The organism is Lysinibacillus fusiformis (genome assembly GCF_003049525.1).
Lineage (GTDB): Bacteria > Bacillota > Bacilli > Bacillales_A > Planococcaceae > Lysinibacillus > Lysinibacillus fusiformis.
Map to the genome: position 1 here is coordinate 1 of NZ_PYWL01000001.1, position 115,343 is coordinate 115,343.

Genomic DNA, 115,343 nt, shown 5'->3' on the forward strand with positions numbered 1-115,343 from the left:
TGTCTCTCGAAGATGTACCTGTCTCGTTCATATAATTAAGTACATTCATTTTATAGTCAGCTGAATAGTTTGTATAGGACTTTAAGAAAGTCTCTACGCCATTTTTTTGATAACGGCGAACCCATTCGCTGACAACCTGAGCTGTCACACTTATATCTTTCGCAATTTCGATCATAGGTTCATTTCCATTTAAATATCGTTGAACTGCTTAAATACGTTGTTCAACACTTACTTTTGCCATAAAAAAAACCCCCGTAAAAGTTAGATTGATGTCTAACTTTTACGGGGCAGTTCAATGAGTACCTGGTTTTTTAAAATTTTGTTTATTAAACTACAGTGATTCATTACATCGTTTAACTATAAATTACATATAAAATCCTTATTGATAGGTCTCTTTTGATAATCCTTTTAAATCTTTTTTCCATCCTGTCATTAAAATTACTAACCGAAAGAGACCGACATCATTGCTAGGCTAGTCTTTAATCATATTAAATATCTTTTGAATTTAGTTTTTAGTTACTAATACTTGATCAGCTTTAACCCATTCTGCACCTAAATTGTACCAACCATCTTTGGCGGCATGTACTTTATAAGTTCCTGGTGCTAATTGACGTTTAAGCGCTCCGTTAGGAGTGCTATACGTATTAATAGTAGATGTAACAGTTGCATGGTGATTAGCAATAGTTCCGTAAGCATGGTGAACATAACCAGACCCAACATTATAGAATAGAGTTCCATCAGCTGCATACTCTCTTTGACCATACACTTTGTATTTTCCACCAGCTTCAAGTTGGCCAATAATTTCATAGCCAACGTTTTTGAACACATTTGCCTTCTGAGTAATTGTAATCGTTGCCCAAGTTCCATCATAAGTATGGTAGCTAACTGTTGGCTTGTCCCCGTTTAAATAAGGCATAGGGTCTACCGCCTCTGATTGAGACACTCGTGCTTTTTCATATATTTCAAAGTGCACGTGTTGACCAGTTGAACTCCCACTGTTCCCCATAACACCAATTTTATCACCTTGATTGACAGATTGACCAACAGAGACACTAATAGATTGTAAATGAGCATAAAGTGTATCATATGTTTTCCCATCAATACTGTGTCGAACTATCACATAGTTTCCATAACCGCCATTACATGTATTACCGATAGAGCCATTATTAGAACAACCACCAACGGCTTTGTTAATCACACCCGCAGAGGAAGCATGTACTGGTACATTGGAGCTACTATTTGCAATGTCAACTCCATAATGCATTGAACCACTTCTCATGCCATAAAGGCTTGTATAAATACCTTCAGCTGGTTTTATAAATACCTGTTTCATCAAACATTCTCCTTTTTTGAACTTCCTATATTTTAGTAGTATTAGATTGAATAATATTTTTAAGTAATAATTAAGTAATAACCAAAGATATATACTGAAAATAATACCGATTTAATAGAAAAAGCCCATTACCAATTAAGCTAATGGACTTAAATTTTTAAATAAATTCTTTCTTTGTTAACACAGTCATTTTTTAAAATATGTTTTAATTAAGTGTTGTTACTCCATTATTCATGGCACCAGCTAAGCCCTGAAGTACTCGAGATGCCCCAGCATTTGCTTTGAAACCAACATGTGATGATGCTACATAATATGGAGCAGCCAGAGATGTTCCTGATTTTGCTTTAATTGCATTCCCGATAGTCGTATTAACCAAAGTATGATCTCCATTCCAAGTCATTGAATAGAGGTAAGAAGTTACAGAAATTGGATCGTAAGCATCTTGATAAGCAAGATTTAAAAAGAGACCTGAACTTGTAGGCGTATCTTTACCAAATACACCTTCTAAATAGTTCGACGCTACTTGCGGAGGTTTTTGATAGTCATACCAATCTTTAGCCACCTTTAGCCACCCATTATCTTCACTTGCACCTAATGCAACAAATTTAGGTCCACCTAATTCAAAAGCTTGATTAGAATAAGCTGTGTACGTTTTATAATAATTGGCTAATTCTGTAGCGACTGATGAACATACATGAGTAGGTAAAGCAACTACTTTCCTTAATTGTGGAGCTGTGGCGGATAAACGTAGCTCTGCACAACGGTAGGCTCTCGCTGCAAAATTAAGCCCCATTACGATAAGTGAATTATATCCAGCCGCTGGGAAGTAACCTCTTACTTGAGCATATGAACCATAGGCAATACTGTCTTTGTAAATACCACCACCTATAGGTAAACACAATTCAGTTAGACCATTATTCAATCGGGTATTACCAAATTTAGTACGTAAATTAATGGCTAAAGTGTTAAAGAAAGCATTAAAATCAGTGTAAATAGTATTCCCGGCCCCTTTAATAGCCGTATGAATAAAGAACTTAGCTCCTAACTGAACAATCATTCCATTTAACGCAAAACAAGCATGGTTTGTATCATTGAAATGAGTGTGATTTGAGACAACAGTCCGATAATCCTTATCCAATTTTCCTTCTTTTAAACGTATAGCCAGTGCATTTTCTAAGAGATTAGGTTTTAAGTATGTGTTCAAATAAGCTAGTAATTGTGTTCTTGTTACAACTGTTGTACCAGCTCGATCGTAATCAAATCCTCCATCATTTGCTAAAGCGTATGCTGAATAAAGACCCATAGGACCTAATCCACCAGCTAGTCCATCTCCTTTATAATTCACAATATTAGACGCATATCTATTTAAGATGCGATGAATACGTGCCAATATGTTTGTTCGCACTGTAGATGTTGATGCATTTGGGTAAAGTGCAGTTAAAAAAAGTAACTGACTTCCCGCTCGTTGAATTTGTAATTCAGATGTTGGTGCTGGATTATTTTCAAAAATACCATGAAAATTTGCTCGATTATCAGCTCCTACAGGATCTGTTGGTAATCGACTAGCTCCTGTTCCCATTAAATTTGTAAAAATCTTCTCTGCTTCTGTTTTGACTGTAAATGCCAAAGATATCATCCCCTTATGTTTTTATAAAAAGCTCCTTTTTAAGAACATTTGTTCTTTTTTATTATAGAACAAATGTTCTTGTTTTACAAGGTAATTTATACATTTAAAGTTAAATAAAAGAAAAAATACGATTGCAGCAACTTGTATATAAGAATTTCATAATAAAAAACAAAAAACCTAGGCTCAAAATTTGAGACCTGGTCTTTTTAAATTCTTACTATATAGTTTGATTGTTTTTGAATTGGGTCCTTGTAATTCCAATTTTGCAATTTCTTATCCTCATTAAACCATTCACAGTTGTTTTCAACCCAATTATTTCGAAATTCTTCATAAGAAATACAGTCTCTCATCAAATCCAAATTGGAAACCACAACACCTCATATTTCAAAAATAAGGATTCATACGCCCTTTTGCAATTAAGGTAATAGGCTTCTGCTATTAAGTGCTCCGTTGTGTAATGATGATTTTTAATCCTTCAAAATCTCCGCCAGTTAATGTACCCGCATCGAATTTATCTAGCCATGATTTGTCTATTAATTTCTTGTCTACGGTTTGTTTGATTAAATCACGTACTGCAGCTTTTGTTGTCTCATTTGTAAATTTCATACAACCATCATCCTTTTCAATTTGTTGTGGTATATCCATACCATTCAAAATATCGTTTTTAAATTGACCCTCTGATATCCCCATACTCATCAAATATGAAAATGGATCTCGATGTGTCGTACCTTTTAAATGATCTGTGATCCAGCGATGTGACTTAATACCATTGCCACTACCATCAAGTATAGTAGGGATTCCAGCATCTTTTGCAAGCTCCCTTAATAGCCAAATATAAGCGGCATAATCTCTTTTAAACTGTTCCTTATTATTCGTTCGAGCTAGTTCTACTTGAGCATAGCTAAATGGGTTACCTTTCGGACCACAACCATATTGCACACGATTAACGGGTGCAATTTGTACAATACGTCCTCCACCGCCTACCCAATGGGAAGTGAAGGCATTTGCTTTGTTACGATTCATATAGGTTATTTCATTTTCTAAAGCGTTCGGGCCACAATTATTTGGATTGCCCGATTCATGGGCAATTACGTATTTGATCGCAGTTAAAGCATGGCTTGGTAGTCCTGACATAAAGCGTTTTTCAATGACATAACTCATTTTCCATTACCCTCTTTATGTGAGTATTGTTTATATAATTGATTGCTAAAAACAGCAGCTCCACTTACAAGCACCCCTTGTACAATACTTTGCATAGTGATACCCATAACGCCGATTGTAAACGTAATCCCAAATACTAATAAAATATAGGGAATCAACCAATCTTGCATTTTAGGTGTATTCTTTAAAGCCTGTCCTATAACCAATAAAACAGGCACCACAATTAGCGCCTGTTCAATAATATAATCATATAAAAATTCCATAGTATGATCCCCCTAGTAGGTTTTGATAACAAGTGTTAACAATCCTAAAATAACAGCGCCTATAATAGTTGTAGATACCCACCAAACAATTTTATCGATTTTATTTAATCGATGGTGAGCATTTTTAGTACTCGCTAATGCTTCCTCTGCGATATCCTTAGCGTTATCCGCAGTTTGACGAATATCTCTAATATCATCAATTTTTGCCTCGATACCTCCAAGACGTTCATAAATATTTCTGATTAATTCATCTCCCATGACATCACCAATCCTTTGCCCTATTTAAAATAAAAAGCCATGAGAAGCATCGAGATTCAGTACAGTGTACTGTTGCCCATCTCCATTGCTCTCATAGCTCATAAATAAAGCACTCTTCAAAGAGAGTGTTTTTGAAATTGTATTTAATTGATATATTACTATGATAATTTAGATTCGAAAGCTCCTTTTACTTCGATAACTGCTTTAGTACCGAAGTAAGATGTCATAACCATAGTAACAATAAAGATTAAAGTACTTAACGCCATTTTTTACACTTCCTTCCTATTTGTTTCTATTATCATAGTATTTCAACAAATAGTATTTCAACGAAAAATTCTATAAATCTTTCCTAGCATAAAAAATAACGCTAGCTAATGCTGCGTTTACTTGTTTTCGTTATCGAGTAATGCTTGTACAGCTTCACGCCACAACAAGGGCACCTGGTCAACTGTTCGCAAATTCATTTTAATTAAATCCCAATATAATTTAGCCATTATAAAACCTCCTTGTTTGTTAATGTCTCCACTAATTCAGCAACGGCTATTTGATTCTCTACTTTGTCTCGTTGTTGTGCCTCTGCTGATTCAGCTATCGCTAATTTCAGTTGTTGTGTCTCTTCTTGTAATAGTTCTAATGCTGTTTTATGAATATCAGTGTACTCGTAATATCCAGACTTTGTTTCCTTGTCGTAAAACATTTCGTGCGTTTTACCTGGTATGTTTTCAGGTTGCGGAAAAGTACTCATGTCATACTCGACCGCAATTTCTCCAAACGAAAACACGCTTAATACTTTGACTTTTGTTTCCTCTGTATTATCAATGATAATCATATGTGTTACCTCCTTTTAAATTACCAATAAAAGATTACCCGTCCACCACCACCGCGACCACTAGAGAACGAGGCGTGACCGCTACCAGAACCGCCACCGCCCGGGTAAGAACCTGCAACACCTTCGCTGAAGTAGGCACCGCCGCCTCCGTCTGCTCCTTTGAAGTTAGAGTAAGTAGCACCCGCTTTACCTGCGCCGTTCGTTGTATCAGCGGCTCCACCCCCTGACATGTCGCTAGCGGAACCACCACCGCCACCGCCGCCGTAGTTTCCGCCTGGTCCACCATCGCCTCCAGTGAAACAATATAGCAAGTTAGACGGTTTGAGTCCTACAAATGGGTGTAGTTTTCCGTTTTCTGGTGACATTGGTGCCCCACCTATTGCTCCGTTGACGGCATATGGACCGCCGAGACCACCTTTACCGAAGCCCGAACTCTGACCATAAGTACCGCCACCGCCACCACCAGCTACGTATTGTGTAGAACCTAACGTGAACCCTGAATGACCTCCCACACTACCATTGTAAGGACCATTAGCACCGGTGCCTCCAGCTCCTACAGTGACATTGAACTTTTCGCCTGGTGTTACATCGACAACCGCCATTAGAAAGGCGCCACCGCCACCGCCACCACCAGGATAGTTGTTTGTATTTCCGCCACCGCCACCGCCGGCTCCCCATATGTAGGCGGTTATTTTACTGACGCCTTTTGGAACCTCGAATAAATGGGTTCCGGGGGTATTGAAATCCCTGTTGCTACGTGCTGTCACCCCGCTTCCGCTACCCTGCAAGAAAAAATTTGTACCGTTGAAACTTACTGTTGCGATTGCTCCAGACACGAAAGTATTAGCTGATAATTGACTTCCATCCTGGTTCAATACTTGGAACGTACTACTAACTTTAGTACCGTCTGAACTTTGTAATTTCAATGACACAAGGGGGCTAGTATTAGCCTGGTTAACGAAAACCCTGTAAGCACTACCTTGTTTTGGTTTCGGTGGTGTAGATTTATCCCAAAGAATATTGTCAGATGTACATACCCAAGCATTAGCGGCGTTAGTACCGCCGATAAATCTAACATGCCCTAAATCATCTTCGATATGGGTATCTAGCTTCGTATTTGCGTTGACAATAGCATTAGTGTTATCAGCTACTTGTTCGTTAAAACTCTTTGATTCATCCTCAATTCGTTTCATTTCCGTATCAATCTTATCTAGATTATCGTTAACAACTTTTACATTATAAAAATCATCTTCACTATCTTTTGTAAACCCATAATTGGTAGTCTCAGTAGGCATTACGGTAACACTTCCTCTCTTAATTGTTTATGTGTATAGGCAGCCAGTTGAGCGTGTGTAAAGCGCGCTAAGTTAATATGTTGGTTGTATCTGACTTCTACATACAACAGCATATTTTGAGGCGTCACCCTTTCAAGTAAAACCTCTACAATTTCAAACTGGCGAGACATCGTTAACTCTAACTTTACTCGGACCCACTTTTCAGATGTACTGCGAGTAAGCTCATATTTTCCCTCCCCTAGTAGGCTATCAAGTAGCTGTTTCAGAACGGGAAAACTATAGGGTGCTTGTTCTTGATATCTTGATAAAATGCGGAAACGACGTGTTTCAAGTGTTTCTGATTCATTAGTCATTAAACCAAGCATTCTCTCGTAACGATGGGCACCACTTTCATCTAGGGTAAGGATAAATTGATTATTAAATAACGATTCAGTCAGTTCCCATACTCGCTCTAACGATGGATTTTCAAGTGATGCAATCTTTTGAAGTTCCTTGATTTCGTGAAGGATAGGAGGGAGGTAGCTTAAAACATCCACTTTTCTAGCCACTTATAGTCCCCCTCTTTGGTATCGCTTCTTTATCAAGTTCAAGGTTGGCTGCCTTGCCATTTAATATTGTGTTAGCTATATCGATGACTCCATTAATACCAAGAATACGTGTTTCAATTTGACTTATCCGAATAATCAACCCTGTTTCATCTTCTTGTTTTGTAACTGCCGATGCCCAAAGTTCCGCGAGCTCCTTAAAGTATCTATCAATTACTTCTTGGATGGCATTCTCTATATCTTCAAAAAACCAACCAGATTGTAGGGTAATTGTTGTAATGATATTCACTATCGTTTCATTGACAGCGGTGATAGTAACGTTGTGATCAATAGGAGCAAGTCCAACTCCGTCACCTTGCGCATCTAATGGATCCATCAACTGTTGTACTAACCCCACTAATTCATTGGATGGTTTCGAAAAAGTGGAATCAATAATCGTAACGCCAACAGTGCCACCTCCGTATTTTGCTCGGTAGATACGTGCACCTCCAACCCCTGGTATATTTCCAACTCGCTCTTTGTAATCGGCGCGATTCCCTCCAAACGAAATGCTTTCAAAGCTATTTAAATAACGCGATCTAAAAGCTTCTGTATCTTCTTCGTTCTCTCCTGGAATCAACAAATCCGTTAACTGTGCGGTCTCAAGACCTATCATGTAATCAATTGGTATTAGTTGTCCTGTCTCGAAATTTCCAATCTCACCTACGGTTTCACACTCCAGCTTAAAAATACCTTTTTCAATTTTTTCAAGGACTACGTAGTTACATTCTTCCTGTGAAAACCGTGTGCCTATGGGAACATCAATATTGAATATTCCTTTTCGAATAGCTTTCGTTGCAGGAGTCGGACTAAGCCCCCGTTCAGCTGCTCGTCTTATTAAATTTTGTCGTGATGCCGTATCTGCGAACATTTGATTTTCATAGTTCAGCAATGTAAAAAGAATTTGAGCTGTCTCGGCAGTATTAGCAGCTGTTGCCTGATAAATCAAAGATGTCTCCCGTTTATCCTGTGTGGGTACATTAGAAAGTTTTTGAACTAATAAATCCTCATAGGAGGTTTTTAAATCGAAAAGTGCTACCATTAATAATCCACCTCTTTCTCTGCAGTGATTTCACCAAAAATGGTGTGGGCTACGTATTGAACATGCACTTTATTTTTAGTGATTGTTACTTCAAAAGAATCGACTTCCGTAATGCGATCATCCTGTAATAACGCGTCTTGGATGCGTTGTTTTACTTCGCTGGCGACATATACTGTTGGCTGGCCGATCAAATCATTGGTTTCAAAACCTGTGTTCCAACTATAAATTAAATGATTGTATCGCTCGATATTAAGCATAAAAAAAATCGCCTGTTTCATGGCCTCTAGTTCATCAATGGTGCCATAACAGCGATCTAATTCCTTATTTATTTTAAATGTCTTAGAAGGTTCAATTTCTTCCTCAAAATCGAATGTCAGTCCATCATTTATGACCTGTGGAATCATCAAATCACCTCTTTGTCTATGATTAAATAATGTTGACCACCATGCACGCGGATCATCGTCACCTTGTCACCCGTAATTAAGCCATTATAGACTTTGTATATCTGCTCTGCTCCACCATCCACACCCATCTCTACTTCATAATCCATTACAGCACGGGTGAGCTTCAATTGTTCTCCTTTTAAAATCAATTTCTGATCAATTTGTACTTCTAGCGGATTTACACTTAATACATTGCCATAAATAACCGTAGCGAGCTTTTGGGCATTCAGAACTCCCAACACAAGTTTTTGAATTTCTTTTAATATATCTTCCATACTACGCAATGAAATCACCGCCAATCAGCGATAAATCCATACTATAATTAGATTCTTTGAAGGTATGCCTCACACTTTCAACCATCATGAAATTAGCCACTGATAAGTCACCAACATCCAACAGTACCGCTACCTGACTACCACCACGTACAATTGGATTACCAAATACTTTATTTATGTGTAGCTTTCTCGATTTACGATTATAAAAATTAAGCATGCTTTCTGCTTTAGCTTTGCCGTTTACTCCTTCATCGAACTTATCTGTTAACTGAAGTACACCCCATTCAGTCATTCTGCTTTCACTTTCGGCCATGAAAGTAGCACGTTCACCTGTTTCTTTATTTTCACGTACTAACTTGATTTTGTTGTACGTATTTTCATCAATGGATGAAGTGTATTCAAACGACTCACCTGATTCTTCATCTATCAGTAAATCTGTTTGAAGTGTCTTAGCTTCACGTAAATTCAAAGCTCCAAAGTCATCATAGAGCACAAATAGCCTTTGAGTATTGAGAGTCGTTTCAGCCAAGGCATTAGCCATAACCGTGAACAGTTCTTGATTATCTTCAACCATACAAGGTAGTACATACTTTGTATTGTCTATAGTACCAGTCTTTAACTTAAAGTTCTTTGCAATTAATTGAAGTACTTGAGTAGCTGTTCTATTCTCATACCTATAGGTTTCTTTATTTTTAAAGTAGCGCAACTGATCGTAACAAGTAACTGTAATGATCCTGTTATTCGAACGTTTCTTAGTAAAAACAAAACCTTTGAAAATCTTGTGTCCATCATATTCGAATATGACTTCATCACCCTCATGAAAGCTGAGCATACCATCCTTTATTACATTGAATGTCAATTTTCCTGGAGTGCCTTTTCGATGGGTTTCCCACACTATACCTTCCTCTACGGCACATTCATATAGTTGCCCCTTACTCTTGATACATAGTTTTGATTTAGCCAAGTTTTATCACCTGCCCAGATTTAATAACGTTTGGATTACTAATATTATTAATTTTTGCTAACTCGGTGTATTTAGAGCCATCACCTAAGTACTTCTTAGCAATGGCCCACAATGTTTCTCCTGCTTTAACAGTATGCGTTTTCGGGGTTTCTTTTCCTGTAGTTGGCCGCTTCTGCTCTACTACAGCTTTCGATGCGGCCTTTGCTGTACTTCCTGCATTATTAGCTTTTGTAGCTGGTTTCAAGTTGATTTTTTTATTGCCGTACTCCCTGTATTGTTTTAACTGGATTCGTACAATTACATCAAAGCCATTATCGGCTGATTCCTTAATCTCATAATCCTCAATCGATACAGTCATGTTTGTGTCAAATAATAAATTACCTGTAGGCATCATACGATTTACGAGAAATCGAAAAGGTTTGTCAGAGATTTTTAATTTTTTAAGTTTACTAAGGTAAAATGCAGCTGGTTGAAAACCATTCGGATAAACAGCAAATGGGTAGTTAACGTTGGGCAGTAATACCTCAAAATCTATATTCGTTAGTCCTGTTTTTTTTATTACATTTACTTCTCCCTCATTCATTAACACTACAGTTTCGTTTCTGCCATTAATCTTCAGAGCGAGTTCGGAAGGTGCGATTGGAAACTGTAAGTCATCTAGAAAAAAATTATACATCTTCGATTGAACCCCCTTCTGCTAGCATTCCTGAAACTTCTTCAACACGTTGACCAAATCTATCAATAATGCCATCAATATCTAATTCACTGCTAATTCGGTTTTCATTTTTCATATCTACTTTGATTTCTGCCGTCGTATAACGATTGATTGCTTCACGTTCAGCTATATCACGGAGATACTTTAAATCCTCATTCATTATTTTAATACCTTCCGTTGCCCTCTCAGTATTGTCCGCTGTTTTCTTACCTAACTCATTACCTTTATCGAGTTTGTCACCTAAAGCTAACGCATTATCAATGTCATTTTTTATCTTGTCATCTTTAATATTATTGCTTTTTTCTTCACCCGATTTGAATAGGTTGGCCCCCCAATCGTAGCCTTTATCCCAAGACTTACCAAGGTCCTTAAATTCCATTTTTGGTGCTTCCCAATAATCATCAGGAGCTTCTCCAATCCAGTTATCCAAAACTCCTCTAAGACCTTTTAGATCACTTGTAATGGACTCTCGGTGACTATACTCTGTACCCATTTTTAAACCTACAGAAGATGAAATATTCTCTGGTAATAGATTCACAAACCAATTCCAAGCTTGTATCGCCAAGTTAACTGCGTCAACAATAGCATTAACAAAGCTTGTAGCAAATCCATCCCATCCACTTACCATTGAAATAATTAAATCTAACATATTAGTTGCTAGATTATAAAACAATTTATTTACGGAATACGTCTTATTTTTCGATACATTTACAAAAAATTCCACAAAAGAGGCCCACAAATTCCACATATAGGCTACTCTATTATAAATCAATGATCCTAACACCATGAATGCCCCAGCTATTATTCCTGTAGCACTAACCGAGGTCCCAGCAAAATAATTGAAAGCAGCTACCGCTAAATAGAAAAGACCAATAAGAATAACAATGGCTATTACTAAAATAAATATTGGATTGGCTGCTATCGCTGCATTTAAGCCCCATGCTGCAGCTGTTGCCGCTGATGTTGCAGAGACACTCGTCCATGTAGTCGCCGTTAATAATCCAATCGCAAGCGTTCTTAGACCAGTCCAAATTATACTGGCTATTTCAGCTGCTTTTACTAGTAGTAAAGCAGACTCATATACTAACATTGCTGCTGCAACAGTACTTATTATAGGAACTATAAATGACCAACTATCCTTTAAACTTCCATCAGGTATAAGAAAATTCAATGTACTGGAGACAACTGAAGATAATTTCTCCATAGCAATGGTCACATTTTGCATGAGCTCCTTAAATGGATCGCTTTTTGCAATTTCACTTAATTTCGCTAAGATACCATCAATAGCCATCCCAAGCACAGCATTCCTTATACTATTTGCAGAAATCTTACCACTACTTCCTATTTCTCTGATTTTATCAATTAATACACTAAGGTAATTCGTAGTATTTTGGGCACCACTTGACGTAGTCTGTAATACGGCGTTTAAACCTTCGCCTTGAAGGTTTCCACTTCCCATTGCTTGTGTAAATGGTTGCTCGGTTGTTTGTAAATCATTATTGATTAACCTAGATGTGGTATTAGTCTCGTTGGACAAGAGTACTCTCCCAACTACTTGAAAATCAAAATATTTACCTACTAACTCCTTAACTTTATTTAATAACCCACTAACTGCAATAGTTCCATCCCTAATGTTGTTGCTAAAATTTTGTAGAGCATGATCAGCCTTACGAATTTCGTTTTCAACTTTGTTAAATTGCTCAGCAGTTTTAGCTAATTCTCTTTGAGCTAGTTGAACACTAGAGATATCCATCATTTGACCAGAAGCTGCATGCATAGCTTCCAACTGATTGACCATCCTGGAAACCATATTATGCATGGCTTTAATTGGTTTACTTAAACGATCTTCAACTTGTATTGCCGTACGGATTGTAGCCATGAACTCTCACCTCTTTATAAAAAAAAAGCATCCTTCTCAAAGGATACTTTTTTGGCTATGTTTAATAGTTTGAACTTTAACTCTCCCTATTCACAAGTAAAGCTATACGTTTTATGACATTTCCAACTATATATTATCCAGCATAGTTGAATTTGCAAGACTCCAAAATTGACAAAAATTAAATGAATAAATGTCTCTTTTTACACGATCATTTATTTAAAGATACGTATTTAGGAAAGCCATTTAGGCTAATTAGCTACTTTCTAACGCTTTCGACCTTTTTTAGACCCTCGTTTTGCCTCGCGTTCTTGCTTCTTATCTTCTTCGATTTTGATCCGTAGAGACGCTATAATACAAGCTTTATCTGCCAAGGATAGAGACACATATTCAGACGGAAGGCGACGCATTTTATGCACCCACCAGTGCATTATATTAGCTTCACCATCACCGTCGTCTATTAGTTTTTTATTTCTTCAACCATATCCTCTAACTCCGCTTGATAGCCATTGACTTCCTGTGCTACCGCTGAGGCATCTGCAATTTCACCGATTGTCAGCATCTTTCCAAGTAAAGCATCTGCCCCCATTACGTTATAAGAATCCTGTAGTTCCTTATCATTTAAATTAGGATATACAATAGATTCAACAGTTAATAAACGTTGGTATTTAAAATGATCAAAATCAGTATTATACTGCCCCTTTCTCTTACCTTGCATGATCATAGAGCGCTTAGTAGATTCAGATTTTAATTCCTCGTCCCGTTCTGGCGAAATTGGCGCGAACTCCCATTCAATTGGATGACCTTGTTCATCCACAAATTTCTTTGAAATAGCATGCTTAATATTTTCATTTTGTTTTTTATTGTGTGCAAAAAATGCGGTTAAGTTTGACATAATTAATCACCATATCCTTTTTATTTATATTTAAAAGAGCTCACATAATGAGCTCTCATCCTATAACATTTCTTGTAAAGTTGTAAATTCTTCTGGCATATCCCAATCCTCGAAAGTGAAATCAATGGAATCTTCTAAGTACTCCGCATCTGCATCTAATGCAGCGATGATACCTCCATCCATATTACAATCAACTAAAATAGTTGTTTGGCGACCTACTGACGCTGAGCCATCTTCATTAGTCACTTGGATATCAAAATAAATATCCTGCCCAGTGTCTTTGTATCGCTTTAATAACTTACGGAATATTGACGTATTAAAGTGGAATGTAGCGCTGCCTGAATATTCTGCTCCAGTAGCCTTATTACCCTTAGCTACACGCCCCATAATAGGAACTTGCGTTTTAGTTTTATCCATACGGGCTTCTAAATTAATTAATTGAGCAAATAAGTAACGACTTCCTTCCACCGTCACGTATGCTCGACCTTGTGCACCATGAATGGCATTACGAGCATGCATTGTAGCATCTGCAAAATACTGTAAATTCAATGGAATTAATGTTTTGTTTGATTTCGGTTTCATCTGTTTGTCCTCCCCTTAAGCTACTGTTGTTGTGATGTAAAGTTGTGACATTGCAACCGTAGGAATCACGACTTCATTTACTACAACAGCTTTCTTTGAATTACCTTGCGCCACCGTTAGTTCATCTTTGTTGTAATTTTGGATAGCTCTAATACGCTGCATTTCCTTTCGATGACTACCAATGTCATTCCATAAAGAAATACGACCATCTTGATCATTTGGCACCTGACCTAAATAACGAGTGTTAAATAATTGAGCTGTATCAATCGCAAGCTGATCTAGTACACGAATGACTTGATTCATACTGAAATCTTCATTTTTATCACCTGTGAATGATGTAAATGTATTCACATCTTCAAGTACGCGAATTTCTTCACCTACACGATGGAAAACATATTTACCAGCATTCAATAAAGTTGTGAGCTGTGATTGTGTCTTTGTTTCAGACATATCAAGAGTAAATTCACCACTGTATGTTTTATTAGTATTCGACTTATTTACAGCAACTCCAGCCTGTGCTCCAGTTGCCCAATATACAGCACCGAACACTTCTTCATTCGTTCCTTTAGCATCATTTTGTACATCGATAATACCTTCATGGTCAGTGAGGCCAAGTTTATGACCTACAAGTTGGAACTTACCACCTATTTGGTCTCGAATACGCTTTGTATACTCAACATACAACGATTTAATTGAGCTTTCGGAAGATAAGCAGCCTAGTGTATTAATACCATATGCTTCTAAAGCATCTAGTGCCTCTTGGTGTGCTCCACCTGTAATGGCTAAGCCATTGGAACCTCCAGCTAATGCTGTACCAGCTGTAGCTGCTAATGTCGCATTCGCTTTAAATACGACAAAATCATTGGCGATTAAGTCTGTAGCAGCAGCTACCGCAATTTGCTCGTCTACTAACACATTAGCTAGCAATGTTTTAACATCGAATTTCGATGGCTCATCAACATTTGCCTGAATAACAATCGTAATATCATTCCCTCGAGCACCTTTGTATTTAGCGGTTGCAAATTCATTTGTTGCTGCCTCTGCCTCCAAAGCAAGTTTGTAAAAATAAACCGTAATCGCATTTTTAAATACATCACGGATACCTTTCAATTTTGAGTCCATATACTCATAACCAAAAATTTTGCGAGAATCCTTTCGTAAATCCTCTTCCGTTACAGCAAATACTTCACCATCTACGCCCCAGTCAAGTGCAATTGGCAAACCAACATAACCACGATTGCTTAGATTTACAAATGCACGAGTAGCGCTAATAAAATTATGATATTTCCCTGGTAATACTTTGTTTTGTGATAAAAATACTCCTCCACCTAACGTCATATTAATTACCTCCCTTATCGAAATTTTTCAGTATTTCATCCACTTGAGCAAACGAATAGGTTTTTTCTAACTCTAACAATGCATTGAGTGCATCACGTCGATATTTATATTTTTGACTTTTCGCAAGTTGACCTTTTGTAAATTTAGGCATTTTTGCAATAATCACCTTTTCGTTATTTTTACTTTCCGTCGACTCAACCTTCTTCTGAATTGCTTTCGCCAATCGAAACCACCTCTTCTTTGTTTATATAATGATCTAATGACCCCATAAAAGCTTTCTCTTCAATTTCTTGTAAAAAGAAATTATATTGAATAAAATTATTGCCAATTCCTTCAATTACTTCACTAGTTGCTCCAGTACCAAGCAGTAGTAAACCATTTAATAGCGTTATTTCTTTTATTGCTTGTTGAACCTTCAAAGTCATATTAGACGCCTCAGATAGGCCATTTTTCGGGAAATACTTCACATTAAAACGTGCTGTTATTTTCCATCGACCACCTATTTGTCGGATATGCTCTAGGCTTAAAAATTGAATTAAAAAAGCAGGCGTATTAAACTCCTGCGGCAAATCATCAATATATTCTTTATATTCCGCTCCGAAAGCTTCATGGAGCTTAATAGATAACGCGTTTTGAATATCATAGATTTCCACGAAAAGCCTCCTTCAACTAATTTAATAAACATATGGTTATAGCATTATATACATACGAATCACTCACTTTCAGATTTTGATTGTCGACTCATCAAATGGTTCAAACCTTAACCGTCAATCGCTTATTCTTCTCCAATAAAAAAACGCCTTCCCTATACCGAATAGGAAAGCGTCATTTCACTTGAATGTTAGCCATTTCTCATAGCTTCCTTTGTAATTGATTGCTTGGAATAGGTGTGATGAGATTTCTGTAGCCGCTCCTCTTGCCTATTTAGCTCCTACAAATCTTTACTGAAACCACCCCTTTTTTCCCTTTATTTCCATCGAGATAAGATATCTAATCTCTTGAAAAATAAGGATTGGTATTTTTATGCCTCAAACAGATTTATGAGGCATATTGATCGGTCGACGGTTTCGCTTCCTGTTCATTTATTATTTTTACCTCGTCGTCCTACTTCCAAGTTTACACTATGAATTACTTAAAATGATATGTTTGGAACGTTTGGAACATCTGTCACACTTGGAACATATGGCAAGTAAAATGTAATACCTTATTAACCAATCTTCTACAGTTAGATACTTAAGAACTTCTGGGTCATTCTATTTGTTTTAATATTGCACTTCACTCTCCAGTGGATACTAGTATTAAATAGCTGATACTAAATGTTCTTCTTGATGGAAACAAAATAACAGCTCTTCATTTCTGTTAGCCCCAGAAAAACTCTCCAACTATTTAAAGATTCACACACAAAAAAAGAAGTAACCCAAAGGTTACCTCAGCATCATATCTAAAATTCTTTCACGCACACGTTGTACACTAGTATGACTCATATTTAGATTTGCACCAATCCCGCGGAATGACATACCTTCTAGTAACCAGAAAAGTACTTCCTGTTCGAGGTCGCCAGTTACTTTGCCAGCTAAATTTTGAACTAATAGTAGCTCATCTTTAATCTTGTTCATACGCTCCTCACGTAAAGCTCTCATTTGAACATGTGCATGAACTGGGTCACTTGTTCTTCCAATAGCTTTTGGCATTGCTGCCTCAAAGCCATACTTTGCTGTAGATGCTGTAGCTGTTAATGAATCTAGTTCATCCTTCATTCTCAAGTATTTGCTCATATTATCATTGTATTTTTTAATGGCCTTGTCTAGCTGGTAACGATTTAGTTTTATTTTCTCTATTATCAAAGTTTTGCCCTCCTATGTATCCTTACAATTCTCTCAGCCCTATCATTAAACCACTGACCGTTACAACGGAAGCATTTACATTGTGCTAAATGAAAATTGTTGCCGCTTATTTTTCTCCTTTTCTTTCCTTGGTCTTTATGTGCTCATCACTCGTTATTAAATCTGTTTTCCAGTTTGCTTATTAGAATAGTAAGTCTGCCTTCGTACCCTCAATTAGAAATAGTCATTTCAACAATTGGAGCGATGTAATCAGATAGTTAAAAACTGGAAATAGATTCATAAATGGTTTTCCATTCGGATTCTTATATACACAACATTTTGTTGTTTTATTACGTAAAAAATTTTGATCAATCTCATTTCAAATAGTAAGCAATTGCTAATGCTACTTCTAATGATGGTGTGCGTACTCCTTATTCAATCATTCCATACTAGCTCTTACTAATAATGATACCAATTGATTCCTCAAGTTTTTCTACTACTTTTTTTGTGAGCAGTTATTCAGTTTTCTAGAATTATTAAGTATTAACCGACGATTTGTTGTTTTCAAAATTATACCCCCAACATTTTGTTGTCTTTATAATACCCAACAAATTGTTGTTAGTCAAATAAAAACTAGACATTTTGTTGTTTTTTGTTTTTAATTAACTAATAACCCAACAAATTGTTGTATAATAACAATACATATTTAAGCGAGGTGTAATCATGTCCAATGTATCGCAAAGGCTTAAAGACTTAAGAAAAGAAGCAAAGTTAACACAAGCAGATGTTGCCAAATTTTTAAATATTTCGGAAAGTGCGTACGGCTATTATGAACAAGGCCGCAATGAAATTTCCATAGGAAGTGTTCAAAAGTTAGCTGAAAAATACGATGTAAGTGTAGCGTATATATTATGTGAAACAGATGAAAAACAGCCGTTAGATAAAGAAGAGGCTGCTTTCCAAGCATTTGCGAACGATCCAGAATTGCAGGTCTTTTATAAAGAGCTTCCTAAATCAGATGAAGAAACGGTACGTCGTTTACGTGACATTTGGGAAATTATCAAACATGAAAAGAAATAATATGTATATTTTTAGCCCTTCTTCCTAGAAGTGGGGTTTTATTGTAAACTAAATAAGAACATACGTTTCACTACATGGAGTTTGGGGATGATTTTATGTCAAATACTACATACACTGAAGATTATATTGAAAGCCTTTATACAAAAATAGGAATTTTATTACCACATCAGCTAGATGTCAATGAAATTGCTGGCAAGTTAGGCATATTAATATATTTCTGGGATAATCCCAGCCAAGTTTTGTTTTTAGGTGGAAGAGCTTATATTTTTTTAAATCAAGATCTATCACCTAAACAGCTATGGCAGGATTTTTGCCATGAGCTTTGTCATGTTTTATTACATAGTGGTAGCCAGGAAAAAATGCCCTACTCATGGATTGAGTATCAAGAGTGGAAGGCCAATAATTTTATGGTACAAGCATGTGTACCAACATTTATGCTAAACAACATAACCTTGCCAGGGACTGAGGATAAAGCCATTCAATTAATTCAAGAACTATTCAATGTTGAATGGGATTTTGCTTATAAAAGATTAGAACAGTATAAAAACAATAAATTTATGCATGAATTAGATGCAAAAGCAGAAAAAATGTACTGAAAAAATAGATATGATCACTAATCATTATATATAGCGAAGTTCTGGAAGCCATATGGATTTATTGGATAGGAAGGCTAAAAATCGGCTTTACCATCCAATAAGTCCCCTCTCCCAATAACTCCACACATCTCCTCTTAGGACAAATTATTTTTTTTCGAAAGAGTCATAAAAGGTTAAAAGGTACATGGTTCTAATGATTATTTCCTACACAAATTAGGCATACAATTGCTACCAATCGAATAGAAACCTATATAGGGAACATTTTGTTATGGGAAAAATAAAGTGGGGTGTGAAAGGATGCTTAAAGTAAATGATGCAAAAGAGATGGTACTTGGAATTGTGCAAGATGACCCATTGTTTGTTGCGCTACAGCATACGCCATTAGAGGAGAGCCTCTACAATGATGATTATTTAACGAACATCGATGAAACTAATCACTATACAATAGCAGAAATCGCTGGCTGGTTCGATATTACAGATGCCATGCTTCGCTACTATTTAAAGCCGTTTGAGCAGTACATTTTCGACAATGCTACACCGAATGAGCATGGAAATATCCGTTTAGACTTACCAGCTATATTAAGGCTAAGAATGATTTTATTATTAAAGGATGAATATCGTGTGAAGGGTATAAAATTATTGCTTGGTATTGATGATAATGGTCAGCTGTTGAGGCATCAAATTACGGCAACGACTATGGACTCCGGGGATTTATCCAATAAAATTGATGTTCTTGGGAATGTCCTACAGCAAATGATTCAAACAGGGCTTTTTCAGATTTTGCCGGATGAGAAGCATGGAACATTACAAGTTAACATTAATCAGGAATTTCTTGCCGAGAACATTCAACGATTATCCTCCGATTCGGCCCTTCAGTTTGAGGAAATTCAAAAGGAAACCTCGGAATTAAAACAGGAAAATGAAAATCTCCAACAACAGATTACCGAGCTACAAGAAAATGGTGTCAAGGAAATTGTACAGAAAATTAGAGAGCGTCATATCGAAAATGAAATCGTTTCTACCTTACGTACAGAAGCATTACAGCAATTTTCAATGAATAATCAAGTTAGTTTTTTCAAAAGGATGTTCAGATCCTCTCAAATTGAAATGGAAAAAGAGCAATTCGTTTTAAATTATATTTCTACACACTTAGAAGAACGCTTGGAAGTTGCATTAAATGATTATTATGGAAAATAATTTTGAATACGCTTAATTAGAACATGAGGTAGGCGATGTGAATGATGCCAATCATGTTCTTTTTCATTTTCCCATTGTTCTATTTCGCATACTTAGCGTTATTCTAGTTTTTATAAGGAGCAAAAATCTACATGGCCCATTCTACGTTATGTAGATTTTTGTGTTTAACTGCTAGCTACTACATTCCCTAAAAATCGCATTAACCGAAAATGCATCGTGACCATTTCTTCTACCGTTAAATTGTCATTGCCCTTTTCCAACCATTCTTGAATCACTCCTAAAATGGCAGATGCTATAAAGGCTTGTAAGTATTGCTGGAATTCTGGGTCCTTCACTTCCTCGCGAACTACCGATAATCTGTCCAAAATATGATTGCCAAATATGGTTTTCATCTTTTGTGTAAAGCTAGGGCTTCCCTGTTCACCTAATAACATACGATAGGCGGGTGCATGCTCTTTTATGCAGGTGATAACCTTGATGAACGGTTGATAGAGTTGTCCCATTTTCAATGTTTGAAAAGCATCTACTGGTTGTACATGTTTCACATAGCGTTCTAATTCCATCAACAGTTCCTGCTGCAAATCTTCCATTACTTTATATTTATCTGAGTAATGCAAGTAAAAGGTTCCTCGATTAATTTGGGCTGTTAGTGCTAAATTTTTTACTGTCACACGTTCAAAGCCCACCTCCTCTACTTGCTGGATCAATGCCGATTTAATGGCTTGTTTTGTTTCAAAATTCATCTTGTCATGTACGGACAATGTACTTCCCTCCATATACTTAACACATACTGGCAAACTGTTTATTGTATTTGCTCACATGCTACCTTAAAATTTTTATCAAATCAACATTGTGTTCAGTGAAGGAGTGAAATTTGTATGGTCGACCATGCCATCTTAATAAAAGACCTTGAAAAAAGTTTCCAACATAAGAAGGTTATTGCCCCCCTTTCTTTAACGATTCCAAAAGGGCAATTAATGGGTTTACTGGGTCCATCAGGCTGTGGTAAAACAACGTTAATTAAAATGATAATGGGCATGCTGAAACCTGATAACGGCACTGTTGAAGTATTAAATTTGGTTGTACCCCACCAACAATTATTGAAAGATATCGGCTATATGGCACAATCAGATGCTCTTTATACAGATTTAACGGGGGAGGAAAATTTACATTTTTTCGCTAAGCTTTATCCCTTATCGAAAGCCGAAAGAATGGAGCGTGTTGCCTATGCTGGCAATCTTGTCCGTCTTACCGATGATTTACAACGTAAAGTGGGGAATTATTCAGGCGGAATGAAAAGAAGATTATCGTTAGCGATTGCCCTTATTCAAGATCCTAAGCTATTGATTTTAGATGAACCAACAGTAGGAATTGATCCTGTCCTCAAAAAAGAAATTTGGCAAGAGCTCCTTCGTTTAAAAGATCAAGAACAGAAAACGATTTTAGTAACGACTCATGCAATGGATGAGGCAGAAAGATGTGATCAATTAGCTATGTTAAGAAATGGTCGAATTATTGCACAAGGTACACCCCAAGCATTAAAGGATCATTACCAAGCAAAGGATTTTGATGAAGTATTTTTAATGGCTGGAGGGGACGTATTATGAGAATGGGTGCAATTGTAACAAGAATCATCCAACAGATGAAACGAGATAAACGGACACTTGCATTATTGTTCTTTGCCCCACTGCTCGTACTGTCATTAATGTACTTTATTTTTAATAGTAACGAAGCTACGATCACACTAGTTGTCTCCGATGCCCCCGCGCCATTAATAGAGAAACTTAAAAATGCGGATTTTTCGATTGTTGTAGACGATCATTTTACGAAAAAACAACTGCAGGATAAAGAGTATGACGGATGGCTAGAAATAGAGCCAAATAGTAGTAAATTAACTTTATTAAATGATGATCCTTCCCAGTCAAAAGCTTTAACCATGCAGCTTGCACAAATTTTACAGCCATCACAAGCCGCAATGAGGAGCTTGAAAACAGACTATGTGTATGGTGATGAAGATACTGCCATTTTCGATATTTTTAGTCCCATGCTCATTGGCTTCTTTGTCTTTTTCTTTGTCTTTTTAATTACTGGCATTGCCCTGTTAAAGGAACGCACCTCTGGAACATTGGAACGTTTACTCGCCACACCGATTAAACGTTCAGAAATTGTAGCAGGTTATATGGTCGGCTATGGTCTATTTGCCTTTCTACAAACGATTATTATCGTGTTGTTTGGTATTTATGTACTAGATATTGTTCATGTAGGCTCTATCTGGCTTGTTTTACTCATTAATATGGTAGTCGCTCTTGTGTCCTTATCATTGGGTGCGCTATTATCAAGCTTTGCCGCTTCCGAATTTCAAATGATGCAATTTATACCATTAATTATTGTTCCACAAGTATTCTTTTCGGGCATTTTCCCACTTGATAGTATGGCTGAATGGCTTCAAAGTATGGGCAGAATCATGCCCCTTTACTATGCAGCAGACGCATTGAATGGCGTTATGTATAAAGGGTATGCCTTCCTGGATATTATCCTGAATCTCAGCATACTTGCTTGTTTCGCCATTGTTTTCATCACTTTAAATATTATTAGTTTAAAAAAATATCGCTCGTTATAATAAAACGTTAAAAGTTCTGCTCCATTCGGCAGAACTTTTTTTATTGCGGGTATGATAATATCTAAATATAGGGAATTTATCCAATTTCATTGAAGTGAAAGACCAAATTTCTTTATAATAATTTTATAGTCGAGATTTATCTAAAGAATAAAGGTGAGTGAAGATGGCTACTATTTTGGAAGTACAAAACGTTAGTAAACAATTTAATGGGAAAACAGTTTTAGAGCATGCATCGTTTTCGATTGCAGCCAAAGAAATTATTGCGCTTGTCGGAAAAAATGGATCTGGAAAAAGCACTTTACTCAAAATTATTGCGGCTTTCATTAAACCAGACAGCGGTAAAATTGTGGCGCATAAAACTTCGCTAAAAGTCGGTTATGTCCCAGAAGTCACCCCTTCCCATATTTTATTTACCCCGCAAGAATATCTTTATCATATGGGGCGGATTCGGGGTATGCCTAAAAAGCGTCTTTTGCAGAAAATAGATGAATTGCTTGAGATGTTTCAATTAAAAGAGTCTCAAAATACAAGGATCGTCCACTTCTCAAAAGGAATGAGGCAAAAGGTGATGATCATGCAGGCAATGCTAGAAGAAACAGATTTACTAATAATGGATGAGCCATTATCGGGGCTTGATGCCAAAGCACAAAATGATTTCGAACAAATATTGGCCACAGTAAGAGATAAAGGACTAAGCATCATCCTAACTTGCCATGAAACGAAATTACTCGAAAGTCTTGTCGATTCAGTTTTACTTATTCAAGAAAATCAACTCATTCAAGCAAAGGATTTGAATAGCCAGCCTGTATATCGACTAATATTTGATATTGCAAGCCTAGCATTACTCGATGAAATTGTACCTTTGATGGAAATTCAACAAAAACAACCTTTAGCGAATGGTCATTATGAAATCGTATCGATAGTGCAGGCAAAGGATTCAGATCAAATTTTGCTAAAACTACTACAAAAAAATGCCTCTATTAAATATTTAGCTAATGGCCATCACAAAAAAGAACAATTTTCTTCTCATTTTTAATAGGAGGTATCGAAAAAGATGAGCAGTTTATTGCGCTATCAATTTATTAATTATTTAAGAACCTATCAATACGTTCCACCTTTTACAATATTCATCCTCTGTCTTGTCGTTAACTATACGTTTGTGCCTAATCCAATATTAGATAGCTATTCATTTACATCGCTTATTCTGTTCTTTTTAATGGGCTGGTTTACTGTTACATTATTTCATGCTGAGGATGAGGGGCAAAAGTTGATTACTACTCTTCATGCCAAAAGTCCAACACATTACAATATTGGAGTTTTCATTATTTGTGGTTTAATTGCTTTTAGCTTAAGTTGTGTTTCAGTCTTCTATCCTATTCTCATTGATGCGTTTTTCGAAAAACCAACACCATTACATATAGGATTAGGTTTCTTGTCTCATTTTAGTTTATCGATTCTTGCTATTGCACTCACTGCCTTGTTCACAAGAGAGATTGTGAACAATAGGCAAAATACTTGGTGGGGTGTCATAAGTATCCTAATTATTTCTGTCGTTATCGCTACTTTAAAAAACAATATCCAAGCTGGTCTCCTGTGGCTACTACCGCCTGTTCATTTTTCACTAGAAATAATGAGCATTGGCGATCAAATAGAAGTAGTCCCTAACGTATTTTACTGGCATTTTGCTTGGATAATCATTTACGCATTCCTTATCATTACTTTATTTTTCTTCCTCGTTAATCGGAGAAGAAAATGATTTAGACATTAAATTAAGGAGAGATCATTTTAATGAAGAACATCAACGTTCTAATTGTGGAGGACGAAAATGATATTGCCAATATTATAAAGGATTACTTAAGCGTTCATCAGTTCGATTCACATATTGTAAGAACTGGCCATGAAGCTATCCTTTATTTGCAAGAATCCGCTCCAGATTTCGTGATCCTTGATCTTTCTCTACCCGATTGTGATGGGATCGAAATATGCCGTAAGATCCGTGAACATAGTAATGTGGCAATACTCATTTTAAGTGCTAGAGGGAGTGATACCGATAAAGTATTAGGGCTAGGATTTGGTGCGGATGATTATATGACTAAACCATTTTCACTAAGTGAACTAGTGGCAAGAATTAATGCCCATTTACGAAGGCAGGATAGATGGCTTCAAGATCATGACGTTCAGAAGGATGTCCTTCACATTGATAATATCATTATTAATAAGCAGGAATATCTTTTTTTGCGCGATAACAAGCCTATTCCCCTGTCAGCAAAAGAGTTCGAGTTACTATTTTTTCTAGCTAAAAATAGAAATCAAGTCTTCTCCAAAAGTCAGTTGCTTGATGCAGTTTGGGGTTATGACACCTATGGAGACGAAAATACAATTACAGTCTACATTAGACGGATTCGAGAAAAAATTGAAATCAATCCTTCTCATCCTGTTTATCTTCAAACCGTTTGGGGAGTTGGTTATAAATTCAGTACATCCAATCACGTATAGGAGACTCAAATGTACTTAAAAAAATGGATCAACAAATGGATATGGACGCTTATCATCTGTGTTGGACTATTGTTTATAGGAACTCTTATTCTATTCTTTGCTACCAACAAATCTCAAGAAGTATCAGAGGATCAATATGTCATCAATCAAATTCGATTATCCGTGAACCAGTTATTATTGTACATAGAAGATCATCTTTCAATTCTAGAACGAGATTCCGAGATACGTAGTATGCTGCAACAAATGAGCGATGACCAAGAAATTGATATGACCGTACTTCACCTAGATGGCAAAGTAATATTCCATACAAAAGAGAATGACCTTACATCTACGATTCAAATTAAAAATGATATACATTATGATTTATTTACATCACAACAAGAACCGGGAAAATTAAATATTGCTTTTCCTATTGTTAATGATGAGAGTCATGAACAAATAGGAAATGCTATTTTTACCCTAAACAAAGATAGTCTATTTCCATCCAAACAACCAAATTCAAACTACTTATTTTTAGTAGTCATGATGGGCGCTCTGAGCTTCTTTATTATATGCTTCGCCCTATATATGAATAGGAAAGTACAGAAAGACATTTTAACACCATTACATGAGCTGAAAAAAAACACCGAGGAAATTGTCAAAGGGAATTACGAACAAATGAGTAGCTATCCGAAATTGGATGAGCTTGGTGAATTGTATGCCGTATTTGACCAAATGCGATTAGAGATTAAACAATTAGTCATCCAACGAAATGAACAGGAGCAACATCAAAAAAAGCTCATTTCGAATATCTCTCATGATGTGAAAACACCTCTAACTACTATAAAAGCTTATTTGGACGCTATATCTGAGGGCGTTTGTCGAGATGAAGATTCACTTATGTCCTACATTCATATCATGCAGTTAAATACGGAAAAAATGTCGAGACTCATTGATGATTTATTTATTCATACATTAAAGGAACTCGGCCACATCCCCATCCATTTAAAAGAACAATATAGCCGAGACGTCCTTACAAACATTTTGCAGCCGATTCACTATTATGTCCAAACAACCAATATTCATTTTATCAAACCTGCAATGATTCCTAATGTCCTTATTCAAGTAGATGAGGGACGGCTAGAGCAGGTTATATCCAACCTTGTTACCAATGCATTAAAGCATACCTCCAATGGAGATACCATAACTATTACTACTTATATTGAAGATCAAACACTTTATATCCAAGTAATAGATAATGGCAATGGGATGCTTCCCGAAGATATGCCCTTTATTTTTGAACGTTACTTTAGAGGTCATCAGGCCGAAAGAGAATCTGCTATTAAAAACGAAGGAGCGGGGCTTGGCCTATCCATTTGTCAGCATATTATGGAGGAACACTATGGTTCAATTTCATTTCATAGCAAGCACAAGGAAGGCACTACCTTTACACTTACACTCCCTATCTCGTAAAAAGACTCCCATTTTAGGTAGTCTTTTTATCGTTCATCGTTCTTTTCCGATATGCTAAACAGATGGAAAGGGTCAGTACACTACAAAAAAATGAATCGATGATACGGACAACCCATACCCCGTAGCTGCTTAACGGAATGCCATTGATCCACTGCCAAAGACATACATAAACAAACGTTAAGAAAGCTAGCGCACTCCAAAAAACTATTTTTTTCTGAGGAGATACCGCCGGCACTTTATTATGTTTGATCAAAGATGCCCTGTAATACATATATCCAAAAATAAGCGTAATGCCTAACAATGTACTTCCGTGCTGTAAAAACTTATAAATGGGGATATGAAATCCAAATAAAGTAAATGTTTGAGAAAGAAAACGAAGATTGGTCACCATATACCCATTTTGATGTGTAAATGAATCCCATATGACATGGGTTAGCATACCTAATAATGCTGAATAACTAAAAACAATGATTTTCCATGTTTTAGTCCCTGAAATTTGATAGCTATTAAAATCCTGTAAAAATTCTGGTAAATGGCTCATGATTGGTTGATGGATAAACCGATGATAAATCAAGTAGATTATTAGTACGAGTGGAAGATTGAATAAAAAGAACCCTGCAAATGTATGACCAATCTCCCCTATTGGGCGTCCCCTTAAAAAGTATTCGAAATCTGGAGCCATGCTACCTAATACCAAGGCAGAAAAATGAATATATTTACTTTTTCGAGAAAAAGGTAGGACTGCTGCTGGATGAGCAAATGTTAATGGCATAACTTCCATCTCCTTTTATGACATCTTTCAAATCGTTTACTACAACGTTTTTTTGTTCAAAAGGTTACTTTGACTGTAAGAATTTATTAATAATTTCATAAGGACCTACTAATAATTACATATTACACTAAAGAAAATAAATCAAAAGGAGGCCTTACTATGGAAAAAGAAGTACTGATACGAGCCCAAAATGTATGTAAAACCTTTTCAACGGGTAGCGAACAATTCCATGCCATTAAAAATATGAATATTGATATTTATAAGGGGGATTTCACTGTTATTATGGGGAATTCTGGTTCTGGTAAGTCAACGCTTCTTTATCTTTTAAGTGGACTGGATACGATTACGGCAGGTGAAATTTACTTTCAAGGGGATAAGCTAGATACCTTTTCAGAAAGAAAGCTAGCGTCCTTTCGCTCACAGAAGGTTGGTTATATCTATCAAAATAGCAATCTCATCCCTGATTTGACGCTGCTAGAAAATATCGCCCTTCCTGGATACATCGCCAAAACTAATAAAAAAGTAATTATCCAAAAAGCAGAACAGCTACTACATTTAATGGGTCTTGATAAGCAACGAAATCGTTTACCTTCTCAAACATCAGGTGGTCAGCAACAAAGAGCTGCAATAGCTAGAGCATTGGTTAATAATCCTGAAGTGCTTTTTGCGGATGAACCAACTGGTAGTTTAAATTACGATCAAGGGGTAGCCGTATTAGATATCTTAACTAATTTAAATAGAAAAGGGCAATCTGTTGTTATGATAACCCATGATATAAAGGCAGCTTGTCGTGCAAATCGTCTTATTATCATTCAAGATGGAAAAATAGATGGGGTATTAAACTTCGAAAAATATGATCATCTTAATATACAAGAGCGAGAACATATTATCTTTTCTTATGTTGCTGGAAAGGAGTAGTCGATGTACGCAATTGTCACTCTTTGTTCCTCCCATTTAAGAAAAAGAAAATTGCAAAATAGTCTGATGGTTGTCCTTATTTTCCTATCAACGCTTTTACTCGCTACTTCTGTAACCATACTAATAAATACGAACAATATTTTTGAAAAAGCCCATTTTGATTCAAATGGTGCCCATCAAATTTTAACAATGGGTGATGATGTTCATAACCCTTTTGCCGTAAACGATTGGTGGCAGGAGCAGCAAGGGGTAACTTCCTCCGACTTAATACCCTATAGAAATTTATCTGGAATTACCTTCGATGGGAAAGAAATGCCCAATCTCTATTTATTTATGATGGATACGCAAAAAATGCCTTCAATGATCGATCAATTATTATTTTCTGAGGGAGAAAAGCAAACATCTCCACCTAAAGGGACCATATGGATTCCTACCTCATTGGCATCAAGTGCTCACATTTCACTTGGCGATGCAATTGAATTTAATACAGGTGAGAGAACGTTTAGCTTAATGGTTTCAGGTGTTGTAGTAGATATGCCCTATGGTGGTCCTTTTACAACAAACGCTCGTATTTGGATGAACTATATTGACTATCAGTTGCATTTAGCATCCATGATCGGTACTGAACAATACATGATGGCACTACGCTTTGACGATTATCAGCAAAGCTCTAGCTATTGGCGTGATTTTGAAAACTATCTGCAAGGACCTTATCTCGAATCTAAAATGGAATATGAAGAAATAGCTTCTTTTTATTTAATTATTAATAAAATCATTGGTTTTATCATGATTGCCTTTGGTATAGCTATGCTTCTGGTATCTTTATTTATCATTGGTTTTAGCATTTCCGACGCCATTTTAGCGAACTACAGAACAATAGGCGTTATGAAATCTCTCGGTCTATCGTCTCTACAGATAAGTGCTACTTACGTATTACAATTTAGCTTGTTATCTGCTTTCTCGATCATACCTGGACTCATCGTAAGTAAATTTCTTTCCAGAATCATTATAGAAAGCTCCTTATCCTACCTTAAAGCAGGAAATCATTTAGCCATTCACCAAGATACTCGACTAACCGTGCTAATTGCCCTCATCCTATTTGGGATTGTGCTACTCACCGCCTTTTTCTACTCGAACAAGGCACGCAAGGTGGAACCTGTCCAAGCAATCAAATATGGTATGTCGGAAAGTGCAAATAGTAAAATAAATCGTCGTAGAAGCAGCTCGAGTAGACTATTTCGTTTATCTAATCTACCTATTCAACTTCAAATTGGACTGAAAAGCATAACAAAAAATTTAAAAAGTTCCATACTAATTATAGCGCTTACCTCTATAACATCTGCCATACTCGTCTTTAGTGTGGTCATATTGAATAGTTTTATCTCCATCAAAGAGACTTCACCCTCGTGGGGGTATGATGCATCACATGTAGTAGTAACCGTATTTAATAAAGAGACATTTTCAAAACAACAATTTGAAGATTTTTTACTGGAAGATGAACGTATTAAAGATTATGCATGGCTAGATCAATTAACGGGAGTACTTCCTAACGACAACAATTCGCCATTAAATATCAGTGTCAATGTCATCGAGGGTAGCTTTGATGCCGTTGGCTATGAAACCATGTTTGGACGTAATCCTGTCAGTAAAAATGAGATAGCTATCGGCATTAATGTCGCGCGGTCTTTAAATAAAAATATTGGAGATATTGTAGAAGTTTACATTGAGGGGAAGCAGTACTTTCTGATCATTACAGGAATCTATCAATCTATAGCAAATATGTCCAACTCAGCGAGAATTTCAGCAGATGTTATTAAAGTTTATAACGCTACCTATTCTGCTTCTGAAATTAGTATGATGAATCTATTAGATGTAACATCCGCTCCTCAAATTGTCGAGGATTTGAATGCTCACTTTAAAAGCTCTATATCAGCAGTCACACAACAAGTATTACTAGATGCTGTTTTTAAAGAAGTTGTAGCCGTATTAGTTATCCCACTTTCAATCGTTGGCTTTTTATTTATCATCGTAACATGCATCATTATTTTTAGTGTATCGAGAATTAATGTTAGAAAAGAAAGTAGTACGTATGGAATTTATAAATCCATTGGAATGACCTCTCCAAATATTAGGTGGTCGATTACATCCGGTATTTTAATTCTTTCTATTTTCGGCGCAATCGGAGGATTTATTATCGGTATAAAATTAATTCCACTTGCTCTCCATTCCATTATTTTAGAATACGGCTTACTTGAACTTCCGCTTGTGATCAACTGGCCGATGAGTATCGGAATAAGCCTTGTAAGTGTAATGGCAGCTTGTTTTGGCGGCTGGGTCTCTACAAAAGTTATAGCTAAGACTTCACCTCGAATATTAATTGTGGAATAAGCTTGGCCCCTACAAATTAGGGGCCATTTCCATGGAGTGATTTTTGGAGGAACCGTCATTCACTAAATATCTTCTTCCGATAGCACGACAATATTATTTCTTCGAAGTAAGGCAGTGGTTACGCCTTCCCCGACTATTTTAGTACCGTTGAACTCGCCATTATAAATCGCTGCACTACCACAGGACGGGCTATTTTCCTTTAAGACGACCTGTGTCGCTCCCACCTCTAGCGCTTTCTGTAAGGTCGCATACGCCCCCTTCATATATAGCTCTGTGACATCACGGCCAGACCTTTCAATAACGGTAGCTTTGCCATCAAGAACATCGTCTCCATTGCCTCCCACTATTTCAGCAGGCTCACGAGGTGTTGAAAATCCTCCCATGAGCTCAGGACAAACGGTGATAGCCTTTTTCTCTAACACAAGCTTTTGTAATCTGTCATCTATACAGTTCGTACTGTTATAACGAACATTTAATCCTGCTAAACAAGCACTTATTAAAATCACTCTATTCCTCTCCCCTTTACGATCATCGTCTATATGAATAACATCATTTTAACATGTGTCTCTGAAAAATTACTAAGTGGCCTAGTATTTTCTCTGATACAATACGTATCAAAGCAGTTCTAGTTTCTTAGAAATGGAAAGGGAATTTATAAAGAAAAGAAGGAGGAGTAGATTGTCGTGGAATTTACGATTTGTTTTTTAAAAAAGGGTGAGCACATCCTATTACTTAATAGAGACTATCCAACTTGGATGGGCGCATGGAATGGTGTAGGTGGAAAAATTGAACAAAATGAAACACCTTTAGCTGGTGCCCTAAGAGAAATTAAAGAAGAGACAGGTATTACGGTTGAGGATATTACTTATAAAGGTAAAATCACATGGACAGATGGGGTCATTGATTATGGCTGTATGTATGCGTTTATAGCAGAAATTCCTGATTCATTTACATATGTTACACCGATAAAGGTTGCAGAGGGCATTCTTGATTGGAAGGAGCTTACTTGGATTTTCCACCCTGAAAATGTAGGCATTGCAGATTTAAAGTATTATTTGCCTACAATGCTTAATGAAACTACGAACTACGAATACATCTTTACTTATCAAGACAAAAAATTAGTCAATATCTCTTCAACACCGATTGAACAAACATCTAACGTATAATAAATAACTAAGCCTCGTCTATGTAAAAAATACATGACGAGGCTTGTTTACTTAATATCTTGGCTGGGCGCAGCGCATTCGACACATTGACCAATGTAACGTTGTATGCTGAATTTCATCATGAATGTCCCATAGGCTATCTACTATTCTCAATTCGACATTACGTTCTAACATTGCACTATATATATCATCGATTTCAAATAACGCAATAGGAATTTGAGGCGTTTCACTAACCGAATAGCCCGCATTTTCATCCTGTAGCGTAAATCCGTTACCCTCAAACTCATATAAGTATAATCTTGTACTTTTCAATACCTCCACCCATTTGCGTTCGATAACCACTACATGAGGAGCTGTTGTGAGATAATGCTGTCTGTCCTGATCTGTCGTTTTACTCCCAGCATGAAAACAAACACGCGGACAATCTCTCGGAGTTAAATAATTAGGCAGGCATCTCTCGTTGATCGCCCATACAAGACCTTTGCTTGCATCTAAATCTGGTCGCTCAGGTATACGAGGATGAAAAATCGATATCGTAGGGTCTTCACTAACATGAAATAATCTCACGGTCTCTCCTCCTTAATTTTTCAGTTTAAACACTATAAAATCAGCACAATGCAAATCTTCCTCAAATTGAGGGTACTTTTCAAGCATCTCTTGTGACGGTCTCGGCTCTATAATTTTTTCTATATGAAAGCCCGCTTCCGTAATTGCTTCCACATAGCTTGTTAATGTGCGATGAAACAATACAATAGGTGGGTCTGCAGCTAGTTGTTGATAAACACCTTCATAAAAGTAACGCTGTACCTTCCAATACTGCTGATCCAGCTGCTCATGTCTAATCCATCCACTATTTGGCGTGACAAAGCAGGGATGCAATATTGAAAAAACAAAAGTGCTATTCGGCTTTAAAAGACGATACATCTCACGTATTGTAGCACGATAATCCTCTAAATCTTGAAGTACCATATTCGAAACGATACAATCAAATTGATTGTCTGCTAAGAACGTTAAATTTTCACAATTACCATGAAAAAATTGAACGGGCAACTGCTGTGGTGTTCTTTCCATAGCAATGTCTAGCATTTTTTGTGAAAAATCAACAGCCGTTACGATAGCCCCTTGTTTCACTAGTAATCTACTTAAGTATCCTTCGCCACACCCCGCATCTAATAGATGCTTTCCATCCACCTCTCCCAGTAGAGAAAATATAGTGGGGTTTAATAGTACTTCACGATGAATATCACCATACTCATGATAATTAGCGATATACCTTTCCGCATATTGATTCCAACGTTTAATGGCTTGTTCTGTATTCATAAAAATACCTCATTTCAATGTAAAATCGTAACGTTACGTCCCATGTGCACTTGTCTATTTTTCCATATAAAGAAAAAAATATATAGACTTTTATTTAATTTTTTAATATCATGTAGATAGAGGCACGCCTTCTTTAAGTAAATGACTCAAGCCAGAAATCCATATAGGATTTCTGGCTTTTATGCTTTATATCGAAATGGTATGTTCAGCAACAGCTTCTTTTTTTATGGTCAGCCATCTGCCCACTAACATCACTAGTAATGCCACAAAGACGATTATACCCGCAAAGACTAGCGCTGCCTTATAGCTATTATAAATATTGACCAGCTGACCCGCGACAATAGGTCCAATTATTTGTCCAAACGCATAAAACGTTGTTAGTAATGATACAACAAATCCACTTTGTGTAGGAAAAAGTTGCCGTGCATAGGATGTAGTCAGTGTCACAATACCTACAAAGGTTAGACCGAATAAAAATGATGCTACTAATACACTCCATACAGTTTGTGAAAATACAGGTAACAAGATGCCTATTACTTGAAGTATGTATGCCACAAACAAAATTTTTATTGCTGAAAACTTCTCTAATAAGATCGTCCAAACAGGTGCCGATGGGATTGCCGCTAATCCTACAATGACCCAGCTATACGAGGAGTACGCTTGGAGAGAAGGAATATTATGAATAATATCCACTAAAAAAGTACCTGTAATAATATACCCTAGTCCCTCAAGTCCATATGACAAAATAAGCCATGGCATAAAGCCCTTTGTCATTTTCGTATTAGAAGAATTCGCTACTTTTAACGTATCTTGAATCTCTAAACCTCTCCATAAAATAGTAGTAATCAGTAAAAAAACAACTGATAGTATGCCTAGTCCTAACCATGTTCCTTGCCATGCAAGTCTCGCTTCAATAAGAGGAACGCATATGCCTGAAATGGCAATTCCTAGCCCTATACCACTAAATACATAGCCCGACCATCGGGATAGTGAGTGTTTCGCCAAATAATCCATGACAATACTAGACGTTAAAACAAAAATTAGTCCACCTGTAATACCAGCGATTAATCGAAGAATTAACCATATACTATACAGCTCCATCAAGCCCATTAATCCAACTGATAGGACATTAAAAATAACACTTACCATTAAAATTTGTTTACGCTGACGATGAATAAAGCCCGCCCATAGTGCACCAATGAAATAGCCAATATAATTACTTGAAGCTAAAAACCCAGCAACTTCTAAAGAAAATCCTACATCCTGTCGCATAAACGGTAGAATCGGCGTAAAAGCAAATCGACTAATGCCCATAGCGATGACGAGTAATAAAATTCCTCCGAAAACAATCCCCATATGTTGACGATTCATAGTGTCCCCCCTTTCCCCTATTGTAATTAAAAGGATACCGAGCAAAAATTAATAAATCTAATATATAATCTATATAAATGCATAAAAATAATTTATAAAAGGTGTGTCTATCATGAATCTACATGCACTGCGGTTATTTACAAAGGTAGCCGAGCTCAATAGTGTTTCCAAAGCTGCGCAAGCCCTTATGATTAGTCAGCCCGCTGTAACCATTCAAATTCGAAATTTAGAAAAAGAACTAGGTTTAACATTGCTAGAATCGAAAGGTAGAGGTATTACACTAACTCAGAGCGGTGCCTTTTTATATAAACAAGCACAGCGCTTATTTGATTTAGAAATAGATATCGAAAATAAAGTAGAACAGTTAAAAAATACAGGCCATGAGGAATTACAAATTGCTTCCACACATGTGCCCTCTCATTTTTTATTACCTAAATTATTAGCCCATTTTAAACAAGTCTACCCAACTACGCATATTCATTTAAAAACAGCTAATTCACAGCAAGTAATAGAGGAGTTACTCCATTATAAAGCAGATTTAGCCTTTATCGTTAAAGAAGATGGTCATCACCCTGATATTCATTACCAATTTCTGATGAATTTAGATTATTGGTTTATTGTGCCATACAATCACTCATTAGCCGGTCAAACGGTTTCACTTTCCGAACTCATGCAACAGCCCTTTGTCACAAGAGAAGATGGTAGCTCCACAAAGGAATATTTAAATGCATTATGTAAAGTACATAAGATACCCCCACCTAAAGTGGGACTACAACTAGATGGAATCAATGAGTCCATTCATGCAATTGCAGCTGGTTTCGGGACGATGCTTGCCCCATCCATAGCAGCATCCAGCTTTATCCATCAGCAACAAATAGCACGAGTGTTTATTGAAAATATTGACATTCAGCGCCCAGTTTATCTTTGTACACGGAAAAATGAACAACCTCATTCTTCTTCATTTAATAACTTTCTTCATATCATTCATGAAACAACTTCTTAGAAAAAAAGGCACTCTAGCATCAAAAAAGAGTGCCTTTTTCTATCTTTCAGCGTCTGTCAAAGCTGTAAAAATGTAGGCTGAGCCATTTTTTTACCACTAACCACTCCCTATTATTATTCGTTTTTTTATAGACTTAATAGTTTAAATAGCCTATAATAATCCGTGTTATTATCAATAAACGAACATTAAGGTGGTTTTTATGGCTGAATATACGCAAATTTTCAAAGGAACAGCTTTTACTAGTAAATCTGCTACTGAAGTTCAGATTTTAAAAGATTATTTATTTTTCATTAATGCAGATGGCATGATTGAAAAAACAGTCTCTCCTGAACATGTTGATTACCAACAATTATTAACTACATACCAACACCATAAACATTTTCATCCATTAGATGAAGGTCAATATTTCTTACCAGGATTTGTCGACTTGCATGTACATGCACCACAATGGGCGCAATCTGGTACAGCTTTAGACATACCACTTTATGATTGGTTGAACACATATACCTTCCCTATCGAATCAAAATTTTCGGATTTAGTATTTGCTCAAGAGGTTTACGAAGATTTAGTGAGCACACTCCTTGCTAACGGCACTACAACATCCTTATATTTTGCGACGGTTCATAAAGAGGCTAGTATTCTTTTAGCAAAAATTTGTGCTGAAAAGGGGCAACGAGGATTAGTCGGAAAAGTGGTGATGGATGACCCTGAACAAAATCCTCATTTTTACCGAGATGCTACTACACAAACAGCTCTTGCTGATACAGAAGAATTCATTTTAGCTGTTAAGGATTTAGCAAAGACAACTAAGCAAGGTGTATATCCTGTTGTCACTCCTCGCTTCATTCCAAGTTGTACCGACCATGCTTTAAAGGGCTTAGGGGAATTAGCAGCAAAATACAATACACATATCCAATCTCACTGTAGTGAAAGTGATTGGGAACATGGCTACGTCAAGGAAAGATTCCATAAAAATGATGCTGAGGCTCTCCATGATTTTGGTTTATTAGGCGAAAAATCTGTTATGGCCCATTGTAATTTCCTAAGCGATGATGATGCACGTTTATTTGCTGAGACAGGCACAGCTATCGGTCATTGCCCAATATCTAATGCCTATTTTGCAAATAGCGTTATTCCCATTGCCCGTTTCCATGCACTCGGCGTTGATATTGGATTAGGTTCAGATATATCTGGTGGATTTTCCCCTAGCCTTTTCGATAATGCAAGACAAGCTGTCATGTCATCGAGAATGCTTGAAGATGGGGTAGATACAGCAATCGCAGCCAATAAACGTGGTGTTCCAAATTCACGTATTACGATTAATGAAGCCTTTTATCTAGCGACAGCTGGTGGCGGTGAAAGCTTAAGCCTTCCAATTGGTCGTTTACAGGAAAACTATACATGGGATGTACAAATCATTGATACAAAGACCCATTCTGCAAAACTTCCGATTTTCGATAGCCAAGAAGCATTACACGATATTTTCCAAAAAATGATGTATCTTGTCCGTCCTGAAAATATCCGTGAGGTTTGGGTCCAAGGGAATAAAGTTCATTCTAGGGACTAATGATTCATCAACTGTCTATTAAAAATTTATCAATATGAGGTGCACATTTTCGTGGAAACGCAACATAGCAAACTAACTAATACAACGAGAAAAACAACCAAATTAACCGTACTGCCAGATGAAAAAGTTTCGATTGGTCAATCAGCGTTACTAGGTTTACAGCATGTCATGGCAATGGATGTTTACGTTGTCCCATTTTTAATCGCCATGCTAATTGGCTTACAAACTGGTCAAGCCAGTGCATTAATCCAATCAACCTTTATTGCTGCAGGGCTTGCAACTATTATACAAACACATTTCTGTATGAAATTACCAATGGCGCAGGGCCCTTCCTATGTTCCACTAGGAGCAATCGTTGGTATTTACGCAGCCAGTGGCAGTGGGGATTTAGGGTGGAGCACAATATTAGGCGCAAGCTTAGTTGGTGCCATTTTAGTAATTATTTTAGGCTACACAGGTATCTTCAATAAAATTGTACAAACATTTATTCCGCCAATTGTAGGGGGAACAATTATTTTTGTTGTTGGTCTATCGTTAATGCCTGTCGGTTTAAGCGATAATATTTTTAATGGAGCAGGTGCATCCATTCAACAAAATATTTATTTAGCATTGATATCAGCAGTAGTCCTAATGATTTGTGTAATGCTAGGTACAGTCTTCCATCAAAAGGGGCGTCTATTCCGTATTGGCTCCGTTATTATTGCTTTAATAGTTGGTAGTATTGCTGCAAATAGGATGGGAGTTTTAGATTTATCAGCTGTTTCACAAGCAAAATGGTTTAGTATGCCTCAAATTCCATTCGCGGATTTCAGCTTTAGCTTTAATATTTCTGCCATTATTACAATGGTCATTATTTATATTGTCTTAATGGCGGAAACAACAGGAACATGGTTTGCTATTAGTAATGTTATCGATAAACCTTTAACGGATCAGCAAATTAATCGAGGTGTTGTCGGTGAAGGGATTGGCTGTTTTATTGCTTCATTACTAGGTTCTACACCAGTAACTGGTTACTCAACAAATGCAGGGGTAATTTCCATTACAGGAATTGCCAGTCGTCGCGTATTTATCGCTGCGGGTATTTGGTTTATTGTTTTTGGCTTCTCTGGTAAATTAGCCGCTCTCATTTCAGCCATTCCCTCGGCTGTCATTGGAGGAGTATTTGTCATTGTTTGCGGCATCATTGCTATTAGTGGTTTACAGGTCATGAAAAATGAACATATTGGCGAAAAGGAAATGTATGTGATTGCTATTCCAGTTATTTTAACGTTAGCATTGACATTATTACCAGATGATTTCTTGTATTCATTACCGACAACTGTTCAATATTTATTCGGCTCACCAATTGCCACAGCTGCACTTGTAGCCATTATCCTCAATAAAATATTACCACGCTCAAAATAATGAACAATTTCATGCACAACCCACTTTCACTATTAGTGAGCGAGGGTTGTGCTTTTTTAATTTTTCAAAAATTTCTGTTTCATTTTCTAGCAATCTGTTATACTTGAGCAAAAAAGTAGGGATTATTATGGTATATGATGTCATTATAGTTGGGGCAGGCTCTATGGGGATGGCGGCAGGTTATTATTTAGCGAAGGCAGGAAAAAATGTCTTGTTGCTGGATGCTTTTGATCCCCCACATGAGGAAGGTAGCCATCATGGAGAGACAAGAATTATTCGCTTTGCCTATGGGGAGGGAGCTAGCTATGTACCTTTCGTGAAAAGAGCTGGGGAGCTATGGCAGGAGCTCGAATCTTTAGCAGATGAAAACTTATTTTTACAAACTGGTGTAGTAAATATCGGAGAACCAACCTGCAGTTTTATTCAAAATGTAAGAGCCAGTGCTACACTTCATGAATTAGCACTCGAACACTATTCAGCAGCTGAAGCCATGAACAAATGGTCTGGATTATCTTTACCAGCTAATTTAGTGGCCTGCTTTGAGCCGACAGCTGGTGTCCTTCGAGTTGAAGCATGTATTCGAGCCTATAAAAAGCTAGCTTTGGAAGCTGGGGCACGCTTACAAACAAATGAAAAAGTTGTTAGCATCCAAGCTGGAGAAATGGTGCAAGTTCAAACGGCCAATCAAGTCTATGAAACAAACCAATTAATTGTCACTGCTGGGGCATGGGCAACTGAGCTACTGCAAACGTTGGATATCTCCCTCCCTGTTACACCAACGCGAAAAACCTTTGCATGGTTCGAAGCGGATGAAGAGCTTTATAGTGAAGAGGTCTTTCCAGCCTATTGCTTTGAATTCGCCGATTCCTCTTACTATGGCTTCCCTAGCATTGATGGTGCAGGACTAAAGCTAGGTCGACATGATGGTGGCGAAGAAATAAATCCAAATAGGCCTCTTCATCCATTCGATGACAAGGATCGTGCAGATTTACAACATTTTATTCAGCAATTTATGCCTCGGCATGGCGCATTAAAATACGGGAAAACATGCAAATATTCCATGACGCCAGATGAAGACTTCATCATTGATTTCTTACCTACTCATCAAAATATTATAATCGCGGCAGGTTTTTCAGGTCATGGCTTTAAATTTAGCAGTGCTGTTGGAGAAGCTCTCGCAGAATTAACGTTATATGGTGAATGTCAGCAGGATCTAACACGCTTCCACCTTAGTCGATTCCATTAATTTTGGATACATGTGGGAAACGGCATTAATTGGATGCTTCATCATAAAAGATGGGAACGTAAGGCGGCAATTTCAGTCCTGGAAATAAGCGACGTTACTTTAATTCATTCTAAATCAATCTACTATTTCATTTTTATTAGACTAAAAAGAACCCCAAATGATAGTAACTTTATCAGTCACTATAATTTGGGGTTCATCCATATAGAGAATCTTACGCTTCAATAAGTGCTAAAAAATCCTGCCAATGATGCAATCTTGGTAACTCAACATGCTGATTATACGATTGATTTTTTAAAACTACTTTTGTCTGTATATTGTGAAGTGTCTCCAGCACTGCTGGTTTATCATCTACATAAACATCTAAAGCAAGATCTTTTATAATCGCTACCTTCTCTGCATCTTGCATACCACAGAAAAAATGGCCCTCTTTTATTGGAAATCCTTGTGCTCCCATCCATTCTTTTGTTTGCGTACAAAATTGCTTCGGACGAGAGGTAATGTAGTAAATATCATGGCCATGCTCCGCTAAAGCTTGTAGCATTTTTAATGACCCTTCAAAAGAAGGACAGTTCGTAAAATAAATCTCTTTTAATGAACTGTTCCACATCGCTGCTCCCTCTGCATCTGATAAGCCAAATGGCTCATGAATTTCAACTCTTTTTAGCGTATGAAAAATATCAATCGGAATATTTTTTCCCATTTTTTTATTGTAAATAGCAAAGGCATGTGCCCGTAAATCTATTAGTGTATCATCAATGTCAAAACCAAATTTCATTAGGTGTTACTTCCTTTCATGATGCTCTATTGACAAAATGAGCAGAAAAAGTTTGTTCCCTCTCTATTTGTACTGCTAAGACATCCTCAATAGCTTGCTTTCGCATATGCTGAAAATCTTGAACATTAAAATGAGCTAATGATTCCTTATCTAATAGAGACGCCAAACAATCAGCATCTTTTAACGCACTGTTCAGGCCAAATGCTCCGGTTGGCGTCATCGTATGAACCGCATCGCCTAATAGCACAAGACCTTTCGTACCCCAACAGTTACAGAGGCAGCTGAAAACATCTAACAGCACAAAATCTTTCCAAGACTGAATATGTTCCTTTACTGGCTCAGATAATGCGGGAAATTGCGTCGTAAGCTGTTGGATAAAAGGTATAAATGATTGTTTTCTGAGCTGTGGATAGCTCCCCTGTTCAATATTCCACCCAATTTGAATAAAGCCACCAGCTTGCGTGAACAATGATAGTTGCTTATCTCCGATTAATGCCATTTTAATAGAGGGCTCCCAGTCTGAAGGCGCTGGAATTTTAGCCCATAATAAGTCAAAGCCATGTTTTTGTTTTTGAACATCAATATGTGCTGCCTTACGAATCGTAGAATAGCGTCCATCAGCACCGATTATTAGTTGACTATTGATCTTTATGGTTGTTCCATCTTTTATGGCGATTACGCCTTTATAATTACCTGATGCGTCCTGGATGAGCTCCGTTACCTTCGTATGTAGCAGGCAAGTAAAGTGAGAAAATAGCAGCGTTTTTTGTAAAATTCCTTTTAATAGATTAGCTTGAGGAACATGAATTCCTAGATGGCCGACAGAGTCATTAGGAAAAATTGTTTTAAAGGCATTACCATCTGCATAATATTCTAGCTTTTCCATACGTAGTAAGCCGAGCGACTCGACTGCTTCGAAAAGTTGATGACTTTTTAAAACAGCCTCGCCTTCTTCATTTAAATGTTCGCCCCGAAAAGACTTACCTAGGACCACATTTTGCTCTAGTAGAATGACCGATAGCCCTTTTTTGACTAGTAAATAAGATAAAAGAGCACCAGCTGGTCCAGCCCCTACTATACAAACATCCGCTTCATAGTTCAATTTCCTTCACCTTGCTTTGGATAAGCGATAATACGTAAATCCTCGCCTATCTTATCAAATGAGGCAAATTCAATATCCCATGCCTCATTCATGAAAGAGGGGTTATCGCCCGCAAATGGCGTTAAGGATAAATTCCCTCCTAGAACCTTTGGCGCTACATAAATCACATACTTGTCAATGGCACCTTGCTGTAAAAATGAAGCATTCACTTTACTACCACCCTCTAGCAAAATATCTGTAATGCCGTGTTCATAAAGTCTTGCAAGCATTTCATCAATATTTAGCCCACGTTCGTTCTTCTCTATAGGTAAAACTGTAAGGCCTTTATCTGTAAATGAATCGACCTTTTCCTGGCTAACCTCATTGCTGCAAACAAGAATTGTTGGGGCTTCTTCCGTATTGAACACATTCGCATCTAATGGTGAACGTAATAAACTATCCATAATGATGCGTGTTGGGTTTTTCCCATAGCCTTCGCTTAATCTTGTTGTTAAAGACGGATTGTCAGCGATGACTGTACCAACACCAACTAGAATACCATCTACCTCATGGCGAATATGGTGAACATCCTCACGCGCAGCATCACCTGTTACCCATTTAGAATGACCTGTATGCGTAGCAATTTTCCCATCTACAGTCATAGCAAATTTTGAAATAACAAACGGTCTTTTAGTGAGCATATTATGGATAAAGCGTTCATTTAAACGGCGTGCTTGTTGCTCCAAAACACCGACCTCCACTGCTATACCTGCATCGCGTAGCAATTGAATGCCACGACCTGCTACAGTAGGATTAGGATCTTGCATGGCAACCACCACTCGACTAACACCAGATTCCTTCACTAAATTCGCACAAGGAGGCGTTTTACCAAAATGTGAACAAGGTTCAAGCGTGACATATAGTGTAGCATTCTTTGCATGTTCACCAGCCATACGAAAAGCATGAACTTCTGCATGTGGTTCGCCTGCTTTTCTGTGTAAACCAGTACCTACAATAATGTCATTTTTGACAATTACCGCCCCGACAAGTGGATTAGGGTTTGTATTGCCTTTTGCACTAGCTGCTAGGTCTAGAGCTAGTTGCATGTATTTTTCGTCTTTATTAGTCATGGTCGCCACCTCCACTTATTGTTTTTCTCGTAAATGTCCAGATTTCTCAACCTTCGTTTCCAAATAAAAACGATTCGTTTCCGTTAAGCCACCCCATAAAGGAACATGCCCTTCTGCCGCTAAGCCTCGAGCCAGTAAAGCAGCCAATTTTTTAGGATTATTTGTAATAAGTGTCACAGGCTTTGCACGTAGAGTAGCTAAAACTGCGAGTGCTTCTTCATATGAACGTGTATCGTCAGGGAAGCCAAGTGCATGGTTTGCCTCTACTGTATCTAGCCCTTCTTCTTGTAATAAATAAGCGAGTGATTTAGAGAATAATCCGATGCCTCGCCCTTCATGATCAGCTAAATAAAAAATAGCTCCACAGCCGTGCTCTACAATCATTTTCATAGATTCATGCAATTGATAGCCACAATCACAGCGCTGACTGCCAAATATGTCACCAGTGTGACAAATACTATGCATGCGGATTAAAGCATCTTCTGAATGGGTAAAATCACCATATACAAGAACTGATGATTGCTGTAAAAAAGCCAAATTGGCTGTAGCTAAGCCATCAATGATTTCTTCTTTCGATACATTCACATCTACTGTAAGCCAGTTATACCACTGAAATGTAGCAGAAAAGTCACCTTGTTTAACAGGCAAATTCACAGGACCAACTAGGCAAATATTTTCTGTATTCGTGTGCTTTATAACTGTCATTTTATCTTTCACTATGTCCATAATTTTAGTAGTAATTGTCATATTAATCTCCAACCTTCTATAGGAAACAGTTGGTTAAAAACACCAACTGAGCACATGTATTTTCACAACACTTACATAACGTAACTTAGTTTATAATAATAACTAAAAAGTGTCAAACAACAGCTACTATCCTATGATTTTTAATAGTAAATACAAAAATTTTAGCATTACTTTTTCATCATATACTACTAGCTTATGGAGATGCTATTTTTTCTGTGCAGGCTAGTCTATAATAAGCTGTGGTACCTGTAATGACGAAAGGAAGTTTAAAATGAACTTAGAAAAAACTGTGCAACTGAAGCAGCCAAAATATCAACAAATCGCTATCGACCTTGCCTCCAAAATCGTAGAAAGAAAATACCGCATCGGCGATAAAATATATGCAAGATCTTCTCTTGCAAGTCAATATAATGTGTCTGCTGAGACTGCGAGAAGAGCAATCGCTGTCTTACAAGACTTAGAAATTGTAGAGGCATCGAAAGGTAGCGGTGTAATTATTAAGTCGTATGAAAAAGCAGCGCATTTTGTCCGACAATTTCATGACGTTCAATCCATTCATGAAATACAAAATGAACTTCTGACTAGTATTCAAAAGCAACAGCATGAATTAATAAATTTACAAGACAAGGCAAAGCAGCTAATTAGTCGTACGGAGCATTTCCGTTCAGTAAATCCATTTATTCCTTATCAATTAGAAATGACTGCTGAAAGTCCATGCATTCATCAAACTGTACAAGCCTTAAATTTTTGGCAAAATACATCAAGTACCATCGTCGGTATTCGTCGTGGTAATGAATTATTACTATCACCTGGTCCTTATGTATCATTCGAAGAAGGTGATATTATTTATTTTGTTGGAAATGATGAAAGCTTCGCTAGAGTACAAAGCTTTTTATACCCAAATTAAAAACCGTTTAAGCGCTGATATCACAGCGTTTAAGCGGTTTTTTTCTTATTGGTCGGTTTGACAAAAGTAACAACCCTTTGTTACAGTAAGGTTGTTACTTGTTTATTTTTGGGTATCACTATCTTCAAATAGTAATAATCTACGAAAGGAGTGCTTCTATGGAAAAATTAAAAGTAGAACACGTATCAAAAGTGTTTGGCAAACATATTCCCCAAGCACTAGAACTCGTCAAGCAACAAAAAAGTAAAACTGATATCTTAAAAGAAACAGGTGCAACTGTTGGTGTATACGATGCAAGCTTTACAGTGAACGAAGGAGAAATCTTCGTTATCATGGGATTATCAGGAAGTGGTAAATCAACATTAATACGGCTCTTAAACCGCCTTATTGAACCAACGAGCGGAAATATATATATCGATGGAGAAAATATTTCTAAAATGGGTAAAGAAAGTTTACGGACCGTAAGAAGAAACAAAATGAGCATGGTTTTCCAAAACTTCGGTTTATTCCCTCATCGTACATTACTTCAAAACACCGAATACGGCCTTGAAATCCGAGGCATTTCAAAGGATGAACGCCAAGCAAAAGCAGAGCAAGCTCTTGAAAATGCTGGATTACTCGCTTATAAAGATCAATATCCAAGCCAATTATCAGGTGGTATGCAGCAACGTGTTGGATTAGCGCGTGCTCTTGCCAATGATCCTGAAATTTTATTAATGGATGAAGCTTTTTCAGCATTAGACCCATTAATTCGTAAAGAAATGCAAGATGAGCTACTCGATCTACAACAAAAAGTCAAAAAAACAATTTTATTTATCACTCATGATCTGAATGAAGCATTACGCATTGGGGATCGAATCGCTATTATGAAGGATGGCTCTATCATTCAAATTGGTACGGGAGAAGAAATATTAACCAACCCAGCGAATGATTATGTCAAAACATTCGTGGAAGATGTGGACCGCTCTAAAGTATTGACGGCTGAAAATGTCATGGTGCGACCTGTTTATGTCAACGTAGATTTAGACGGCCCTAAAGTAGCACTAAAACGTATGCGACAAGAGGCTGTTAGTTTATTAATGGCTGTCGACAAAAACCGACATTTAAAAGGCTTTATTACAGCAGACGACGCATTAGCTTCTGCTAAGAAGCAAGAGCAAACTGTCCATTCCATTGTGCAATCAGAGGTGTTAACAGTTCCACCAGACATGCTATTACAGGATATATTAGGGATGATTTATAATTCACCTACTCCTATTGCCGTCGTAAAAGATGGTCGCTTGCTTGGTGTGCTGATTAGAGGCGTTGTCATCCAAGCACTTTCAACGAGTGACGAGGAGGCCGATGTACATGAATAATTTTTTAGATAATATTCCAACAATACCACTAGCTCCATGGGTAGAATCAGCTATGGACTGGTTGACGAGTAATTTTTCAGCGTTCTTTAACTCGATTCAGCAATTTGGAAAACTACTCATGAATCAGGTCACTGATTTGTTAAATAGTATCCCAGCCATTATTTTAATATTACTTGTCGTTGTTTTTGCCTTTTATGCAACTGGTAAAAAATTCGGGCTTGCCTCATTTTCATTAATAGGCTTGTTGTTTATTTATAATCAAGGTCTTTGGACAAATCTGATGGAAACAACCACGCTCGTCATCTTTTCAAGTATTATTTCCATCATCATCGGTATTCCACTTGGGATTCTAATGTCGAAGTCTACAATCGCTGAAAGTATTATTAAACCAATACTCGATTTCATGCAAACAATGCCTGGCTTTGTCTACCTCATCCCTGCCGTTGCCTTTTTCGGCATAGGAATTGTACCTGGTGTCTTCGCATCCGTTATCTTTGCTTTGCCACCAACTGTACGTATGACTAACCTAGGTATCCGTCAGGTACCTAAAGAATTAGTGGAAGCCGCAGACTCTTATGGTAGTACAGCTAGTCAAAAACTATTTAAAGTAGAAATCCCACTTGCTAAATCAACGATTATGGCAGGTATTAACCAAACTGTAATGCTGTCCCTTTCTATGGTAGTTATCGCCTCGATGATTGGTGCTCCAGGTTTAGGACGGGAAGTCTTAACAGCCCTACAACGTACACAGGTTGGGAATGGTTTCGTTGCAGGTTTAGGTTTAGTTATTTTTGCTATTATTATTGACCGTTTAACACAAAGCTTTAATAAAAAGAAAGCCTTATAAAATTAGTTTATTTTCTTGCCATGAAGGCAGTTTAATAGATAGAAATGATGTACAGAAAGGGAGATTAGATGAAACTGAAAACACTATCGAAATTAGGAATGGCTTTAGGTTTAGGCTTCATGCTCGCTGCATGTAGCGGAGGAGACTCTGGTTCTGGAAAAAATAGTGATTCTAAGGAGGTAAACTTAGCCTATGTAGAGTGGGATACTGAAATCGCCTCTACAAATGTAGTGGGGCAAGTCCTTGAAGATTTAGGCTATGATGTGACATTAACTCCTTTGGATAATGCCATTATGTGGGAAGCAGTTTCTAAAGGCGAGGCAGACGGCATGGTCGCTGCATGGTTACCACATACACATGAATCACAATATGAAAAATATAAAGATAAATTAGATGAGCTGGGCGAAAACCTTGCTGGCGCAAAAATTGGCTTAGTTGTACCAAGCTATATGAAAGCAAACTCTATTGAAGATTTAACAGATGAGGCTGATCGTACAATTACTGGTATCGAGCCTGGCGCTGGTATAACAGCCGCAACAGAGAAAGCATTAGATGAATATGATAGTTTAGCAGATTGGAATTTTGTTACGTCTTCGTCTGGTGCAATGACTACTTCTTTAGCTAAGGCTTTGAAAGAAAAGGAAGAAATTATTGTTACTGGTTGGTCACCACACTGGAAATTTGCTAAATATGATCTTAAATATTTAGAAGATCCAAAAGGTGTTTTCGGTGGTGAAGAAACAATCAATACTTTTGTTCGTAAAGGTTTAAAAGAGGATTTACCTGAAGTGTATTCCGTATTAGATAACTTTCACTGGACAGCTGAAGATTTAGAAAGCGTTATGCTAGAAGTAATGGATGGTAAGGATCCAAAAGACGCTGCTAAAGATTGGATTGAAGCAAATCCAGAAAAAGTAGCTGAATGGACAAAAGATGTAAAAAAATAATGTAAAAAAATGCACTTCCTTTTTTCAACGGGAAGTGCATTTTTTATAGGCTTCTTTTATGACAATATTTTCAACATGACGGCTGCTCCTAAAACAAGCACTATACAAACAACTCTTCTCCAATCCTTTGATTCATTAAAGAAGAACATTCCTAGCAAGGCTCCTCCAGCCGCACCAATCCCTGTCCAAATTGCATAAGCAGTACCCATTGGTAAGGTTTCCATAGCATATGCAAGACCTGCAAAGCTTAATGTAAATGCAAATATCAATAACCCCAAGTTTTTTTTATTCTTTTCGTTATTATATTTACTAATCATATAGACACCCATCATCTCACATAAGCCTGCAATTATTAATGCCATCCACGCCATTATTCAGTCACCTCTTTTTCCTTCGGCTCTCCTGTCACAAGCTTTAAGCCAACAACCCCTGCCAATAAAACAACAATACATAGTATTTTTGCTAGCTTCCATGGCTCTCCAAACAGCAAACTATCCGCGCATACAGTGCCCGCTGTCCCTAAGCCTACAAAAATTGCATATACCGTGCCAACTGGTATATGCTCTCCCGCTTTAATAAGCAAATAAAAACTAACATAGATTGCAATTGCAGTGCCTATCCATTCCCATACAGTTGAAGCATGCTTTAAACCAATGACCCAGCCTACTTCAAAGCAAGCAGCGATAATGACACTTAACCAATGCTTATTCATAAAAAATCCCTCCATTTTATAGGACACGATGAATGACTACCTAGATGACTACCCTTTCTCAGCTTTCGCCAAATTACCTGATTTTAGCCAAAGAAAAAAGCCTAGAAGAAACTGTCCATCGACAGTATCTCCCAGGCTTTTATCCCTCCGTGTCACAAAAAAATTGTGGTTTTCTCTCGGACCAGACTAGCATCAGCTACGGAACCCTAGAAAACTTTACAATATTTTATTAACCTTAGTATAGCAAACTATTTAATAATTTTCCACTGGAACATAGCCGACTTTTTCTACTAATGCTTGACCTTCATCGGTACGTATCCAATCGATTAGCTTTTGAACATTTTCATTTTCTGTCCCTGCAGTGACTGCATAAAACTCGGATACTAAAGGATATGTTCCATTTCGAATATTCTCTTTAGTTGGAGCTACTCCATCAATGGATAGTAATTTGATTTTTTTATTTTGAACCATTTCTGTCGAATAATATCTAAAGGTATAGCCCATCGCATTTTTATAGTTTCGATATTGTGATACTTCATGGATAATGCCCCCCATTCCTGAAGCAATATTTTCAGAAGGTGCCTTCATAATCGGCATGTTGCCCATTAATTTCTCTAATGCCGTTTGACTTCCACTATCCGCCAGACGCTGGAAAGCACGGATGGCTTCATCCTCACCGCCTACATCACGCCAATTGGTAACGTCACCAGCATATATTTTCTTCACCTGTTCTAATGTAACATTATCCACATTGTTTTTATGATGGACGAAAAAAACAAATGCCTCTCGCCCTATTGGTGTCATATCAAACGTAAGGCCTTCTTTTTCTGCTTGCCATTCTTGCGAGACAGAAGGTGCTGCCACAAAAATAAGATCCACATCTCCCGCTATTAAACTTTGATAGGCTTCTGGCGTACGGCTCACTTGGACCCTACTATTATATGGCTGGTAGTCTCCTTTAGGGTAAGTAGCCTCCACAAAAGCTGCATATAAAGGATACATAGCCGTGGCTTCATCTAATCGCGGTAATGACTCTGTCAATTGTAATGAGGCTACTTCGTCAGGCTTTACCACTAGATTGCCCCGCGTAAATGGTTGATAGGCAGATATATCAATTTCTGCATCTACAGTGGGAATACTCAGCTTATAATAATGTTGAATAGGAGTAATTAAAGCAATTACTATTGCTACACCTAATACACTCATTAACCATCTCCTTTTCTTTTTTGTATGTATCCAATTAAATATTCCACCAACAAACAACACAAATAAACAAACGGGAACTGTATAAACTAGTGGTAGAAAGTGCTATGACCATTCAGAATGACAATAAGTGCTACCATTACTGTCACTACTGATAAACCAATCATAACGCTCACGATTTGTAAAAATTTAATCAAGACGCAACCCTCCAGTGTAATTTTACACTTTCAAATTCATCGTACTAGAAAAAGCAGGCATTCGCAACATTATAATCTGAAAATTATGTTAAAATTAAATTTATCTTGATTCGACATCTATTTGAAACAAGATCATGCCTAAGGTGATGGAAGAAAAATCGCCAAGGCGTAACTGATGATTAGGAGGAATGTACATATGGCAATAGAAAAAGTACGCAGCCATTTAGCCCAATGGCATGTGGAACACAAAATACAAGAGTTAGAGGAGAGCTCTGCAACTGTTGAATTAGCAGCTCAGGCACTTGGCTGTGAGCCTGCCCGCATAGCAAAATCTTTATCCTTTCTTGTCAATGATGGCGCTATATTAATTGTGGCAGCCGGTGATGCAAAAATCGATAATGCCAAATATAAAGCAGTGTTTGGGACAAAAGCAAAGATGCTAGGCAAAGATGATGTGGAAGCTATGATTGGTCATGATGTCGGTGGAGTTTGTCCCTTTGGTGTGAATGAAGGTGTTGTTATTTATTTAGATGAATCCCTTAAACGGTTTACAACGGTTTTTCCTGCATGTGGCAGTAGTAATTCCGCGATAGAGGTTACTATTTCTGAGCTTGAAACCTATACGCCCTATGAAGAATGGATTGATGTCTGTAAGGGCTGGCATGATTAGACGAACAAAAATCGGTGAAACTATTCAACAGTCTCACCGATTTTTATTGTAGTTATTTCTCCTATTCTCTTTCATCAATGAAAAAAATCATAGAGCTTTTATGATTGCTTTTTCACAATTTTTTTACCATATGTCATATAGCGCCATAGCTTTTCAAATGGACCAATGGAAAAGAATTTGAACCAAATCATGCTAAAGATAATTTGGATGATAAAAATAATGCTTGCGATTACTACAATATCTGATGGTGAAACGACTTCTAAGCCCATAATCGAGATGATGGCCATACCAATAAAGCTTTGGGCTAAATAGTTGGTAAATGCCATTTGTCCCACTCGTCCGATTGGCTGAAAAATTTTCTCTATTTGACGATTCTCTAAAATAGTAAATAAACAAGCTAAATAAAAATATGTTGTCGGAACTACTCCTAAACCAATAATAGATTGTAACTGTTGGTCATCAGCTTGTGAGGCAAACCATATCCATAGTGAAAAACCAATAAAGAATGGGCCCGTAACAAGAAGCAGCCATTTTATTTGTTGGATATGAGCGCCAATATGACCAATCCAACCAGCTTTCGCTACTAAAAATCCACTTAAAAACATGATAAATATAGCGATAGCATCATTCCCTAAAAGACCTAAAATAGTGGCCATTATCGAATTAGTTGGCATATACAATTGACCTAATATAGCAAGAATATGAAGTGTAATGATTGTAAAAAGCCATTTACAAATTGTTGAAATTTTCGCAGAGTAAAATGGTAGCAATAAAAATCCAATAACTGCATAGATAGCTAAGATTGAACCCCAAAACAGGAAAATATGAATGATACCAATAATCAATAATGCAACTAAACGTCTTGCAAAGCGTCGTTTTGGTTTATCCCCACGAGCTTCTGCCCGAGAAGCAAAAATATAAAAACCAACACCGAATAGGAATGAAAAGATTGAAAAGAATTTCTTTTCAATAAAGATATCAATAAGTGAATCGATCACTCCATTGATGCCACTATAATCAGGCATAGGGCCGCCCTCTATTATGACCTGATAGGCGCCTACATTAATAAATAAAATACCAAATAATGCTAATCCTCGAATAATGTCCAAGGAAAGAATTCGTTCTTTTTGTGTAACGGATGGATTCATGTTCAAATAACTCCTTATCTTTTATGCTATAGCTAGCATAACTCTTCATCCTTACAACTATTTTTTTTTAAGCTTACAGGAACCTTACAAATCAAAAGATTAACTTTATAGTTTTTTATCCGATTCTCCCGAAAAAAATAACATATTTTATAGTAAGAACATAGTAGAAAAGAGGTTTCTCCGATGAAAAGAAATCGCAAATTTGGTTTTTGTTACCCGGGCTATCGATACTGTGGACCTGGTTGCTCGGGACCAGGTGAACCCACAAATGCTGTGGATAGTTGCTGTAAACAACATGATGAATGTTATGATCGTTACGGTAGCATAAGATATTGTGATGAACTATTTCAGAAATGCCTCAGACCTCACATGCATGCACCCAATAAGATGGCGAGAGATGCAAGACTATTCAATCGGGTATTCGAACTACGTAATCGATTCTTTTAACAATGAAGCTCACGTTATGTTGAAAACAGCGTGGGCTACTTTTTTGTATAAATCGCATATTTCTGTGGACCCATAAAGCCAAGCTTTGTCCCTAAATAAATGGATGCTGTATTGGAGATATCACAATCCCAGCAAGGCTTTAGCTCGTTGGCCAAACAATGATTGATAAATGTTGTCGCGATCAAACTAGCCAATCCCTGACCTCTATAATTCGAATCTGTCATAATATCAATTTCAGCATAGTCATTTGATTTAAAAATAGAAACGGCTTCACTGACGATTTGCTCCTTATGTATTAGACAAAAGCCAAAACCATTTGTCAGGAAATTAGCCCTAGAATCCCAATATTCATCATAGTAAGCACATGTAAACTCCATTGCGTTATTTATATGATGTTGAGTAATTGGCATGACCTCAAAATTGGATACTTCTTGCTTCTCCTTCCCACCATACAAGCTTTTATCAAATGTAAAGGTATAGCGTTCTAATTTTCTAAGCTGCCCATTTACAAGTTGTTCAATTTTAGTATTCCATTGCTCTGAATAAGAAAATAAGGTAAAGCGCTTCCCTTGCTCTACAGATTGCTCGAGGCAAATGGCAAGCTGACGGTCAAACTCAGTTGTAGTTGAATCACCATATACAAAATAAATTCCTGATTTTGTATGTATTAGGAGCGTTTGAAAAGTAGCTGTATCTGCATAGACTGTCCCTTCTATTAATTGATCAAGAATACTATAAACAAATGTTGGAGCCCTTAGAATGTTTTGTTTAATGATTGGATAATGATTCGCTGTAACTTTTATCACGACGTTTCCCCTTTTTATTGGCATTAAGCACCTTATATTTTATAATAAAATATAGATCTAGTTGAAGGGACTGAATGATGCACAGATAGCAATATTTTTCATCCAACACCATTAAAATCTTGGAGGTAAAAGTATTGATTGAATGTATGGACACGGAAAGATTATTATTACGAAAAGTGGCTAGTGCTGATGCTAAAAGTTTATGGGCGATTTGGTCAGATCCTGCTGTGACCAAATTTATGAATATCTCAAACTTTACACACGAAGAACAGGCGCTGGAAATGATTGAATTACTCAATCAATTAGCTAATGAACATAGGGCCATTCGCTATTCTATCATTGATAAGATAGGCAATTGTATCATTGGCTCCTGTGGATTTAATAACGTAGATTTCGATAAAGCTACCGCAGAAATTGGCTATGACTTGGCGAAGACTCATTGGGGCAAGGGCTACGCCACAGAAGCTATTATCGCTTTAATCGATATTGCTTTTACACATTTGGAGATGAAGACAATTGTAGCAAAGGTCGATGTCGCGAATATTAATTCCATCAAAGTCTTGCAGAAATTGAATTTTATTTTGCAGGGCTATGATAGCAATGAAGAAAATTTACAAGTATACACACTATGTAAAAGGTAATATAGAAAGCTAAGAATGGTTATCTAACCATTCTTAGCTTTCTGCTTAGTGATACATGCCGTTATTAATTTTCCCCGTCAACTTTTCTATTTGTACTTCGAATAACTCTATTTTAGGCATAATTGGATAGCCCTCTTTTTTCAAATGTCCATTCAGGATCACCGTATTTCTCTAAAAGCGCATCAAAGAGCCATTCCTTCCTTGACTCCTCTTCAATTCTTACAACTTGTCCAAATAGTACTACACTTTGGTAGACAAGTGCAGATTGACAAGCATATTTTTTCCCTGAGTGTAAATCGCCCATTTCACTTACTTCTATACTGATTTTAGGGTTTTGTTTAATATTGGACCAAAAATGGCTTTCTCGCATATTACCGATATGCAAATAAAGTTTATCATTTCTCTCATACACATAAACAAATGGAATCACATAAGGATATCCTTCTTCATCAACCGTCGCAACATGTGCTACTTTCCCCATCTTTAAAAATTGCAGTACTTCATCATGAGAAATTTCTACCCATTTGTTTTGAATCATACCCCTTATCTTATTTTAACCCCCACATCCAAATATGGAACGATTAAAAAAAAATCGTTCATTCTAAACATATATATATTTTACATCTTTGTGACACCTAAAAAAAGGATATTTTTTCTTTCAACAATAAGTAAAGCCAAGAATGCATTTGTTTAGCATTCTTGGCTTTACTTTATCGTTATTTAATTGGAATCCAAATTTCTGAGTATGAATCAGGACTATATGCATCTTCTTCAGGGTACACCTCAAGCTCCGCTGTTCCTGCTGGCTCATATGGATTGGATGGGAACCATTCTGAATATATTTGTTTCCACGTATTTTGCATGGCATCTGGCATAGGGCCATGTACCTCAAATACAACCCATTTTGATGCAGGCACTTCCATTGTTAATAGATCTCCTCCTACATCCCCTTCATGATTTGTAGCAATCCAATAATCAATGAACCCCTGTTGTCCTTGGCTTGTATTAGGTACACATACGCCCAGTACCCCATTGATATTGCCATTATTTAATTGATATAGATGGTGATCGAAGGCACTCTCATTGATTTCCTGCCAGAATAATGGTATTTCTCGAGTATTCTCTCCATCTTGGCAGTTGTACGTTCTTTTTACCCCAACAACTTGAAACTTGTCTTTTTCTACGATTTTATACTTCATTGGTTCTGCTCCCTTCAAGCTTACCTGTATAACCAGGCGATTGTATGATTGTAATGGTCCTTGCTTCTTTCTCGCTTCACTCGGCGTTACATAATGCTGTTTACGAAACGCTTTTGTAAAGGCTTCAGGAGTTTCATAGCCATATTTGTAGGCGAGATCGATTATTTTTTGATCTGTATCCATTAATTCCTGAGCTGCTAATGTTAATCTCCTCCGTCTTAAATAATCCGCAATCGACATATCCGTTAAAATCGCAAACGTTCGCTGAAAATGAAAGACAGATGAATTAACCTCCTGTGCAATTTGTTCAATGGTTATGTTTTCTAATAAATGATCCTCCATAAAATTAATGGCTTTTTGAATCGACTCAATCCAACTCATTGCTCTCACTCCCTGATAACATCTTAAAATAGTTCATGCTTTCCAGCCTGTCTTTTTATGCTAACTTTGGACAGGTATGTGTAGAAGCAGTTTTTCATCACTAACACTCCTTCTATTTTCGTTACTTTACATACGATTTTCGCTCTTTCTCCACTAAAATCCATTGTACTAACTATCAAAAAATATCGAAAAATAACCATTATATTTATAATAACGGACAAGGCCTTTATTGTCCTTAAATCAAGGATAGTCAACATCGTATCTTACCAAAGGAGGAAGAAAAGACTCAGGCTATGCCTTCAGATGAAAAGGAGGCAATGGGAAATTTCCAAGCATGTTGTAATCATGAAGTATACGAAGAATTAGGCTACAGGTAGTATTGATGATAAATCTAATGCAGCTGTAGAAGTCTGTTACTTTGAAGCCATCATAATTGGCGGACAAATGACCCTTCTTAATCTTGAATAAATTAATGTACGATATCGCATGGCAATCTAAAGATGATGTTGCACGACTACCATTGACATTCCCAGAAGATCGACCATTTCTCTTATCTTTATTTCCATAAAAAAAAGTCACGTCTACTCGACATGACCATCCTTTTACATATAAATTTAATGTCTACTCTCGTCTGGATGTTGATAAATAATTAAGGCAGAATGGATGACCGTTTGTTCTCCGATATAGAGGGTATTGTATTTGATATCAAGTATGAAAAAGTAACTTAAATCTAATAAAGCCCGATTAATATCATGTTCAAATTGCACAATATCGTTGTTTTGAATTGTCACAACTTGAGTCGTTTGTGTCATTGCCCACACCCCTTTTCTTTAATAAAGGGTATGAAAGTCAGTATAAAAATATTGGAGCTTTTTAGCTCCAATATTTTTTAGTACATCGTTAAATATTCCTCACGCTCCCAGTTATGGACCCGTGTGCGGTATTTATCCCATTCGATTTCTTTGGCAACATTAAACTTTTCATAAATATGATCACCTAGAGCATCTCGTACAACTGAATCCATTTCTAATTCAATTAACGCATGTTCTAATGAAGAGGGTAAGCTATCAATGCCATTTAATTCACGCTCTGGACCTGTCATTTTATAAATATTTCGATCTACCGCTGCTGGAGGCATTAAATCCTTGCGTATGCCATCAAGCCCCGAAGCCAAGATCACAGCCATTGCTAAATAAGGATTCGCCGCTGGATCCACTGAACGTAATTCAACACGTGTTGATAATCCTCGAGCTGCTGGTATACGAATAAGTGGTGAACGGTTTTGAGCAGACCACGCAACATAGCATGGGGCCTCATAGCCTGGGACTAATCGTTTATAAGAATTAACAAGTGGATTCGTAATTGCCGTAAATCCGTGTACATGCTGGATGATTCCTGCCATAAAGCTACGAGCTGTTGCACTTAATTGAAGTTCTGCGTGTTCATCATAAAATGCATTTTTATCCCCTTCAAATAATGATAGATTAAAATGCATACCAGAGCCGTTAACTCCGAATAGTGGCTTCGGCATAAATGTTGCATGTAGCCCATGCTGTGCAGCGATTGTTTTTACGACTAATTTAAATGTTTGAATATTGTCGCATGCTTCAATGGCACTAGCATATTTAAAATCAATTTCATGCTGTCCAGGTGCTACTTCATGGTGAGATGCCTCAATTTCAAAGCCCATCCCTTCTAGCTCTAAAACAATATCCCGACGACAATTCTCTCCTAAATCTGTCGGAGCTAAGTCAAAATAACCTCCGCTGTCATTTAGCTCAAGTGTCGGATGCCCCTTTTCATCCAGCTTAAAAAGGAAAAATTCTGGCTCTGGGCCCAAGTTAAAGGAAGTGAAACCTAACTCCTCCATTTCCTTTAAAACGCGCTTTAAATTGGAGCGTGGGTCTCCTTCAAATGGTGACCCATCTGGCCTTGCAATATCGCATATAAGGCGTGCCACCTTACCTTTTTCAGCTGTCCAAGGAAAAATGACAAATGTATTGAAATCTGGTCTCAAGTACATATCAGACTCCTCTATACGTACAAAGCCTTCAATCGAAGAGCCATCAAACATAACCTTATTGTCTAAAGCTTTTTCTAATTGACTCACAGGTACTTCTACATTTTTAATCGTTCCTAATATATCAGTAAATTGTAGGCGAATAAACTTCACATTTTCTTCCTTTACTCGGCGTATAATACCTTCTTTTGTATAATGTTTCATTTTCCACCACTCCAATGTAAATTTAGTTAACACATTTTTTATAACTGCTTTTAAAATACATCATTTTATTGTTATTAGCAATATGTATGTAAGGTTTTATAACATCGTTTTTTTAGAATATATTTATCTTGAATTTCGATACATAAAAAAGGCGTACCCATTTACTAAATGGATACACCTTATATATATTTTTAAAATTGAAATAGCATATTAACGAATACTACGAGTATGACAGCAGGTACTATGATTAACATTAACATCCTGTAAATCGCATAATACCCCTGCCCCATCTGGCTTCCCATTAGCAGTTCTCTTTTCACAAATTCCTTATCCACTACATATGCAATAAAAATCGCAATGGACAAGTTACCCAATGGCAGCATTAAGTTTGATACTAAAAAGTCAGTTGCATCAAAAATATTCTTCCCAAAAACCGATACATCCGCTAGCAGGCTAGAGGAAAGGGATGCTGGGATGGCCGCAAGAAAGACGACTATACCTAGGCAAGAAGTCCATACGAGACGAGACTTCTGACTATTTTCCATAAATGCCGCAACAATAATTTCGTATAAACTAAACGAGGACGTTAATGTGGCAAATAAGAATAATAATAAAAACATCGCTAAAAATACTTCCCCAAATGGCATTTGGCTAAATGCTGTCGGTAACACCATAAATAACAAGCCTGGCCCAGCTGCCGGCTCTAAATCAAAAGCAAAAACGACCGGGAAGATAGCTAGTCCAGCTAAAAATGAAACAAGTACCGTTAGCATAACGACGGAGCCTGCTGAATTCGGTAAACTCACATCTTTTTTGAGGTAGGAACTATATGTAACAAGGCAAGAAAATCCAACGGCTAACCCAAAGAAGGATTGCCCTAAAGCTTCTAATAAGGCTTTTCCGGTAATATTTGAAAAATCAGGCCATAAAAAGAATTTTACCCCGTCCATGGCGCCATCTAATGTGACAGCACGTATCACTAGGACAATGAACATAATAAAGAGCAATGGCATCATCCATTTATTCGCCTTTTCAATACCATTTTGGACACCTAATGAAATAACAAGTACGTTTGCTAATGTAAACAAAGCCAAACCTACAATTGTAATCCAAGGTGTACCAATTATCTTTCCAAATAGTTCTCCAGGATCAATAGCCGGATCAATGACAGCACCCGCTACGCCTAGCCCACTATAAATAAAAATCCAGCCACCGACAACGCTATAAAATGTTAGTAATAAAAAACATCCGAGAACACCCATGCGGCCAATCCATGCCCATCCCTTTTTCGTAGGAGCAATTTTTTTATAGGCAGTAATTGCCTCTGACTGTGTACCTCGTCCTAAAATATATTCAGATAATAGCATCGGGAGCCCAATTAACAATGTAAACAATACAAAGATTAAGAAAAACGCCCCTCCGCCACTTTGTCCGGTTACATACGGAAGCTTCCAAATCGCTCCTAGTCCTATTGCAGCACCTGCTGATGCTAAAATAAATCCTAACTTACTAGACCACTGTCCTTTTTTTCCACTCATCTCTTCAAACTCCTCTAACTTTCTAAACTCTTCTCTAATTTTACATGAAATTATAGCTTTCGACTAGGTATTACTAAAAAAGAACTAGTTATACTTGGACAACCCATTACCTTTTTCTATTTTTTCTACATTTCGCCATAAAAAAGCCTCGAGTTCATCCCTCGAGGCTTAGTACATTTTATTTTGTTATATACATAGAACGCTGGCGGTCAATCCATTTACGCATTGTCGTAAATAATAACGCCATAATACCCGTTAATAAAATCCCTTTGACAATATTAAATGGTAAAATACCAGCGATAATCATTTTATAAAGTGAGTCACCTACAACAGGCTCCATTCCTAAGAAGTAAGTGTACATTGGTAAAAATACAGCATAGTTTAAAACACTCATTCCTACTGCCATCACAACTGTTCCTATTGCTAAACCTCCAACAAGACCAGCGATTGTTTTAAAGCGATTAAAAATAAAGCTTACTGGCAAGATGAATAAAATACCTGTTACAAAATTGGCCATATGCCCTACCGGAACGCCTGTTGGAGTGCCTGAGAAAATCCAATCCAACACATTTTTAAACAATTCTACTAAAATACCAGCTACAGGTCCCATTGTGATTGCTGCAAGCAAGGCAGGCATATCACTGAAATCCACTTCCAAAAATGCTGGGAATGGCGGAATTGGGAAATTAAAAAGCATTAATAAAAATGAAATACTGCTCAGCATCCCAATCGTAATAAACGATTGAAGTTTGACATTTTTCTTCATAGAAAACTCTCTCCTCTTTGCTGATTCAATCTCGCAAGAAGAAAGGTGACGATCTTTCAATTGTTTCATGAAAAAACCCTTATGCGTTTAATAAAGCATAAGGGAGAAAGGCATAACGAATAAGCGTCCTCATCAACTAATTTTTGAGCACAGTTTAATAAAACATACAAAAAAGCGCTCGGTCATAGTTCATTTCATGACAATGAATGACGATCGTACCTTCATCTTCTCCCATCCAGACTTTAACTGTCGGCCTTGGAATTTCACCAAGTCAGCCATGCGAAAATTCGCACAGGTCGCGGGCTGAAGAGTTTAACATAAATCAAGCGAGCTAATGAATATATTCACTAGCGATTTATGACTCTATTACCGCCGGTCGGGATTTTCACCCTGCCCCGAAGATGAATCATATTATTTTATACTACAGCTTTACTATAATGAATTACGAAGTAAAAGTAAATAGTTCTGCTCAAAAAATCCGATTAAATTGCTATGTTTTATAAATAGAAAAGGCACTCCCGCCATACAGGAATGCCTCTCTTGTTTTTTTCTTCCTTCGACTATGGTAAAAATTGTTTATTTGGTCCCACTGGCTTTGGTAAATAACCCTTCAAATCAAAGCCTTCCCAGCTTTCTTGCACAACATTATCTAAAAGGAGCTGTTGATTAAAGCTGGCAGCAGTTAACATCATGGCCTCAATTAATTGAGTAGCTCGTATTGGTTCCATAGATGTTAAATCAAGCGGAATATCAAAAGTAACAACGACACCTTCCGCTTGTTCAGTGACTGTGTATGTTACATTTTCAGGCACTACGGATGTATAGACATCATCATTTTTATTTTTCATCAGTGTAAGTGCCTCTGTGACTGTCTCAAAAGATTGACGGAAATCTGGTGATAAATATTCTGCACCATTGGAATCATGGTACAAGTAATAATTATAGTGCTTTGCATTCGTTAAGGACATTCCTTGACTTGGCTCACCTTCTTGAGAAAACTCATACGGGGTTCCATCTTCATTTTGGATTTCCACTTCGGTGTATTCAGAGTCGGAGAATGTATCTTCCATTGTGCCTTTATATTCATTTACTGCAGCAGAGGCAACATCATAGTCATTCCCCTTTGGCAAGACATGGATAAGCTTATCATCCTTTTCCTTCAGCTCACCTTTATAAGGATGATACTCTGTAAACCCTTTGGCCTCCTCGTCAATTTGAGGAGCATACTTTTCATATATCCGTAAGGTAGAAGGCTTCTCTTCTCCAAAATCCGTAGCCACACGTTCATTTGGAATCACATACGTCATAGGAACACTTTCCGCATCACGCCCTGCCAAACCAATACGGAATACGACAGCATCTTTTACATCCTCCTCATAGACAGATGTACGTAAAGATAAAATGCGCTCATGTTCCGCAACAATACTTTTGGAATCCAGCATTTCATCCTGCGTGGCCGCTTCCTTTGCTGCTGAATCCTCTTGCATCGTCGAAAACTGAGCCGTTTCAGGCATACTCGCTTGATCTTTTTGCTCACCTTGATTGTTCTTCAATATTGTGCCAACTAGTATTGTTAGCACAAAGACTGCGGCTACACTCATATAAATCTGCATATTACGTACTTTTGATTTCGTCGCAGGCTTTTGAATGATAGCACCTTCCTGTTGAGATGGTTCATCTTCTATAGGTTCTTGCATAGCTTCTTGAAGGTGGATATTATCTTGCAAGCGAGCATCTGCCATTAACCGATTTAATATATCTTCTTTCGAACGGTGGTCAGAAAGCTTAGGGGCATTGTTCAGTACATGTTCAAGCTGCTCATCATCAAATGCCTTATGTGTCATTGCCGTTTCGCCTCCTGTTCTCTGATCGGCTGTAGGTGTTGCCTTAAAAATTTAATGGCTCGATGCTGGGTTGTTTTTACCTTCGCTTCTGTCCAATCAAGTATTTGCGCCGTTTCTGCAATCGATAAATCCTGGAAATAGCGCATAATAATGACCATTTTTTGATCGCCAGTACAGTTTTCTAATGCTGACTCTACTTGCATAAATTCATCACTGGCCTGTAGCATTTCCTCCGGTGATGGTGTGTTTGAATGGAGCTGTTCCGTTTCCCAGTCAAAGAAATCAAGCGAATGCTTCTGACGCACTGCTTGCTTTCTAAAATGATCAATCGCAACATTTTTGGCTATTGCAAAAAGCCATGTTTTCTCACTACTATTGCCTGCAAATTGATCGTATGAGCGCAATACTCTTACATAAACTTCATGCGCTAAATCTTCAGCAAGTGTACGGTTTTTTACTAGATAGATTAGAAACTGGAACACGTCTTGATGATAGGCATCGTATAGTCGATGGAACACGGAGTCATTCAATGCACTCCACCCCCGTTCTATATTATTTGTCGTCTTACATTCACAGAAGTTACAGTCAATTAATAACAAACCATGTTATTAATCGAACGGTAAATAAAATGTGAAGGTAGTACCTTCCTTAAGCACACTATCTACCATAATATTTCCTGAGTGTGCCTTTATAATATTTCGTGCAATGGCTAAGCCAAGTCCCGTACCACCCTTAGATCGAGTACGTGCCTTATCTGCTTTATAAAAGCGTTCAAAGACATAAGGTAAATCATCTTGAGGAATACCATGTCCTGTATCTTGAACAGAAATTTTAGCGAATGTTGGCCCCTGCTCCACTTTTACTGTGACAGATCCCTCTTCCGTATGTCTTAGTGCATTGTCGACTAAATTTGTGAGTACTTGCTCGATGCGATCCTCATCTATATTAATCATCGCATCGTCATTAAATTCACTATCAAATAGTAGACGAATATGCTTTTCTTTTGCAACCTGTGCAAATTTTTGGGTAATACGTTCGAATGTAGAATTAATTGGCAATTCATCTTTATAGAGTGTCATATGCCCTGATTCCATGCGTGCTAAATCTAATAAATCCGTGACAAGGCGACCCATTCGTTTGGATTCATCATAAATAATTTTTGTTATTTCATTACGTTCTTCCAGATCTTGAATAAAATCATCATCCATCAATGCTTCAGAATAGCCTTGAAGCATGGCGATTGGCGTCCGCAATTCATGAGAGACGTTCGCAATAAAATCGGATCGAAGTTTTTCTAAGCGGTGTTGTTCAGTCATATCACGAATAACAGCGACTGCACCACGAATGTTTTCTCCACTATAAAGAGGACTAATTGTAAACGTATAGTAATTACCATCCATTTCAATTTCCTCTTCTAGCTTATCCTCAAACATGAGTACATGATCCAGCATATGATACAGCTCTGGCGGTATTGGCTTCGCACTTTGTGAGCCTTTGTTTACAAACCATTTTTGCATCAGGCGTTCCGCTGGTGGATTACTTAATAATATTGTACGGTCGCGATTAAATGTAATCACTGCATCTGTCATAGATGTCAAAATATTGGATAGCTGTTCATTCTCTTGATTGATGACCTCTAAATTATGCTTTAATTGACGACCCATTTGATTGAAAGCAACTGCAAGCTGTCCAATTTCATCATTTTGAGTCGTAGGCATTTTCGCTTCAAAATTCCCTTTTGCAATTTCAAATGCCAGCTCACGCATTTTTCTAAGTGGAGAAGTAATACGTGAAGACAAGAAGAACGCAAAAAATGTAGTCAAAACAAATGCTATGAAAGCTGCCAAAAAGACAATTTTCGTCGTTTCCTTGGACGTTTTATGTAGGGCATCGGGGCTTTGATAGATGAAAACTGCTCCATGTACAGCATTCTCTACATTTAATGGGAAACCAAGTACAACGTAAGATTCCATTTTCTCTTGATCTGTAGAGGAGGGCATCATCATTTCTTTAGTAATTGGTTCATCTGATTGAAAAACCTCACGGAAAGATTTATTTGCCAAAATAGTATCTTGAATTTCCTTTTTATTGAGTCCCTCTTGCATGGCAAAGGATACCTCTACATGGCTGATTGCGATTAGTGCGTTGGTGCCTTTAGGTAAAATATCTTTTAATAATTCCGAAGTCGATTCAGCTGTTTCATTGTCATCCACTATACTTGCCACAGTGGCAGCGGTTTGACGTAAAGATATTTCCGCTTGCTGCATATGGTAGTTTTGAAGAAATTCAAGCATTAATACCGTGAAAACAAATAATACAAATGAAACGAGAAGCAATATGGTTACCCATAGCTTCCCGACAACACTATTCCATATTCTATTCATTGACAACCTCAAATTTGTAACCAACGCCCCAAACCGTCACGATCATTTTAGCAGCGTTTTCAGAAACACGGTTGAGCTTTTCACGTAAACGTTTTACGTGTGTGTCAACTGTACGTAAATCACCAAAGAAATCGTAATGCCAAACCTCTTTTAGTAGTTGTTCACGGTCAAATACTTTGTCTGGCGATTTCGCTAAGAAGTAAAGTAATTCATACTCTTTTGGTGTTAAATTCACCTCAATGCCCTCTGCCGTTACACGGTGTGCATCATGATCGATCATCAAATGCTGGAACACCACTAAATCTTTTGAAGAGGATGCATTTGTCGTTGGTGAGAATGCCTGTGAACGACGTAAAATGGCCTTCACACGTAACACTACCTCACGAGGACTAAATGGTTTTACAATATAATCATCTGCTCCTAGCTCGAAGCCTTGAACACGATTAGCTTCCTCGCCTTTAGCAGTTAATAAAATAATAGGAGTTGCAGCGCGTTCACGAATTTCTGCACACACTTCTAGCCCATCTTTTTCAGGCATCATAATATCAAGTAAAATACAGTGATATTCTTTTTCTAAAGATTTTTCGATCGCTTGTTCACCATTTTCTGCCTCGTCAACAAGGTATCCTTCTCGCTCCAGATACATTTTTAATAAGCGGCGAATTCGATCCTCGTCATCTACTACTAATACTGAAATATTTTCTGACACTTTCACGATCCCTCTCTTCCAATCTTTCTCTAACTTCTATTGTACATGGTGTGACACATATTGAAAAGAAAAGAAAGCCTCTTCGCTAGAGCGAAAAGGCTTGTTGTTTCACAGGTTATGCGTAGGAGTGTAAACCTGCAAGAATTAAGTTAACAGCAATTAGGTTAAATAATATAATACCAAAACCAATTAATGCTAACCAAGCAGATTTTTGACCTTCCCAGCCTTTTGATAAACGTAAATGTAGGAATGCCGCATAGAATAACCATGTAATAAGAGCCCATACTTCCTTAGGATCCCATCCCCAGAAGCGACTCCAAGCAATTTGCGCCCAAATCATCGCAAAGATTAAAGCACCTAGGGAGAATACAGGGAAACCAATTAGCACTGAACGATAACCAATTTCATCAAGTAATTGTAAATTAACACGCTTCACAAGTGGTTGGAAAATAGCACTTATTCGACGACGTGCAATTAAGCGAATTAATAAATACAATACTGACCCTACTAATAATGACCAAAAGACAGTTGTTAATTTCTTCGCATTAATTAATGCTGGCATTTCTACTATTGGTGACATGCCATGCTCTTCAACCGCCTCATACTCATTCATACCGAAAACTGGTGGTAAATTGTAAATGATTTTACGCGTAGTTCCTTCTTTATCCACATAATTGTAGCTAGATTCATAATCCATTGCACTGAATGTAGATGTCACAGCGACAAACCCAACAACTACTACAAGACAGTACATAACGGCTTCTAACCAAAATCGTTGTTTAGAAGGCTTCGTTAAATCTACAACCTTTAATAAGTAAATAAGTCCAGCCACAGCACTGATCGCTAAAATAGATTGCCCTAATGCCGCTGTAATCACGTGAATTGTTAACCAATGGCTTTGTAATGAGGGCACTAATGGACTTACTTCTTTCGGGAACATTGAAGCATAAGCGATAATTAAAAGTGCTACTGGTAATGCTACCAATCCAAGTGCAGATAAACGATAAATAAAGTAAATTAAAATAAACGCACCAACAATGAACATACCAAAGGCAGTTGTAAATTCAAACATATTACTTACTGGCGCATGTCCAGTATAAATCCATCGTGTAATAAAGTAGGCAAGCTGTGATACAAATCCAATAATTGTTACCACAATGGCAAGCTTACCCCATTTACCAGTGTTTTTACCTGTAGCATTCGCTTGTTTAATGGAACCACCAAATAATAACGTCGCAACTAAATAAGCAATAAAAGCTACAAATAACAGGTTTCCACTTATGTCAATCAAACTCATAAGGTGTTGTCACCTTCCTTTTCTTTAATGCCACCATCAGTGGACTCTTCGTCAGCCTCTTCTTTCTCTAACTGATCTTTGTATGAAGGCAATGCAGCAAATGCTGTAACAGCATCTAAATCCTTTTTCATGCTGAACATATTTTTATTAACATGGGCAGCCATTAAAACACGGCCATCCGGCTCTACTTGAAGCCATAAACGACGGTGATTCCAGTAAGATCCAATTACGACACCAATCATAAAGATAACGCCACCAACAAATAAGATAGGAATTGTACTATCTTTACGAACCGTAATACCAGACATATCACGCATCTCTGCTGCAGCAAATTTCATTCTATATTGATTTTCCCCCAGCGGTTCTAGTGGTGGCTGCATAATTTCCACAAAGCTTACTTCGCCTTCTGGTGTTTCTGGCGTAGTCATTTTAAATAAAAATGCTGGATTATTTGGAATCGATGTTTTTGTTTGGGGTTCTCCATTTTCAAAGCCATCAAAATCTGGTGTATAAACTAGAATTTGCACGGAAGACCCATTACCTAAATCATATTCTTTTTTAGGATTTGTTAAATCAATTTCCACTTTACCAAGTGATTTTTCACTCGCCTTATTAATTAATTCAAAATTCATTTGCTTTAATTCATTCAGACGATAATCCATTTGATAAAGAGCATAGCCATCTTCTTTTAATGGGTGATTGACACGAATCGAATAATCTTTAACTTTTTCCAGATTTTCCGTATCACCCGGGATTGCATCTTTAGGCTGTTTGTAAAGCGTAATGTCAGTTTGGAAGTTTTTTGCAACCACATTAACATTTTGCTTTACTTGCTCTCCTTGGGGTTCATTATCATGAGTTTCTAAAATAAAATCTCTGTTTTCAATGAAATAACCGTCCATGCCAGTAATAGCACGTGTTTCTCCCTCGCGGACCCATATCGACTCATCCACATAGAAGCCTGGTACAAGACGTAACATAACCCCACTTATGAAGATAATGAGCCCAACATGGTTTATGTACGGACCGTAACGAGAAAAGCGACCTTTTTCAGCTAAGAGAGCGCTACCATCTCGACGGACAGAGTATCTCATTTCAGTCATCTTTTGAGCCACTTTATCAAGCGTTTCCTCAGCGTCAGCCGTTATTTGACCCTCACCAAAAATGCGTTGACGCTTCATAAAGCTTTCATGTCTTTTAACACGTTGATTCTTTAGAGATTTATAGAGCGGGATTCCTCGGTCCAGACTGGCTACAATAATTGACACAGCTAACATGCCAACTAAAATTTGGAACCACCATGAACTATATAAATCTGAGAGTCCTAGCGTGTAATAAATTTTACCGAACGTACCATATACGTCAGCGTAATAAGCTCCCTTCTCCATATCAGAGGCTTTTACGTAAAACTCTTGTGGTAGTAATGTTCCGATTGAAGCAGCAATTAATGTGATAATAATTAAAGATATACCCACTTTAACACTCGAGAAGAAATTCCAAATTTTGTCGACAATCGATTTATTATAAGTCTTAGAACGAATGGCAGTACCATCATAGCGCATATCGACAACTTTATTTTGCTTCTCTTCTTCCGTTAAAGGACGACCACATTTCTCACAGAGCTTCGTGCCGTAAGGGTTACTATGACCACAAGCACAAATGATTTTTTCCATCGTCATTTACTCCTTATTTCGGCTTCACTAATTCCATGTACGAAGCAATATTTGCATCTGTCATTTCACCAGTAATAATTTTTGCCACTTTTCCTTCTGGATCAATTAACACTGTAGCAGGTAATTGACCTACGTTATAAGCAGTCATAACACTTTTTGTTTTATCAATGACAACTGGGAAAGACAATTTATATCGATCAACAAAATTCTGAACTTCAAAATCTGTTTGAGCGATATTGACCGCTAAAGTTTGTACACCTTGATCTTTAAATATTTGATACTGTCTGTCCATCGCAGGCATTTCCTTTTCACACGGCTTACACCAAGTTCCCCAGAAATTTAAAAATACCCCTTGTCCTTTATAATCCGACAATTTATGTTTTTCACCGTTTAAATCTACTAACGTGAAGTCAGGTGCTTCTGAGCCAACTGCTACTAACTCTACTTTTTCCTTTGTTGCTGTTCCATATACCGTGTACCCGATTGCCAATGCTAATACTGCTAAAATGACAGTCCGTAGTACGAGACGCTTTTTCTTTTTCTCCAAGTTAATAAACCCCCTATCATTTACGACTTTGCGTAAACATTGTAGACATGAAGCTTTTACATTATAAAGACTTTAGCATAGAACTTTTTCATTTTATAAACGTCTTTACGTATGTACAAACATCTATGAAAATTGTACGTTAACGATGTACGAAGTTCTTCTGGCTAAAATGTAACTAGGTGTACTATTCTCACCTATTATAGCAAAATGATACAAAAACACTTAGCTATTAATTATGAATGATTTTTGAACGATTTCACCAAAAAGAAAGTGAAAATAGTTTTTATTACCTTTTAAGGTACTATCACTTTCTTCTGGCAAATTATTTAATCCAGTTTCCCTGTCTCTGCTAACACGCGTAATTGCTTGACTTCGTGCTTCGACAATTCACGGAACTCACCTGGTGCAAGGCCAAATAAATCTAAAAAGGCAAATCGTTCACGTTTTAATTTGACAACAGGTGTACCAATTGCTTCAAACATACGTCGAACTTGGCGATTACGGCCTTCATGAATTGTAATTTCGCAAATTGCCTTGCCAGCTTTTTCGTCAAAGGACGTCATACTTACTTTGGCAGGTGCAGTTTTGCCATCCTCTAATTTAATACCACGTTGAAGCTTTTTCAGACCTTCAATTGTTGGAATACCTTTGACACGAGCGATATACGTTTTGTCAATTTTAAATTTCGGATGCGTCAACATATAGGAAAATTCTCCATCATTTGTTAATAGCAATAATCCAGATGTATCATAATCAAGACGACCAACTGGGAAAATACGTTGCGGAATATGATGAAATAAATCTGTGACAGTTTTGCGTCCTTTATCATCCGTCACGGCCGAAATTGTTCCGCGTGGTTTATACAGTAAGAAATAAACTTTATCTTCTTTTTCAAGCTTTACGCCTTCCACTTCAATTGTATCTGAGTTAGACACCTTTGTTCCTAATTCACGGATAACTTTACCGTTCACTTTAACTTTACCTTCTAGTATCAATTGCTCTGCTTTTCGCCTTGAAGCAATCCCCGCATAGGCAATGACTTTCTGTAATCTTTCCATTTCTTCACCTCTAGTTTTCTTTCACATTAACAATTTCGTCGAAAATCGATTTCTCGTTCAATTGAATAGGGTTAATTTTCCCGCTAATCTGTGAAAATTATGTCATACTTTAGCGTAATATTAAAGAAAAACAAATTTCACATTCATTGTTGGAGTATTCGTAATACTTTTTCATTAGCGCATTGAACACCATATTGATCAATATTAGAATAGAATTTTCCTTGCACCATGCTAGTAGTATACTCTTTTTACCAAAAAGCAAATCGTTTTAAAAAAATGTTTATATTTCCTGTTTGCACTCCGATGTAGTGGAAATTTTTGTAGAACAAAAAAATCAGCCAATCGTTTTTCAACGATCCGCTGATTCAACTTTTACTGGTATTGCATAAATACGTTCTTCGCCTAGAAAGATGGATAGGACAGCTTCCTGACGCTTTCTAGAAACATGTAAAACTTGCCGCACTTGCGCTTTTTCCTCTTTATTTAACTGCAGGCGAACTGGCTCTTCTAATCGAATAGCCAACTTTTTATTCACGTTGTATTTGCCCTTCTTCACCACTGTTTCAAGATCATAATCTGTCCACACTTGATTGGAAAAGCTTCGATGAACATTCCAATCATCCGATACATTTAACGTGACAACTATGCAGGTTTGCCCGTCCTTTTGAAAGGCTGTTGCAAGCGTACGACCAGCTACCTTTGTAAAACCTGTTTTACCTGCATAAGCAACGCCAGTAGCAGATTTTAAAGAACTCACAGGCTGCTCCGTCTCATCATCAATTTCCGCAGCCATTCCTGAGCCTTCTCTTAATAGTCGATGCTTATTTTCCCATAGCATGCCGTTCACCGTATTCGCTCGATAAAGAACCGTTGAAGCAATTTTTTCAAATGTTTTGTTTTGCAAGGCAACTCTTAGCATCTCGGCTGTATCCCTTGCAGAAGATAAGTGGTCTTCATGATGTAAGCCAGAGGGGTTCATAAAAACCGTATTGGTAAGACCCGCAATAACAGCTCTTTCATTCATTAATTTGACAAAGCCTTCTACAGAACCACCTACATGCTCTGCCAAAGCAGTCGCAGCATCATTGCCTGAACGCAGCATTAAACCATATAATAACGTTTCTACGGTCACCGTTTCGCCTGCCTGCAAATAAATGGAGCTCCCTTCAGCCATGGCAGCCTTAGGTGAAATGACAACTTCCTCTTGCAAATCACTATTTTCGATGGCCACTAGGGCCGTCCAAATCTTCGTTAAGCTAGCAATTGGTAGCCGTTCATTACTATTTGAACCTATTAATACGCGACCTGTATCTCCATCTAAAACCGCGTAGCCACTTCCACCTCTCGCAAAGCTTGTTTGCGGAAGTATTACCATTAACACAATGATCATCAACATTATTAATCGAAATAACCGAAGCAACGAGCCACTCCTTATTCAATATGATAGGAAAGTATAGATTTATATTTATGTTGGTCGTTATGCTTTATTCCTATACATTACTTTGCACCATTAAACGCTTCTTGGAATTTAGTCATAAATAAATCGGTTTCTTGTTCATTTTCTGCAAGCTCTTCCTCAGGCAGAGGTGGCATTTCCTCTACGCTGTTTAAACCAAAATAATGTAAAAATTCTTTAGTTGTTCCATATAGGATAGCACGTCCAGTTCCCTCTGAACGTCCTACCTCTTTAATCAACCCTCTAGACACTAAAGTCTGAATAGGTCTTTCGCATTTAACACCTCGTAAATCTTCTATAGCTACCCTAGTAATTGGCTGTTTGTAAGCTACAATTGCTAATACCTCAAGAGAGGCTTGGGATAATGATTGTGCAGTAGGGTTTTCTACTAATCTTTGAATAGTATCTGCTAAATCGGATTTTGTAATAAGCTGAAAAACGCCTGCTATTTCTTTCACAGTTATTCCTCTAGCTAAATCTTCATCATAGACTTTTCGCAAGGCATCCATTGCCTGTATAATAATCTCATCCTGTTCACCTAACAGCTGAGAAAGTTGTTTAATCGTTAAGCCATCATCTCCGACAACGAACAATAAGGCTTCAATTTTACTCTGTAACATCGATGTTTTCGTCATCTTCCCATTCCTCCTTCTGTAGGGTAACCATTAATTCTTCAAAGTTACCATCTTGCTCTACGATGACGACTTGACGTTTCATCAATTCAAGAAGGGATACAAACGTCAAAATAAGTGTCGGCTTATCTTCATAGGGAAAAAGCTCGAAAAATGATGCACGTCCACCTGTTGATCGTAAAGTATCTACAACCGAACGCATTTGATCCTTCACGGACCGTTCTTGCCTCGTTACTGTCGTTTTTAGAGGCTTCTTTAATTTTTTTCGACGCATCAATTTTTGAAATGCTCCAAGCATATCATAAATATTTACATTCAAATCAAACAAAGCCATTTGTTCATCTGAAGCTAAACCTGTTAAATCGGCTGGCGGCCTTGTAAATACTTGTGCTCGATCTGTTTCAAGCTCTTGCAGATTGCTAGCAGCTTCCTTGTATTTCTTATACTCGATTAATCGCTGCACCAGCTCCTCACGCGGGTCTGGGCCATCTACTTCCAATTCGGCATCCTCCATTTCACCCTCATGAATAGGTAATAGCATACGGCTTTTAATCGCCAGCAGTGTTGCGGCCATTACTAAATATTCACTTGCTTCATTTAATTCCAATACTTGCATGGCATGTATATGGTCGATATATTGTTGTGTGATTTCAGCCATTGGGATATCATAGATATCAATTTCCAACCTGTGAATTAAATGCAATAATAGATCAAGAGGCCCTGAAAAGGCATCTAATTTTACTTCATAAGACATTATTTTACCACCCTGAGATTCTATGTTCTTATAGTATAGTGGAAAGGAGTTCAAAATGCATCCACAGCATCATACTTTATTTATCGAATACTGTGCTTATTTTAATGGCAATCAGGATTTTTTCGAATGCCATGAAGTGCTTGAGGAATATTGGAAGGAAATCGCGCCTGGTGATAAAATGCACCCATTGGTTGGCTATGTACAGCTCGCAACAGGCTTATACCATTGGCGGCGTGGTAATGATACTGGCGCTATACGAATTTTAGAAAAAGCACTTCATAATTTTCAACAAAATGAAGGTCATATCTTTTTCCATGAAATTAGTTATTATCAACTCCTGACCGAACTAAAAAATTGTCTCGCCGCGATCCAAGCAGGCAAGTCCTTCCATGCATTCCAGCTCCCCCTTTCACCCAAGTTGCTGGAATTAGCACTAGCGCGTATAGAAATTATGCCACCTAGTAACTCAAACTATCTTCTTCATAAGCATATGCTAAGGGATCGCTCACATATACTTGCAGAGCGACAAGAAAGCAAACAAAGAAAAAGTAGACGTTAATTTCCACTTTAGACAGACGCTTTCGGCTTGTGGAAATGAGTTGATTTCATCGCTTCCCTAGCTTCACTCTGACCAGAATCTCGATTTCATCGCTTTTCCCGCAGGTGTTGCCGGCTTTTATTCCATTCAACTAAACTTTGGCGATGCTAACCAATAATAGCCGAGTAGTGAATGAATGAACGTGGTCAATTAGTAGTTGACCACTTATAGAACGACAAAAACCATCGATAAGAGTTTACTCTCGATGGTCTTTGTTTACATTATGTGCAGACGATGTTACTCGTCTGCTTTTTTATCGATGCAATTGATACATTTTTGAACTAGTTGACGTGTTTCATCTGTCGCACGTACATTTTCATATTGGCCTAGCTCTCCTATTTCCTGAAGCATTTCCTTCGCAACACCCTCGCCTCTATAGGAAGGCACAACAGATACATGTTGGATCGTAGCAGTATTATTCTCATCTGTTACAAGCCCAACAATGCCAACATATTCATCATTTTTTTTCCATAAGTATAAAACCCAATTATCATCATTTTCATAGGAGTGGATGGTCTCGGTAAGCTTTTTTACGTCTTTTTCGTTCGGCATAAACGAAAGTAGCCCCATTGCTATTTTCTCTAAAGCTTTTTTATATCGAATTAACATATTTGTCTATTCCCTCTTTTTCTAGCTGTACATAATCTTTGACTATCCTACACGATTTGTACTTTTACCGCAAGCCAATTTCTGTCTTACGAACCAGGTCCGAGAATTCCTTTAGACGCCAACACCCAATAGACAATACCCCACAACACAATAAAAGTTGAAATGGATGCTAGTAATACCCATTTATTCTTTCTCAATTTTACTCACCCTTTTTTAAAGTTAGCGGGAGATCGTTTTGCACAATATCTTCATAACTTTCGCGGCGAATAGCTAATTGATGCTGTCCATTCTCTACAAATACAACAGCAGGTCTAGGAACACGGTTATAGTTACTTGCCATAGAATAACCATATGCGCCTGTACAGAAAATGGCTAAAATATCACCTGAAGCTGCATCTTGTAGTTTAGCATCAATAATTAATTTATCGCCAGATTCACATAATTTACCAGCAACCGTATAAATTTCATTTTTTGGCTCATTCGCTTTACTTGCAATGATTGCCTCATACTTAGCGTCGTATAATGCTGGGCGGATATTATCACTCATCCCACCATCTACAGCAATATATTTTCGCACATCTGGTACTGTTTTTTGTGATCCGATTGTATAAAGAGAAGTTCCTGCATCACCGACAAGTGATCGACCTGGTTCAATCCAAATTTCTGGCATTTTCAGTCCAAGTACAGTTGCTTTGTTTTTCACTACTGTAATCATGTCCTCTACATATACTTGTGGTTCAAGCGGTGCATCTTCTTCAGTATAACGAATACCAAAGCCCCCACCTAAGTTTAACACAGTACATGTAAATCCGTGAGCCTTGTTCCAATCAGAAATTTTGTCAATCAATTTTTCTCCTGCTAACCCAAAGCCAGCAGTGTCAAAAATTTGTGAGCCAATGTGACAATGTAAGCCCAATAGCTCTAGGAATTCATGGTTAAATGTTTGTTGGAATGCCTCATCCGCTTGACCATTGTTTAAGTCAAAACCAAATTTAGAATCAGCTTGACCTGTCGTAATGAAATCATGCGTATGTGCTTCAACCCCTGGTGTAACACGTAATAATATACGCATTTTTTGTTGACGACGTTCAGATATTTCTTTTAAAAGCTGAATCTCATAGAAATTATCTACAACAATACAACCGATTTTGGAGTCAAAAGCTAGCTCTAATTCTGAAATGCTTTTATTATTGCCATGGAAATGAATGCGCTCAGCTGGAAAACCTGCTTTTATGGCTGTAAATAATTCTCCACCTGATACAACATCCAAAGATAAGTTTTCTTCTGCTGCTAATTGATACACAGCTACACATGCAAATGCCTTTGAAGCATAAGCTACTTCTGCTTTTACGCCTAGTTTTTTAAACGTATCGATAAAGCTGCGAGCACGCTTACGAATAAGTGCAGTATCATACACAAAAAGTGGTGTACCGTACTCTTTGGCAAGCTCTAGTGTGTCTACCTGTCCAATTGTTAAATGACCATTCTCAGAAATCGCTTGTGTTCCATATAAATGCATGTGCATCTCTCCCTTTTCACTTTGTTCCATTCTGTCACTTTTACAGAAATATGATAGGATCTACCATTGGAAATAGAGCTATCCCATCAAAAATTAATTTCATCCAGCTTCAAGAGGCGTATGTATAAAACCTCCCTTTTGCTGAATGAAAATAATTTTTGCAAAAATCACAAAATACTATATGTGAACTTTATCACATGAAAAAAACGAGTGCAACGGCTCCTATGATCTTTTTCGCTGTTTGGAAGCGACTACATAAGGTCTTAATGCATCTGCCGTCATTGGGAAACGAATTAGGACACGTAGCATCGCCATTGGGAAGAATGGAACAAGCGGCCAAAAATAGGGTGCCTGCATTGGTCGTAATGAACATAAATACGTAAACACTAAGAATATGCCAATGAATAAACCATTAACTCCCCAAATACCTACCATAAGCAATAAAAATAACCTAAATATTTTTATGGAGATACTTAGCTCATAGGACGGAATAATAAAGATGAGAATAGCTGCAACAGCCGTATAGAGGACAACCTCTGCTGAGAACAGTCCCACATCGATCGCAATTTGACCAATAATTACCCCCGCAACCAAGCCCATCGCTGTAGACAGTGGTGTTGGAGTATGAATGGCGGCCATCCTCAAAAATTCAATACCAATATCTGCAATAAGTATTTGCAATAATAAGGGTACATGCGATTTCTCCTGCGTCCCTAAAAAAGAAAGAGCATCAGGAAGCAATGATTCATTTGTTGCAAATACATACCACAAAGGTAATAAAAGTAAACCCATAATGGCGCCGAAATACCGCATAAAACGTACAAATGTACCAACTAGTGGCGCCTGTCTATATTCCTCTGCATGCTGTAGTAAATGGAAAATCGTAATTGGCACAAGAATAACAGACGGTGAAGTATCTACCATTATGGCGATATGCCCTTCCAGTAAATGCGCCGCAGCAATATCTGGCCTTTCCGTGTAACGGACAAACGGAACTGGATGGAATTTTTGCTTAAACAGCCATTCTTCTAATGATTTATCAGCCATTGTCAAACCATCATGGTTAATTTGGTCAAGGCGCTGTCGTAATTTTTCGAGCATATCTTCATTGGCAACATCCTTCATATACGCTATGGCGACGTCGGTTTGGCCGATTTTGGATATTTTATGTAGCTCGAAACGTAAATTACTATTGCGAATCCGCCTACGAATTAAAGCTGTATTTTGAGATATTCCTTCTGTAAAACCATCCCTTGAGCCACGTATAACCTTTTCATTGTCGGGCTCCTCAGGGGAACGTCCTGGATAGTTTCTGAGCTCGGCAACGTAGCAATAGCCACTTTTAGTAATAAAGGTCACTTGCCCGCTTAAAATGGCTAATAAATAAGCTTTACGCTCAGTTTCCTCTGAACGTCCGTGAAAGTTAAAATAGGACTCGAAATACTCCTTCTCATCCTCCACATCAATTTCATAGTCCTCATCTGGGAGCATACTTGAAAGTAATTGTGTTAGGGCTTCTCCATCCACAAGTCCACTAATATAGGCACAAAGAACCGGCAAATCTTTGACAAATAAATGCTTAATTCCAACGTCAAATGATTCGCCGTCACCAAATTGCTCCTTAAGAAAATCTTCGGCTGCTTCTAAGTTGCTAAATAATTTATTTGTCATGCTGTCACCATTTTCTTAGATGTCTTTTTTTATTGCTTCTTGCTCTACAGTTGCGCTTGTAGCCATCCAACTTTTTAATTGAGCAAGAATTTTTTTCTCCAAACGGGATACTTGCACCTGTGATATGCCTAACCTATTTGCAATTTCAGTTTGCGTACAATCTGAAAAATAGCGTAAATAAATGATAGACTGTTCTCTCGGTTCAAGCCTTGTAAGCACTTCTTTAAGGGGGATATAATCAAATGGCTGCTCAGATTTTTCATCCTTCATTTGATCCATCAATGTGATGGAATCTCCTTCACTTTCATACAATTGCTCATGTAGAGATGCTGGATCTCTTAATGCATCCGATGCTGTCACGATTTCCTCGGTTGTCACACCAAGTACTTGTGCCAGCTCCTGTATCGTTGGCGGATGTTCATTCTTTTTAATAAATTCGTCTGTAGCATGTCGGATTTTAAAGTTCAGCTCCCGGATAGAGCGACTCACCTTCACCATGCCATCATCCCTTAAAAAGCGTTGAATCTCACCAATAATCATAGGTACTGCATAGGTTGAAAATTTAACATCATACGATAAATCAAACTTATCTACTGATTTCATGAGTCCTATGCAGCCTATCTGGAATAAATCCTCGAGCTCAACACCTCTCGTTGTAAAACGTTGAACAATGGACCACACAAGCCTCGTATTGCCTTCTACCATTCGTTTACGAGCCTCATGATCGCCCTTCTGTGCGCGTGCTATTAAATCACGCATTTCCTCCTGAGACAAAAGCTTTTCGGACGACTGTTCTAACGGCTTCACGATGATACCCTCACATTACCGCTGTGCGAACTGTGTAAAATTTCTTCGTAAATGTTACAGTTGTGCCTTCACGCCACTTGGACATAACTGTTAGCTGATCAGAAAAACTGTCCATAATCGTAAAGCCCATACCTGAGCGCTCCATTACACTTTTTGTAGTAAATAACGGCTCCATTGCTTGACTCACGTCTTCAATGCCTACCCCTTTATCCATCACAGACACCGTTACAATGTCATCTTCACGTTTAGCATGAACAGTAACAACACCTCTGCCATCCTCTTCATAGCCATGAATAATGGCATTGGAAACTGCTTCTGAGACGACTGTTTTAAATTCAGATAGCTCATCAATAGTTGGGTCTAATTGAGCAATAAAGCCAGTGACTGCTACACGGGCTAAGGCTTCATTTTCACTAAGTGCTAAAAAAGTTAATGTCATTTCGTTATCCATTTACAATCCCCCTTACGCGATCAATCGCTTGTTCCTCTGTTGCATCCATCATCCAAGGCCCTAAACCTGAAAATTGAAAAACTTTCCGCATGGTTGGCGATGGATTCAATAAAATAGTTCGCCCAGCAACTGCCTCTAACTCACGCATACGACCAAGCACTAAGCCTACTCCCGAACTATCCATAAAAGATAGCCCTTCTAAGTTCCATATGATGGTCGTCACAGTGCCTTGGAAAATTGCTGCAGAAATTTTCGCTCGAATTTGCTCTACTGCATGATGATCGAGCTCCCCAAATAAACGTATAACGACTGTCTCTCTTGTGACCATTTCTAATTGAAAATGCATGAACATCGCCTCCTCCTCGTGCAATTCCACATTTAATACGCTGATTCCTTGCGGCTGACAGAACTAGTGCAAAGTCTTCTGAAATAGTGTCAAATCGACATACTTATAGCTTTTTAGGTTTAAGTGCAGTATGGGATAAGTGAACGTGTTTTAAACAAGCTGCTGTTATCTCAATATGAAATTTCTACGAAAATGTAAACATTTCATAGGTTTAATGTTGGAACGATAAAAAAAGCGAGAACCCTCGTATGTGAGAGCTCTCGCAAATAAAATGTTATGCAATTGTATAAGCTTGCTGTATTTTATGAATCGTATCTTGATCGATTTGGTTATTGGAATATAAATAAGCAATAATATCCCCATTTTTTACACGATCGCCTTTTTTAGCAATCAGCTGAATGCCTGCATCGTAATCCAGCGCAGATTCCTTCGTTAAACGTCCAGCACCTAGACTAACACTAGCTTCACCAACTAAAAGGGCATTAATTGTTTCCACAGTACCCTCTGTAACTGCCGTTACTGAAACTTTATGGGCTGTTTCATTTTGTACGATATCTGATACGTCCCCACCTTGAGCAACAATAAACTCCTCAAATTTAGCAGCGGCAGAACCATCTGCCAGTACGCGCTTAACAGCGGCTGTTGCTTCCGTTTCATCAACACCTGCGGCAACTTGATACATTAAAGAAGCAATGACTACACATTCATCTAGTAAATCCTCATGTGTTTCTTCCATACGACCGCTTAATAATGCATAGGCTTCCAATACCTCAAGTTTATTGCCAATCATTTTACCTAGTGGATTATCCATATCACTAATATGAGCAACAACTCTGCGCCCAAGTTTTTCCCCAATAGCTGTCATTGTATCAGCTAATCGCTGAGCTTCTTCTTGCGTTTTCATAAACGCTCCTGATCCACATTTAACATCTAGCACAATACCATCCGCACCACTAGCGATTTTTTTACTCATAATGGATGCAGCAATTAATGGAATCGAATCGACCGTTCCTGTCACGTCTCTTAATGCATACAACTTTTTGTCAGCTGGTACAAGATTGCCTGTTTGCCCAGCAACTGCAATTTTATGTCTATTGACATTGTCAATGAATTCCTGTGAGGAAAGCTCTGTTTTGAAGCCTTGGATTGACTCTAATTTATCGATTGTACCACCTGTAATACCTAGACCTTTACCACTAAACTTGGCTACTGGAATTCCTAGAGATGCAATAATAGGTGTGACCACAAGTGTTACTTTATCTCCAACGCCACCTGTTGAGTGTTTATCAATTTTAAAACCATCAATAGACGTTAAATCAATAACATCTCCTGACTCAATCATTGCTTTTGTTAAATAAAACGTTTCATCATCAGACATTCCTAAAAGTCGAATCGCCATTAACAGTGAGCTTGCTTGATAATCAGGAATCGAACCTGTCGTATAGCCATCTACAAAATACTGAATGTCAGCTTGTGAGAGCTCTAATCCTTGTTTTTTCTTTTCAAACAATTGCACCATATTCATTCTAAAATCCCCCTTATTTCAATTCTTGTAAGAAACTTTTGCCGAATGCTGGGGCCTCTACTTGGAAGTTCTCAGCCACTGTAGCTGCAATATCAGCAAAAGTTTCACGAAGCTCTAATTCAGCTCCACCATTAAAACGTGGAGAATAGACAATTAACGGTACATATTCACGTGTATGATCTGTGCCATGGAAGGTTGGGTCATTCCCGTGGTCTGCTGTAATAATTAATAAATCATCCTCTGACATTGCACTTGTAATTTCTGGTAGTCGTGCATCGAATTCTTGTAGAGCTTGTCCGTAGCCTAGTGGATCACGGCGATGTCCAAAATTAGCATCAAAGTCTACTAAGTTTAAGAAGCTCATTCCATGGAAATCACGGCGGACAACTTCAGCAAATTTGTCCATTCCATCCGTATTATTTTTAGTACGTACAGCATCTGTAACACCTTCACCGTTGAAAATATCAGAGATTTTACCAATTGCAATTACATCTAAGCCTGCGTCTTTCAAAACATTCATCGTTGTACGACCGAATGGCTTTAGTGCATAGTCATGTCGATTTGAAGTACGCGAGAAGTCCCCTGGAGTACCTATAAATGGACGTGCGATTACGCGACCCACTAAATATTCAGGCTGTAATGTTAATTCACGTGCAATTTCACAAATTTTATATAATTCATCTAATGGTATGATTTCCTCGTGAGCAGCAATTTGTAAAACTGGATCAGCTGATGTATAGACAATAATTGCTCCAGTTTCCATATGCTCTTTACCGAAGTCTTCTATAACCTGCGTACCACTTGCAGGTTGATTGCAAAGTACTTTACGACCCGTACGTTTTTCTAGCTCAGCAATCAACTCTGCAGGAAATCCATCCGGATATACTTTAAAAGGCTTATCAATATTCAAACCCATAATTTCCCAATGTCCTGTCATCGTATCTTTTCCGACAGAAGCTTCTTGCATTTTTCCATAGTATGCTTTCGGCTCATTTGTCGCTTGCATACCTTGCAGCGGCTCGATATTTGCCAAACCCATTGACTCCATTACTGGCATTGTAAGCCCATTCATTTTTTCAGCGATATGTCCTAATGTATGTGATCCTACATCGCCAAAATTTGCAGCATCTGGCGCTTCACCAATTCCTACAGAGTCCATCACAACTACATGGATTTTGTTAAACGGTTTATTCATTATTATTGCCTCCAATCTCATGACTCTATTTTACCAAAAAAATGCGAAAAATAAAGGTCAGACATCCGACCGAAAAAAATTTTCTGAAATTTTTAAGCACGGGGATGAAATTGCTTATATACTTCCGATAATCTTGTTTTGCTAATATGTGTATATATTTGCGTTGTTGAAATATCTGCATGACCTAGCATCTCTTGTACGGCACGTAAATCAGCCCCATTTTCGACTAAATGAGTAGCAAAAGAGTGACGCAATGTATGTGGTGTTAACTCATGTTGGATGCCAGCTTTTAAAGCATGCTCCTTCATTAATTTCCAACAACCTTGTCTTGTTAAACGTTTCCCTCTTTGATTAATAAAAAACGCATCAGTTTTTGGATATTTTCCCTGTAATTGACCACGAGCATTGTTTAAATAGGTGCTTATGGCTGATAAGGCGCTTTTGCCAAGAGGAATGATTCTTTCTTTTCCACCCTTCCCAAACACCCGAACAAAGCCCATTGTTAAATGAATATCAGCTAAATCTAAAGCAATAAGCTCACTGATTCGCATACCTGAGCCATATAATAATTCAAGCATCGCTAAATCACGGATACCTTGTGGCTTACTTCGATTCGGCGCCGTCAATAAGGCTTCAATTTCTTCTATAGATAAAATATTCGGTAATTTTTGCTCAATTGTCGGCATTTCTAAGTGTACTGTTGGATCTGATTCAGCACGCTTTTCTCGGAGTAAAAATTGGTGGAAACTACGAATAGATGAAATATGGCGAGCAATCGTACGGCTTGTCTTCCCTTGTGCACGTAGTTGCTCTAAATGTCGTAGTATGGTCGTTCTTTCTACACGATTAAAATCAGCCATACCTTCTGCATTTTGCAAAAAATTCACATAGCTTTCTAAATCTCGGCGATAGGATGCTAATGTATTAACAGATAACTGCCGTTCCACTTGGATAAAATGGATATAATCCTCTACTGCATATTGAAATTCATTCATCACAACGCCCCCTTACTGTCAATTATTTTCTATTTTAGCATGGCTATTAGAAATGTGCTAAAGCCTCCTCTATTCGACATAAACCAACGGTAATAAGGATTTATTATTTCATAAAAAAACAAAAAACTGCCCGATTTAATCTATAACAGAGATTAAAACAGACAGCTTTTCGTTAATTTTCTTCATTCGATTCGTCGTTTTTATCATGACAGCGCCAGCATATGCCGTGGAAAGTTAGTCGGTGATCCTTTATGATAAAGTTCCAACGCTTTTCAACAACGGCTTCCACATCTTCAAGTAAATCTTCTTGAATTTCATCAACAGCTCCACATTCAATACAAACTAGATGATGGTGGAAATGGGCAGCTCCCTCTTGGCGTAGGTCATAGCGCGACACGCCATCGCCAAAGTTGATTTTGTCGACAATTTTGAGCTCAGTTAATAATTCTAACGTTCTATAAACAGTAGCTAGACCGATCTCTGGTGCTTTTTCTTTTACTAAAAGATATACATCCTCAGCACTTAGGTGGTCTTCTTCGTGCTCAAGCAAGACAGCAACTGTTGCTTCTCGCTGCGGCGTCAGCTTGTAACTAGCACTATGCAACTGTTTTTTTATACGATCAATTCGGCTCTCCATGTGACGCCCCCCTAAACTCTTTCCATTATACCAAAGGAGTAAATCCTATTACAAGATAGTGAATAGATTTCTAACATGTTCTACTTTTTTATCTGATCACAATGTCTGTCTATTAAACCCATCATTTTAACACATAAGAAACAACAATAAACTCAGCAACTATTATGATGAAAAATGCGATAAAATTCAACAAAATTGTCCGACCAGATACTTGTTTCCCGATTTTTCGCTTTGACCAAGCAGGTACAAGTAAATTGCATAGGACTAGCAACAATATACAATAGATAAGCTGAAATGGAAACCACCAAATCGTATAAAGCCAAAAAGCTTCAAGTTTTTGTAATAAAAAAACAGAACTAAAGCCAAAAAAAGTGGCACGCATGGCTACAGTTACACGTACTAAAACTTTTAAAACACTGTGAGTTGCTAGTAATAATACAAGACCTATGGAAATGGCGACAGGAAGCACTAAACGAAAAATCGAATGCCTGTCCCCATCGGCTAAACGAGGTTCTATAAATAAAATAAACGGTTCCGCTTTCGGTCCACCAAAAATATGAAAGAAAATAACGCCACAAACAAAGCTAACGGCAATGATGGAAGCGTGATAAAATATAGACACCGTACGAGACATAAACATGCTCCTTTTCTATCAAGGTTTGTACAGCTTATGCTCGTCCGTCTCTATTATGCTAAAGATTATTTTCTAAATGGGCAGCAAGCCAAAGTACAGCAAATGCAGTTTTAGCATCAAATATACGTTGATCTGCGACCATTGATTGTGCTACTTCCAACGAAACTTCTATAAGTTCGACAAACTCATCCTCATCTAATGCTGCTTTATTGTCGATGTTATACAAATCCTTCGCTACATATAGATGAATGACCTCGTCTGCAAATCCCGGCGACGTTGCAAATGTTTGTAAATATGTAAGGCTATGCGCGCCGTAGCCTGTCTCTTCCTCTAATTCACGGCGAGCTGTCATTGCTGGTTCTTCACCAGGTTCAAGTTTCCCTGCTGGAATTTCAACAATAGAACGTTCAAGTGCCTTACGATATTGCTCCACTAATACTAATTTACCCTCATCTGTCACGGCAATAACCGCAACCGCTCCAGGATGTTTAATAATTTCGCGCTTTGCAACCTGACCATCTGGCAACATGACATCATCAACTTGTAGTTTTACAATTTTTCCGTCATAGATTGGTGTCGTTTTTGTCGTTTTTTCCTCAAACTTTTTCATAGACGATAACCTCGCTTGTCCTTCAGATATGTTCATTGTACCATTACAAGTAAAGAAATCGAAGGAGGTCGTTTCATGAAAAAGAGGAAGCTTGGCACTAGTGAATTATTCATTTCTGAAATTAGTTTAGGAGGCATGTCACTTTCGACAGATAAAGAGCAAGCAGCTACTATTGTCGATATGGCATTAGATGCGGGCATAAATTATATGGATACTGCCGATTTATATGATTTAGGGGCTAATGAGGAGATCATTGGCGCGGCATTAGGAAAGCGTCGTCAAGAGATTATCCTTGCCACAAAGGTAGGTAATCGTTGGACTGAAGGTGTAGAAGGCTGGCAATGGGATGCTTCGCCATCTTATATAAAACAAGCTATTCATGCTAGTTTGAAACGGTTAGGGACGGACTACATCGATGTTTATCAGTTACACGGTGGTACAATCGAAGATGACTGGGATGGTATTATTGACACTTTTGAGGGCTTGAAAAAAGAAGGACTTATCCGTGAATATGGCATTTCCTCCATTCGTCCAAATGTTTTACAACGTTTTTTACCTGCAAGCTCTGCTAAAAGTGTCATGATGCAATATAGTGCATTAGATCGCCGCCCCGAAGAGTGGTTGGAGCTCATTGCGAACGAAGGTGCTTCTGTTGTAACTCGTGGCACAGTGGCAAAGGGCTTATTAACAAATAGCTGGCAGCAACGCCTTCAACGAGTAAACGGTTTTAACAACTATTCTTCAGAAGAGTTAACAACAACGTTAACAAACTTAGCTTCACAGTATAATGATTTACATGCATTGGCACTAGCCTTTAATTTAAAAGAGTCTGCAATCGCTTCTACAGTAATTGGAGCAAGTTCACAGGAGCAACTAGCACAGACCCTCTCTGCCTATGAAAATATGGCAGCTATAACCAATTTTGAAGCAGCAAATACGTTAACAAAAAATGAGCAATATGTAGAACATCGATGAAAAAGTGGTTAATCTTCATCATCTGTCTAGTTGTGCTTATCATTTCCTCGAGCATGACTTACGAACAACAAAGTATTTTACCAGAGCTTAAAGATTTATTAGCTAATAAACCTTTTGAAAAACAACTATCCGTTTTAAAGATCCCTTATTGGGACACAGTCGTATCAGTTGAAGAACGTGGTTATTTTCCATTTGTTGAATTTTTAATTCGTAAACTAACACATTTTATCGGTTTTGGATGCATTGCGCTTGGTTTGTACTTTGCATGGGGAAGACGCCGTTTTGCAGCAACTATTGCTATTACTGGAACGGCTTTTATTGCTATGCTTGATGAATTTCGTCAAAGCTTTACACCAGGTCGCACAATGAGCGGCCAAGATGTACTTGTTGATACAGCTGGAGCCATTATTTTTGTTGGTGTCGTTGTGGTCTTCAGGAAATTGTTGAAAAATAAAAGACAAAAGGCACTAGTTTAGCCTTTTGTCTTACCTATATAATCCTTATAGGAATCTCCAATAATAAAGAGACTCAGTTTCTTTATATAAGGTAGCCCCTGCTTTTTCTAAAACTCGATGGGAAGCGAAATTATCTTTTTCTGTATCTGCAATAATAGACTGAACATTTGGTTGATGATGTAGCCAGTTTATCATTGTTATAATGGTTTCTGTCATATAACCACGTCCTTGAAAACTAGGAAAGGTATAATAACCAATCACCACTTCCTGCCTCTCATTTGGCATCCCTTTTAGCATAATGCCCCCAATAGCACAATTCTGTTCTTTACATACAATTAACCAATTCGTATGCCAAATATAATTTTCTTCATCTTCCAAGACTTTGGAGCGTCTATAGTCCAATGCCTGTTTTAGCTCATCATCAATAATTCCCTCTAGCTTATGTAAAGAGAATTCAATTGCTAAATCATTCTCATGATCAATTAGCAATTGTAAATACTTAGCATTTAAAGGAATTAATCTTAATCTTTTAGAATATAATTCAAACATCATTGTTCTCCTATCATAATTTAATCTACTTACTAAACTATAATAAGGTATATGTTATTGCAGCGTCTCCCACATCATGAATTGTTACTTATATATTATCGACTTTTTCTGTTATCCAAAAACAGTGAACCCACATGCGCGAATTCACTGTTTCCTTATTAATATTTCGTGCCTTTATCGCCATACTCGTTTAATAATTCTTCAAACGATTTATTTTTTTCTCGTTGCTTACGTTCAAAAGCTAGTTTTGCTTGGCGCTCTTCTTCTGCCGCCTGTTCTTTCACGGTTAAATCTTGCTTTGCCGCTTTTAATTTAGCTAACACATCGCCACCTAGTTGGTCTGCTAATGTGACTGCCTCCTGCTTTGGCAAGCTTGCTGTCATGCTATTGCTTGTCTGTTGTTGTTTTCGTTTCTTTCCCATTTCATTCACCTTCTTATTGACATCAAGGACGCTTTACTACTGTGGCTACACCTTGACCACCACCGATACATAATGTGGCTAAACCCATTTTCGCATCACGCTTTTCCATCTCATGTAAGAGTGTGACCAAAATACGAGCACCACTTGCACCGATCGGATGACCAAGAGCAATCGCGCCCCCGTTGACATTTAGTTTATCATGATTAAAGCGTAATTCACGATCAACAGCAATCGATTGTGCTGCAAATGCTTCATTTGCTTCAATTACATCTATTTCATCTAATGTTGCTGCTGCCTTTGCCAGTGCTTTTTGGACTGCTTTAACTGGACCAGTTCCCATAATTGCAGGATCTACTCCTACGCTTGCATTGGCTGAAATAATTGCCATTGGTTGAATACCAAGCTCTTGTGCCTTTTTCTTCGACATCACAACAACTGCCGCTGCCCCATCGTTAATGCCTGAAGCATTCGCCGCTGTTACGGAGCCATCTTTTTTAAATGCGGGACGTAGCTTACCTAGAGATTCCTCTGTTACACCTGCACGTGGAAATTCATCCTTGGCGAATACAATAGGCTCTCCCTTACGCTGTGGAATCTCAACAGCGACGATTTCATTTTCAAATTTGCCTGCTGCAATTGCTGCCTCTGCGCGTTGCTGAGAACGAGCTGCAAAAGCATCCTGCTCTTCTCTTGAAATTTCATACTTATCACATAAATTTTCAGCTGTAATTCCCATATGATAATCATTAAAAGCACACCATAGACCATCATGGATCATAGTATCCACCACCTTTTGATCGCCCATTCGGAAGCCTTCACGCGCATTTTTTAAAACATAAGGTGCCTGGCTCATATTTTCAAAGCCACCAGCCACGATAATATCAGCATCACCTGCTAAAATAGCTTGCGTTGCTAAATGCACAGCTTTTAAACCTGATCCACATACTTTATTAATTGTTAATGCTGATACCTCATGTGGTAAACCAGCCTTTATCGCTGCCTGACGAGCTGGATTTTGTCCAAGACCAGCCGATAACACATTCCCCATAATGACCTCATCGACTTGTTCCCCTGCTACTCCTGCACGCGCTAAAGCGTCCTTAATAACAATGCTACCTAAAGTTACAGCTGGTACGTCTTTTAATGTCCCCTGAAATGAGCCTATAGCTGTTCGTACAGCACTCACGATTACTACCTCATTTATCATGTCCATTCTCCCCTTTTCCCCGTTCAAAAATCAACACTGCTGCATATGCTACTAGCAGATATGTATATTTTAACAAATATTTTGACGATTTTCGATAATAGAAATAATCGCAGTTTTGCCAAAGTTATTGTAAAATGTTGACGTGTTTTAAACAATCTCAGTTGGGAACATTACAAATAAGAAACAGCATGTGGAGGTGTTTTATGATGAAAAAAAAGATGCTTTTATTCTCTGGTATTACAACAACGCTTGCCGCAGCAGCTACTGGTCTGTTCGGCTTCGCGCTTTCTAATAAATTAATGTATATTCAACAAAAAGATCCTGAATTTGTTCGTGAACGAGAAACGACAGCCAAACGCTTTGATGAGGCTTGGTACAATAAAAACTTGAAATGCGAATTAAATATTGATTCTCCTAATGGTTATACGATTCGAGGAATTATGCTTCAGCCGTTGCAAACCAATAACACGATCATCATATGTCACGGTGTTACCGAAAATAAAATAAATTCCGTTAAATACGCTCGGTTATTTGAAAGGCTTGGCTATAATTCGGTCATCTTTGACCATCGCCGTCATGGCGAATCTGGTGGCAAAACAACTAGCTATGGCCACTATGAAAAAAATGATCTTGATGCTGTAGTCAATACAGTGAAAGCCATGATTGGTGAAGATGCAATACTAGGTATTCATGGAGAATCAATGGGTGCAGCAACAATGTTACTTTATGCAGGTACGGTTGAAGATGGTGCTGATTTTTATATATCTGATTGTGCATTCTCCGATTTTTCCATGTTGCTCAAGCAAATTGCCAAAACTGAATTTAAATATGGCTCTATTATTCCCATCCGTTTTGCCGATTTCTTTGTCCGCCTCCGGGACGGCTACTCCTTCAAAAGTGTGACCCCCGCCGAAGCAGTGACCCATATTGAAAAACCTGTACTTTTTATCCATAGTATCCCTGATTCATTTATTCCAGCGTCCATGTCACTAGATCTTTACAATAAAAAAGTAGGTCCTAAAAAATTAAAGCTTTTTGATACTGGGGCACATGCCCAATCCTTTAATGAAAATATGGATGAATACGAAGATTTAATTCATGATTTTTTAGAAAGTTTTATTTACCAAAAAATAAATCGTGATTCCTCCTCCTCCAATGTCATTCCATTCCATTTTTAACGCAAATAAAAACCTTGCTTATATTATTCCCGCAAGGTTTTTTTCCATATTTATTCTTCAAAAACGATATGCCATTCTTCTCGTTTCGCTAAAAATTCCTTCGCTAATGCTTGTGCTCCTTCTAAGCTATGACTCGCAGCCCAGCCACATTGTACCTCATTACATGCAGGCACTGCTGTCGCCTTTGTCACGTCAGTAAATGTCTTTTCTAAAATAGTTAATAAGTCCTCATAATCTTGATGATTAATAAGGGATACATAGAAGCCTGTCTGGCAACCCATTGGACTGAAATCAACGATATGGTCAGAATAATTACGAATGATATCCGCAGATAAATGCTCTAAGGAATGCAAAGCCGGCATTTCCATATGCTCTTTATTAGGTTGCTTCAAGCGAATATCATATTTGTACACTTCATCGCCGTTTTTCCCTGCTTTAACTCCCGCTAACCGAACATACGGGGCTTTTACTTTTGTATGATCTAGATCAAAGCTTTCTACATTTGTCTTTTCGCGTTCCATATTTAACAGCTCCTTTTCTATGAATACTATTTATTATAGCTAGTTTTCCCAAAATTAGTGGGAATATTTTAAATTGCTAGTTTTTTTATGTTTTCATAGAATATTTCAAACGAATAGAGTTAAAAATTTTTTCATTCTTGTTTCTAAAAGACTGCTACACATCTTACCAACATAAGAAATTGCGTTGTAAAAAATTTTTTACAGCCTTTTGTTAAAGAATTTTTCAGGATTTACTTCCGTATAGACGGCTTGTAATATCATAGTCAGTTTCAAATTTCTAAATCGCTGAAACCAGTTGAGACGGGGGAACTAAATATTTACGGATCATTAGAAAATCCAAGGGGTGAATCCTTTTTAGGTAGGGCTACTCAAAGGTCCGAATCCGACATGACATCCATACAACATTTATGCTGGGTGCAGTCAAGCTTCTAAAGGCAAAAGAAAATGACATTAACGGTATAGTAAAAATCATGTTTCAGCCAGCAGAAGAAATTGGACTAGGCGCAAAGGACATGATTGAAGATGGATTACTCGAAAACCCAAAAGTAGATGCAGCCTTTGCTCTCCATGTGAGTCCTGATTTAGAAGTTGGAAAATTTGGCTACAAGCCAGGTGTAGCCGCTTCTTCACTTGATGGCTTCTTTTTGAAAATACAAGGTAAGGGTGGTCATAGCTCAGAGCTACAGAAATGTGTGGATCCTTAAAAGAAGTCGACCCAAAAGAAAGAGCCATACTCATTATTGGGAAAATGGGCGGCGGAACAGTTGCCAATATTATTCCCGATACAGCTGTTATCGAGGCAACATTAAGCTCCTTCAACCCCGATGTTGTCAAAGAAATAGTCAGTGAGGAAAACTTACAGATAAACGAAGAACCTTTAGCTGGTACATATTAGCCAGCGTGTACCAACGATGTTTATGTGGGCTGGATCAAACGGTTTAGGAAATCAAAACTATCCACTTCATAATCCAAATATTATTTTAGATGAGGGTGTTCTACCGTTAGGTGTAGCAGTTGTTGTACATAGTGCAATTAACTGGCTGAACGCTTCTCATCACTAAAAACAAGGGGATGTCTCAACCATTTTGAGACATCCCCTTTTATTATGAGTCCATGAAAAAAGCAACCAGTTACCTTAACCAGCTGCTCCTTAAAAATTCCAATTATTTTTGGAATTTATTCATTTGTGCCATCATTTGACGTACTTGCTTTTCAGACGGCGTACGACCCATTTGTGCCATCATCATACGAATCATTTGCTCATTAATAGGTGGGTTTTCTTTTAAATATTTCATCATAGCTTGACGAGCGAAATAGAAACCAAGTGCCGCTCCCGCTGCTAATGCGATAATTACGATAATAATCCAGCCCCATGTAGGCATATACAACCAACCTCCTCCACTACAATATACCGAGAAAAAACTCTCCACGCTCCATTATACACCAAATGATAGCATGTTACTATATATTGTAGTGAAATTTCCTAGTGCATTGTATACTTCATAGGTTTCAACCACCCACATTCATTATCTTGTTTATTGAAAGCAATGAATCGTTCACTCATCTTGGCAAGCATTTGAAATAAATCTAAATCTAGCATTCGTGAACCTTCACAATAAACACAAATCTTACGATCGACTAAATAAATAGCCATTTTGCCTTTTATCGGATGTTCTAAAAACAAAGCATTACGAGCTCTTTCTAAATGTGCATATTTGGAATCAAGTTGATGCTCCAACATTGCTGCTATTTCATCAAAACGAACGGATTCACATATATACGCAAGCTCTTTTAAGGATTTCTCATTGGCGTCTTCACAGCCTTGCATCATCTCTAACAACTTTCGCTCTCTGCCAAAAATAAACGTTAAATGCTCTTCTTTTATCTTATATATGGAATAGGTTCTCACCAGAAATCCTCCTTCGCTCAGTTTATTTTCCATAAGTATAGCTCATCCCATCTTGTTAATTTGTCAAACGGAGGAAGGTTTCATCTTCTATTTTTGTCGAAAAGCTTCTAGTTTAGGATCTAAAAATTACTTTATGGCAGATGATAATTAGCTCTTAAAATGAACTGCTATTTTTCAATGAAAACAAGCAAGATACACTCATTGTGTACGCCAAAAACCCACTTTTGTTGCAGCCTAGATAGTTCTCAGCCTCAAGACCTAGTAGAAAATCAATTTCGAGTCCGTTTTAGACAATCTTGTAAATAGGTAACATAAAGGTACAAACGAAAGGAGCTAAAACAAATGAGAAAATTTCTTTTATTAACTGGAGGGGTTATCGCAGCATGTGTTGCACTAGCCTTAATCGGACCATTGGCAGGCTTACTATTCTCCGGATTATTTGTAGCACTAGGGATGCATTTTTACATGGCGAGCAAGTCTAATTTTGGTAAAATCTTTTGGTTCGCGGTTGGTCTAATCGGTATCCTATCAGCAGTATCGAACATTCCTGCAATGATTGGTCTTGCAGCAATCGCAATTGTCTATGTCATTTATAAAAAATGGAATGGCGAAGATGTAAAAATCCCAACAATTGAAAATAAAAAAGAAGAAGATCCATTTACAAACTTCGAAAAAGAATGGTCAAATTTAACAAAATAAAAGGAGAGAATGAATATGAATTTATTTCAACGTTTTAGATATACAGTAGAGGCAGACTTACATCAGTTATTTGATAAGAAGGAACAAAAAAATCCAATTGCTATGTTAAATCAGTACATCCGTGAAGCTGAAAAACAAACGGAAGAAACAGGTAAATTATTAGAACGTCAAGGACAATTAAAAGAAAAGCTTGAGCAAGAATATCAACAAAATGCAGATTTACTTGCTAAGCGTGAATCTCAACTGACATTAGCACAAACTAGTGGCGAGCAAGATTTAATTGATTTTGCAACAGATGAAGTGACAGCTTACACTGCCCGTAATCATACGTTACAGGCGAGTATCGAAGCAAGTACACGTGAATATTTCGAGTTAGAGCGTAAATTTGAAACAATGAAACATAAAATTAAAGACATGAAAGTTCGTCAATTACAGTTAATGGGCAAAGAAAACGTCACTCGTGCCCATCATCAAATGGATGGTATGATTGCCAAAAATAATAAAACAAATTTTGAAGATTTGGAAGCTTATATTGATAAATTGGCTTATCAAATTGACAAAGATCATGAAGTTACAACATTTGAAGCAAGATTGGCACAATTAGAAAAAAAAGCTTCAGAGGAAAGCTCTCCACTGCTAATTGAAAATAAATAACATGTTATAATGGAAGCAATGCGCCAACTCTAACCGGCGCATTCTTTCACGTTTTAAAACAGAGGGTCCCATTCCCTCTTTTATACTATTAGTAGAAAGAAGGGTGACCCTCTTGCAAAATTTCACTACAAATAAGCTCACATTTTGGGTACTATGCTTCTTTTTACTCGTTTTTGTGGAGCTTACTATTTTTAATAATGGTGGCGCCTTTTGTTTATTGATTGGGGCCGTACTGCTTTATTTAAGCTTTTCTAAAAAAGTCCGCTTTTTTAAATGGACCGGCATATTCTTCATTGCGATTGCATTATTCACAATGTGGAGCCTCCGTCTATTCATTGTAATTATGCTCTTATATATGCTTTATCAATACTTACAACGAGAAAATGAACCAAAAATAGTTGGTGCTGAGCTTTTTGAAAAACTATCTACCTCGAAAAATGACTTAATTGGCACCATACCAGCACCAACTGAAGCATATAAATGGCAAGATGTGCAAATTCAACGTTTAGCAGGAGATATTACAGTTGATACGACGCAAACGATTTTGCCTGCTGGCACAAGTCTAATTACAATTCGTCAAGGTATCGGTAAAGTTCAAATCTATATCCCCTATGAAATACCTTTTCGTATACACTATACAACCCTATTTGGTGAGCTTACTTGCTTACATGTGGGTCCACAACGTATTTTAAATGAAAGTGTTAGCTTTTCTGATGGAAATCCTGAGGATGCAAAACGCATTTTAATTATTCATGTTGCAACATGGCTTGGAGATTTGGAGGTGCTGCGTAAATGATTGCCTTTATCTCAAGATTATTTACCTTATTATTCATTTTAATGAGCGCTACATTCGGATTGCTTGTTGCAGTATGGGGAAATCCTGATGAGAAAACTTGGGAACCTTTATGGCGACAAAATTATGATAATTTTCCTCTTGGGGGAATTATTGTAGTCAGCTTATTTGCTCTTAGCTTCCTCTTTGCCAGTTGGATTAGTATGACTGCTCGTGCCCGAGAGGCTCAAGCAACGAAAATTGTAAAGCAGTTAATCGAACCTGATTTTGTGCTTTCTAAAAAGCAAGCCCTTCCGAAACCATTAAAAAAAGCACTTGTGCAAACAAGTGAATTAATAGATACACAGCGTAAAAGTCTACAGCGCTTATCCAATGAACGTGCAGAAGCTCATGACAAAATTATACAGGAACGCATCATAGCTGAACGTCAACGTCTGGCTAGAGAATTACATGATTCTGTGTCGCAGCAATTATTTGCGGCCTCCATGTTGCTTTCTGCATTAACGGAAAATGACGAAAATGCGACTAGCTTAAAGCAAGTGGAAAAAATAGTTCAGCAAGCACAGCTCGAAATGCGTGCATTATTATTACACTTACGACCTGTTGCACTTCGCAATAAAACACTTGCGCAAGGCTTAGAGGAATTAATTATTGAGCTTCAGCAAAAGGTTTACTTCCATATTGAATATGAGCTAGAAGAAATGGCATTAACGAAAGCAGAAGAAGATCACCTATTCCGCATTGCCCAGGAAGCCCTCTCTAATACACTTCGACATGCCAAAGCCAGTGAGGTTGAATTGTTGCTTGTTGCACGAGATGACTTAGCCATTTTACGCATTCAAGATAATGGTTTAGGCTTTGATGTAGAGGCAGATAAATCCACTTCTTACGGCTTGCAAAATATTGCGGAACGAGCTGTTGAAATTGGCTGCACATATAAAATTGTGTCAGTCCCTGAAGAAGGAACGATTGTCGAAGTTAAAATTCCACTACATAAAGAGGAGGTCAATGACAATGATACAAGTGCTCATAGTGGATGATCATGAAATGGTGCGTATCGGCGTTTCGGCGTACTTATCCGCACAGCCAGATATTACAGTTGTGGGAGAGGCTGAAAACGGGCAAGAAGCAGTTGAGCGTGCCCTTGCCCTAAAGCCTGATATTATTTTAATGGATAATGTTATGCCCATTATGACTGGTGCTGAGGCAACAGCAGAAATTTTAGCCGCCTGGCCAGAGGCAAAAATCATGATGGTGACTAGCTTTTTAGATGATGACAAAGTCTACCCTGCTTTAGAGGCAGGAGCAGTGAGTTATATATTAAAAACATCTAATGCAAAACAAATTGCGGAAGCCATTCGTAAAACAATGGGTGGCGAAACGGTATTAGAACCAGAAGTTACATCTAAAATGATGCACCGTATGCGCCACGGCAATAATACACCCCTTTACGACCATCTTACTGACCGTGAAATGGAAGTTTTATTGCTAATGGCACAAGGCAAAGCCAATCAGGAAATTGCTGACGAGCTATATATTGCTTTAAAAACTGTCAAAACACATGTAAGCAATATTCTAGCAAAGCTTGAGGTTCAAGATCGCACACAAGCCGTTGTCTATGCCTTTCAGAATGGGCTTGCGAAATAATTTCTACATAAAAAACTGCATAACCATATGCAGTTTTTTTAATTAGACATATTTTAGAAGACCCTTGCCACCGGATGTATTCCTTTAGTGATACGACAGCCAATAGTAAAAAAAATACCGCAACACCCTGCGAATTCATACGTACGCTGAGTGTTGTGGTATTTTATTAAAAATCTTATAGTGCTTTTACTTTTGCAACTACATTCTCTACAGTGAATCCGTATTTTTCCATTACAATTTCCCCTGGAGCTGATGCGCCAAATTTATCGATTGCAAGCACATCACCTTCAAAGCCGGTATATTTATGCCAGCCGAATGATGCACCCATTTCAATCGCAAGACGTTTAGTGACAGCTTTTGGTAAAACAGATTCTTTGTAAGCAGCATCTTGTTTTTCAAAGCGGTCCATAGATGGCATTGAAACGACAGCTACATCCATGCCTTCAGCTTTTAATGCTTTTTGTGCCTCAACAGCAAGTGAAACCTCTGAGCCTGTTGCAATTAAAATCGCATCCGCTACTTCTTTAGTAGCAGGAGATACTGTGTAAGCACCCTTCGTCACACCTTCACGTACTGTTTCAATAGAAGCGTTAAGTACAGGTAAGTTTTGACGAGACAATACTAATACTGTTGGCGTATTTTCTGATGCAACGGCAAGCTCCCATGCAACAGCTGATTCATTGGCATCCGCAGGACGAACAACAGATAAATTAGGCATTGCACGTAATGATGCAAGGTGTTCGATTGGTTCATGTGTTGGACCATCTTCTCCTACAGCAATCGAGTCATGTGTAAATACATACGTTACAGGAAGACCCATTAATGCTGAAAGGCGAACTGCCGGACGAACATAATCTGAGAACACGAAGAATGTACCACCAAATACATTTAAACCACCGTGAAGTGCCATACCGTTTAAAGCAGCGCCCATTGCAAATTCACGAACACCAAACCAGATGTTGCGACCAGCATAATCGTCTGCAGAAAAATCGCCTGCACCCTTCATCGTTGTTTTATTAGAGCCTGCAAGGTCAGCAGAGCCACCAAAGAATGATGGTGTTTTCTTAGCGATAGCATTAATCGCATCACCAGAAGAAGAACGTGTTGCTACAGATTTACCAGCTTCATACACTGGTAATTCAGAAGCGAAGTCTGCTGGTAATTCACCATTCATAGCATGTTCAAATTGAGCTGCTAACTCTGGGAATTCTTGTTTATAAGCAGTAAATTTCGCATTCCAAGCTTCTTCAGACTGTGCTCCTTGCACTTCAGCTGCAGCATTAAACGTATCATATACTTCAGCAGGGATTTGGAAAGGCTCGTGTGCCCACTCATAAGCAGCTTTTGTTAATACCACTTCATCTGTACCAAGTGGAGCACCATGAGAATCTGCTTTACCCGATTTATTTGGAGAACCGAAACCAATCACTGTTTTCACTTCAATCAATGTTGGTTTGCCAGTTGATTTTTTAGCTTCTTCAATAGTTGCATTAATCGCATCAACATCTGTGCCATCTGCAACTTTTAAATAATTCCAACCATAAGATTCAAAACGTTTTTGTACGTTTTCTGAGAATGACTTTTCTAAGTCACCATCTAAAGAAATATCATTAGAATCGTAAAGCACGATTAATTTTTCAAGTTTTAAGTGACCAGCTAATGAAATAGCCTCTGCTGCAACGCCTTCCATTAAGTCACCATCACCACATAATGCAAATGTATAGTGGTCAACGATGTCATGACCTGGTTTATTGTAAGTAGCTGCTAAATGACGCTCAGCCATTGCCATACCTACAGTCATGGCAATACCTTGTCCTAGAGGACCAGTTGTCGCTTCCACACCTACTGTATGACCATATTCAGGATGTCCTGGTGTTAATGAATCCCATTGGCGGAAGTTTTGAATTTCCTCCATTGGTAAACCATAGCCGCCTAGATGAAGTAGGCTGTATAGAAGCATGGAACCATGACCAGCTGATAATACAAAACGATCGCGATTATACCATTTTGGGTTCACTGGATTATGGCGTAATTGTTTTGTCCAAAGCGTATAAGCCATTGGCGCTGCCCCCATTGGTAAACCTGGGTGACCAGAATTTGCTTTTTCAATAGCATCGATTGACAAAGTTCGGATAGCATTAATTGCTAATAAATCCGCATGTTGAGTCATTATATTGTGACATCCTTTCTCGTCCTATAATTGTTCTTCTACAGTTTAGTCAACATTGCTTTAGAAAACAATGCTTTTGTAATACTATTTGTATTTTCATACATACTTTATTGAATTGTGTCACATTAATTTAGAAATTTATTTTTTTTCGCTTGTCTTACCTTCTCAGGCGTGACATCATTTCCTTCTGCATCAACCACTTTTACGTTTTCAATCGTATCACGCATTGTTGCTCTAAATGTATCTAAGTATTCCTTACGAAGCGCTGTTCGCTCCTTTGCCTCTTCATCCGTTAGTTGACCGCTTTTCGCTTTAGCAGAAAGTTCATTTATACGGTTAATTTTTTCTTTTGATAACATCGTTACACACCTTTCAGTACCTACCTTATTGAACTCAGTATGCAAAGTATAGCACGGTTTCCCATTAAATGCAGTTATACCAACCCCTATTCAAGCTGTTGAAATAAAAAATACATGACTTCCAGATGTTTGAAGTGTATAAATATTATATGGAAGGAAAAATTTAACTATCTATTGGAGGATATACATGTGAACGTGACAACTAAGCGATTACTCATTCGAACATTTCAAGAGCAGGACTGGGAAGCTGTTTATAGCTATACTTCAGATGAAAAAGTGATGCACTATATGCCTGAAGGTGTTTTCAATGAAGAACAGGCAAAGAAATTTATTGCAGAAAATAGTAACGACAAAGCAAAACATTTTGCTATTGTTTCAAATAATTGCGAGCAAGTGATTGGTCATATCGTTTTCCATCCTTGTTTCGGCGATCATACTTATGAAATCGGTTGGGTACTAAATCCAGCTTATCAAAATCAAGGCTTTGCTTCTGAAGCTGCTCGTGCTGTATTAGACTATGGATTTAATGAAAAGAAACTTCATAGAATTATTGCAACGTGTCAGCCCGAAAATATCGCTTCCTATAAAGTTATGGAAAAGATCGGAATGAGGCGTGAAGGATATTTTAAAAAGTGTATACCATATGGGAATGAATGGTGGGACGAATACTATTACGCAGTTTTACGTGAAGATTGGAGTATTTTATTAGAAGATTAGAAGAACGTTAAACGCTTGTGAAAATGCGCGCCTATAAACGTTGTTGGGCACTGCATCTATGATCCGACCATACAATTTAGCTTGATGAACTTCTGAAGAAGTCCTATTGAGGAGGTATGTTTCGATGGCAAAATTTCATCCTGATTACATGATTACTATGAAAGATTTTGTAAAAGAACACTCAGACCTATTACGAAAACAAACGCAAGACGTTGCCATACCAGTTCCCTTAGAGGACCGACATATATTATTTTCTATGCTTCAATATTTAAAAACAGCCAAGACCCGATTTTAATAAAAAAGTATAAACTCCGTCCTGGTAGTGGCCTCTCTGCCAATCAAATTGGCGTAGATAAGAGAATGTTTGCTGTATTTTTTGAGAATCACGACCAAAAACATGAAATGATGTTCATTAACCCAAAAGTAATGAGCCATTCTTTCAATATGATCTATTTGCCTGAGGGTGAAGGGTGTCTGTCTGTTAATCGACCTGTTCACGGTTTTGTACCAAGATATGAACGAATTAAAGTAAAAGCCTATAATATTGATGGACAGGAATTTATTATGTCTTTAAAAGGCTATGAATCTATCGTTGTACAACATGAAATCGATCATTTAAACGGCATTATGTTTTATGATCGAATTAATAAAGATAACCCTTTTCAGCTACCTAAAAATGTTATTATTGAAAGCTTATATTAAAAAAAATTAGCGGGCTATATTATTTGCCTGCTAATCTTTCTTGATGCTCTTGGAATCGGCGATGTACGGTTGCCTTACTTACCTCAAAGCCTAGTCCTCTAAGCGTAATGGAAATTTCCTCAAAGGTAAAACCACGATTCCGTAGCTTCACAATTTCATCAACAGGGAGCTCTTTACGTTCCTGACCATGTGGATTGCCACGATTGGATAGGTTATTTTCAGGGCGATAGCCATTTTCAACAGCACGTCGCATACCTCTGCGGATTTTTGCATTATGTATTCTACGTTGATATTCCTCTACAATTGCTAAAATCTCTAGTAGCATCGTATCCATTTCGTTTAATTGGACTGGTCCTGCATCACGCATCGAATAAACATCTGTTGCTGATTTTTGTAATAAATGCAATACTGCCATTCTTGCATTTCCACGACCTAAACGAGTTTCATCTTGTACAAAAAGAGCTTTTATTTCCTTCTCTTTTATAAAATCAAGCATTTCAAGTAAGCCTTCGCGTTCAACATCATAACCGCTATGCTTATCTTTAAAAACACCCTTTACTTCATAGCCTTGTTCTTTAGCATAGTGCACTAATTCTTCTTGTTGGCGCTCTAATGAGGAGCTTTGCGTTTCTTTTTCAGTACTTACTCGGCAATAGACAACAGCCGTCATTTGATTATTTTTCATTGTTCGTTTCTCGCAATTTCAATAGTTTTGATGGGACTGGCTTGATCACTCAAAACTGGAATGACTAGAGATTTACCTGCCACGATTTTAATGTCTGCTAACTCATTTTCTGATTTGACAAGCTTAATCCAATCTTCTTTACTCATTTTACCACGGTATTGTTCTGCTAACGACCACAAGCTATCCCCATGTTCGATTTGAATTTCAGCGTAATTAACATCCCCCGGATCAGTGATGTAAAGGTAACTTGCGAAGAGTAAACAAGCACCTAATAATATAGTGATATGTGTATTTTTCTTTAGCCATGTCATCATTAAAACCTCATTTCTAGAATGTTTGTTCGGAATGTATGTTCTCATAATAAAGCGAACAAACGTTTTTGTCAAACACTTTTCGAACCTATGTTTGCATACGTGTTCGCATTCTGTTATACTATCAAATAAGAAGATTGATATTAGAAAAAAGAGGTGAGCAATCATGAAAAAAGTATCGAAAAGACAAGAGGACATTTTAGCGTTCATTAAAGACGAGGTACGAGCTAAAGGGTATCCGCCATCAGTCCGTGAAATCGGGGAAGCTGTTGGACTTGCTTCAAGTTCAACTGTTCATGGTCATTTGGCTCGATTAGAACAAAAGGGTTTTATTCGTCGAGATCCAACTAAGCCACGTGCTATTGAAATTCTTGAGCCTGAGGAATCCATCCAAAAGCAACATGTCATCCATGTACCACTTGTAGGGAAGGTTACAGCAGGTTCTCCTATTACAGCTATCGAAAATATTGAAGAGTATTTCCCACTGCCAGATACATATGGCACGAGTGAGGATCAGTTATTCATGTTAGAAATTATGGGTGAATCGATGATTGAAGCAGGAATTTTAGATGGTGACTTAGTGATCGTAAAGCAAAAGTCAACGGCCATTAACGGAGACATTGTTGTAGCCATGACAGCTGAGGATGAAGCTACTGTAAAACGCTTCTTTAAGGAAAAAAACCATTTCCGTTTACAGCCTGAAAATTCATCAATGGAACCGATTATCGTCGATCAAGTATCAATTTTGGGACAAGTTGTTGGTCTTTACCGCCGTGTACATTAATTAAATGAGGGTTTGAGGATTGTGTTCCTTCACTGAGCATATATCCTCTTTTTTACGCAAAAAAAAGAATCCATTAACTATTGGATTCTTTTTACAATGACCTCTCTATGCTTCTTTTTTAAATTTCAAGCTCGCTTCAACAAATGCTGCAAATAACTTTTGTGCATGCTGATCTCCCGCTACAGCTAATTCCTCTGGGTGCCATTGGACAGCCAAACAGAATGGTAATTCTTCATGCACCACTGCTTCAATAATGCCATCACTTGATTTCGCTGCAACTTTTAAATTCTCCGCTAGTACATTCACTGACTGATGATGAAAAGAATTGACGGCAATTTTCTCTTGTTCCAGAATAGTCGCTAATAAATTCTCCGCAATAATTTGTACATAATGCGTTGCTACTGACCTACCAGCTTGTTGCATATGTTTGATTAGCTTCGTACTATAATGGTCACTATCAATGTCCTGATATAACGTCCCACCTAATGCAACATTTAATATTTGGATACCCCGACAAATGCCAAAAATAGGCATTTTCCGTACAAATGCAGCCTCAATTAATGCTAATTCCACGGCATCTCTAGCTGGATGAATTTTACCTAGCTTTGGTGAAGGCTCCGCTCCAAATAGAAAAGGATGTACATCATAGCCTCCCGATAGCATTAAGCCATCCGTAAGGGCTAAAATTTGAGCAGCATCTTCCTCCACACCTAACGGAATAATAAGGGGGATACCACCCGCCTTAATAATACTTTTGCTGTAAGCAGCATTTAAATGAGCTGATAAATCATCTTCTACAAAAGCTGTAATTCCAATAATCGGCTTCACTTGATTCCCCTCCACAACATTGAAGATTAAACACTTACCAATAACCTAAATACCAATTGATGAACGAATCTCCGTAGAAATAAACAATAGTAGCGGCTAATGCAATAGATGGACCAAAGGGAATATGTGTTTGTCTTCCTTGTTTATGCTTTAATAAGACAACTATTCCGATTATCATACCTATGATAGCGGCAATAAATAAAGTCAACAACGTATGAATAGTACCGAGAACGAGACCAATTAAAAAGAAGAATTTAATATCGCCCCCTCCCATTCCACCTTTCGATAAGACCGCAATACTGTATAATATGCCAAAACCAACGAGTGCACCCACTAGGCTGTCCCACCAAGGTGTTAAGGGTGACAGTACACGTCCTATGACCAAAAAAGGCAAAAAGAATAAAAGAATCTTATCTGGAATTAACAGATAGATAAAATCTGAAACAACTATAATGACTAACAATGAGATGAACGATAAAGCTACTATAAATTCTAAACTCCAGTTTAGCTCCAAATAAGCAAAGGCGAATAAACCCCCAGTTAACAATTCTATCACTGGATATAGCCAAGAAATTTTAAAGCCACAGCCTCTACATGTTCCTCTTAAAAACAGATAAGACAATACTGGCACTAAATCAAGAGCCGTCAATTGTCTCTGACAGCTCGTACAATGGGAGGAAGGATATACAAGAGACTCCTTCCGCGGCACACGTAAGCCAACTACATTATAAAAAGAGCCAAAGACTAGACCAACTAAAAAAATGATAATTGTATAAGCCATTTCCAAATTTATGTCCTCCTAAACCAATAGGCGCCCATACAATAAGTATGATGCGCCTATTCATATAATTATTGTAGTCTTGCTCAGCAATCCACGTATCGAATGTTATTCAAAACAATGGACATTGAAAATGAGTGATGTATTTGAAGAATATTTCATAAAAGGTTTGAAGTCATACGGTACGAAGAAAGAGGGAGTAGAGTAAGAGTAGTATCAGTTTAGCACAATATAAAAGAGATTCCAAAAATCATTGGAATCTCTTCAATTTATTTCCTCAGCAACCTACCTGACAACAGCATGCCAATGCCACCAATTGTTATAAATAGAACAGCTCTAATTAATAAATCAAGGGCTGATAAGTCAAAGAAAATAAGCTTGATAAACGCAATGACTAAAATAACAAAACCTGTAGTACGAAGCGTTTTTAAATGTTGTGTGGAACTAAGCCATAGCGAAATGCTCGCTGTGAGGAATAATGTAATCGTTGTAAGAGCTATACTTAGCTTCCAATCAAGTAGATGACTATACGTAAATTGATGAACAAGCCCCCATATTGAGATCATTGTGAGTACGACACCTGAGCTAACAATAGTGTCTACATATTTCCCCATTCGCTCTTCATACAGCCGATAAATACGGCCCTTTACTAGAACGTCTACAATAATCGCCATAATTACTGCTATATAAACTAATCTGGTCATCATATTTAAGCTATCCATCATAGAAGGCTTTGTGCTGATCATCAAAGATAATACTATAAAGAATGCTCCAAGGACAGGTGTTAAAGCACGCCCTTTGAATTTCTCTGACACGAGCAGAGATCCTGCAAACAAAGCAGCTAGTGCAATACACATCAAATACTGAATACCATTTGTTGCCGCGAAATAGGCTGAATCTAGTTTGCTCATATATGCTAAGAAGTAGCCTGTGGCTATTACTGCTAAAATATCTATGGCATATAAATCCTTCATGACTTTCTCAAAAGGTGATAACGTTTCTTTTGGGCGTCTAGCATACAAGTAAATGACTACTAGATAAATAATTGGCATGAACAGACTTAAATGCTCAAAGCTAATAAATGGTGTCGGTTCATGGAAAATGAAGTTTAGCAATAATGTAATCACAAGGAAAAATGATGTGACTACCTTCATCATACTGGCACGTAATCGTAAGCTCATCATTACACCTGCAAAAGCGATCAATGGATATAGTAAATCATCCACTTTATCAGGGATATTCATAATAAGTAGCGTATTACATACGGCAATAAACGCGAGTGTTATAGCACTATCAAATACTTCCTGCCATTTTTGACGATGACTATAAAACGCTAATGCTATTAATAAACCAATGAAAATAAGTAGCACCGCTTCTCCATATTCGAGTGAACGTATGATCAGGTTCATCAGCAATAAACTAAATGACCCTAACGAAAATTGGAGGCCAATATGAAGAGGTTTCCATTTAGATTGTGCATTATATAATCGACACCAGCTTACATAAAAGATTGCTAGTATAGCAAGTAAACCAAAAGCAAAGACAACTTGCTTGTCATGATTCATAAATGCTACAACACCTATTGCTAGCACTGAGAAAAAGGTTGAAATATAAAGAGCAAGCTTTTGCTTGTGCTGTTGGACAACCAATTGCAGCATGGCAAATAAAACGATAACAAATAGTAAAATAATGACGGCACTAAAGTCCATATATTCTAATAAATAAGGTAGTAATAACGAGGTAAAAGCAACAAAAATAGTTAATGCCTCATTTTTCTTTAAGTAACTTATGGCAATACCATAGCCAATATAAAGAACCGTAATACCAAGCGCTGGTGTAAGATGGATGATTTCATACAAAATGGCACTAGCTGCAGTCGTTAATATCCCAACAATGAATGCTCCACCATATAATGAGACCGTAATAGCAGGTGAGCCTACTTTTCTACGTTCCAGAATATAAGCGATAATCGCCAATCCTACCGATAATGAATAGGCAAGGATGATTTTCACGCCATTCGATAAATAACCATAGTCACTAACAAGTTTGAGACCCCAAAGTACCCCCATAACTAAAATAACCATGAATACTTTTGGAAGTGCCCACATAACACGTTCCTCCATCGATGGCTGTGGTTGCACCTCTTTTTGTGCTGTTTTGACTGGGGTAGACTTCGGCTCCACTGTCGGTTTCGGTGTTGGTGTTGGTGTTGGTGTTGGTGTTGGTGTTGGTTGTATTGGAACCGATTGCTCGATCATGGACTGTCTTGCATCAAGAGTATTTATTTTTTCATTGCTTTGAATTCGCCTTAATTCACTTAACTCCTGACGTAAATCTGCCATTTCCTCCTCAAGTTTAGCCACTCTTCGTTCCATTTCAAGGGACATTCAATCATCCTCCCCACTTTATCAATTTTCTAACATTATAACATATTTATCCTTATTGTAAAATTACACTTTTTTGAATAATTTATCGTGGTCTCCTATACATTAATGCCTTTTCACTATCACTTGTACCTTTTGTCGTTGGGTCCACTATGACACCCATTAATACAAGAATAGATAGAACTGTATTTAAAATAGATGCAATTTGCTCACTCATTGCAGCTGTCAAATCAAAGCCGAAAATCGCCCCTACTTGTTGTGCGAGTAAGAGTAACAATGAAAATAGCCCTAGTAAAAATGGTATATGTTGAAGACGAACCTTCCAGTTAATTCTCATAAAAGCTCACCTCCCCCCCTCTTGACCCAGTATATGCAGGGAGGTTATGTGACACATATGCAAAAATGGAGCTTTTGACAAGTTTACTAGGTGTTTTTAATAATAATTTGCGAACTAAACTATTTTCGAGTGACGAGACAGACCAGTTGTAACCAGAATGCCAAATTCATATAGTTAGTTAGGTTGCATCCTGGAGGAGATGCTCGCCAATTTACTGAAATCGAGGGTGATTGAGATAGTGTACGAGTGGAACGCATTGAGAACTATTGCTTGTTTAAGTATTGTGCTATTGCACGCAACGACAAATATTGAAATTATTAATGGCTTTATTGATCAACCATTCTATCAATTTTTTAGACTATTACTATGTGCCGCTACACCCATTTTCATTTTATTATCTATACTAATATTAGCTAATCGCTATCAACATCAGCTACCTTCCCATTTTTTATGGCATCGATTTCAGTTTATTGTCATGCCGTTTGTAGCTGCTGGTATTTTATATGCGGCTAATGCAGCCTTTCATTATCACGAAAATTTTTGGAATGCCTTGTATCGTCACATTATTTTAGGGGATTTTTCTGGCTGGTTTGTCATGACCATTTTTCAGCTCTATATTCTCTTTTTTATTGTGAAAAAATATCAGCTATCCAGTATATGGTTTGCTCCTATTATGTTCTTACTGGGGATTTTTTATATGACACTAGCAAAATTAAATCTAGATACCTTCGTAGAAAATGATCATTTTATGCGACTGCTCTTCATAGGCTGGCTTCCTTATTTTGTATTTGCCTATTTCATTGGTCGTCATTATGAAAAATTCACGTATTATATCGTTAAATATAAGTTCTTTACCGTTTTATCGGTCATACTTGCAACAGTCATGATCTATATAAATTATTATTTAGGCGACCAGCAAATTACATCACGAAGAATCGATATGATGCTATTCGTGTTAGCGATGACGATTTTTATTTTAGCGTTTGCTCAAATTTTGCCTAAGCTCCCCTTCATCCATATCATCAGTCGTTATTCCTTTGGTATCTTTTTAATTCACTGGCTTATTCAAGAATATCTAGCACCCTATAGTGCCTTACTCCCTACTACTTCTCTACAAGTTACTTCACTTTTTCTAGCTACTTTACTCGTCTGTATGCTGCTCATAAAAATTATTTCCTTTCTCCCCTTTAGTGCTTACTTGATCGGCAAATCTCACCAAAAAAAGCCAATCCGTGATTAAGGTAAAAATTTGCTACAATGGATAATAGTTCATTAATTATGGCGAGTACATTTATTACGTGTTGAGAATTTTAACATCATTTTAGAATGTATTTCCCTATACTTTTCGGAAGTACTTTCTTTTAAGTGTCTTCTTATTAATTACTGCTAGCATGATTAGGAGGAAATGAACAGAATGAAACAAAAAGTGATTGCCAAAATAATTGGCTTAGAGTTTCTTATCATACTTTTCTATGTTGGTAACGGAGCTTTTGTTTCTATTAAACAACCATCTGGCCCTTTGTTACAGTTTGTTATGTTAGTTCCGCTAGCATTGGGACTCTTCTTTTATATTGCTCTGAAAAAAAACTGGCAAATGTATTTCTTTCATCCCATTCAAAAGAATCATTTATTAATGATTTTACCGCTACTTTTCGTTTTAGGAATCATCTTTGTAAGTACAAAAGGATTAAATCTCACATCATTTAGCGATCTTATTTTTATGTTTTTAATGCAAGTGCTTATTGTGGCATTTATAGAAGAGACCGTATTTAGGGGCCTTATGCTGCGAATACTTCTTGCCAAAGGTGCATTTACAGCGGTATTCATTTCTAGTTTATTGTTTGGCATTACACATGCTTTACAATTACTTGGTGGGCAATCGCTTGAAGATACTATTATGCAAATCATCTATGCCCTTTTAGTGGGCCTTGTTCTTTCTTTACTTATTTTAGATGGGCAATCGATTATTATTACGATTCTTTTCCATGGATTCAATAATTTCTTTAACTTTATGGGAAATGTAGAGAGCCCTACGCTTAGTGGTTATCTTATTATTTTAGTGTTATTTGTCTATATACTTGTTTTATGGAAGCGAGTAAAGAAATCCTATGCTATTAATTTCATGAAAAATGCCAAGTCCACCTAGGGCTTGGCATTTTGATTAGAATAAAAGGTGTCCCACTAATGCAGCAATTGGAAGTGAGATAAGTGTACGTAATATAAATATCACCACTAAATCGAAAAATTTCAATGGAATTTTCGTACCTAAAATAAGTCCACCCACCTCAGACATATAAATTAACTGTGTGACAGAAACAACTGCTATGACAAATCTAGTGGTATCAGATTCAATACCCGCACCTAAAATAGAAGGGAGGAACATATCAGCAAAGCCCACCACCATTGTTTGTGCAGCTTCTGCCGCTTCTGGTAAGCCAAGTACCGTTAAAATAGGCTCGAAGGGTTTGCCTAAAATCACAAAGATACTTGTAAATTCAGCCAGCATCAGAGCAACCGTACCAAAAGCCATTACAATAGGCGCAACACCTATCCATAAATCAATGACATTTCTAGATCCATCTTTTATAAATTTGCGTGGATCACGATTGGCATGGGCAACAGCTAGTGCATTTTCTAAACCATGTGAGACTAAATTATAGCCCTCTGGTAATTCCTCACGTGAATAGTCTACAGGCGTACCATCTATATAGGTATCTTCCTTTTGTGCAAGTGGATAGATACGAGGCATAATAATCGCTAATACAATTCCACAAAAGACAACTGTTAAATAGTAAGGAATAAAATAGCGTGCCAAATGAACCGTATCCAATACTACGATACAAAATGTAATAGATACTACAGAGAAGCTTGTTGCAATAATGGCTGCTTCTTTTTTGGTGTAGTTCCCCATTTCATATTGTTTACTTGTCATTAACACACCAATCGTTCCATCACCGACCCATGATGTAAGGGCATCAATGGAAGATCGTCCTGGACTTTTAAATAGGGGGCGCATAATTCTCACCATCATTGTACCGAAAAATTCAAGAAGTCCGAAATTAGTCAAAAACGGCAGAAGGAATCCTGCAAACAAGAAGATGGTAAATAAAAATGTTACAAGTCCACCATTAGGGTCCATCAGTAATCCACCAGTATTTTCGTTATTGATGGCAAAAGGACCAAAGTTAAAGACAACCATCGAAGCAAAAACTAAGCCGATACAGCGGGTAATCGTCCAAAACCAATTAACATAAAACAATGTATCTAAAATACTTGGCTCTTTCACGTTTTTACGTGGTATAAATTTAGCCATAAGTGCGCCAATTGCTGAAATGGCAAACATAATAATTGTAAAATAACTAATGATAGGAGCAACAATAGTTGCTAAAACATTTGCTAAAATCGCAATCGGTACCTTCCAGCCTTCTTCTGTTAAGACAGGTGTCATAAATAAAAAAATACCAATTAAAGAAGGGATAATAAAATAAACATATGTAGAAACAGCATACTTTTTCATTTTTTGATTAAAACCTCATTTCTATTAAGCATGAAATTGCAATTTGATCTATTTCCCAATCTACTATTCTACGAGCTCGACATGTTGTGTCCATTCAAATTCTCCCCTCATACCTTGTTAAAATACTATTACAAAAACAATTGAGTTTTGAGCTTTAAACAGAAAAACACTTACATCATTCATGTTTTTATAACATTACTTTGTTATAAAACTAGTTAAAAGCCACAAGTAAATTGGTTAAAACTTACAGCTAATTGAATTTTTATACAGACAAACTACTGACACTTCAATCTAGTATAACAATATTTCAACATAACAAACAGAAATTTTTTAGGAAAAAAAAGTGAATAAACACGACATTTATTCACTTTGAGGAATGATATACTTTATGAGGTTAAACGAGCCTTTTGATTTTAGGACAGGAGATACAATAGTCATTTGTTTCGTCAGATGTATGATAATAAAAACAACATGTTTTTCTTAAGCGTATAGGGTGCTTGGATTCCTTTATCTTCACTTTCGGTCCACAATATTTCGTCAAAGGATTCTTCTTCTCGCCAAAGAGAGCACCTGGTGCCTGATTTACAATGTAGTCATAGTCCTCTTGTAGGCGATTGATTTCTTGCTCATTGGCCCCTTCTCTTATTTTCGTTTCGTATAGCCAATTGACATAAATAGCGGTATTTTCCCATAAAATTGTTTTTGGAATTTTACTTATTTTCGTTAATGACTGCCACACTTTTGCTAGATTATCCGCAAAAATCCCTTTAAGCACCTCGTCACGCCATGCGTTACGATCTGTTGTAGGTTCTGACACCGTATGATCAATAAACCGAACGTTAGGCAGCCATGGTTTCGCATGACCTTCTGCTTCTACCCAAATATTTTCGATAGCAACTTGTAGCCCTTTATCATATCTCGACATGGCATAGAATGCTGAAGCCATCGTCAAAACACTATAGCGCTTTCCAAATAACGATGCCGTCACTAATAAAGAAGGCGATTGAAAAAAAGGAGCGATTGTTTGTAAATAGACTAGAGCCTGTTCAGCGTCCAATAGATTTTTGGCACTTATGGAGTAAGTAGCGTCTATTGCTGGCTCAAACGTCAATCGATAATCCCTTAATAATATTGGTATTTCTTCAGCTGACAGTTTGTTGCTCAAGTGGCCGCAACCTCCTCAAATGCTTCCATCTGAACTGTTCGTCCCTTACCATGCGGAACACATAACGGCGTTCCAAATAGAGGGTCTCTCATTATGGTACAGTCCATCCGAAAGACAGCTTGTACCATCTCAGGTGTCACCACTTCCTCTGGCTTACCTTGTGCGTACACCTGTTTATTTTGCACAGCTACAATATGATGAGCATAACGACAAGCTAAGTTTAAATCGTGCAATACCATAACAACTGTACGGCCTTCATTTTCATTTAAATCAAATAGTAAATCTAAAATTTCTACTTGATGAGCCATATCTAAATAAGTTGTAGGTTCATCAAGTAAAATAAGATCTGTTTTTTGAGCTAATGTCATAGCAATCCACACACGCTGGCGCTGCCCCCCGGATAATGCATCTACTGGGCGATCTGCAAATTCGGTCATCTGTGTCACCTCAAGAGCATTGTTCACAATATTTTCATCCTCTGTAGACCATTGCTTTAACCAGCTTTGATGAGGATAACGACCTTGTTTAATCAATTGTTGAACAGTTAATCCTTCTGGCGCAACAGGTCCCTGTGGGAGAATGGCTAAACGTTTTGCCACCTCTTTAGTTGAAATCGCATCTAGTGGATGATCTTCTAAAAAAATTTCACCCGACTTTGGTTTTTGCAGTCGGGCAAACGTTCTTAGGAGCGTAGATTTTCCACAACCATTGGCACCTACTAGTACCGTAATTTTCCCTTTTGGTATTTGAAGATTCAAATCTTCCAAAATAAGATTTTCACCATAGCTAACATCTAGATTTTGTACTTCTAAGACGTTTTTCAAAATCCCTTCACCTTCTTCTCTCACGCTTTTAACTCATTTATCATTAGGCATTATTGATTGCGCGTTCTAAATAGTAAATAAATAAAGAATGGTGCTCCAATAGCAGCCGTAAAGACGCCTGTTGGTAAATCCTTTGGTAAAAAGGCTGTTCGTGCAACAATGTCAGCTACAATGACAATAATGCCACCAATTATAGCAGTAACGGGTATTAATCCTGCAAAAGAACGCCCTACAAGCAGTCTACTCATATGAGGGGCTACTAATCCAACAAAGGCAATTCCACCTGCAAAAGCAACCGCAGAACCAGCTAGCATGACACTAATGAGTAAAAAAAGCAAACGGTACACTTGAACCTTTACGCCCAGCCCTGTCGCAATGTCATCTCCTAATTCCTTCACATTGACTGTTCTCGCTAATACAAATGTTAAAGGTAATAAAAGAGCCACCCACGGTAAAAGCAAATAGACATCTGTCATATTCGCCCCATACAAGCTTCCAGTCAGCCATAGATAGGCCTTCGTAGTAGCAGCTACCTCGCTGATGACCAGTAACATGGTTACAACTGCCTTTGCTAATGCGGAAATCCCAATTCCAATAAGCACCATGCGAATAGGTGTGACACCTTTTCTCCATGATAGCAAGTAAATGATAAAGGAGATAATGGCCGCACCTGAAATGGCCGCTAATGGTAAAAATTGAATACCGACTGATCCCATAAAGTACACGATAAAAATAATTGCACCCATAGACGCTCCACTCGTTACACCAATAATATCTGGAGCAGCTAACGGATTGCGTATGATTCCTTGTAAAATTAAACCAGCAACTCCTAGCGCAGCACCAACTAATAAGGCCATCAATATACGTGGGAGCCTTAATGTATGTAAGACAAAATCATACTCTCCGTTCCCGTAGCCTAATAACTCCTTCACTACTATGAAAGGATGAATAAAATCGCTACCTGCAGATAAGCCAATAATCGTAATGATGACTAATAATAAGCTTAATAATAGTATAATCCAACAAGTTCTTTTGGCGATTTGAAAAGATATGCGATCGGATTTCATTCGAATCGTCCTATAATTAGACATTTTTTGCTAACCCCTTTCGTGCAATATAAATAAAGAAAGGAGCACCAATTAATGCAGTCATTACACCAATTGGCATTTCTAATGGCATAATTACGTATCTTGCTGCTATATCTGCAAGCAGCAGCAAGATAGCTCCTAATACCGCACTGTACGGTATAATCCAACGATAATCCATACCAACAAGATGAATCGCAATATGAGGGACAATTAAACCAATAAAGCCAATTGAACCTGCTACAGCAACTGAGCTACCTGCAAGAATAATAATGATGATACCAAGTGTGAGTTTCGTCAGCATCGTTCGTTGTCCTAAGCCTTTTGCAATATCATCGCCTGATTGTAAAATATTTATTGAACGACCCATACCTATTGCCACGACTGTGCCCCCTAAAATAAATGGTAGGACAGGTATGAGCATGTCAATGCTTCGACCGGATACTGACCCCGCTAACCAAAAGAGTACACTTTGTAAACCTTGCTCATCAATCACTAAAAGCCCCTGCGTAAACGAGACAAATAGAGCTGTAATCGCTGCACCAGCTAACACTATTTTAATCGGTGTTAAACCATCTCTCCCTAATGATCCAAGGAAAAACACCATAGCTCCCGCTGCACCAGCACCTAAAAAGGCAATCCACATATAACTCATTAAGGAATTAACAGAAAAAAGAGTAATGGCACTGACAATAAAAAATATTGCCCCTGCATTAATACCTAAAATATCAGGAGCTGCTAAAGGGTTTCTAGTTAATGCCCGCATTAATGCTCCCGAGATAGCAAGGCTTGCGCCAACTACTGTAGCGATCACAGCTCTTGTAAATCTAGATGTTCGAATAATGACATGCTCCTTATTAGCAGCATCATAATGAAAAATGGCATCATAGATTGACGAGAAGGGAATGGATGTTTGACCAATAGTTATGCTGAACATAAACGTCAGCAAAAGGATCAAACAACTGATGAACAACCCTATTTGTTTCATCGAGGTAGTAGAAAGAAAAATTCTCATTTTGCGCCAACTTTCTTGATCCACATTTTAACTTATGAGAAAAGTTGCAGGTTTTTATAGGTTAAACACTACAAGGAGAGGGCTGTCATTTAAACAGCCCTAATCACTTTCTCTATTTATCTAATTCAAATTTGTCATAAATATCATCTAGCATTAAATTAGCACTAATAAATCCACCAGCTAGATTCCAATTGATTTCATCTACTTGATAAACTTGATTTGCCTTCACAGCATCAAGCTCTTTCCATAGTGGATGATTTGTCCATTCTTCATAATTCTTTTTCACTGCCTCATCATTTTCCATGAACATATAAATGACATCGGCATTCATTTGCGTAATACTCTCTTTATCCGTTAGCTTGACGATCTCCAATGAGTCATCTGTTAAATTTTTAGGACCTTGGAAGCCAAGCTCCGACAATATAGACCCTGCATACCCAGTTACATAAATACGTGCATGGTCTGCTCTGAAATTGACAACCGAAACATGGAATGGCCATTTATCGCCAAGCTTCTCTTTAATTTTTGTTTGGAAATCAGCAACTCGCGTATCCCATTCTCCAAATAACTCTTTAACCTTTTCTTCTTGATTCATTGCTTGACCCATCATTTCAGCTGTACCTTTGAAATCAAATACCGTTTCATGAGCAACAGTTGGTGCAATTTGTGATAGCTGATCATAAATTTCCTCATGACGAACTTTCGATGCAATGATTAGATCTGGTTTAAGCTTTGCAATTTCTTCAAGATTTGGTTGTGTTTCTTGTCCAACAACCGCAACACCATCTAAATCTTTCTTCAAATAATTATAAAAAGGTGCTTCAGCCCAAGATTCTACTGCTCCTACTGGCTTAATGCCCATTGCTACTGCTACATCAGTAGCCCCTTGGTATAGAGTAACGATTTTTGTAGGTGTTCCTTCAATTGTCGTAGTGCCCATAGCGTGGGTAATTTCACGGCTAGAAGACTCGTTATTACCTTCTTCAGCTTTATCCGTTTCTTGTGAACTACTAGAGTTTGTTGCTTTATCTCCACATCCAACCATCAAGAGAGATACTATTGATAATAAAGCAAAAAGAATAAAAATATTTTTATTGCGTAGTGATAATTTCGACATACATTTCCTCCTAAGTTATAATCAATAACGATAATCATTATCAATTAAAGAGTATACTGTATGACTGTTTTATTGACAATATCTATTTTTTCAAAAAATATACTTTTTTATTAATTTTTTATGCTCATTTAGCTTCCAGCTCGATTATCTATAGTTTAGAAGCATTAGGTTTGTTGTTTATTTGTAAAAATTTCGACACAATCATGCCAAGATGTAGGGAATTATTATTTCAACATTAGGTCGATTCAACATCATTATGACAGCGGTAAAATGTGAAAAAAGCTTTTGGTAGTTCATTCTTTCACCTAATTTGTAGGCAAATCAACATTAGATTTTCTACCATTTCAGCGACTTGTTAGATTTACCTATTCAATAATAGGCAAATAAATAGTCCCTATTGACGTCTATCTCATATCTTAATAATGAACGACAACTTATCAAAACAGGAGGTTATAACATGTTTCAACGAAGACGCCATCCGGCAAAAGGTCCACACTGCTGTCCGCCACAAACAATGCCAATGCAATTTGATCCACCACAATTTTTACCACCCGAGCAATATGTCCGTACAAATTATATCCATACAGTTGTTCCACATGTACAACCAGCACATGTCACAACAGTGAATAAACATATGATTGATCATCAATACTATTTCCCATGCACAGAATCAGTTGTTAATGAATGCTGTGAAACACATACAATGTGCGGTATGCCACCTAACCCTTGTCATATGCCGCATCATCCCCATAAACATATGGGCTATTAATAGATAGTGAGGGGCGAGTAATGCCCCTTTATTATTTCAAACAAAACAAAAACCGAGTAGCCTCTCTCAGAGGTACTCGGTTTTATGCGTTATTAATACATTTTTAAATATTGATCGCGTTCCCATTGATGTACAGTTGTACGATACATATCGAACTCGATTTCTTTTGCTTCTTTAAAGTTAGCGTAAATATGCTCACCTAAAGCAGCTTGTGCTACTTGATCTTTAGCCAATAATGTTAAAGCATCATCAAGTGCCGCTGGTAGGTTTTCAATGCCATTTGCTTGGCGCTCTTCTTCTGACATCACGTAGATGTTGCGGTTAATAGCTGCTGGTGGCGTCAAGTTTTGACGAATACCTTCTAGACCTGCCTCTAAAATAACAGCCATTGCTAAATATGGGTTTGCAGAAGGGTCCACTGAACGAACTTCTACACGAGTTGAAAGGCCACGTGCTGAAGGAATACGAATAAGTGGTGAACGGTTTTGTGCTGACCATGCTACATAACATGGTGCTTCATAACCTGGTACTAGACGTTTATAAGAGTTAACTGTTGGATTTGTAACCGCTGTGAAACCTTGTACGTGTGCAAGGACACCAGCCATAAATTGCATAGCTGTACTAGATAGTCCTAATTCTGTAGATTCATCATAAAATGCATTTTCTTTACCTTTAAATAGCGACACGTTGAAGTGCATACCAGAACCTGCTTCACCAAATAATGGCTTTGGCATAAATGTAGCGTGTAGACCGTGTTTACGAGCGATTGTTTTCACTACTAATTTAAATGTTTGGATATTGTCACAAGCTGTAACAGCGTCCGCATATTTAAAGTCGATTTCATGTTGTCCAGGAGCAACCTCATGGTGAGAAGCTTCGATTTCAAAGCCCATTTCTTCTAGCTCTAATACGATATCACGACGGCAGTTTTCACCTAGATCTGTTGGAGCTAAGTCGAAGTAACCACCATGGTCATTTACTTCTAATGTTGGTTCGCCTTTTGCATCTAATTTGAATAAGAAGAATTCAGGCTCTGGCCCTAAATTGAAGCTTGAGAAGCCCATATCTTCCATTTTTTTAAGAATACGTTTTAGGTTGTTACGTGGGTCACCAGCAAACGGTTCGCCTTTCGCAGTATATACATCACAGATAAGACGTGCTACTTTCCCTTTTTCGGAAGTCCAAGGGAATACTACGAAAGTATCAAGATCAG

At 37.6% G+C, this 115,343-nt stretch carries 126 protein-coding genes, 1 pseudogene and 2 riboswitches (1 of these 129 running past the window's edge); of the genes and pseudogenes, 41 read left to right on the top strand and 86 right to left on the bottom strand.

What is annotated here, in order from left to right; translation table 11 throughout:
* Positions 1 to 505: 505 nt before the first annotated feature.
* The 21 genes from C9J29_RS00010 to C9J29_RS00105 all read right to left on the bottom strand — a co-directional run bounded on the left by C9J29_RS00010 (position 506) and on the right by C9J29_RS00105 (position 17,324).
* Positions 506 to 1,333: a M23 family metallopeptidase gene (locus tag C9J29_RS00010; protein WP_107921459.1), complete on the bottom strand. Its 828-nt coding sequence runs from the start codon at positions 1,331 to 1,333 to the stop codon at positions 506 to 508.
* A 205-nt stretch (positions 1,334 to 1,538) separates the two neighbouring features.
* Positions 1,539 to 2,960, bottom strand: a complete 1,422-nt coding sequence (locus C9J29_RS00015) for a calcium-binding protein (RefSeq protein WP_107921460.1) — start codon at positions 2,958 to 2,960, stop codon at positions 1,539 to 1,541.
* A 438-nt stretch (positions 2,961 to 3,398) separates the two neighbouring features.
* Entirely contained in the window at positions 3,399 to 4,121 is a 723-nt protein-coding gene (locus tag C9J29_RS00020; RefSeq protein ID WP_107921461.1) for a peptidoglycan recognition protein family protein, read from the bottom strand.
* Complete coding sequence (locus C9J29_RS00025) at positions 4,118 to 4,384, bottom strand: phage holin family protein (RefSeq protein ID WP_008174508.1); 267 nt, start codon at positions 4,382 to 4,384, stop codon at positions 4,118 to 4,120. Before C9J29_RS00025 ends, C9J29_RS00020 begins: the two co-directional genes overlap by 4 nt.
* 12 nt (positions 4,385 to 4,396) lie before the next feature.
* A complete protein-coding gene (locus tag C9J29_RS00030; protein WP_012293483.1) occupies positions 4,397 to 4,642 on the bottom strand; it encodes a hemolysin XhlA family protein in 246 nt (81 codons plus the stop codon).
* 383 nt (positions 4,643 to 5,025) lie between these two features.
* Positions 5,026 to 5,136 (bottom strand): CD1375 family protein, encoded by a 111-nt coding sequence (locus C9J29_RS24880; protein ID WP_008174510.1) that lies wholly within the window; start codon positions 5,134 to 5,136, stop codon positions 5,026 to 5,028.
* Positions 5,136 to 5,471, bottom strand: a complete 336-nt coding sequence (locus C9J29_RS00035) for a hypothetical protein (RefSeq protein ID WP_107921462.1) — start codon at positions 5,469 to 5,471, stop codon at positions 5,136 to 5,138. The genes C9J29_RS24880 and C9J29_RS00035 overlap by 1 nt, the downstream gene beginning before the upstream one ends.
* Positions 5,472 to 5,491: 20 nt before the next feature.
* On the bottom strand, positions 5,492 to 6,766 hold the full coding sequence (locus C9J29_RS00040; protein ID WP_107921463.1) for a glycine-rich domain-containing protein: 1,275 nt from the start codon (positions 6,764 to 6,766) through the stop codon (positions 5,492 to 5,494).
* On the bottom strand, positions 6,766 to 7,314 hold the full coding sequence (locus C9J29_RS00045) for a putative phage tail protein (protein ID WP_107921464.1): 549 nt from the start codon (positions 7,312 to 7,314) through the stop codon (positions 6,766 to 6,768). Before C9J29_RS00045 ends, C9J29_RS00040 begins: the two co-directional genes overlap by 1 nt.
* On the bottom strand, positions 7,307 to 8,392 hold the full coding sequence (locus C9J29_RS00050) for a baseplate J/gp47 family protein (protein WP_107921465.1): 1,086 nt from the start codon (positions 8,390 to 8,392) through the stop codon (positions 7,307 to 7,309). The genes C9J29_RS00045 and C9J29_RS00050 overlap by 8 nt, the downstream gene beginning before the upstream one ends.
* Positions 8,392 to 8,796, bottom strand: coding sequence for a DUF2634 domain-containing protein (locus C9J29_RS00055; RefSeq protein WP_008174518.1), 405 nt, complete (start codon positions 8,794 to 8,796; stop codon positions 8,392 to 8,394). Before C9J29_RS00055 ends, C9J29_RS00050 begins: the two co-directional genes overlap by 1 nt.
* Entirely contained in the window at positions 8,796 to 9,110 is a 315-nt protein-coding gene (locus tag C9J29_RS00060) for a DUF2577 domain-containing protein (protein WP_107921728.1), read from the bottom strand. Before C9J29_RS00060 ends, C9J29_RS00055 begins: the two co-directional genes overlap by 1 nt.
* Position 9,111: 1 nt before the next feature.
* A complete protein-coding gene (locus C9J29_RS00065) occupies positions 9,112 to 10,074 on the bottom strand; it encodes an XkdQ/YqbQ family protein (RefSeq protein ID WP_008174522.1) in 963 nt (320 codons plus the stop codon).
* Complete coding sequence (locus C9J29_RS00070) at positions 10,067 to 10,750, bottom strand: LysM peptidoglycan-binding domain-containing protein (protein WP_107921466.1); 684 nt, start codon at positions 10,748 to 10,750, stop codon at positions 10,067 to 10,069. Before C9J29_RS00070 ends, C9J29_RS00065 begins: the two co-directional genes overlap by 8 nt.
* Positions 10,743 to 12,668, bottom strand: a complete 1,926-nt coding sequence (locus tag C9J29_RS00075) for a phage tail tape measure protein (RefSeq protein ID WP_107921467.1) — start codon at positions 12,666 to 12,668, stop codon at positions 10,743 to 10,745. Before C9J29_RS00075 ends, C9J29_RS00070 begins: the two co-directional genes overlap by 8 nt.
* 457 nt (positions 12,669 to 13,125) lie before the next feature.
* Positions 13,126 to 13,560, bottom strand: a complete 435-nt coding sequence (locus tag C9J29_RS00080; protein WP_008174526.1) for a phage tail assembly chaperone — start codon at positions 13,558 to 13,560, stop codon at positions 13,126 to 13,128.
* A 60-nt stretch (positions 13,561 to 13,620) separates the two neighbouring features.
* On the bottom strand, positions 13,621 to 14,142 hold the full coding sequence (locus C9J29_RS00085) for a phage tail tube protein (RefSeq protein ID WP_107921468.1): 522 nt from the start codon (positions 14,140 to 14,142) through the stop codon (positions 13,621 to 13,623).
* 15 nt (positions 14,143 to 14,157) lie between these two features.
* Positions 14,158 to 15,480, bottom strand: coding sequence for a phage tail sheath family protein (locus C9J29_RS00090; protein WP_107921469.1), 1,323 nt, complete (start codon positions 15,478 to 15,480; stop codon positions 14,158 to 14,160).
* 1 nt (position 15,481) lies between these two features.
* On the bottom strand, positions 15,482 to 15,703 hold the full coding sequence (locus C9J29_RS00095; RefSeq protein ID WP_107921470.1) for a hypothetical protein: 222 nt from the start codon (positions 15,701 to 15,703) through the stop codon (positions 15,482 to 15,484).
* Complete coding sequence (locus C9J29_RS00100; RefSeq protein ID WP_008174530.1) at positions 15,675 to 16,133, bottom strand: phage tail terminator family protein; 459 nt, start codon at positions 16,131 to 16,133, stop codon at positions 15,675 to 15,677. The genes C9J29_RS00095 and C9J29_RS00100 overlap by 29 nt, the downstream gene beginning before the upstream one ends.
* Positions 16,134 to 16,904: 771 nt before the next feature.
* Complete coding sequence (locus tag C9J29_RS00105) at positions 16,905 to 17,324, bottom strand: helix-turn-helix domain-containing protein (protein WP_237068717.1); 420 nt, start codon at positions 17,322 to 17,324, stop codon at positions 16,905 to 16,907.
* Between the two features lie 702 nt (positions 17,325 to 18,026).
* Between C9J29_RS00105 and C9J29_RS00110 the strand changes: the two genes are divergently transcribed.
* From C9J29_RS00110 to C9J29_RS00120, 3 genes are all read left to right on the top strand, one after another.
* A complete protein-coding gene (locus tag C9J29_RS00110) occupies positions 18,027 to 18,383 on the top strand; it encodes a helix-turn-helix domain-containing protein (protein ID WP_008174533.1) in 357 nt (118 codons plus the stop codon).
* A 95-nt stretch (positions 18,384 to 18,478) separates the two neighbouring features.
* Positions 18,479 to 18,979: an ImmA/IrrE family metallo-endopeptidase gene (locus tag C9J29_RS00115; protein ID WP_107921471.1), complete on the top strand. Its 501-nt coding sequence runs from the start codon at positions 18,479 to 18,481 to the stop codon at positions 18,977 to 18,979.
* Positions 18,980 to 19,276: 297 nt separating this feature from the next.
* Complete coding sequence (locus C9J29_RS00120; protein WP_008174535.1) at positions 19,277 to 20,176, top strand: hypothetical protein; 900 nt, start codon at positions 19,277 to 19,279, stop codon at positions 20,174 to 20,176.
* Positions 20,177 to 20,340: 164 nt separating this feature from the next.
* Here the strand turns inward: C9J29_RS00120 and C9J29_RS00125 are convergent, their stop codons facing one another.
* A complete protein-coding gene (locus tag C9J29_RS00125) occupies positions 20,341 to 20,937 on the bottom strand; it encodes a TetR/AcrR family transcriptional regulator (RefSeq protein ID WP_089985450.1) in 597 nt (198 codons plus the stop codon).
* A gap of 117 nt (positions 20,938 to 21,054) precedes the next feature.
* On the opposite strand from C9J29_RS00125, the gene C9J29_RS00130 reads away from it, so the two are divergent.
* The 6 genes from C9J29_RS00130 to C9J29_RS00155 all read left to right on the top strand — a co-directional run bounded on the left by C9J29_RS00130 (position 21,055) and on the right by C9J29_RS00155 (position 26,744).
* The gene (locus C9J29_RS00130) at positions 21,055 to 21,783 is read left to right on the top strand and encodes an ABC transporter ATP-binding protein (protein ID WP_107921472.1); all 729 of its coding nucleotides are present in this window, start codon (positions 21,055 to 21,057) and stop codon (positions 21,781 to 21,783) included.
* Positions 21,780 to 22,796 carry an ABC transporter permease gene (locus C9J29_RS00135; RefSeq protein ID WP_008174538.1) on the top strand — a complete coding sequence of 339 codons (1,017 nt, stop codon included), beginning with the start codon at positions 21,780 to 21,782 and terminating at the stop codon, positions 22,794 to 22,796. Before C9J29_RS00130 ends, C9J29_RS00135 begins: the two co-directional genes overlap by 4 nt.
* Before the next feature lie 163 nt (positions 22,797 to 22,959).
* Positions 22,960 to 23,832 carry an ABC transporter ATP-binding protein gene (locus C9J29_RS00140; protein ID WP_008174539.1) on the top strand — a complete coding sequence of 291 codons (873 nt, stop codon included), beginning with the start codon at positions 22,960 to 22,962 and terminating at the stop codon, positions 23,830 to 23,832.
* Positions 23,833 to 23,850: 18 nt separating this feature from the next.
* Positions 23,851 to 24,552 (top strand): resistance to Congo red protein, encoded by a 702-nt coding sequence (locus C9J29_RS00145; RefSeq protein ID WP_043989765.1) that lies wholly within the window; start codon positions 23,851 to 23,853, stop codon positions 24,550 to 24,552.
* A gap of 32 nt (positions 24,553 to 24,584) precedes the next feature.
* The gene (locus C9J29_RS00150) at positions 24,585 to 25,292 is read left to right on the top strand and encodes a response regulator transcription factor (protein WP_008174542.1); all 708 of its coding nucleotides are present in this window, start codon (positions 24,585 to 24,587) and stop codon (positions 25,290 to 25,292) included.
* Between the two features lie 9 nt (positions 25,293 to 25,301).
* Positions 25,302 to 26,744 (top strand): HAMP domain-containing sensor histidine kinase, encoded by a 1,443-nt coding sequence (locus tag C9J29_RS00155; protein WP_107921473.1) that lies wholly within the window; start codon positions 25,302 to 25,304, stop codon positions 26,742 to 26,744.
* Between the two features lie 13 nt (positions 26,745 to 26,757).
* On the opposite strand, the gene C9J29_RS00160 is transcribed toward C9J29_RS00155, so the two are convergent.
* Positions 26,758 to 27,516 carry a DUF4184 family protein gene (locus tag C9J29_RS00160; protein ID WP_164908683.1) on the bottom strand — a complete coding sequence of 253 codons (759 nt, stop codon included), beginning with the start codon at positions 27,514 to 27,516 and terminating at the stop codon, positions 26,758 to 26,760.
* Between the two features lie 159 nt (positions 27,517 to 27,675).
* Here C9J29_RS00160 and C9J29_RS00165 point away from each other — a divergent pair, with 159 nt between their 5' ends.
* Positions 27,676 to 28,434, top strand: coding sequence for an ABC transporter ATP-binding protein (locus C9J29_RS00165; protein ID WP_089985443.1), 759 nt, complete (start codon positions 27,676 to 27,678; stop codon positions 28,432 to 28,434).
* 3 nt (positions 28,435 to 28,437) lie between these two features.
* Entirely contained in the window at positions 28,438 to 30,822 is a 2,385-nt protein-coding gene (locus C9J29_RS00170) for an ABC transporter permease (RefSeq protein ID WP_107921474.1), read from the top strand.
* 62 nt (positions 30,823 to 30,884) lie between these two features.
* Here the strand turns inward: C9J29_RS00170 and C9J29_RS00175 are convergent, their stop codons facing one another.
* The gene (locus C9J29_RS00175; protein ID WP_008174550.1) at positions 30,885 to 31,328 is read right to left on the bottom strand and encodes a 2-thiouracil desulfurase family protein; all 444 of its coding nucleotides are present in this window, start codon (positions 31,326 to 31,328) and stop codon (positions 30,885 to 30,887) included.
* 177 nt (positions 31,329 to 31,505) lie between these two features.
* On the opposite strand from C9J29_RS00175, the gene C9J29_RS00180 reads away from it, so the two are divergent.
* Positions 31,506 to 31,988: an NUDIX hydrolase gene (locus C9J29_RS00180; RefSeq protein WP_008174551.1), complete on the top strand. Its 483-nt coding sequence runs from the start codon at positions 31,506 to 31,508 to the stop codon at positions 31,986 to 31,988.
* A 51-nt stretch (positions 31,989 to 32,039) separates the two neighbouring features.
* Here the strand turns inward: C9J29_RS00180 and C9J29_RS00185 are convergent, their stop codons facing one another.
* The 3 genes from C9J29_RS00185 to C9J29_RS00195 form a co-directional block, all read right to left on the bottom strand.
* Entirely contained in the window at positions 32,040 to 32,555 is a 516-nt protein-coding gene (locus C9J29_RS00185) for a DUF6886 family protein (protein WP_107921475.1), read from the bottom strand.
* 12 nt (positions 32,556 to 32,567) lie between these two features.
* Complete coding sequence (locus tag C9J29_RS00190) at positions 32,568 to 33,308, bottom strand: class I SAM-dependent methyltransferase (protein ID WP_107921476.1); 741 nt, start codon at positions 33,306 to 33,308, stop codon at positions 32,568 to 32,570.
* A 186-nt stretch (positions 33,309 to 33,494) separates the two neighbouring features.
* A complete protein-coding gene (locus C9J29_RS00195) occupies positions 33,495 to 34,679 on the bottom strand; it encodes a YbfB/YjiJ family MFS transporter (RefSeq protein ID WP_008174554.1) in 1,185 nt (394 codons plus the stop codon).
* A gap of 112 nt (positions 34,680 to 34,791) precedes the next feature.
* Here C9J29_RS00195 and C9J29_RS00200 point away from each other — a divergent pair, with 112 nt between their 5' ends.
* The 4 genes from C9J29_RS00200 to solA all read left to right on the top strand — a co-directional run bounded on the left by C9J29_RS00200 (position 34,792) and on the right by solA (position 39,899).
* Positions 34,792 to 35,682 (top strand): LysR family transcriptional regulator, encoded by an 891-nt coding sequence (locus tag C9J29_RS00200; protein WP_107921477.1) that lies wholly within the window; start codon positions 34,792 to 34,794, stop codon positions 35,680 to 35,682.
* A gap of 199 nt (positions 35,683 to 35,881) precedes the next feature.
* A complete protein-coding gene (guaD, locus tag C9J29_RS00205; protein ID WP_090001099.1) occupies positions 35,882 to 37,249 on the top strand; it encodes a guanine deaminase in 1,368 nt (455 codons plus the stop codon).
* A gap of 51 nt (positions 37,250 to 37,300) precedes the next feature.
* Positions 37,301 to 38,653 (top strand): uracil-xanthine permease family protein, encoded by a 1,353-nt coding sequence (locus tag C9J29_RS00210; RefSeq protein ID WP_107921478.1) that lies wholly within the window; start codon positions 37,301 to 37,303, stop codon positions 38,651 to 38,653.
* Positions 38,654 to 38,780: 127 nt separating this feature from the next.
* Complete coding sequence (gene solA, locus C9J29_RS00215) at positions 38,781 to 39,899, top strand: N-methyl-L-tryptophan oxidase (protein ID WP_107921479.1); 1,119 nt, start codon at positions 38,781 to 38,783, stop codon at positions 39,897 to 39,899.
* A gap of 211 nt (positions 39,900 to 40,110) precedes the next feature.
* On the opposite strand, the gene C9J29_RS00220 is transcribed toward solA, so the two are convergent.
* From C9J29_RS00220 to C9J29_RS00235, 4 genes are read right to left on the bottom strand one after another with little or no spacing between them, the layout of a single operon-like run.
* The gene (locus C9J29_RS00220) at positions 40,111 to 40,674 is read right to left on the bottom strand and encodes a 5' nucleotidase, NT5C type (protein WP_107921480.1); all 564 of its coding nucleotides are present in this window, start codon (positions 40,672 to 40,674) and stop codon (positions 40,111 to 40,113) included.
* A 16-nt stretch (positions 40,675 to 40,690) separates the two neighbouring features.
* Complete coding sequence (locus C9J29_RS00225) at positions 40,691 to 41,776, bottom strand: FAD-dependent monooxygenase (protein ID WP_107921481.1); 1,086 nt, start codon at positions 41,774 to 41,776, stop codon at positions 40,691 to 40,693.
* Positions 41,773 to 42,885, bottom strand: coding sequence for a bifunctional diaminohydroxyphosphoribosylaminopyrimidine deaminase/5-amino-6-(5-phosphoribosylamino)uracil reductase RibD (gene ribD, locus C9J29_RS00230; protein WP_107921482.1), 1,113 nt, complete (start codon positions 42,883 to 42,885; stop codon positions 41,773 to 41,775). Before ribD ends, C9J29_RS00225 begins: the two co-directional genes overlap by 4 nt.
* A gap of 15 nt (positions 42,886 to 42,900) precedes the next feature.
* Positions 42,901 to 43,632 carry a GTP cyclohydrolase II gene (locus C9J29_RS00235; RefSeq protein WP_008174564.1) on the bottom strand — a complete coding sequence of 244 codons (732 nt, stop codon included), beginning with the start codon at positions 43,630 to 43,632 and terminating at the stop codon, positions 42,901 to 42,903.
* Between the two features lie 271 nt (positions 43,633 to 43,903).
* On the opposite strand from C9J29_RS00235, the gene C9J29_RS00240 reads away from it, so the two are divergent.
* The 4 genes from C9J29_RS00240 (at position 43,904) to C9J29_RS00255 (ending at position 47,691) form a co-directional block, all read left to right on the top strand.
* Positions 43,904 to 44,539, top strand: coding sequence for a GntR family transcriptional regulator (locus C9J29_RS00240; RefSeq protein ID WP_008174565.1), 636 nt, complete (start codon positions 43,904 to 43,906; stop codon positions 44,537 to 44,539).
* A 158-nt stretch (positions 44,540 to 44,697) separates the two neighbouring features.
* On the top strand, positions 44,698 to 45,897 hold the full coding sequence (locus tag C9J29_RS00245; protein ID WP_008174567.1) for a quaternary amine ABC transporter ATP-binding protein: 1,200 nt from the start codon (positions 44,698 to 44,700) through the stop codon (positions 45,895 to 45,897).
* Positions 45,890 to 46,744 (top strand): ABC transporter permease, encoded by an 855-nt coding sequence (locus C9J29_RS00250; RefSeq protein WP_008174570.1) that lies wholly within the window; start codon positions 45,890 to 45,892, stop codon positions 46,742 to 46,744. The genes C9J29_RS00245 and C9J29_RS00250 overlap by 8 nt, the downstream gene beginning before the upstream one ends.
* Before the next feature lie 68 nt (positions 46,745 to 46,812).
* A complete protein-coding gene (locus C9J29_RS00255; protein ID WP_008174572.1) occupies positions 46,813 to 47,691 on the top strand; it encodes a glycine betaine ABC transporter substrate-binding protein in 879 nt (292 codons plus the stop codon).
* 56 nt (positions 47,692 to 47,747) lie between these two features.
* Here C9J29_RS00255 and C9J29_RS00260 read toward each other — a convergent pair whose 3' ends face one another.
* From C9J29_RS00260 to C9J29_RS00270, 3 genes are all read right to left on the bottom strand, one after another.
* Positions 47,748 to 48,062 (bottom strand): DMT family transporter, encoded by a 315-nt coding sequence (locus C9J29_RS00260; protein ID WP_008174577.1) that lies wholly within the window; start codon positions 48,060 to 48,062, stop codon positions 47,748 to 47,750.
* Entirely contained in the window at positions 48,062 to 48,403 is a 342-nt protein-coding gene (locus C9J29_RS00265; RefSeq protein ID WP_107921483.1) for a DMT family transporter, read from the bottom strand. The genes C9J29_RS00260 and C9J29_RS00265 overlap by 1 nt, the downstream gene beginning before the upstream one ends.
* Before the next feature lie 126 nt (positions 48,404 to 48,529).
* Positions 48,530 to 48,624, bottom strand: a riboswitch (guanidine-I (ykkC/yxkD leader).
* 31 nt (positions 48,625 to 48,655) lie between these two features.
* On the bottom strand, positions 48,656 to 49,609 hold the full coding sequence (locus C9J29_RS00270; RefSeq protein WP_237068718.1) for a PstS family phosphate ABC transporter substrate-binding protein: 954 nt from the start codon (positions 49,607 to 49,609) through the stop codon (positions 48,656 to 48,658).
* Positions 49,610 to 49,999: 390 nt separating this feature from the next.
* Here C9J29_RS00270 and C9J29_RS00275 point away from each other — a divergent pair, with 390 nt between their 5' ends.
* A complete protein-coding gene (locus C9J29_RS00275) occupies positions 50,000 to 50,473 on the top strand; it encodes a YbaK/EbsC family protein (RefSeq protein ID WP_008174582.1) in 474 nt (157 codons plus the stop codon).
* A gap of 98 nt (positions 50,474 to 50,571) precedes the next feature.
* On the opposite strand, the gene C9J29_RS00280 is transcribed toward C9J29_RS00275, so the two are convergent.
* Complete coding sequence (locus C9J29_RS00280) at positions 50,572 to 51,621, bottom strand: DUF418 domain-containing protein (protein WP_089985422.1); 1,050 nt, start codon at positions 51,619 to 51,621, stop codon at positions 50,572 to 50,574.
* Positions 51,622 to 51,804: 183 nt separating this feature from the next.
* On the opposite strand from C9J29_RS00280, the gene C9J29_RS00285 reads away from it, so the two are divergent.
* Complete coding sequence (locus C9J29_RS00285; protein WP_083796472.1) at positions 51,805 to 52,068, top strand: Parvovirus coat protein VP1-like protein; 264 nt, start codon at positions 51,805 to 51,807, stop codon at positions 52,066 to 52,068.
* A gap of 35 nt (positions 52,069 to 52,103) precedes the next feature.
* On the opposite strand, the gene C9J29_RS00290 is transcribed toward C9J29_RS00285, so the two are convergent.
* A complete protein-coding gene (locus tag C9J29_RS00290; protein WP_107921484.1) occupies positions 52,104 to 52,874 on the bottom strand; it encodes a GNAT family N-acetyltransferase in 771 nt (256 codons plus the stop codon).
* Between the two features lie 134 nt (positions 52,875 to 53,008).
* Here C9J29_RS00290 and C9J29_RS00295 point away from each other — a divergent pair, with 134 nt between their 5' ends.
* Complete coding sequence (locus C9J29_RS00295) at positions 53,009 to 53,515, top strand: GNAT family N-acetyltransferase (protein ID WP_107921485.1); 507 nt, start codon at positions 53,009 to 53,011, stop codon at positions 53,513 to 53,515.
* 112 nt (positions 53,516 to 53,627) lie between these two features.
* On the opposite strand, the gene C9J29_RS00300 is transcribed toward C9J29_RS00295, so the two are convergent.
* From C9J29_RS00300 to C9J29_RS00380, 17 genes are all read right to left on the bottom strand, one after another.
* Positions 53,628 to 54,053 (bottom strand): pyridoxamine 5'-phosphate oxidase family protein, encoded by a 426-nt coding sequence (locus tag C9J29_RS00300; RefSeq protein ID WP_237068719.1) that lies wholly within the window; start codon positions 54,051 to 54,053, stop codon positions 53,628 to 53,630.
* A 178-nt stretch (positions 54,054 to 54,231) separates the two neighbouring features.
* Positions 54,232 to 55,095, bottom strand: a complete 864-nt coding sequence (locus tag C9J29_RS00305; RefSeq protein WP_107921486.1) for an AraC family transcriptional regulator — start codon at positions 55,093 to 55,095, stop codon at positions 54,232 to 54,234.
* 614 nt (positions 55,096 to 55,709) lie between these two features.
* Entirely contained in the window at positions 55,710 to 55,907 is a 198-nt protein-coding gene (locus C9J29_RS00310; protein ID WP_090001083.1) for a hypothetical protein, read from the bottom strand.
* A 77-nt stretch (positions 55,908 to 55,984) separates the two neighbouring features.
* Positions 55,985 to 57,319: a type I glutamate--ammonia ligase gene (glnA, locus tag C9J29_RS00315; protein ID WP_107921487.1), complete on the bottom strand. Its 1,335-nt coding sequence runs from the start codon at positions 57,317 to 57,319 to the stop codon at positions 55,985 to 55,987.
* A 191-nt stretch (positions 57,320 to 57,510) separates the two neighbouring features.
* A complete protein-coding gene (locus C9J29_RS00320; RefSeq protein WP_089985417.1) occupies positions 57,511 to 58,857 on the bottom strand; it encodes a sodium-dependent transporter in 1,347 nt (448 codons plus the stop codon).
* A 178-nt stretch (positions 58,858 to 59,035) separates the two neighbouring features.
* The gene (locus C9J29_RS00325) at positions 59,036 to 59,623 is read right to left on the bottom strand and encodes an ECF transporter S component (protein WP_008174600.1); all 588 of its coding nucleotides are present in this window, start codon (positions 59,621 to 59,623) and stop codon (positions 59,036 to 59,038) included.
* Between the two features lie 219 nt (positions 59,624 to 59,842).
* A riboswitch (FMN riboswitch) is annotated at positions 59,843 to 60,030 on the bottom strand.
* A 153-nt stretch (positions 60,031 to 60,183) separates the two neighbouring features.
* On the bottom strand, positions 60,184 to 61,467 hold the full coding sequence (locus C9J29_RS00330; RefSeq protein WP_089985416.1) for an RNA polymerase subunit sigma: 1,284 nt from the start codon (positions 61,465 to 61,467) through the stop codon (positions 60,184 to 60,186).
* Positions 61,464 to 61,997 (bottom strand): RNA polymerase sigma factor SigX, encoded by a 534-nt coding sequence (gene sigX / locus C9J29_RS00335; protein WP_216604599.1) that lies wholly within the window; start codon positions 61,995 to 61,997, stop codon positions 61,464 to 61,466. Before sigX ends, C9J29_RS00330 begins: the two co-directional genes overlap by 4 nt.
* A gap of 78 nt (positions 61,998 to 62,075) precedes the next feature.
* Positions 62,076 to 63,851: an ATP-binding protein gene (locus tag C9J29_RS00340; protein WP_107921488.1), complete on the bottom strand. Its 1,776-nt coding sequence runs from the start codon at positions 63,849 to 63,851 to the stop codon at positions 62,076 to 62,078.
* Complete coding sequence (locus C9J29_RS00345) at positions 63,844 to 64,560, bottom strand: response regulator transcription factor (RefSeq protein ID WP_004232215.1); 717 nt, start codon at positions 64,558 to 64,560, stop codon at positions 63,844 to 63,846. Before C9J29_RS00345 ends, C9J29_RS00340 begins: the two co-directional genes overlap by 8 nt.
* A gap of 115 nt (positions 64,561 to 64,675) precedes the next feature.
* Positions 64,676 to 65,857 (bottom strand): c-type cytochrome biogenesis protein CcsB, encoded by a 1,182-nt coding sequence (ccsB, locus tag C9J29_RS00350; RefSeq protein WP_008174608.1) that lies wholly within the window; start codon positions 65,855 to 65,857, stop codon positions 64,676 to 64,678.
* Positions 65,854 to 67,530, bottom strand: a complete 1,677-nt coding sequence (resB, locus tag C9J29_RS00355) for a cytochrome c biogenesis protein ResB (protein WP_043989778.1) — start codon at positions 67,528 to 67,530, stop codon at positions 65,854 to 65,856. The genes ccsB and resB overlap by 4 nt, the downstream gene beginning before the upstream one ends.
* A gap of 13 nt (positions 67,531 to 67,543) precedes the next feature.
* Positions 67,544 to 68,077, bottom strand: a complete 534-nt coding sequence (gene resA / locus C9J29_RS00360; RefSeq protein ID WP_008174612.1) for a thiol-disulfide oxidoreductase ResA — start codon at positions 68,075 to 68,077, stop codon at positions 67,544 to 67,546.
* Between the two features lie 326 nt (positions 68,078 to 68,403).
* The gene (locus C9J29_RS00365; RefSeq protein WP_008174614.1) at positions 68,404 to 69,135 is read right to left on the bottom strand and encodes a pseudouridine synthase; all 732 of its coding nucleotides are present in this window, start codon (positions 69,133 to 69,135) and stop codon (positions 68,404 to 68,406) included.
* A gap of 349 nt (positions 69,136 to 69,484) precedes the next feature.
* On the bottom strand, positions 69,485 to 70,555 hold the full coding sequence (locus C9J29_RS00370; protein WP_052301724.1) for a D-alanyl-D-alanine carboxypeptidase family protein: 1,071 nt from the start codon (positions 70,553 to 70,555) through the stop codon (positions 69,485 to 69,487).
* 77 nt (positions 70,556 to 70,632) lie between these two features.
* Positions 70,633 to 71,226 (bottom strand): SMC-Scp complex subunit ScpB, encoded by a 594-nt coding sequence (scpB, locus tag C9J29_RS00375; protein ID WP_107921489.1) that lies wholly within the window; start codon positions 71,224 to 71,226, stop codon positions 70,633 to 70,635.
* A complete protein-coding gene (locus C9J29_RS00380) occupies positions 71,198 to 71,977 on the bottom strand; it encodes a segregation/condensation protein A (RefSeq protein ID WP_008174619.1) in 780 nt (259 codons plus the stop codon). The genes scpB and C9J29_RS00380 overlap by 29 nt, the downstream gene beginning before the upstream one ends.
* 55 nt (positions 71,978 to 72,032) lie before the next feature.
* On the opposite strand from C9J29_RS00380, the gene C9J29_RS00385 reads away from it, so the two are divergent.
* On the top strand, positions 72,033 to 72,536 hold the full coding sequence (locus C9J29_RS00385) for a DUF309 domain-containing protein (protein ID WP_008174621.1): 504 nt from the start codon (positions 72,033 to 72,035) through the stop codon (positions 72,534 to 72,536).
* A gap of 276 nt (positions 72,537 to 72,812) precedes the next feature.
* On the opposite strand, the gene C9J29_RS00390 is transcribed toward C9J29_RS00385, so the two are convergent.
* The 12 genes from C9J29_RS00390 to C9J29_RS00445 form a co-directional block, all read right to left on the bottom strand.
* On the bottom strand, positions 72,813 to 73,184 hold the full coding sequence (locus C9J29_RS00390) for a GNAT family N-acetyltransferase (RefSeq protein ID WP_008174622.1): 372 nt from the start codon (positions 73,182 to 73,184) through the stop codon (positions 72,813 to 72,815).
* A gap of 199 nt (positions 73,185 to 73,383) precedes the next feature.
* On the bottom strand, positions 73,384 to 74,703 hold the full coding sequence (lysA, locus tag C9J29_RS00395; RefSeq protein WP_089985414.1) for a diaminopimelate decarboxylase: 1,320 nt from the start codon (positions 74,701 to 74,703) through the stop codon (positions 73,384 to 73,386).
* Between the two features lie 222 nt (positions 74,704 to 74,925).
* The gene (locus tag C9J29_RS00400) at positions 74,926 to 76,374 is read right to left on the bottom strand and encodes a spore germination protein (RefSeq protein WP_036124270.1); all 1,449 of its coding nucleotides are present in this window, start codon (positions 76,372 to 76,374) and stop codon (positions 74,926 to 74,928) included.
* Between the two features lie 15 nt (positions 76,375 to 76,389).
* A complete protein-coding gene (sigF, locus tag C9J29_RS00405; protein WP_008174628.1) occupies positions 76,390 to 77,181 on the bottom strand; it encodes an RNA polymerase sporulation sigma factor SigF in 792 nt (263 codons plus the stop codon).
* A 10-nt stretch (positions 77,182 to 77,191) separates the two neighbouring features.
* Positions 77,192 to 77,632 (bottom strand): anti-sigma F factor, encoded by a 441-nt coding sequence (gene spoIIAB / locus C9J29_RS00410; RefSeq protein WP_008174630.1) that lies wholly within the window; start codon positions 77,630 to 77,632, stop codon positions 77,192 to 77,194.
* Positions 77,625 to 77,978: an anti-sigma F factor antagonist gene (gene spoIIAA / locus C9J29_RS00415; protein ID WP_025114066.1), complete on the bottom strand. Its 354-nt coding sequence runs from the start codon at positions 77,976 to 77,978 to the stop codon at positions 77,625 to 77,627. Before spoIIAA ends, spoIIAB begins: the two co-directional genes overlap by 8 nt.
* Before the next feature lie 274 nt (positions 77,979 to 78,252).
* The gene (locus tag C9J29_RS00420) at positions 78,253 to 79,503 is read right to left on the bottom strand and encodes a thymidine phosphorylase (RefSeq protein WP_008174633.1); all 1,251 of its coding nucleotides are present in this window, start codon (positions 79,501 to 79,503) and stop codon (positions 78,253 to 78,255) included.
* A 13-nt stretch (positions 79,504 to 79,516) separates the two neighbouring features.
* Positions 79,517 to 80,698 carry a phosphopentomutase gene (deoB, locus tag C9J29_RS00425; protein WP_008174636.1) on the bottom strand — a complete coding sequence of 394 codons (1,182 nt, stop codon included), beginning with the start codon at positions 80,696 to 80,698 and terminating at the stop codon, positions 79,517 to 79,519.
* Positions 80,699 to 80,790: 92 nt separating this feature from the next.
* On the bottom strand, positions 80,791 to 81,693 hold the full coding sequence (gene xerD / locus C9J29_RS00430; RefSeq protein ID WP_008174638.1) for a site-specific tyrosine recombinase XerD: 903 nt from the start codon (positions 81,691 to 81,693) through the stop codon (positions 80,791 to 80,793).
* Between the two features lie 172 nt (positions 81,694 to 81,865).
* Positions 81,866 to 82,330, bottom strand: a complete 465-nt coding sequence (fur, locus tag C9J29_RS00435; RefSeq protein ID WP_008174639.1) for a ferric iron uptake transcriptional regulator — start codon at positions 82,328 to 82,330, stop codon at positions 81,866 to 81,868.
* A 121-nt stretch (positions 82,331 to 82,451) separates the two neighbouring features.
* Positions 82,452 to 82,964 carry a hypothetical protein gene (locus C9J29_RS00440; RefSeq protein ID WP_025114062.1) on the bottom strand — a complete coding sequence of 171 codons (513 nt, stop codon included), beginning with the start codon at positions 82,962 to 82,964 and terminating at the stop codon, positions 82,452 to 82,454.
* Positions 82,965 to 83,022: 58 nt separating this feature from the next.
* On the bottom strand, positions 83,023 to 83,574 hold the full coding sequence (locus C9J29_RS00445; protein WP_107921490.1) for an NUDIX domain-containing protein: 552 nt from the start codon (positions 83,572 to 83,574) through the stop codon (positions 83,023 to 83,025).
* A gap of 75 nt (positions 83,575 to 83,649) precedes the next feature.
* Here C9J29_RS00445 and C9J29_RS00450 point away from each other — a divergent pair, with 75 nt between their 5' ends.
* Positions 83,650 to 84,549 carry an aldo/keto reductase gene (locus C9J29_RS00450; RefSeq protein WP_090001075.1) on the top strand — a complete coding sequence of 300 codons (900 nt, stop codon included), beginning with the start codon at positions 83,650 to 83,652 and terminating at the stop codon, positions 84,547 to 84,549.
* The gene (locus C9J29_RS00455) at positions 84,546 to 85,025 is read left to right on the top strand and encodes a VanZ family protein (RefSeq protein WP_089985411.1); all 480 of its coding nucleotides are present in this window, start codon (positions 84,546 to 84,548) and stop codon (positions 85,023 to 85,025) included. The genes C9J29_RS00450 and C9J29_RS00455 overlap by 4 nt, the downstream gene beginning before the upstream one ends.
* A gap of 24 nt (positions 85,026 to 85,049) precedes the next feature.
* Here the strand turns inward: C9J29_RS00455 and C9J29_RS00460 are convergent, their stop codons facing one another.
* The 3 genes from C9J29_RS00460 to C9J29_RS00470 form a co-directional block, all read right to left on the bottom strand.
* A complete protein-coding gene (locus C9J29_RS00460) occupies positions 85,050 to 85,553 on the bottom strand; it encodes a GNAT family N-acetyltransferase (protein WP_096363770.1) in 504 nt (167 codons plus the stop codon).
* Between the two features lie 158 nt (positions 85,554 to 85,711).
* Positions 85,712 to 85,975: a YqkE family protein gene (locus tag C9J29_RS00465; RefSeq protein ID WP_008174653.1), complete on the bottom strand. Its 264-nt coding sequence runs from the start codon at positions 85,973 to 85,975 to the stop codon at positions 85,712 to 85,714.
* Between the two features lie 22 nt (positions 85,976 to 85,997).
* Positions 85,998 to 87,182, bottom strand: a complete 1,185-nt coding sequence (locus C9J29_RS00470) for an acetyl-CoA C-acetyltransferase (RefSeq protein WP_085961713.1) — start codon at positions 87,180 to 87,182, stop codon at positions 85,998 to 86,000.
* Between the two features lie 206 nt (positions 87,183 to 87,388).
* On the opposite strand from C9J29_RS00470, the gene C9J29_RS00475 reads away from it, so the two are divergent.
* Positions 87,389 to 88,360 carry an alpha/beta hydrolase gene (locus C9J29_RS00475; RefSeq protein ID WP_036127701.1) on the top strand — a complete coding sequence of 324 codons (972 nt, stop codon included), beginning with the start codon at positions 87,389 to 87,391 and terminating at the stop codon, positions 88,358 to 88,360.
* A gap of 50 nt (positions 88,361 to 88,410) precedes the next feature.
* Here C9J29_RS00475 and C9J29_RS00480 read toward each other — a convergent pair whose 3' ends face one another.
* The gene (locus C9J29_RS00480; RefSeq protein WP_008174660.1) at positions 88,411 to 88,881 is read right to left on the bottom strand and encodes an S-ribosylhomocysteine lyase; all 471 of its coding nucleotides are present in this window, start codon (positions 88,879 to 88,881) and stop codon (positions 88,411 to 88,413) included.
* A 392-nt stretch (positions 88,882 to 89,273) separates the two neighbouring features.
* Here C9J29_RS00480 and C9J29_RS00485 point away from each other — a divergent pair, with 392 nt between their 5' ends.
* The 3 genes from C9J29_RS00485 to C9J29_RS24150 are packed head-to-tail and all read left to right on the top strand — an operon-like array spanning position 89,274 to position 89,942.
* Positions 89,274 to 89,585 (top strand): M20/M25/M40 family metallo-hydrolase, encoded by a 312-nt coding sequence (locus C9J29_RS00485; RefSeq protein ID WP_255319013.1) that lies wholly within the window; start codon positions 89,274 to 89,276, stop codon positions 89,583 to 89,585.
* Complete coding sequence (locus C9J29_RS00490) at positions 89,570 to 89,776, top strand: hypothetical protein (RefSeq protein WP_008174664.1); 207 nt, start codon at positions 89,570 to 89,572, stop codon at positions 89,774 to 89,776. Before C9J29_RS00485 ends, C9J29_RS00490 begins: the two co-directional genes overlap by 16 nt.
* Positions 89,777 to 89,792: 16 nt before the next feature.
* Positions 89,793 to 89,942, top strand: a complete 150-nt coding sequence (locus C9J29_RS24150; protein ID WP_008174666.1) for a hypothetical protein — start codon at positions 89,793 to 89,795, stop codon at positions 89,940 to 89,942.
* A 102-nt stretch (positions 89,943 to 90,044) separates the two neighbouring features.
* Here C9J29_RS24150 and C9J29_RS00495 read toward each other — a convergent pair whose 3' ends face one another.
* Together C9J29_RS00495 and sirA are read right to left on the bottom strand one after the other, a co-directional pair.
* On the bottom strand, positions 90,045 to 90,263 hold the full coding sequence (locus C9J29_RS00495) for a YneF family protein (protein WP_004232154.1): 219 nt from the start codon (positions 90,261 to 90,263) through the stop codon (positions 90,045 to 90,047).
* Positions 90,264 to 90,364: 101 nt separating this feature from the next.
* Positions 90,365 to 90,790: a sporulation inhibitor of replication protein SirA gene (gene sirA, locus C9J29_RS00500; protein WP_025114054.1), complete on the bottom strand. Its 426-nt coding sequence runs from the start codon at positions 90,788 to 90,790 to the stop codon at positions 90,365 to 90,367.
* A 342-nt stretch (positions 90,791 to 91,132) separates the two neighbouring features.
* Here sirA and C9J29_RS00505 point away from each other — a divergent pair, with 342 nt between their 5' ends.
* The 5 genes from C9J29_RS00505 to C9J29_RS00525 all read left to right on the top strand — a co-directional run bounded on the left by C9J29_RS00505 (position 91,133) and on the right by C9J29_RS00525 (position 94,583).
* Positions 91,133 to 91,489: a lmo0954 family membrane protein gene (locus C9J29_RS00505; protein ID WP_008174677.1), complete on the top strand. Its 357-nt coding sequence runs from the start codon at positions 91,133 to 91,135 to the stop codon at positions 91,487 to 91,489.
* A 15-nt stretch (positions 91,490 to 91,504) separates the two neighbouring features.
* Positions 91,505 to 92,143, top strand: a complete 639-nt coding sequence (locus C9J29_RS00510; RefSeq protein ID WP_036124247.1) for a PspA/IM30 family protein — start codon at positions 91,505 to 91,507, stop codon at positions 92,141 to 92,143.
* A 103-nt stretch (positions 92,144 to 92,246) separates the two neighbouring features.
* Positions 92,247 to 92,939: a cell wall-active antibiotics response protein LiaF gene (gene liaF / locus C9J29_RS00515; protein ID WP_237068720.1), complete on the top strand. Its 693-nt coding sequence runs from the start codon at positions 92,247 to 92,249 to the stop codon at positions 92,937 to 92,939.
* Complete coding sequence (locus C9J29_RS00520) at positions 92,936 to 93,976, top strand: sensor histidine kinase (RefSeq protein WP_025114050.1); 1,041 nt, start codon at positions 92,936 to 92,938, stop codon at positions 93,974 to 93,976. Before liaF ends, C9J29_RS00520 begins: the two co-directional genes overlap by 4 nt.
* On the top strand, positions 93,951 to 94,583 hold the full coding sequence (locus tag C9J29_RS00525) for a response regulator transcription factor (RefSeq protein ID WP_008174684.1): 633 nt from the start codon (positions 93,951 to 93,953) through the stop codon (positions 94,581 to 94,583). The genes C9J29_RS00520 and C9J29_RS00525 overlap by 26 nt, the downstream gene beginning before the upstream one ends.
* Positions 94,584 to 94,758: 175 nt before the next feature.
* On the opposite strand, the gene tkt is transcribed toward C9J29_RS00525, so the two are convergent.
* Positions 94,759 to 96,753, bottom strand: coding sequence for a transketolase (gene tkt / locus C9J29_RS00530; protein WP_008174686.1), 1,995 nt, complete (start codon positions 96,751 to 96,753; stop codon positions 94,759 to 94,761).
* A 125-nt stretch (positions 96,754 to 96,878) separates the two neighbouring features.
* Positions 96,879 to 97,112, bottom strand: coding sequence for a DUF896 domain-containing protein (locus tag C9J29_RS00535; protein WP_008174688.1), 234 nt, complete (start codon positions 97,110 to 97,112; stop codon positions 96,879 to 96,881).
* Positions 97,113 to 97,301: 189 nt separating this feature from the next.
* On the opposite strand from C9J29_RS00535, the gene C9J29_RS00540 reads away from it, so the two are divergent.
* On the top strand, positions 97,302 to 97,829 hold the full coding sequence (locus C9J29_RS00540) for a GNAT family N-acetyltransferase (protein WP_164908682.1): 528 nt from the start codon (positions 97,302 to 97,304) through the stop codon (positions 97,827 to 97,829).
* Positions 97,830 to 97,953: 124 nt separating this feature from the next.
* A pseudogene (gene def / locus C9J29_RS00545) lies at positions 97,954 to 98,531 on the top strand (peptide deformylase).
* A 19-nt stretch (positions 98,532 to 98,550) separates the two neighbouring features.
* Here the strand turns inward: def and C9J29_RS00550 are convergent.
* Positions 98,551 to 99,216, bottom strand: coding sequence for a YneB family resolvase-like protein (locus C9J29_RS00550; protein WP_090001061.1), 666 nt, complete (start codon positions 99,214 to 99,216; stop codon positions 98,551 to 98,553).
* The gene (yneA, locus tag C9J29_RS00555) at positions 99,213 to 99,530 is read right to left on the bottom strand and encodes a cell division suppressor protein YneA (protein WP_225316244.1); all 318 of its coding nucleotides are present in this window, start codon (positions 99,528 to 99,530) and stop codon (positions 99,213 to 99,215) included. The genes C9J29_RS00550 and yneA overlap by 4 nt, the downstream gene beginning before the upstream one ends.
* Positions 99,531 to 99,693: 163 nt before the next feature.
* Here yneA and lexA point away from each other — a divergent pair, with 163 nt between their 5' ends.
* Positions 99,694 to 100,311: a transcriptional repressor LexA gene (lexA, locus tag C9J29_RS00560; RefSeq protein WP_008174697.1), complete on the top strand. Its 618-nt coding sequence runs from the start codon at positions 99,694 to 99,696 to the stop codon at positions 100,309 to 100,311.
* Between the two features lie 105 nt (positions 100,312 to 100,416).
* Here the strand turns inward: lexA and C9J29_RS00565 are convergent, their stop codons facing one another.
* From C9J29_RS00565 to C9J29_RS00580, 4 genes are all read right to left on the bottom strand, one after another.
* Complete coding sequence (locus C9J29_RS00565; RefSeq protein ID WP_043989788.1) at positions 100,417 to 101,139, bottom strand: gamma-glutamyl-gamma-aminobutyrate hydrolase family protein; 723 nt, start codon at positions 101,137 to 101,139, stop codon at positions 100,417 to 100,419.
* Between the two features lie 34 nt (positions 101,140 to 101,173).
* Positions 101,174 to 101,926 (bottom strand): prepilin peptidase, encoded by a 753-nt coding sequence (locus C9J29_RS00570; RefSeq protein WP_090001060.1) that lies wholly within the window; start codon positions 101,924 to 101,926, stop codon positions 101,174 to 101,176.
* Between the two features lie 260 nt (positions 101,927 to 102,186).
* Positions 102,187 to 104,304: a DUF2339 domain-containing protein gene (locus C9J29_RS00575; RefSeq protein WP_107921491.1), complete on the bottom strand. Its 2,118-nt coding sequence runs from the start codon at positions 104,302 to 104,304 to the stop codon at positions 102,187 to 102,189.
* A gap of 82 nt (positions 104,305 to 104,386) precedes the next feature.
* Positions 104,387 to 104,638 carry a phage holin gene (locus C9J29_RS00580; protein ID WP_025114039.1) on the bottom strand — a complete coding sequence of 84 codons (252 nt, stop codon included), beginning with the start codon at positions 104,636 to 104,638 and terminating at the stop codon, positions 104,387 to 104,389.
* Between the two features lie 238 nt (positions 104,639 to 104,876).
* Between C9J29_RS00580 and C9J29_RS00585 the strand changes: the two genes are divergently transcribed.
* The gene (locus tag C9J29_RS00585) at positions 104,877 to 105,878 is read left to right on the top strand and encodes an acyltransferase family protein (RefSeq protein ID WP_237068721.1); all 1,002 of its coding nucleotides are present in this window, start codon (positions 104,877 to 104,879) and stop codon (positions 105,876 to 105,878) included.
* Between the two features lie 174 nt (positions 105,879 to 106,052).
* A complete protein-coding gene (locus C9J29_RS00590) occupies positions 106,053 to 106,784 on the top strand; it encodes a CPBP family intramembrane glutamic endopeptidase (protein WP_107921493.1) in 732 nt (243 codons plus the stop codon).
* 15 nt (positions 106,785 to 106,799) lie between these two features.
* Here C9J29_RS00590 and C9J29_RS00595 read toward each other — a convergent pair whose 3' ends face one another.
* The 6 genes from C9J29_RS00595 to C9J29_RS00620 form a co-directional block, all read right to left on the bottom strand.
* Positions 106,800 to 108,155, bottom strand: a complete 1,356-nt coding sequence (locus C9J29_RS00595; protein ID WP_008174711.1) for a YjiH family protein — start codon at positions 108,153 to 108,155, stop codon at positions 106,800 to 106,802.
* 394 nt (positions 108,156 to 108,549) lie between these two features.
* A complete protein-coding gene (locus C9J29_RS00600; RefSeq protein ID WP_107921494.1) occupies positions 108,550 to 109,320 on the bottom strand; it encodes an IucA/IucC family C-terminal-domain containing protein in 771 nt (256 codons plus the stop codon).
* Entirely contained in the window at positions 109,317 to 110,144 is an 828-nt protein-coding gene (locus C9J29_RS00605; RefSeq protein WP_043989814.1) for an ABC transporter ATP-binding protein, read from the bottom strand. Before C9J29_RS00605 ends, C9J29_RS00600 begins: the two co-directional genes overlap by 4 nt.
* A 50-nt stretch (positions 110,145 to 110,194) precedes the next feature.
* A complete protein-coding gene (locus C9J29_RS00610) occupies positions 110,195 to 111,235 on the bottom strand; it encodes a FecCD family ABC transporter permease (protein WP_008174715.1) in 1,041 nt (346 codons plus the stop codon).
* Positions 111,228 to 112,244, bottom strand: coding sequence for a FecCD family ABC transporter permease (locus C9J29_RS00615; RefSeq protein ID WP_036124211.1), 1,017 nt, complete (start codon positions 112,242 to 112,244; stop codon positions 111,228 to 111,230). Before C9J29_RS00615 ends, C9J29_RS00610 begins: the two co-directional genes overlap by 8 nt.
* Before the next feature lie 112 nt (positions 112,245 to 112,356).
* On the bottom strand, positions 112,357 to 113,361 hold the full coding sequence (locus tag C9J29_RS00620) for an ABC transporter substrate-binding protein (RefSeq protein ID WP_107921495.1): 1,005 nt from the start codon (positions 113,359 to 113,361) through the stop codon (positions 112,357 to 112,359).
* 457 nt (positions 113,362 to 113,818) lie between these two features.
* On the opposite strand from C9J29_RS00620, the gene C9J29_RS00625 reads away from it, so the two are divergent.
* Positions 113,819 to 114,130, top strand: a complete 312-nt coding sequence (locus C9J29_RS00625) for a CotD family spore coat protein (protein ID WP_025114030.1) — start codon at positions 113,819 to 113,821, stop codon at positions 114,128 to 114,130.
* A gap of 92 nt (positions 114,131 to 114,222) precedes the next feature.
* Here C9J29_RS00625 and glnA (C9J29_RS00630) read toward each other — a convergent pair whose 3' ends face one another.
* Positions 114,223 to 115,343, bottom strand: partial view of a type I glutamate--ammonia ligase gene (gene glnA / locus C9J29_RS00630; protein ID WP_008174724.1) — the 3' portion only. 214 nt of this gene lie beyond the right edge of the window; 1,121 of the gene's 1,335 nt are visible here — the last part of the coding sequence; its start codon lies beyond the right edge, outside the window — the gene reads right to left on this strand; the stop codon is at positions 114,223 to 114,225.

Excerpts from the sequence above, each read along its gene's own strand:
- C9J29_RS00590 (WP_107921493.1), top strand. The coding sequence starts at position 106,053 with ATGAAACAAAAAGTGATTGCCAAAATAATTGGCTTAGAGTTTCTTATC.
- C9J29_RS00010 (WP_107921459.1), bottom strand. The coding sequence starts at position 1,333 with ATGAAACAGGTATTTATAAAACCAGCTGAAGGTATTTATACAAGCCTT.
- C9J29_RS00445 (WP_107921490.1), bottom strand. The coding sequence starts at position 83,574 with ATGAAAAAGTTTGAGGAAAAAACGACAAAAACGACACCAATCTATGAC.
- C9J29_RS00280 (WP_089985422.1), bottom strand. The coding sequence starts at position 51,621 with ATGAATCCATCCGTTACACAAAAAGAACGAATTCTTTCCTTGGACATT.
- C9J29_RS00130 (WP_107921472.1), top strand. The coding sequence starts at position 21,055 with ATGGTCGACCATGCCATCTTAATAAAAGACCTTGAAAAAAGTTTCCAA.
- spoIIAA (WP_025114066.1), bottom strand. The coding sequence starts at position 77,978 with ATGCATTTTCAATTAGAAATGGTCACAAGAGAGACAGTCGTTATACGT.
- C9J29_RS00505 (WP_008174677.1), top strand. The coding sequence starts at position 91,133 with ATGAGAAAATTTCTTTTATTAACTGGAGGGGTTATCGCAGCATGTGTT.
- C9J29_RS00385 (WP_008174621.1), top strand. The coding sequence starts at position 72,033 with ATGCATCCACAGCATCATACTTTATTTATCGAATACTGTGCTTATTTT.
- C9J29_RS00320 (WP_089985417.1), bottom strand. The coding sequence starts at position 58,857 with ATGAGTGGAAAAAAAGGACAGTGGTCTAGTAAGTTAGGATTTATTTTA.
- C9J29_RS00265 (WP_107921483.1), bottom strand. The coding sequence starts at position 48,403 with ATGAATAAGCATTGGTTAAGTGTCATTATCGCTGCTTGCTTTGAAGTA.
- C9J29_RS24150 (WP_008174666.1), top strand. The coding sequence starts at position 89,793 with ATGTTTATGTGGGCTGGATCAAACGGTTTAGGAAATCAAAACTATCCA.
- C9J29_RS00625 (WP_025114030.1), top strand. The coding sequence starts at position 113,819 with ATGTTTCAACGAAGACGCCATCCGGCAAAAGGTCCACACTGCTGTCCG.
- C9J29_RS00055 (WP_008174518.1), bottom strand. The coding sequence starts at position 8,796 with ATGATTCCACAGGTCATAAATGATGGACTGACATTCGATTTTGAGGAA.
- C9J29_RS00575 (WP_107921491.1), bottom strand. The coding sequence starts at position 104,304 with ATGTCCCTTGAAATGGAACGAAGAGTGGCTAAACTTGAGGAGGAAATG.
- C9J29_RS00470 (WP_085961713.1), bottom strand. The coding sequence starts at position 87,182 with ATGATAAATGAGGTAGTAATCGTGAGTGCTGTACGAACAGCTATAGGC.
- C9J29_RS00465 (WP_008174653.1), bottom strand. The coding sequence starts at position 85,975 with ATGGGAAAGAAACGAAAACAACAACAGACAAGCAATAGCATGACAGCA.
- ccsB (WP_008174608.1), bottom strand. The coding sequence starts at position 65,857 with ATGAGTTTGATTGACATAAGTGGAAACCTGTTATTTGTAGCTTTTATT.
- C9J29_RS00510 (WP_036124247.1), top strand. The coding sequence starts at position 91,505 with ATGAATTTATTTCAACGTTTTAGATATACAGTAGAGGCAGACTTACAT.
- C9J29_RS00255 (WP_008174572.1), top strand. The coding sequence starts at position 46,813 with ATGAAACTGAAAACACTATCGAAATTAGGAATGGCTTTAGGTTTAGGC.
- C9J29_RS00085 (WP_107921468.1), bottom strand. The coding sequence starts at position 14,142 with ATGAAACCGAAATCAAACAAAACATTAATTCCATTGAATTTACAGTAT.
- C9J29_RS00595 (WP_008174711.1), bottom strand. The coding sequence starts at position 108,155 with ATGAAAAAGTATGCTGTTTCTACATATGTTTATTTTATTATCCCTTCT.
- C9J29_RS00070 (WP_107921466.1), bottom strand. The coding sequence starts at position 10,750 with ATGTATAATTTTTTTCTAGATGACTTACAGTTTCCAATCGCACCTTCC.
- lysA (WP_089985414.1), bottom strand. The coding sequence starts at position 74,703 with ATGCATTTATATGGAACACAAGCGATTTCTGAGAATGGTCATTTAACA.
- C9J29_RS00050 (WP_107921465.1), bottom strand. The coding sequence starts at position 8,392 with ATGGTAGCACTTTTCGATTTAAAAACCTCCTATGAGGATTTATTAGTT.
- glnA (WP_107921487.1), bottom strand. The coding sequence starts at position 57,319 with ATGAAACATTATACAAAAGAAGGTATTATACGCCGAGTAAAGGAAGAA.
- spoIIAB (WP_008174630.1), bottom strand. The coding sequence starts at position 77,632 with ATGGATAACGAAATGACATTAACTTTTTTAGCACTTAGTGAAAATGAA.
- C9J29_RS00525 (WP_008174684.1), top strand. The coding sequence starts at position 93,951 with ATGATACAAGTGCTCATAGTGGATGATCATGAAATGGTGCGTATCGGC.
- C9J29_RS00235 (WP_008174564.1), bottom strand. The coding sequence starts at position 43,632 with ATGACAATTACTACTAAAATTATGGACATAGTGAAAGATAAAATGACA.
- C9J29_RS00535 (WP_008174688.1), bottom strand. The coding sequence starts at position 97,112 with ATGTTATCAAAAGAAAAAATTAACCGTATAAATGAACTTTCTGCTAAA.
- lexA (WP_008174697.1), top strand. The coding sequence starts at position 99,694 with ATGAAAAAAGTATCGAAAAGACAAGAGGACATTTTAGCGTTCATTAAA.
- C9J29_RS00520 (WP_025114050.1), top strand. The coding sequence starts at position 92,936 with ATGATTGCCTTTATCTCAAGATTATTTACCTTATTATTCATTTTAATG.
- C9J29_RS00140 (WP_008174539.1), top strand. The coding sequence starts at position 22,960 with ATGGCTACTATTTTGGAAGTACAAAACGTTAGTAAACAATTTAATGGG.
- C9J29_RS00275 (WP_008174582.1), top strand. The coding sequence starts at position 50,000 with ATGGCAATAGAAAAAGTACGCAGCCATTTAGCCCAATGGCATGTGGAA.
- ribD (WP_107921482.1), bottom strand. The coding sequence starts at position 42,885 with ATGACTAATAAAGACGAAAAATACATGCAACTAGCTCTAGACCTAGCA.
- C9J29_RS24880 (WP_008174510.1), bottom strand. The coding sequence starts at position 5,136 with ATGGCTAAATTATATTGGGATTTAATTAAAATGAATTTGCGAACAGTT.
- tkt (WP_008174686.1), bottom strand. The coding sequence starts at position 96,753 with ATGACTCAACATGCGGATTTATTAGCAATTAATGCTATCCGAACTTTG.
- C9J29_RS00120 (WP_008174535.1), top strand. The coding sequence starts at position 19,277 with ATGCTTAAAGTAAATGATGCAAAAGAGATGGTACTTGGAATTGTGCAA.
- C9J29_RS00340 (WP_107921488.1), bottom strand. The coding sequence starts at position 63,851 with ATGAATAGAATATGGAATAGTGTTGTCGGGAAGCTATGGGTAACCATA.
- C9J29_RS00165 (WP_089985443.1), top strand. The coding sequence starts at position 27,676 with ATGGAAAAAGAAGTACTGATACGAGCCCAAAATGTATGTAAAACCTTT.
- solA (WP_107921479.1), top strand. The coding sequence starts at position 38,781 with ATGGTATATGATGTCATTATAGTTGGGGCAGGCTCTATGGGGATGGCG.
- C9J29_RS00195 (WP_008174554.1), bottom strand. The coding sequence starts at position 34,679 with ATGAATCGTCAACATATGGGGATTGTTTTCGGAGGAATTTTATTACTC.
- C9J29_RS00080 (WP_008174526.1), bottom strand. The coding sequence starts at position 13,560 with ATGTCAAACTTAACCGCATTTTTTGCACACAATAAAAAACAAAATGAA.
- C9J29_RS00020 (WP_107921461.1), bottom strand. The coding sequence starts at position 4,121 with ATGAGTTATGTCATTGAAAAACGCTTTATGTCAGGACTACCAAGCCAT.
- C9J29_RS00380 (WP_008174619.1), bottom strand. The coding sequence starts at position 71,977 with ATGTCTTATGAAGTAAAATTAGATGCCTTTTCAGGGCCTCTTGATCTA.
- C9J29_RS00305 (WP_107921486.1), bottom strand. The coding sequence starts at position 55,095 with ATGAGTTGGATTGAGTCGATTCAAAAAGCCATTAATTTTATGGAGGAT.
- C9J29_RS00190 (WP_107921476.1), bottom strand. The coding sequence starts at position 33,308 with ATGAATACAGAACAAGCCATTAAACGTTGGAATCAATATGCGGAAAGG.
- C9J29_RS00035 (WP_107921462.1), bottom strand. The coding sequence starts at position 5,471 with ATGATTATCATTGATAATACAGAGGAAACAAAAGTCAAAGTATTAAGC.
- C9J29_RS00240 (WP_008174565.1), top strand. The coding sequence starts at position 43,904 with ATGAACTTAGAAAAAACTGTGCAACTGAAGCAGCCAAAATATCAACAA.
- C9J29_RS00480 (WP_008174660.1), bottom strand. The coding sequence starts at position 88,881 with ATGGAACGCGAAAAGACAAATGTAGAAAGCTTTGATCTAGATCATACA.
- C9J29_RS00155 (WP_107921473.1), top strand. The coding sequence starts at position 25,302 with ATGTACTTAAAAAAATGGATCAACAAATGGATATGGACGCTTATCATC.
- C9J29_RS00170 (WP_107921474.1), top strand. The coding sequence starts at position 28,438 with ATGTACGCAATTGTCACTCTTTGTTCCTCCCATTTAAGAAAAAGAAAA.
- C9J29_RS00615 (WP_036124211.1), bottom strand. The coding sequence starts at position 112,244 with ATGAGAATTTTTCTTTCTACTACCTCGATGAAACAAATAGGGTTGTTC.
- C9J29_RS00455 (WP_089985411.1), top strand. The coding sequence starts at position 84,546 with ATGAAAAAGTGGTTAATCTTCATCATCTGTCTAGTTGTGCTTATCATT.
- C9J29_RS00220 (WP_107921480.1), bottom strand. The coding sequence starts at position 40,674 with ATGAAATTTGGTTTTGACATTGATGATACACTAATAGATTTACGGGCA.
- C9J29_RS00285 (WP_083796472.1), top strand. The coding sequence starts at position 51,805 with ATGAAAAGAAATCGCAAATTTGGTTTTTGTTACCCGGGCTATCGATAC.
- C9J29_RS00490 (WP_008174664.1), top strand. The coding sequence starts at position 89,570 with ATGTGTGGATCCTTAAAAGAAGTCGACCCAAAAGAAAGAGCCATACTC.
- C9J29_RS00495 (WP_004232154.1), bottom strand. The coding sequence starts at position 90,263 with ATGCCTACATGGGGCTGGATTATTATCGTAATTATCGCATTAGCAGCG.
- C9J29_RS00440 (WP_025114062.1), bottom strand. The coding sequence starts at position 82,964 with ATGTCTCGTACGGTGTCTATATTTTATCACGCTTCCATCATTGCCGTT.
- xerD (WP_008174638.1), bottom strand. The coding sequence starts at position 81,693 with ATGAATGAATTTCAATATGCAGTAGAGGATTATATCCATTTTATCCAA.
- C9J29_RS00075 (WP_107921467.1), bottom strand. The coding sequence starts at position 12,668 with ATGGCTACAATCCGTACGGCAATACAAGTTGAAGATCGTTTAAGTAAA.
- C9J29_RS00200 (WP_107921477.1), top strand. The coding sequence starts at position 34,792 with ATGAATCTACATGCACTGCGGTTATTTACAAAGGTAGCCGAGCTCAAT.
- C9J29_RS00420 (WP_008174633.1), bottom strand. The coding sequence starts at position 79,503 with ATGAATATGGTGCAATTGTTTGAAAAGAAAAAACAAGGATTAGAGCTC.
- C9J29_RS00160 (WP_164908683.1), bottom strand. The coding sequence starts at position 27,516 with ATGCCATTAACATTTGCTCATCCAGCAGCAGTCCTACCTTTTTCTCGA.
- C9J29_RS00250 (WP_008174570.1), top strand. The coding sequence starts at position 45,890 with ATGAATAATTTTTTAGATAATATTCCAACAATACCACTAGCTCCATGG.
- C9J29_RS00145 (WP_043989765.1), top strand. The coding sequence starts at position 23,851 with ATGAGCAGTTTATTGCGCTATCAATTTATTAATTATTTAAGAACCTAT.
- C9J29_RS00460 (WP_096363770.1), bottom strand. The coding sequence starts at position 85,553 with ATGTTTGAATTATATTCTAAAAGATTAAGATTAATTCCTTTAAATGCT.
- guaD (WP_090001099.1), top strand. The coding sequence starts at position 35,882 with ATGGCTGAATATACGCAAATTTTCAAAGGAACAGCTTTTACTAGTAAA.
- C9J29_RS00390 (WP_008174622.1), bottom strand. The coding sequence starts at position 73,184 with ATGTTAATTCGATATAAAAAAGCTTTAGAGAAAATAGCAATGGGGCTA.
- C9J29_RS00365 (WP_008174614.1), bottom strand. The coding sequence starts at position 69,135 with ATGGAAAGATTACAGAAAGTCATTGCCTATGCGGGGATTGCTTCAAGG.
- C9J29_RS00580 (WP_025114039.1), bottom strand. The coding sequence starts at position 104,638 with ATGAGAATTAACTGGAAGGTTCGTCTTCAACATATACCATTTTTACTA.
- C9J29_RS00270 (WP_237068718.1), bottom strand. The coding sequence starts at position 49,609 with ATGAGTGTATTAGGTGTAGCAATAGTAATTGCTTTAATTACTCCTATT.
- C9J29_RS00450 (WP_090001075.1), top strand. The coding sequence starts at position 83,650 with ATGAAAAAGAGGAAGCTTGGCACTAGTGAATTATTCATTTCTGAAATT.
- C9J29_RS00030 (WP_012293483.1), bottom strand. The coding sequence starts at position 4,642 with ATGGGAGATGAATTAATCAGAAATATTTATGAACGTCTTGGAGGTATC.
- C9J29_RS00330 (WP_089985416.1), bottom strand. The coding sequence starts at position 61,467 with ATGACACATAAGGCATTTGATGATGAGCAGCTTGAACATGTACTGAAC.
- C9J29_RS00325 (WP_008174600.1), bottom strand. The coding sequence starts at position 59,623 with ATGAAGAAAAATGTCAAACTTCAATCGTTTATTACGATTGGGATGCTG.
- C9J29_RS00040 (WP_107921463.1), bottom strand. The coding sequence starts at position 6,766 with ATGCCTACTGAGACTACCAATTATGGGTTTACAAAAGATAGTGAAGAT.
- C9J29_RS00610 (WP_008174715.1), bottom strand. The coding sequence starts at position 111,235 with ATGTCTAATTATAGGACGATTCGAATGAAATCCGATCGCATATCTTTT.
- resB (WP_043989778.1), bottom strand. The coding sequence starts at position 67,530 with ATGGAAAAAATCATTTGTGCTTGTGGTCATAGTAACCCTTACGGCACG.
- scpB (WP_107921489.1), bottom strand. The coding sequence starts at position 71,226 with ATGACGAAAACATCGATGTTACAGAGTAAAATTGAAGCCTTATTGTTC.
- C9J29_RS00475 (WP_036127701.1), top strand. The coding sequence starts at position 87,389 with ATGAAAAAAAAGATGCTTTTATTCTCTGGTATTACAACAACGCTTGCC.
- C9J29_RS00620 (WP_107921495.1), bottom strand. The coding sequence starts at position 113,361 with ATGTCGAAATTATCACTACGCAATAAAAATATTTTTATTCTTTTTGCT.
- C9J29_RS00300 (WP_237068719.1), bottom strand. The coding sequence starts at position 54,053 with ATGATTCAAAACAAATGGGTAGAAATTTCTCATGATGAAGTACTGCAA.
- C9J29_RS00310 (WP_090001083.1), bottom strand. The coding sequence starts at position 55,907 with ATGACACAAACGACTCAAGTTGTGACAATTCAAAACAACGATATTGTG.
- C9J29_RS00110 (WP_008174533.1), top strand. The coding sequence starts at position 18,027 with ATGTCCAATGTATCGCAAAGGCTTAAAGACTTAAGAAAAGAAGCAAAG.
- C9J29_RS00150 (WP_008174542.1), top strand. The coding sequence starts at position 24,585 with ATGAAGAACATCAACGTTCTAATTGTGGAGGACGAAAATGATATTGCC.
- C9J29_RS00135 (WP_008174538.1), top strand. The coding sequence starts at position 21,780 with ATGAGAATGGGTGCAATTGTAACAAGAATCATCCAACAGATGAAACGA.
- yneA (WP_225316244.1), bottom strand. The coding sequence starts at position 99,530 with ATGATGACATGGCTAAAGAAAAATACACATATCACTATATTATTAGGT.
- C9J29_RS00260 (WP_008174577.1), bottom strand. The coding sequence starts at position 48,062 with ATGGCGTGGATGGCATTAATAATTGCAGGCTTATGTGAGATGATGGGT.
- C9J29_RS00550 (WP_090001061.1), bottom strand. The coding sequence starts at position 99,216 with ATGAAAAATAATCAAATGACGGCTGTTGTCTATTGCCGAGTAAGTACT.
- C9J29_RS00115 (WP_107921471.1), top strand. The coding sequence starts at position 18,479 with ATGTCAAATACTACATACACTGAAGATTATATTGAAAGCCTTTATACA.
- C9J29_RS00025 (WP_008174508.1), bottom strand. The coding sequence starts at position 4,384 with ATGGAATTTTTATATGATTATATTATTGAACAGGCGCTAATTGTGGTG.
- deoB (WP_008174636.1), bottom strand. The coding sequence starts at position 80,698 with ATGAATAAACCGTTTAACAAAATCCATGTAGTTGTGATGGACTCTGTA.
- C9J29_RS00060 (WP_107921728.1), bottom strand. The coding sequence starts at position 9,110 with ATGGAAGATATATTAAAAGAAATTCAAAAACTTGTGTTGGGAGTTCTG.
- C9J29_RS00090 (WP_107921469.1), bottom strand. The coding sequence starts at position 15,480 with ATGACGTTAGGTGGAGGAGTATTTTTATCACAAAACAAAGTATTACCA.
- C9J29_RS00245 (WP_008174567.1), top strand. The coding sequence starts at position 44,698 with ATGGAAAAATTAAAAGTAGAACACGTATCAAAAGTGTTTGGCAAACAT.
- C9J29_RS00400 (WP_036124270.1), bottom strand. The coding sequence starts at position 76,374 with ATGACAAATAAATTATTTAGCAACTTAGAAGCAGCCGAAGATTTTCTT.
- fur (WP_008174639.1), bottom strand. The coding sequence starts at position 82,330 with ATGGAGAGCCGAATTGATCGTATAAAAAAACAGTTGCATAGTGCTAGT.